Annotated in this window: 104 protein-coding genes and 5 pseudogenes (2 of these 109 cut by a window edge); 57 read left to right on the forward strand and 52 right to left on the reverse strand. The window is 70.6% G+C overall.

Annotated elements, in window-relative coordinates:
- On the reverse strand, positions 1-220 hold the 5' portion of the coding sequence (locus tag ACIBEI_RS09475) for a DUF2630 family protein (RefSeq protein WP_398886797.1). 26 nt of this gene lie to the left of the window's left edge; 220 of the gene's 246 nt are visible here — the first part of the coding sequence; its start codon is at positions 218-220; the stop codon falls past the left edge of the window.
- Positions 221-474: 254 nt separating this feature from the next.
- Here ACIBEI_RS09475 and ACIBEI_RS09480 point away from each other — a divergent pair, with 254 nt between their 5' ends.
- Entirely contained in the window at positions 475-1,191 is a 717-nt protein-coding gene (locus ACIBEI_RS09480) for a TetR/AcrR family transcriptional regulator (protein ID WP_398886799.1), read from the forward strand.
- 84 nt (positions 1,192-1,275) lie between these two features.
- Here ACIBEI_RS09480 and ACIBEI_RS09485 read toward each other — a convergent pair whose 3' ends face one another.
- Positions 1,276-2,778, reverse strand: a complete 1,503-nt coding sequence (locus ACIBEI_RS09485; RefSeq protein WP_398886801.1) for an LVIVD repeat-containing protein — start codon at positions 2,776-2,778, stop codon at positions 1,276-1,278.
- Between the two features lie 193 nt (positions 2,779-2,971).
- Here ACIBEI_RS09485 and ACIBEI_RS09490 point away from each other — a divergent pair, with 193 nt between their 5' ends.
- Entirely contained in the window at positions 2,972-3,625 is a 654-nt protein-coding gene (locus ACIBEI_RS09490; RefSeq protein WP_398886803.1) for a DUF305 domain-containing protein, read from the forward strand.
- A 27-nt stretch (positions 3,626-3,652) separates the two neighbouring features.
- Here ACIBEI_RS09490 and ACIBEI_RS09495 read toward each other — a convergent pair whose 3' ends face one another.
- Positions 3,653-4,150, reverse strand: coding sequence for a DUF6214 family protein (locus ACIBEI_RS09495; RefSeq protein WP_398886805.1), 498 nt, complete (start codon positions 4,148-4,150; stop codon positions 3,653-3,655).
- 225 nt (positions 4,151-4,375) lie between these two features.
- Between ACIBEI_RS09495 and ACIBEI_RS09500 the strand changes: the two genes are divergently transcribed.
- The gene (locus ACIBEI_RS09500) at positions 4,376-5,728 is read left to right on the forward strand and encodes an FAD-dependent oxidoreductase (protein ID WP_398886807.1); all 1,353 of its coding nucleotides are present in this window, start codon (positions 4,376-4,378) and stop codon (positions 5,726-5,728) included.
- Positions 5,729-5,888: 160 nt separating this feature from the next.
- Positions 5,889-7,292, forward strand: coding sequence for a nucleobase:cation symporter-2 family protein (locus tag ACIBEI_RS09505; RefSeq protein WP_398886809.1), 1,404 nt, complete (start codon positions 5,889-5,891; stop codon positions 7,290-7,292).
- Here the strand turns inward: ACIBEI_RS09505 and ACIBEI_RS09510 are convergent.
- Positions 7,212-7,571, reverse strand: a complete 360-nt coding sequence (locus ACIBEI_RS09510) for an ArsR/SmtB family transcription factor (RefSeq protein WP_398886811.1) — start codon at positions 7,569-7,571, stop codon at positions 7,212-7,214. The genes ACIBEI_RS09505 and ACIBEI_RS09510 overlap by 81 nt on opposite strands.
- A 150-nt stretch (positions 7,572-7,721) precedes the next feature.
- Between ACIBEI_RS09510 and ACIBEI_RS09515 the strand changes: the two genes are divergently transcribed.
- A complete protein-coding gene (locus ACIBEI_RS09515) occupies positions 7,722-8,801 on the forward strand; it encodes an NADH:flavin oxidoreductase/NADH oxidase (protein ID WP_398886813.1) in 1,080 nt (359 codons plus the stop codon).
- Positions 8,802-8,831: 30 nt separating this feature from the next.
- Here ACIBEI_RS09515 and ACIBEI_RS09520 read toward each other — a convergent pair whose 3' ends face one another.
- From ACIBEI_RS09520 to ACIBEI_RS09530, 3 genes are all read right to left on the reverse strand, one after another.
- A complete protein-coding gene (locus tag ACIBEI_RS09520; protein WP_398886815.1) occupies positions 8,832-9,587 on the reverse strand; it encodes an SDR family oxidoreductase in 756 nt (251 codons plus the stop codon).
- A 150-nt stretch (positions 9,588-9,737) separates the two neighbouring features.
- The gene (locus ACIBEI_RS09525; protein ID WP_398887369.1) at positions 9,738-10,688 is read right to left on the reverse strand and encodes an RNA polymerase sigma-70 factor; all 951 of its coding nucleotides are present in this window, start codon (positions 10,686-10,688) and stop codon (positions 9,738-9,740) included.
- Between the two features lie 134 nt (positions 10,689-10,822).
- Positions 10,823-11,395, reverse strand: coding sequence for a hypothetical protein (locus ACIBEI_RS09530; RefSeq protein WP_398886817.1), 573 nt, complete (start codon positions 11,393-11,395; stop codon positions 10,823-10,825).
- A 201-nt stretch (positions 11,396-11,596) separates the two neighbouring features.
- Between ACIBEI_RS09530 and ACIBEI_RS09535 the strand changes: the two genes are divergently transcribed.
- The 4 genes from ACIBEI_RS09535 (at position 11,597) to ACIBEI_RS09550 (ending at position 15,602) form a co-directional block, all read left to right on the forward strand.
- Positions 11,597-12,682, forward strand: a complete 1,086-nt coding sequence (locus ACIBEI_RS09535; protein WP_398886819.1) for a WD40/YVTN/BNR-like repeat-containing protein — start codon at positions 11,597-11,599, stop codon at positions 12,680-12,682.
- 132 nt (positions 12,683-12,814) lie between these two features.
- Positions 12,815-13,492: a uracil-DNA glycosylase gene (locus tag ACIBEI_RS09540; RefSeq protein WP_398886821.1), complete on the forward strand. Its 678-nt coding sequence runs from the start codon at positions 12,815-12,817 to the stop codon at positions 13,490-13,492.
- A gap of 59 nt (positions 13,493-13,551) precedes the next feature.
- Complete coding sequence (locus ACIBEI_RS09545) at positions 13,552-14,559, forward strand: N-acetylglucosamine kinase (RefSeq protein ID WP_398886823.1); 1,008 nt, start codon at positions 13,552-13,554, stop codon at positions 14,557-14,559.
- Positions 14,560-14,678: 119 nt separating this feature from the next.
- Positions 14,679-15,602, forward strand: coding sequence for a sirohydrochlorin chelatase (locus tag ACIBEI_RS09550; RefSeq protein ID WP_398886825.1), 924 nt, complete (start codon positions 14,679-14,681; stop codon positions 15,600-15,602).
- Between the two features lie 120 nt (positions 15,603-15,722).
- On the opposite strand, the gene ACIBEI_RS09555 is transcribed toward ACIBEI_RS09550, so the two are convergent.
- Positions 15,723-16,766: a lactonase family protein gene (locus ACIBEI_RS09555; protein WP_398886826.1), complete on the reverse strand. Its 1,044-nt coding sequence runs from the start codon at positions 16,764-16,766 to the stop codon at positions 15,723-15,725.
- Between the two features lie 478 nt (positions 16,767-17,244).
- Between ACIBEI_RS09555 and ACIBEI_RS09560 the strand changes: the two genes are divergently transcribed.
- On the forward strand, positions 17,245-17,649 hold the full coding sequence (locus ACIBEI_RS09560) for a nuclear transport factor 2 family protein (protein WP_398886828.1): 405 nt from the start codon (positions 17,245-17,247) through the stop codon (positions 17,647-17,649).
- 37 nt (positions 17,650-17,686) lie between these two features.
- Here the strand turns inward: ACIBEI_RS09560 and ACIBEI_RS09565 are convergent, their stop codons facing one another.
- Positions 17,687-19,186, reverse strand: coding sequence for an FUSC family protein (locus tag ACIBEI_RS09565; RefSeq protein ID WP_398886830.1), 1,500 nt, complete (start codon positions 19,184-19,186; stop codon positions 17,687-17,689).
- A gap of 339 nt (positions 19,187-19,525) precedes the next feature.
- On the opposite strand from ACIBEI_RS09565, the gene ACIBEI_RS09570 reads away from it, so the two are divergent.
- Both ACIBEI_RS09570 and ACIBEI_RS09575 read left to right on the forward strand, forming a co-directional pair.
- Positions 19,526-20,002 carry an Lrp/AsnC family transcriptional regulator gene (locus tag ACIBEI_RS09570; RefSeq protein WP_398886832.1) on the forward strand — a complete coding sequence of 159 codons (477 nt, stop codon included), beginning with the start codon at positions 19,526-19,528 and terminating at the stop codon, positions 20,000-20,002.
- Between the two features lie 80 nt (positions 20,003-20,082).
- Complete coding sequence (locus ACIBEI_RS09575) at positions 20,083-20,778, forward strand: HAD family hydrolase (protein WP_398886834.1); 696 nt, start codon at positions 20,083-20,085, stop codon at positions 20,776-20,778.
- A gap of 220 nt (positions 20,779-20,998) precedes the next feature.
- Here the strand turns inward: ACIBEI_RS09575 and ACIBEI_RS09580 are convergent, their stop codons facing one another.
- The 8 genes from ACIBEI_RS09580 to paaA form a co-directional block, all read right to left on the reverse strand.
- Positions 20,999-21,568 (reverse strand): TetR/AcrR family transcriptional regulator, encoded by a 570-nt coding sequence (locus ACIBEI_RS09580; protein WP_398886836.1) that lies wholly within the window; start codon positions 21,566-21,568, stop codon positions 20,999-21,001.
- 71 nt (positions 21,569-21,639) lie between these two features.
- A complete protein-coding gene (locus ACIBEI_RS09585) occupies positions 21,640-22,341 on the reverse strand; it encodes an SDR family oxidoreductase (RefSeq protein ID WP_398886838.1) in 702 nt (233 codons plus the stop codon).
- Positions 22,342-22,518: 177 nt separating this feature from the next.
- Positions 22,519-23,883 (reverse strand): FAD-dependent oxidoreductase, encoded by a 1,365-nt coding sequence (locus ACIBEI_RS09590; RefSeq protein ID WP_398886840.1) that lies wholly within the window; start codon positions 23,881-23,883, stop codon positions 22,519-22,521.
- 200 nt (positions 23,884-24,083) lie between these two features.
- Positions 24,084-25,259, reverse strand: a complete 1,176-nt coding sequence (paaE, locus tag ACIBEI_RS09595) for a 1,2-phenylacetyl-CoA epoxidase subunit PaaE (RefSeq protein ID WP_398886841.1) — start codon at positions 25,257-25,259, stop codon at positions 24,084-24,086.
- A complete protein-coding gene (gene paaD / locus ACIBEI_RS09600; protein WP_398886843.1) occupies positions 25,259-25,774 on the reverse strand; it encodes a 1,2-phenylacetyl-CoA epoxidase subunit PaaD in 516 nt (171 codons plus the stop codon). Before paaD ends, paaE begins: the two co-directional genes overlap by 1 nt.
- Complete coding sequence (gene paaC, locus ACIBEI_RS09605; protein WP_398886845.1) at positions 25,768-26,595, reverse strand: 1,2-phenylacetyl-CoA epoxidase subunit PaaC; 828 nt, start codon at positions 26,593-26,595, stop codon at positions 25,768-25,770. The genes paaD and paaC overlap by 7 nt, the downstream gene beginning before the upstream one ends.
- 10 nt (positions 26,596-26,605) lie before the next feature.
- A complete protein-coding gene (gene paaB, locus ACIBEI_RS09610) occupies positions 26,606-26,938 on the reverse strand; it encodes a 1,2-phenylacetyl-CoA epoxidase subunit PaaB (RefSeq protein WP_398886848.1) in 333 nt (110 codons plus the stop codon).
- Complete coding sequence (gene paaA / locus ACIBEI_RS09615) at positions 26,935-27,909, reverse strand: 1,2-phenylacetyl-CoA epoxidase subunit PaaA (protein WP_398886850.1); 975 nt, start codon at positions 27,907-27,909, stop codon at positions 26,935-26,937. The genes paaB and paaA overlap by 4 nt, the downstream gene beginning before the upstream one ends.
- Positions 27,910-28,103: 194 nt before the next feature.
- On the opposite strand from paaA, the gene ACIBEI_RS09620 reads away from it, so the two are divergent.
- From ACIBEI_RS09620 to ACIBEI_RS09630, 3 genes are all read left to right on the forward strand, one after another.
- A complete protein-coding gene (locus ACIBEI_RS09620) occupies positions 28,104-28,775 on the forward strand; it encodes a class I SAM-dependent DNA methyltransferase (protein ID WP_398886852.1) in 672 nt (223 codons plus the stop codon).
- Between the two features lie 282 nt (positions 28,776-29,057).
- A complete protein-coding gene (locus ACIBEI_RS09625; protein ID WP_398887371.1) occupies positions 29,058-30,722 on the forward strand; it encodes a SpoIIE family protein phosphatase in 1,665 nt (554 codons plus the stop codon).
- Between the two features lie 42 nt (positions 30,723-30,764).
- Positions 30,765-31,331 (forward strand): CGNR zinc finger domain-containing protein, encoded by a 567-nt coding sequence (locus ACIBEI_RS09630; protein WP_398886854.1) that lies wholly within the window; start codon positions 30,765-30,767, stop codon positions 31,329-31,331.
- 12 nt (positions 31,332-31,343) lie between these two features.
- Here the strand turns inward: ACIBEI_RS09630 and ACIBEI_RS09635 are convergent, their stop codons facing one another.
- The 3 genes from ACIBEI_RS09635 to ACIBEI_RS09645 form a co-directional block, all read right to left on the reverse strand.
- Positions 31,344-31,985 carry a TetR/AcrR family transcriptional regulator gene (locus ACIBEI_RS09635; RefSeq protein ID WP_398886856.1) on the reverse strand — a complete coding sequence of 214 codons (642 nt, stop codon included), beginning with the start codon at positions 31,983-31,985 and terminating at the stop codon, positions 31,344-31,346.
- Between the two features lie 134 nt (positions 31,986-32,119).
- Complete coding sequence (locus ACIBEI_RS09640) at positions 32,120-32,755, reverse strand: GPP34 family phosphoprotein (protein WP_398886858.1); 636 nt, start codon at positions 32,753-32,755, stop codon at positions 32,120-32,122.
- A 73-nt stretch (positions 32,756-32,828) separates the two neighbouring features.
- Positions 32,829-33,005, reverse strand: a complete 177-nt coding sequence (locus tag ACIBEI_RS09645) for a hypothetical protein (protein WP_398886860.1) — start codon at positions 33,003-33,005, stop codon at positions 32,829-32,831.
- 274 nt (positions 33,006-33,279) lie between these two features.
- On the opposite strand from ACIBEI_RS09645, the gene ACIBEI_RS09650 reads away from it, so the two are divergent.
- The 3 genes from ACIBEI_RS09650 (at position 33,280) to ACIBEI_RS09660 (ending at position 36,640) form a co-directional block, all read left to right on the forward strand.
- Positions 33,280-33,717: a Fur family transcriptional regulator gene (locus tag ACIBEI_RS09650; RefSeq protein WP_398886861.1), complete on the forward strand. Its 438-nt coding sequence runs from the start codon at positions 33,280-33,282 to the stop codon at positions 33,715-33,717.
- Positions 33,718-33,750: 33 nt separating this feature from the next.
- Positions 33,751-35,973: a catalase/peroxidase HPI gene (katG, locus tag ACIBEI_RS09655; RefSeq protein ID WP_398886863.1), complete on the forward strand. Its 2,223-nt coding sequence runs from the start codon at positions 33,751-33,753 to the stop codon at positions 35,971-35,973.
- 160 nt (positions 35,974-36,133) lie between these two features.
- Positions 36,134-36,640 (forward strand): hypothetical protein, encoded by a 507-nt coding sequence (locus ACIBEI_RS09660; protein WP_398886865.1) that lies wholly within the window; start codon positions 36,134-36,136, stop codon positions 36,638-36,640.
- A gap of 77 nt (positions 36,641-36,717) precedes the next feature.
- Here the strand turns inward: ACIBEI_RS09660 and ACIBEI_RS09665 are convergent, their stop codons facing one another.
- From ACIBEI_RS09665 to ACIBEI_RS09675, 3 genes are all read right to left on the reverse strand, one after another.
- A complete protein-coding gene (locus ACIBEI_RS09665) occupies positions 36,718-38,160 on the reverse strand; it encodes a tol-pal system YbgF family protein (protein ID WP_398886867.1) in 1,443 nt (480 codons plus the stop codon).
- Positions 38,161-38,244: 84 nt separating this feature from the next.
- Complete coding sequence (locus tag ACIBEI_RS09670; protein ID WP_398886869.1) at positions 38,245-39,210, reverse strand: hypothetical protein; 966 nt, start codon at positions 39,208-39,210, stop codon at positions 38,245-38,247.
- A gap of 102 nt (positions 39,211-39,312) precedes the next feature.
- Positions 39,313-40,023, reverse strand: a complete 711-nt coding sequence (locus tag ACIBEI_RS09675; RefSeq protein WP_143633164.1) for a GntR family transcriptional regulator — start codon at positions 40,021-40,023, stop codon at positions 39,313-39,315.
- A gap of 101 nt (positions 40,024-40,124) precedes the next feature.
- Between ACIBEI_RS09675 and manD the strand changes: the two genes are divergently transcribed.
- The 6 genes from manD (at position 40,125) to ACIBEI_RS09705 (ending at position 47,160) form a co-directional block, all read left to right on the forward strand.
- Complete coding sequence (gene manD / locus ACIBEI_RS09680; RefSeq protein ID WP_398886871.1) at positions 40,125-41,333, forward strand: D-mannonate dehydratase ManD; 1,209 nt, start codon at positions 40,125-40,127, stop codon at positions 41,331-41,333.
- Positions 41,330-42,775, forward strand: coding sequence for a mannitol dehydrogenase family protein (locus tag ACIBEI_RS09685; RefSeq protein ID WP_398886873.1), 1,446 nt, complete (start codon positions 41,330-41,332; stop codon positions 42,773-42,775). Before manD ends, ACIBEI_RS09685 begins: the two co-directional genes overlap by 4 nt.
- An 86-nt stretch (positions 42,776-42,861) precedes the next feature.
- Entirely contained in the window at positions 42,862-44,256 is a 1,395-nt protein-coding gene (locus tag ACIBEI_RS09690) for an MFS transporter (RefSeq protein WP_398886875.1), read from the forward strand.
- Positions 44,253-45,323 (forward strand): L-idonate 5-dehydrogenase, encoded by a 1,071-nt coding sequence (locus ACIBEI_RS09695; protein ID WP_398886877.1) that lies wholly within the window; start codon positions 44,253-44,255, stop codon positions 45,321-45,323. The genes ACIBEI_RS09690 and ACIBEI_RS09695 overlap by 4 nt, the downstream gene beginning before the upstream one ends.
- Before the next feature lie 98 nt (positions 45,324-45,421).
- Positions 45,422-46,435, forward strand: coding sequence for a sugar kinase (locus ACIBEI_RS09700; protein ID WP_398886879.1), 1,014 nt, complete (start codon positions 45,422-45,424; stop codon positions 46,433-46,435).
- A gap of 101 nt (positions 46,436-46,536) precedes the next feature.
- Positions 46,537-47,160 (forward strand): bifunctional 4-hydroxy-2-oxoglutarate aldolase/2-dehydro-3-deoxy-phosphogluconate aldolase, encoded by a 624-nt coding sequence (locus ACIBEI_RS09705; protein ID WP_398886881.1) that lies wholly within the window; start codon positions 46,537-46,539, stop codon positions 47,158-47,160.
- 15 nt (positions 47,161-47,175) lie between these two features.
- Here ACIBEI_RS09705 and ACIBEI_RS09710 read toward each other — a convergent pair whose 3' ends face one another.
- Positions 47,176-48,351 (reverse strand): cytochrome P450, encoded by a 1,176-nt coding sequence (locus ACIBEI_RS09710; protein WP_398887373.1) that lies wholly within the window; start codon positions 48,349-48,351, stop codon positions 47,176-47,178.
- Positions 48,352-48,529: 178 nt separating this feature from the next.
- Positions 48,530-48,679 (reverse strand): annotated as a pseudogene (locus ACIBEI_RS09715) (Tn3 family transposase); the annotation flags it as partial.
- Positions 48,680-48,908: 229 nt separating this feature from the next.
- Between ACIBEI_RS09715 and ACIBEI_RS09720 the strand changes: the two are divergent.
- On the forward strand, positions 48,909-49,346 hold the full coding sequence (locus ACIBEI_RS09720) for a Tn3 family transposase (protein WP_398886883.1): 438 nt from the start codon (positions 48,909-48,911) through the stop codon (positions 49,344-49,346).
- 55 nt (positions 49,347-49,401) lie between these two features.
- Here the strand turns inward: ACIBEI_RS09720 and ACIBEI_RS09725 are convergent, their stop codons facing one another.
- Complete coding sequence (locus ACIBEI_RS09725; RefSeq protein ID WP_398886885.1) at positions 49,402-49,992, reverse strand: TetR/AcrR family transcriptional regulator; 591 nt, start codon at positions 49,990-49,992, stop codon at positions 49,402-49,404.
- A gap of 122 nt (positions 49,993-50,114) precedes the next feature.
- Between ACIBEI_RS09725 and ACIBEI_RS09730 the strand changes: the two genes are divergently transcribed.
- The gene (locus tag ACIBEI_RS09730) at positions 50,115-51,458 is read left to right on the forward strand and encodes an erythromycin esterase family protein (RefSeq protein ID WP_398886887.1); all 1,344 of its coding nucleotides are present in this window, start codon (positions 50,115-50,117) and stop codon (positions 51,456-51,458) included.
- Positions 51,459-51,636: 178 nt separating this feature from the next.
- Here ACIBEI_RS09730 and ACIBEI_RS09735 read toward each other — a convergent pair whose 3' ends face one another.
- Entirely contained in the window at positions 51,637-51,822 is a 186-nt protein-coding gene (locus ACIBEI_RS09735; protein ID WP_398886889.1) for a hypothetical protein, read from the reverse strand.
- A gap of 60 nt (positions 51,823-51,882) precedes the next feature.
- Between ACIBEI_RS09735 and ACIBEI_RS09740 the strand changes: the two genes are divergently transcribed.
- Positions 51,883-52,362 (forward strand): hypothetical protein, encoded by a 480-nt coding sequence (locus tag ACIBEI_RS09740; protein ID WP_398886891.1) that lies wholly within the window; start codon positions 51,883-51,885, stop codon positions 52,360-52,362.
- Here the strand turns inward: ACIBEI_RS09740 and ACIBEI_RS09745 are convergent.
- Positions 52,269-52,736: a peptidoglycan-binding protein gene (locus ACIBEI_RS09745; protein ID WP_398886893.1), complete on the reverse strand. Its 468-nt coding sequence runs from the start codon at positions 52,734-52,736 to the stop codon at positions 52,269-52,271. The genes ACIBEI_RS09740 and ACIBEI_RS09745 overlap by 94 nt on opposite strands.
- A gap of 334 nt (positions 52,737-53,070) precedes the next feature.
- Between ACIBEI_RS09745 and ACIBEI_RS09750 the strand changes: the two genes are divergently transcribed.
- Positions 53,071-53,967: a peptidoglycan-binding protein gene (locus ACIBEI_RS09750; RefSeq protein ID WP_398886895.1), complete on the forward strand. Its 897-nt coding sequence runs from the start codon at positions 53,071-53,073 to the stop codon at positions 53,965-53,967.
- Positions 53,964-54,851, forward strand: coding sequence for a DUF2690 domain-containing protein (locus tag ACIBEI_RS09755; RefSeq protein ID WP_398886897.1), 888 nt, complete (start codon positions 53,964-53,966; stop codon positions 54,849-54,851). Before ACIBEI_RS09750 ends, ACIBEI_RS09755 begins: the two co-directional genes overlap by 4 nt.
- 107 nt (positions 54,852-54,958) lie before the next feature.
- On the opposite strand, the gene ACIBEI_RS09760 is transcribed toward ACIBEI_RS09755, so the two are convergent.
- Genes ACIBEI_RS09760 through pqqA form a run of 6 tightly spaced genes read right to left on the reverse strand, consistent with a single transcriptional unit; the run spans position 54,959 to position 59,397 of the window.
- Complete coding sequence (locus ACIBEI_RS09760; protein WP_398886899.1) at positions 54,959-56,107, reverse strand: PQQ-dependent sugar dehydrogenase; 1,149 nt, start codon at positions 56,105-56,107, stop codon at positions 54,959-54,961.
- Between the two features lie 40 nt (positions 56,108-56,147).
- On the reverse strand, positions 56,148-57,278 hold the full coding sequence (gene pqqE / locus ACIBEI_RS09765; RefSeq protein WP_398886901.1) for a pyrroloquinoline quinone biosynthesis protein PqqE: 1,131 nt from the start codon (positions 57,276-57,278) through the stop codon (positions 56,148-56,150).
- On the reverse strand, positions 57,275-57,637 hold the full coding sequence (gene pqqD / locus ACIBEI_RS09770; protein WP_398886903.1) for a pyrroloquinoline quinone biosynthesis peptide chaperone PqqD: 363 nt from the start codon (positions 57,635-57,637) through the stop codon (positions 57,275-57,277). The genes pqqE and pqqD overlap by 4 nt, the downstream gene beginning before the upstream one ends.
- Positions 57,634-58,368 carry a pyrroloquinoline-quinone synthase PqqC gene (gene pqqC / locus ACIBEI_RS09775; RefSeq protein ID WP_398886904.1) on the reverse strand — a complete coding sequence of 245 codons (735 nt, stop codon included), beginning with the start codon at positions 58,366-58,368 and terminating at the stop codon, positions 57,634-57,636. The genes pqqD and pqqC overlap by 4 nt, the downstream gene beginning before the upstream one ends.
- Positions 58,365-59,255, reverse strand: a complete 891-nt coding sequence (gene pqqB / locus ACIBEI_RS09780) for a pyrroloquinoline quinone biosynthesis protein PqqB (RefSeq protein ID WP_398886907.1) — start codon at positions 59,253-59,255, stop codon at positions 58,365-58,367. The genes pqqC and pqqB overlap by 4 nt, the downstream gene beginning before the upstream one ends.
- Before the next feature lie 10 nt (positions 59,256-59,265).
- Entirely contained in the window at positions 59,266-59,397 is a 132-nt protein-coding gene (gene pqqA / locus ACIBEI_RS09785; RefSeq protein ID WP_398887375.1) for a pyrroloquinoline quinone precursor peptide PqqA, read from the reverse strand.
- Positions 59,398-59,676: 279 nt separating this feature from the next.
- Here pqqA and ACIBEI_RS09790 point away from each other — a divergent pair, with 279 nt between their 5' ends.
- The 6 genes from ACIBEI_RS09790 to ACIBEI_RS09815 all read left to right on the forward strand — a co-directional run bounded on the left by ACIBEI_RS09790 (position 59,677) and on the right by ACIBEI_RS09815 (position 68,198).
- The gene (locus ACIBEI_RS09790; RefSeq protein WP_398886909.1) at positions 59,677-60,417 is read left to right on the forward strand and encodes a class I SAM-dependent DNA methyltransferase; all 741 of its coding nucleotides are present in this window, start codon (positions 59,677-59,679) and stop codon (positions 60,415-60,417) included.
- A gap of 315 nt (positions 60,418-60,732) precedes the next feature.
- A complete protein-coding gene (locus ACIBEI_RS09795; RefSeq protein WP_200400102.1) occupies positions 60,733-61,755 on the forward strand; it encodes a DNA-directed RNA polymerase subunit alpha in 1,023 nt (340 codons plus the stop codon).
- Between the two features lie 493 nt (positions 61,756-62,248).
- Complete coding sequence (pgm, locus tag ACIBEI_RS09800) at positions 62,249-63,889, forward strand: phosphoglucomutase (alpha-D-glucose-1,6-bisphosphate-dependent) (protein WP_398886911.1); 1,641 nt, start codon at positions 62,249-62,251, stop codon at positions 63,887-63,889.
- 1 nt (position 63,890) lies between these two features.
- On the forward strand, positions 63,891-64,454 hold the full coding sequence (locus ACIBEI_RS09805; RefSeq protein WP_398886913.1) for a hypothetical protein: 564 nt from the start codon (positions 63,891-63,893) through the stop codon (positions 64,452-64,454).
- A 113-nt stretch (positions 64,455-64,567) separates the two neighbouring features.
- The gene (locus ACIBEI_RS09810; protein ID WP_398886915.1) at positions 64,568-65,377 is read left to right on the forward strand and encodes an STAS domain-containing protein; all 810 of its coding nucleotides are present in this window, start codon (positions 64,568-64,570) and stop codon (positions 65,375-65,377) included.
- Positions 65,370-68,198, forward strand: coding sequence for a hypothetical protein (locus ACIBEI_RS09815; protein WP_398886917.1), 2,829 nt, complete (start codon positions 65,370-65,372; stop codon positions 68,196-68,198). The genes ACIBEI_RS09810 and ACIBEI_RS09815 overlap by 8 nt, the downstream gene beginning before the upstream one ends.
- 268 nt (positions 68,199-68,466) lie before the next feature.
- Here the strand turns inward: ACIBEI_RS09815 and ACIBEI_RS09820 are convergent.
- Positions 68,467-69,568 (reverse strand): annotated as a pseudogene (locus tag ACIBEI_RS09820) (hypothetical protein).
- Positions 69,569-69,907: 339 nt separating this feature from the next.
- On the opposite strand from ACIBEI_RS09820, the gene ACIBEI_RS09825 reads away from it, so the two are divergent.
- Positions 69,908-70,918 carry a DUF6215 domain-containing protein gene (locus ACIBEI_RS09825; RefSeq protein ID WP_398886919.1) on the forward strand — a complete coding sequence of 337 codons (1,011 nt, stop codon included), beginning with the start codon at positions 69,908-69,910 and terminating at the stop codon, positions 70,916-70,918.
- 318 nt (positions 70,919-71,236) lie between these two features.
- On the opposite strand, the gene ACIBEI_RS09830 is transcribed toward ACIBEI_RS09825, so the two are convergent.
- Positions 71,237-71,659, reverse strand: a complete 423-nt coding sequence (locus tag ACIBEI_RS09830) for a secondary thiamine-phosphate synthase enzyme YjbQ (protein ID WP_398886921.1) — start codon at positions 71,657-71,659, stop codon at positions 71,237-71,239.
- Positions 71,660-71,943: 284 nt separating this feature from the next.
- On the opposite strand from ACIBEI_RS09830, the gene ACIBEI_RS09835 reads away from it, so the two are divergent.
- From ACIBEI_RS09835 to ACIBEI_RS09860, 6 genes are all read left to right on the forward strand, one after another.
- The gene (locus ACIBEI_RS09835; RefSeq protein ID WP_369693269.1) at positions 71,944-72,012 is read left to right on the forward strand and encodes a putative leader peptide; all 69 of its coding nucleotides are present in this window, start codon (positions 71,944-71,946) and stop codon (positions 72,010-72,012) included.
- A 183-nt stretch (positions 72,013-72,195) separates the two neighbouring features.
- Positions 72,196-73,137 (forward strand): ABC transporter permease, encoded by a 942-nt coding sequence (locus ACIBEI_RS09840; protein ID WP_398886924.1) that lies wholly within the window; start codon positions 72,196-72,198, stop codon positions 73,135-73,137.
- Positions 73,110-73,886, forward strand: a complete 777-nt coding sequence (locus tag ACIBEI_RS09845; protein WP_398886925.1) for an ABC transporter ATP-binding protein — start codon at positions 73,110-73,112, stop codon at positions 73,884-73,886. Before ACIBEI_RS09840 ends, ACIBEI_RS09845 begins: the two co-directional genes overlap by 28 nt.
- A 68-nt stretch (positions 73,887-73,954) precedes the next feature.
- Positions 73,955-74,986 carry an ABC transporter substrate-binding protein gene (locus ACIBEI_RS09850; RefSeq protein ID WP_398886927.1) on the forward strand — a complete coding sequence of 344 codons (1,032 nt, stop codon included), beginning with the start codon at positions 73,955-73,957 and terminating at the stop codon, positions 74,984-74,986.
- Positions 74,987-74,990: 4 nt separating this feature from the next.
- The gene (locus ACIBEI_RS09855; RefSeq protein WP_398886929.1) at positions 74,991-76,142 is read left to right on the forward strand and encodes an LLM class flavin-dependent oxidoreductase; all 1,152 of its coding nucleotides are present in this window, start codon (positions 74,991-74,993) and stop codon (positions 76,140-76,142) included.
- Positions 76,143-76,290: 148 nt separating this feature from the next.
- Entirely contained in the window at positions 76,291-77,391 is a 1,101-nt protein-coding gene (locus tag ACIBEI_RS09860; RefSeq protein WP_398887378.1) for an NAD(P)-binding domain-containing protein, read from the forward strand.
- A gap of 2 nt (positions 77,392-77,393) precedes the next feature.
- Here ACIBEI_RS09860 and mltG read toward each other — a convergent pair whose 3' ends face one another.
- Entirely contained in the window at positions 77,394-78,239 is an 846-nt protein-coding gene (gene mltG / locus ACIBEI_RS09865) for an endolytic transglycosylase MltG (protein ID WP_398886931.1), read from the reverse strand.
- A gap of 43 nt (positions 78,240-78,282) precedes the next feature.
- On the reverse strand, positions 78,283-80,082 hold the full coding sequence (locus tag ACIBEI_RS09870; protein ID WP_398886933.1) for an ABC transporter ATP-binding protein: 1,800 nt from the start codon (positions 80,080-80,082) through the stop codon (positions 78,283-78,285).
- Between the two features lie 95 nt (positions 80,083-80,177).
- Here ACIBEI_RS09870 and ACIBEI_RS09875 point away from each other — a divergent pair, with 95 nt between their 5' ends.
- Complete coding sequence (locus ACIBEI_RS09875) at positions 80,178-80,642, forward strand: MarR family winged helix-turn-helix transcriptional regulator (RefSeq protein WP_398886935.1); 465 nt, start codon at positions 80,178-80,180, stop codon at positions 80,640-80,642.
- 309 nt (positions 80,643-80,951) lie between these two features.
- Complete coding sequence (locus ACIBEI_RS09880; protein ID WP_398886937.1) at positions 80,952-82,409, forward strand: Gfo/Idh/MocA family protein; 1,458 nt, start codon at positions 80,952-80,954, stop codon at positions 82,407-82,409.
- 143 nt (positions 82,410-82,552) lie between these two features.
- On the opposite strand, the gene ACIBEI_RS09885 is transcribed toward ACIBEI_RS09880, so the two are convergent.
- A complete protein-coding gene (locus ACIBEI_RS09885; protein WP_398886938.1) occupies positions 82,553-84,031 on the reverse strand; it encodes a cation:dicarboxylate symporter family transporter in 1,479 nt (492 codons plus the stop codon).
- Between the two features lie 164 nt (positions 84,032-84,195).
- Complete coding sequence (locus ACIBEI_RS09890; RefSeq protein WP_398886940.1) at positions 84,196-85,833, reverse strand: peptide-N4-asparagine amidase; 1,638 nt, start codon at positions 85,831-85,833, stop codon at positions 84,196-84,198.
- Positions 85,834-85,951: 118 nt separating this feature from the next.
- Between ACIBEI_RS09890 and ACIBEI_RS09895 the strand changes: the two genes are divergently transcribed.
- On the forward strand, positions 85,952-87,460 hold the full coding sequence (locus ACIBEI_RS09895) for a glycosyltransferase family 39 protein (protein WP_398886942.1): 1,509 nt from the start codon (positions 85,952-85,954) through the stop codon (positions 87,458-87,460).
- A gap of 66 nt (positions 87,461-87,526) precedes the next feature.
- On the opposite strand, the gene ACIBEI_RS09900 is transcribed toward ACIBEI_RS09895, so the two are convergent.
- On the reverse strand, positions 87,527-88,255 hold the full coding sequence (locus ACIBEI_RS09900) for a hypothetical protein (RefSeq protein WP_398886944.1): 729 nt from the start codon (positions 88,253-88,255) through the stop codon (positions 87,527-87,529).
- Positions 88,256-88,478: 223 nt separating this feature from the next.
- On the opposite strand from ACIBEI_RS09900, the gene ACIBEI_RS09905 reads away from it, so the two are divergent.
- The 4 genes from ACIBEI_RS09905 to ACIBEI_RS09920 all read left to right on the forward strand — a co-directional run bounded on the left by ACIBEI_RS09905 (position 88,479) and on the right by ACIBEI_RS09920 (position 93,241).
- The gene (locus tag ACIBEI_RS09905) at positions 88,479-90,278 is read left to right on the forward strand and encodes an ABC transporter transmembrane domain-containing protein (protein WP_398886945.1); all 1,800 of its coding nucleotides are present in this window, start codon (positions 88,479-88,481) and stop codon (positions 90,276-90,278) included.
- Positions 90,275-92,065 carry an ABC transporter ATP-binding protein gene (locus ACIBEI_RS09910; RefSeq protein WP_398886947.1) on the forward strand — a complete coding sequence of 597 codons (1,791 nt, stop codon included), beginning with the start codon at positions 90,275-90,277 and terminating at the stop codon, positions 92,063-92,065. The genes ACIBEI_RS09905 and ACIBEI_RS09910 overlap by 4 nt, the downstream gene beginning before the upstream one ends.
- Positions 92,066-92,424: 359 nt before the next feature.
- Complete coding sequence (locus tag ACIBEI_RS09915) at positions 92,425-92,895, forward strand: DUF5709 domain-containing protein (protein WP_398886948.1); 471 nt, start codon at positions 92,425-92,427, stop codon at positions 92,893-92,895.
- A 64-nt stretch (positions 92,896-92,959) separates the two neighbouring features.
- Positions 92,960-93,241: a type B 50S ribosomal protein L31 gene (locus ACIBEI_RS09920; protein WP_398886950.1), complete on the forward strand. Its 282-nt coding sequence runs from the start codon at positions 92,960-92,962 to the stop codon at positions 93,239-93,241.
- 93 nt (positions 93,242-93,334) lie between these two features.
- Here the strand turns inward: ACIBEI_RS09920 and ACIBEI_RS09925 are convergent, their stop codons facing one another.
- Complete coding sequence (locus ACIBEI_RS09925) at positions 93,335-94,129, reverse strand: metal-dependent hydrolase (protein ID WP_189843756.1); 795 nt, start codon at positions 94,127-94,129, stop codon at positions 93,335-93,337.
- 145 nt (positions 94,130-94,274) lie between these two features.
- Here ACIBEI_RS09925 and ACIBEI_RS09930 point away from each other — a divergent pair, with 145 nt between their 5' ends.
- Together ACIBEI_RS09930 and ACIBEI_RS09935 are read left to right on the forward strand one after the other, a co-directional pair.
- Positions 94,275-96,788, forward strand: coding sequence for a DEAD/DEAH box helicase (locus ACIBEI_RS09930; protein WP_398886953.1), 2,514 nt, complete (start codon positions 94,275-94,277; stop codon positions 96,786-96,788).
- A gap of 19 nt (positions 96,789-96,807) precedes the next feature.
- Positions 96,808-97,680, forward strand: coding sequence for an acyl-CoA thioesterase II (locus ACIBEI_RS09935; RefSeq protein WP_143633072.1), 873 nt, complete (start codon positions 96,808-96,810; stop codon positions 97,678-97,680).
- Between the two features lie 11 nt (positions 97,681-97,691).
- On the opposite strand, the gene ACIBEI_RS09940 is transcribed toward ACIBEI_RS09935, so the two are convergent.
- Both ACIBEI_RS09940 and ACIBEI_RS09945 read right to left on the reverse strand, forming a co-directional pair.
- A complete protein-coding gene (locus ACIBEI_RS09940; RefSeq protein ID WP_398886954.1) occupies positions 97,692-98,825 on the reverse strand; it encodes a DUF6397 family protein in 1,134 nt (377 codons plus the stop codon).
- A 124-nt stretch (positions 98,826-98,949) separates the two neighbouring features.
- The gene (locus ACIBEI_RS09945) at positions 98,950-99,363 is read right to left on the reverse strand and encodes a roadblock/LC7 domain-containing protein (protein WP_359935789.1); all 414 of its coding nucleotides are present in this window, start codon (positions 99,361-99,363) and stop codon (positions 98,950-98,952) included.
- A gap of 96 nt (positions 99,364-99,459) precedes the next feature.
- Here ACIBEI_RS09945 and ACIBEI_RS09950 point away from each other — a divergent pair, with 96 nt between their 5' ends.
- On the forward strand, positions 99,460-99,888 hold the full coding sequence (locus ACIBEI_RS09950) for a PPOX class F420-dependent oxidoreductase (RefSeq protein WP_398886957.1): 429 nt from the start codon (positions 99,460-99,462) through the stop codon (positions 99,886-99,888).
- Between the two features lie 103 nt (positions 99,889-99,991).
- Here the strand turns inward: ACIBEI_RS09950 and ACIBEI_RS09955 are convergent, their stop codons facing one another.
- The 5 genes from ACIBEI_RS09955 to ACIBEI_RS09975 all read right to left on the reverse strand — a co-directional run bounded on the left by ACIBEI_RS09955 (position 99,992) and on the right by ACIBEI_RS09975 (position 104,924).
- Positions 99,992-100,597 carry a GTP-binding protein gene (locus ACIBEI_RS09955; RefSeq protein WP_398886959.1) on the reverse strand — a complete coding sequence of 202 codons (606 nt, stop codon included), beginning with the start codon at positions 100,595-100,597 and terminating at the stop codon, positions 99,992-99,994.
- A gap of 72 nt (positions 100,598-100,669) precedes the next feature.
- Positions 100,670-101,083 carry a DUF742 domain-containing protein gene (locus ACIBEI_RS09960; RefSeq protein WP_398887380.1) on the reverse strand — a complete coding sequence of 138 codons (414 nt, stop codon included), beginning with the start codon at positions 101,081-101,083 and terminating at the stop codon, positions 100,670-100,672.
- Between the two features lie 18 nt (positions 101,084-101,101).
- Positions 101,102-101,539, reverse strand: a complete 438-nt coding sequence (locus tag ACIBEI_RS09965) for a roadblock/LC7 domain-containing protein (protein WP_398886961.1) — start codon at positions 101,537-101,539, stop codon at positions 101,102-101,104.
- On the reverse strand, positions 101,536-104,088 hold the full coding sequence (locus ACIBEI_RS09970) for a nitrate- and nitrite sensing domain-containing protein (RefSeq protein WP_398886963.1): 2,553 nt from the start codon (positions 104,086-104,088) through the stop codon (positions 101,536-101,538). The genes ACIBEI_RS09965 and ACIBEI_RS09970 overlap by 4 nt, the downstream gene beginning before the upstream one ends.
- Before the next feature lie 62 nt (positions 104,089-104,150).
- A complete protein-coding gene (locus tag ACIBEI_RS09975) occupies positions 104,151-104,924 on the reverse strand; it encodes an MHYT domain-containing protein (RefSeq protein WP_398886964.1) in 774 nt (257 codons plus the stop codon).
- Between the two features lie 179 nt (positions 104,925-105,103).
- On the opposite strand from ACIBEI_RS09975, the gene ACIBEI_RS09980 reads away from it, so the two are divergent.
- Complete coding sequence (locus ACIBEI_RS09980; protein WP_398886966.1) at positions 105,104-105,703, forward strand: class I SAM-dependent methyltransferase; 600 nt, start codon at positions 105,104-105,106, stop codon at positions 105,701-105,703.
- A 46-nt stretch (positions 105,704-105,749) separates the two neighbouring features.
- Here ACIBEI_RS09980 and ACIBEI_RS09985 read toward each other — a convergent pair.
- Positions 105,750-106,355, reverse strand: a pseudogene (locus tag ACIBEI_RS09985) (alpha/beta fold hydrolase); the annotation flags it as partial.
- Between ACIBEI_RS09985 and ACIBEI_RS09990 the strand changes: the two are divergent.
- The 3 genes and pseudogenes from ACIBEI_RS09990 to ACIBEI_RS10000 form a co-directional block, all read left to right on the forward strand.
- Positions 106,345-106,539 (forward strand): annotated as a pseudogene (locus ACIBEI_RS09990) (PadR family transcriptional regulator); the annotation flags it as partial. The pseudogenes ACIBEI_RS09985 and ACIBEI_RS09990 sit on opposite strands and share 11 nt — an antisense overlap.
- A 108-nt stretch (positions 106,540-106,647) precedes the next feature.
- Positions 106,648-106,965: a hypothetical protein gene (locus ACIBEI_RS09995; protein ID WP_398886968.1), complete on the forward strand. Its 318-nt coding sequence runs from the start codon at positions 106,648-106,650 to the stop codon at positions 106,963-106,965.
- A gap of 196 nt (positions 106,966-107,161) precedes the next feature.
- Positions 107,162-108,028, forward strand: a complete 867-nt coding sequence (locus ACIBEI_RS10000) for a hypothetical protein (RefSeq protein ID WP_398886970.1) — start codon at positions 107,162-107,164, stop codon at positions 108,026-108,028.
- Positions 108,029-108,230: 202 nt separating this feature from the next.
- On the opposite strand, the gene ACIBEI_RS10005 is transcribed toward ACIBEI_RS10000, so the two are convergent.
- Positions 108,231-108,413, reverse strand: a complete 183-nt coding sequence (locus tag ACIBEI_RS10005; protein WP_189843769.1) for a hypothetical protein — start codon at positions 108,411-108,413, stop codon at positions 108,231-108,233.
- A 105-nt stretch (positions 108,414-108,518) separates the two neighbouring features.
- Positions 108,519-109,561, reverse strand: a pseudogene (locus ACIBEI_RS10010) (acyl-CoA desaturase).
- Positions 109,562-109,855: 294 nt separating this feature from the next.
- Between ACIBEI_RS10010 and ACIBEI_RS10015 the strand changes: the two are divergent.
- Positions 109,856-112,424: the 5' portion of a DEAD/DEAH box helicase gene (locus tag ACIBEI_RS10015; protein ID WP_398886972.1), read on the forward strand. The gene runs 287 nt beyond the window's last position; 2,569 of the gene's 2,856 nt are visible here — the first part of the coding sequence; its start codon is at positions 109,856-109,858; its stop codon lies off the right edge, out of view.

Here is a 112,424-nt window from a genome sequence, read left to right on the forward strand (position 1 = left end):
TCGACGGACGGACGTGCGCCTCGTCCGGGTTCTCGCCGAACTCCGTCTTCGCGCGCCGCTGGCGCAGCAGGTCCCAGCACTGGTCGAGCTCGCGCTCCAGCTGCCCGAGCCGTTCGTGCTCGGTCGTGCTGTCGATCTGCCCGGACGCGACGGCGTCACGGAGCCTGCGTTCGTCGTCGACCATCGCCGTGATCCTGGCCAGGATCTGCTCTTGATCCATGTCCCACGCCTCCTCGGCACTCCAGCCCACTGTAAGGAGCGGACGACGGCTCGGCGACAGCTGCTGGTCAGGCCCGGGCGGCTGTACGGGACGGCACGCAGGCGGCACGGAAGCGGCAGTACTTCCCGTCCGCCCGGGACGATCCCCCGCGTCGCCCCGAGCGGACGGCAGCCCGGAGAAGATCCCTGACGGGGTCGCTCCGGACGCGCCTGAGTATAGTTGGCTGGCAGCCAGTCAACGCAGGAGTACATAGGATGTCCCCTCGCAGCCCCTCGGTCAATGAAGAGTTGCGGCGGCGTTCCCGCGAGAGGCTTCTGCAGGCGGCCCTGGAGCTGGTCAGCGAGCGTGGGTACGAGGCCACGACCTTGGGCGACATAGCGGACCGGGCGGGCTCGGCCCGCGGCCTGGTCTCGTACTACTTCCCGGGCAAACGCCAGCTCGTACAGTCGGCGGTGCACCGGCTGATGCACCGCACGCTGGAGGAGGCGCTGGAGCGCGAGCCGCGTACGGAGGACGGTCGGGAGCGCATGGCGCGGGCCATCGACGCCGTCCTGGGCCTGGCGCGGGACCACCCCATGGTGATGCGGCAGCACATGGCGGGCATCCTGCAGGCCGAGGGGTTCATGCAGTGCCCGGAGCAGCAGCGCCTGGCGGAACTGCTCAGCGACACCATGGCCCGCTACGGCTCACCGGACGCCGCCACCGACTACCCGATGCTGCGCGCGCTCCTGATGGGCTCGGTGTACGCGGCACTGGTGCCTGGGGTCCCGATGCCGCTCCGGACGCTGCGGGCCGAGCTGTTCCGGCGCTACCGGCTCGACTGGGAGCGGGGTGCCCCGCCGGGCGCCGAGACACCCGACGGGACCTGCCACGAGGACCTCTCACGGTTCTTCGCTCCCGAGAGCCGCGAGCGGGGCCGTGAGCACCACCGCGAGACGGACGAGACCGACCGGACCGGCCGACCGGAGTAGTCCGGCCGACCGGCCAGCCAGCCAGCCGACCGAAACGGTCCGGTCGGCCGAATCAGGCAGACCAGCCGAAGAAGTCCGGTCCGGTCAGTCGAAGTAGTCCGGCTGCGTCTGGACGTTCAGCTCACGCAGACGCTCCCACTTCGCCGGGTCCGTACGACGGTCGTTGATCTTCAGGACGTCGAAGCCCTTGACCATGTCGTTCGAGTAGATGTAGCCGTTGTAGTAGTACGCGGACCAGGAGCCGCCGCCGACCATGCTCGTGGTGCTCAGCGGACCGCGCTCGAAGAAGGCGATCTCCTTGGGCTTCGAGGAGTCGGTGAACTCCCAGACGGAGATGCCGCCCTGGTACCAGGCCTGGACCATGATGTCCTTGCCCTTGACCGGGATCAGCGAGCCGTTGTGGGCCACGCAGTTCTCGGTGTCCGCCTGGTGGCGCGGGATCTTGAAGTAGCTCTTGAAGACGAGCTTGCGCTTGTCGCCCTTGCCGACGATGTCGTAGATGCCGTCGGCGCCGCGGTTCGGACCCGTGGCCGCGTTGCAGGTGGCCGCGCCGCCGCCGCCCAACTCATCGGTGAAGACGACCTTGTTGGCCTTCTGGTTGAAGCTCGCCGAGTGCCAGAACGCGAAGTTCACGTTGTCCTGGACCTGGTCGATGATCTTCGGGTTCTCCGGGTCCTTGATGGAGAACAGGATGCCGTCGCCCATGCAGGCGCCCGCCGCGAGGTCCTTGGAGGGGAGCACGGTGATGTCGTGGCAGCCGGTGGTCTTCGAGACGCCCGGGTTGGTGGGCCCGCCCGGGTTGCCGCCGCCGTCAGGCCCCGAACCGGGGAACAGGACGGGGAAGTTGACGATCTTGGCCTTCTGCGGTGCCTTGCGCGGCACCTTTATGACCGAGATGCCGTCGTGCGGCGGCTGGCAGTCCGGGAAGGCGGCGCTCGGCGAGTACGAGGAGACGTAGACGTAGACGTTCTTGCGCTCCGGCACCAGCGTGTGGGTGTGCGAGCCGCAGGCGGTCTCGACGGCGGCGACGTACTTCGGGTTCCGCTTGTCGCTGATGTCGAAGACCTTCATGCCCTCCCAGGAGGACTTCTCGGTCGCAGGCTGCGTGGTGCTGTTGCAGGAGTTGTCACTGCGCGAGGAGTCGGTCGACAGGAAGAGCAGGTCGCCGGAGACGGAGATGTCGTTCTGCGAGCCCGGGCAGAGCACCTGGGAGACCGTCTTCGGGGACTTCGGGTTGCTGATGTCGAAGATACGGAAGCCGTCGTAGTTGCCGGCGAACGCGTACTTGCCCTGGAAGGCAAGGTCCGAATTGGTGCCCGCCAGCGTGTCCTTGGGGATGTTGGCGAGGTGCTCGATGTTCTCCGAGTGGACGATCTCGTCCTGCCCGGGTATCTCGCCGTTCGCTATCGCGGCCCTGGCCTCGGCCGCCTCGCTCTTGGACACCTTCTGCGACGTGGCCGGCGAGTCCCCGGGGTCTGGCGTCGCGACCGCCGGACCGGCCGTGAGCAGCGCTGCCAGGAGACCCGCCGCGGTGGCGGCAACTCCCAGACGTCTGCGCCGCGTTCGGTGGTTGTTCAACAGGGTCACTGCGTCCTCCCTTGTAGCCGTTCGCGGTCGAACGGTTCAGGTTCACCCGAAGTATCGTCTTCATCATGCACAGATCAACAGGCGGCAACGCATTCGTAATGAATGTTTTTGATCAATCGAGTTCAGAAGCGTGCTAGTACGGTCATCAACACTCACGAGGTGTCTGCTGTCCCGGGTGACTCAGGAGGTCGCTGTGCCGTTTGGCCGTACGTCCCTGTACCGCGTCGCAATCGTGGCGTCCGCCGTCCTCGCCCTCGGTGGCTGCACGGGTTCGGACGACGAGACCACGTCCAAGTCCGCGGCGGGTACGGGCCCTTCGGTCATCGCCCCCGGCAAGCCGGGCGAGGCCGCCCAGACCCTCTCCGCCGAGGACGCCGCGAAGCACCGGGCGGAGGACGACTCCCCCAATACCGCCGACCGCGACTACGCGCGCATGATGATCGAGCATCACACGCAGGCGCTGGAGATGACGGAACTCGCCGCGAAGCATGCCGAGTCGACCCGGGTGAAGGGGCTGGCCGACCGGATCACGGCCGCGCAGCGACCCGAGATCAACACCATGAAGAGCTGGCTCAAGAACCACGGCGGTGCCGGGAAGAGCGAGTCCCACGACCACGAGCCGATGCCGGGCATGGCGACCGAGGCGCAGCTCAAGAAGCTGCGGGCGGCGCAGGGCAAGGCGTTCGACAAGCTGTTCCTGAAGCTGATGATCACTCATCACGACGGTGCGATCACCATGGCCACGGATGTGAAGGCCCAGGGCAACAACCTTCAGATCGAGGAGATGGCCGACGACGTGATCGCCCAGCAGACGGCCGAGATCAGCCGGATGCGCGACATGTCCTGACCCGCACTCGACCCGGTCGCCGGCGGATCAGCGTCTGACATGACGCGGCGTCAGCAGGCCCGCGTCCCGCGCTCCGGCGATCAGTCTGAGCGCGCGTCGACGGCTGTGTCCGGTCGCGGACATCACCGCGAGCACCGGGTCCCGTCCCGCCCCCTGGGCCGCCAGATACTCCCCGGCGACGAAGCGCCGGCCCTCGACGCCACGCGGCCGGGCGGGGCGTGCGTGCCGCTTCTCCGCGGACCCGTCGGCGGACCCGTCGGCGGACACGGCGCCCACCGGTTCCGCCGCGCCCCCGCACGCCTCCAGGAGCGGGCCCTCGATCCAGTCCGGAAGAACCGCCAGGTCGTCGAGCGAGAGTGCGGGCCGGGCCCGCACGTCCTCGACGGAGACGGATCCGTCGCACACCACGGCGAGCATGTCGACCTGGGCGCCGTCGTCGAAGGACAGCCGGACGTTGCACCACGTCGTGGCGGTGTCGCGCTCCTGCCCGTGCTCCCGCACTTCCCAGGCGGGCCACACGGACACGACACCGTCCGGCCCATATCGATCAAAAAGATTAAGAAAGGATGCTTCCAGCACATACTCAACGTAACCGCATGATCACATTCACTGCGAATAGGCACGCATGCGTTCCGGGCGGGGCACCCCGTCGGCGCAGCACCGTGTTCTGCCCCTCCCCGGGCGCGCCGTGCGGTGCGATGCTGGAAGCACCAGCGATCTCCTCGTTCTCCTCGGGGAAGGGGCTCAGCCGTGCTGCAGGTCGCCGTCGTCGGCTCGGGGCCGAGTGGGGTGTACACCGCGCAGGGGCTCGTCCAGCAGGGCCAGGTGCCGGACGTCAGGGTGGATGTCCTTGACCGGCTGCCGTGCCCGTACGGGCTGGTGCGCTACGGCGTGGCACCCGACCACGAGAAGATCAAGTCACTGCAGAACAATCTGCGTACGGTCCTGGAGCACGAGCGGGTCCGGTTCCTCGGCGGCGTCCGGGTCGGCCCGGACGGGCTGCCGGCCGCCCGGCTGCGGGAGCTGTACCACGCGGTCGTGTACTGCGTGGGCGCCGCCACCGACCGGCATCTCGGAGTGCCCGGCGAGGAGCTGCCGGGCAGTTGGTCGGCGACCGAGTTCGTGTCCTGGTACAGCGCGCATCCGGACTCCCTGTCCGACGGATTCGTCGTCGGCGCGCGGGCGGCGGTCGTCATCGGCGTCGGCAACGTGGCGGTGGACGTGACCCGAATGCTGGCGCGCGCCACCGAGGAGCTGAGCCCCACCGACATGCCCCAGGCAGCGCTCGCCGCACTGGCCGACAGCCCGGTGCGGGAAATCCAGATGGTGGGACGCCGCGGGCCGTCGCAGGCCCGCTTCACCACCAAGGAGCTGCGCGAACTGGGCGGCCTGCCGGACACCGAAGTGGTCGTGGATCCTGCGGAGTTGGCGCTCGACCCGGCATACGCCGACCCCTCCGGACTGCCCGCCGCGCAGCGCCGCAACGTCGAGGTACTGCGCGGCTGGGCCGAACAGCCACGCCCCGCCGGCAGCCGGCGGATCCGGCTCCGCTTCTTCCTCCGCCCGGTCGAACTCCTCCCGGACGGGGGCCGCGTGGGTGCCGTCCGCTTCGAACGGACTCTCCCGGACGGCCGGGGCGGCGTGACGGGGACGGGCCGATTCGAGGACATCGAGGCCCAGTTGGTCCTGCGCTCGGTCGGCTACCGCGGAGTGCCCCTGGAGGGCCTCCCCTTCGACGCGAGCCTCGGCACCGTGCCCCACCTGGCGGGCCGTGTCCTGCGCGACGGCTCGGTCTCCCCCGGCGAGTACGTGGCGGGCTGGATCAAACGCGGCCCCACAGGCGTCATCGGCACCAACCGCCCCTGCGCAAAGGAAACGGTGACGTCACTCCTGGAGGACGCGCCCACGCTCGCGCAGCGCGATGTGCCGCACGACCCGCTGGCCGCACTGAGGGCGGCGGGCCTGCACCCGGTCGAGTGGGAGGGCTGGCAGGCGATCGAACGGGCGGAGGCGGCCTTGGGCGCCTCCCTGGGCCGGCACGTGGTCAAACTCCCCGACTGGCAGTCGCTGCTGGAAGCGGCCCGCGCAACAGGCGCCCCGTAAGGGGCGCGGGGAACTGCGCGACCAGCCACATCCAGCCCGCGGATAGCCACGCACCTCTCCGGGCATGACACCTGCCGGCAACAGACCGGAAATCAACAAACTGTGTAATCCACCTACGGTCTCAGGCAGTCCCCTCCTCCCCGCCGCTCCTGGAGTGCCCATGGCAACCCCGACCCCCACCCCCGCACGTCAAGTGCACCCCGTGGACGAGGTCCCACCCGTCCGCCACCTCGCCGCCTTCGGCCTGCAGCACGTACTCGCGATGTACGCGGGCGCGGTCGCGGTCCCCCTGATCGTCGGCAGCGCGATGAAGCTGTCGCCGGCCGACATGGCGTACCTGATCACGGCCGACCTGCTGCTGTGCGGCATCGCGACGCTCATCCAGTGCGTCGGCTTCTGGCGCTTCGGCGTGCGGCTGCCGATCATGCAGGGCTGCACCTTCGCCGCCGTGTCGCCGATGGTGCTGATCGGTACGGGCGGCGGCGGACTGCCCGCGATCTACGGGTCGGTGATCGTCGCCGGGCTGGCGATCATCCTGCTGGCGCCGGTCTTCGGGAAGCTGCTGCGCTTCTTCCCGCCGCTCGTCACGGGCACGGTGATCCTGATCATCGGGCTCTCGCTGCTGCCGGTGGCGGGCAACTGGGCGGCGGGCGGGGTCGGTTCACCGGACTTCGGTGAGCCGAAGAACCTGGCGCTCGCGGGCTTCGTCCTGGCGGTCGTGCTCGCCGTGCAGCGGTTCGCGCCGGTCTTCCTGAGCCGGATCGCGGTGCTGCTCGGCATCGCGGTGGGGCTCGCGGTCGCCGTGCCGTTCGGCTTCACGGACTTCGACGGGGTCGGGAACGCGGACTGGCTCGGCATCAGTACACCGTTCCACTTCGGCGCCCCCACGTTCGAGGCGTCGGCGATCGCTTCGATGCTCGTGGTCGCGCTTGTGACCATGACGGAGACGACCGGTGACTTCATCGCGGTCGGCGAGATGACCGACCGGAAGATCGAGCCCCGCTCACTCGCCGACGGCCTGCGCGCGGACGGCCTGTCCACGGTCCTCGGCGGGGTCTTCAACACGTTCCCGTACACGGCGTACGCGCAGAACGTCGGTCTCGTCGGCATGACGCGGGTCCGTAGCCGCTGGGTGGTCGCCACCGCGGGCGGCATCCTCGTCCTGCTCGGCCTGCTGCCCAAGCTGGGCGCGGTGGTCGCGGCCATACCGGCTCCGGTGCTCGGCGGCGCGGGACTGGTCATGTTCGGCACGGTCGCCGCGAGCGGGCTGCGGACGCTGGCCCAGGTCGACTTCAAGGGCAACAACAACCTGACGGTGGTGGCCGTTTCGCTCGCCATCGGGATGCTGCCGGTCGGCGTGCCGACGGTGTACGCGAAGTTCCCCGACTGGTTCCAGACGGTGATGAACAGCGGTATCAGCGCGGGCTGCCTCACCGCGATCGTGCTGAACCTGCTCTTCAACCACCTTCCCTCGAAGGGAAGTTCAGCTTCCGCCGAGACGGACGGCCTGGCGAGCGGCGGCGGCGAGGACACTGTCGAGAAGCCCAGGGAAGAGGTCGTCTAGGTCGTCCCGCCGCAGCCCGTTCATCTTGGCGGTGCCCCGGTAGATCTGCCGGATCACACCCGCCTCCCGCAGCACCCGGAAGTGGTGCGTGGTCGTGGACTTGGTGACGGGCAGGTCGAAGTGCGAACAGGAGAGCTCGTCGCCGTCGGCGGCGAGCTCTCGCACGACCTGGAGCCGCATCGGATCGGAGAGCGCGTGCAGCACGGCCTCCAGCCGGATCTCCGTGCACTCGGGGTGCGGGAGGTCGCGGCTGCTGCTGGCGGGGGCGGCGGTCGTCACGGCGGCTCCAGTCCGTCGGGGCCGGAAATCCGAGGTCCGAGATCTCCAGAGAACCTCATTGTACGAGAGGTCTCGTAGTTTGACATCCGCCGTACTACGATGCTTATCGTACGAGTCGTAACCCGGCCCCGTCACGAATTGGAGTCCGCCGTGAGCGCGCTCTTCGAGCCCTACACCCTGCGCGATCTGACCGTCCCGAACCGGGTCTGGATGCCGCCGATGTGCCAGTACTCGGCCGCGCCGGAGGGCCCCGAGACGGGCGCCCCGAACGACTGGCACTTCGCGCACTACGCGGCGCGCGCCGCCGGCGGGACGGGCCTGATCATCGTCGAGGCCACCGCGGTCAGCCCCGAGGGGCGGATCTCGCCGTACGACCTGGGCATCTGGAACGACACCCAGGTCGAGGCGTTCCGGCGGATCACGCGGTTCCTGGTGTCCCAGGGCACGGTTCCCGCGATCCAGCTCGGACACGGCGGCCGCAAGGCCTCGACCGACCGCCCCTGGAAGGGCGGCGCGCCCGTCGGCCCTGACGCGTACGGCTGGCAGCCGCTCGGACCGAGCCCGGTCGCCTTCGACGACAACCACCCCGTGCCGACCGAGCTGACGGTGGACGGGATCAAGGAGATCGTCGGTCAGTTCGCCGACGCGGCTCGGCGGGCGCTGGACGCCGGCTTCGAGATCGCCGAGATCCACGGCGCGCACGGCTACCTGATCGGTGAGTTCCTCTCCCCGCACTCCAACCGGCGCACGGACGCGTACGGCGGCACGTACGAGAACCGTGTGCGCTTCGCTCTCGAAGTCGTGGACGCCGTGCGCGAGGTGTGGCCGGACGACAAGCCGCTGTTCTTCCGCATCTCGGCCACCGACTGGCTGGAGGAGAACGGCTGGACGGCCGACGACACGGTCCGCTTCGCCGCCGAACTGACCGCCCACGGCGTGGATCTGCTCGACGTCTCCACGGGCGGCAACGCGTCCGGCGTACGCATCCCCGTCGGGCCGGGCTACCAGGTGCCCTTCGCCGCGCGCGTGAAGGGCGAGACCTCGATGGCCGTCGCCGCCGTCGGTCTCATCACCGACGTCGAGCAGGCCGAGAAGATCGTCGCCAACGGTGAGGCGGACGCCGTTCTGCTCGGCCGGGAGCTGCTGCGCAACCCCTCGTGGGCCCGGCACGCGGCCCGCGAACTCGGGGGCGATGTGCACGTGCCAGACCAGTACCACCGCTCGGTCTGAACAGGTCCAGCCCGAGGCGGGACCTGCCTCTTACGCGGCCTGCTTCTGGCGGCCGAGCCATTCCGTGAAGCTCGTCCCGGCGAGGTGGGCGTCGGGGCCGGGCAGCAGCTCGCGCCCCTGGGGGTGTGCGCCGAAGTAGCCGACGGACTCGTCGGTGACGACCTCGCGCGGGTCCTTCTCGGCCGCCAGGCCCGTGCGGACGAACTCGTCCAGGTGGAGCTCCTCGGGGCCCGCCACCTCGGTGGTGCCGTTCAGCGGAGCCGCCTCGGCGGCCAGGGCGACCGCCGCGACCACGTCGTCGGACGCGAGCGGCTGGAGGAGCGAGGAGGGCAGCCGGACCGTGTCGCCCTCGGTGGATCCTGCCGCGATGCCCTTCACGAACTCGAAGAACTGGGTGGCGCGGACGATCGTGTACGGAACTCCGGAGCCCTTGATCAGCTCCTCCTGGGCGACCTTGGCGCGCAGGTAGCCCGAGTCGGGCAACTGTTCGCTCCCCACGACCGACAGGGCGACATGGTGTCCCACGCCCGCCGCGGCCTCGGCCGCGACGAGGTTGCCCGTGGACGTACGGAAGAACTCCAGCACCGCGCTGTCCTCGAAGGAGGGCGAGTTGGACACGTCGACGACGACCGAGGCGCCCTTGAGCGCGTCGTCGAGGCCCTCGCCCGTGATGCTGTTGACGCCGGTGTTCGGGGAGGCGGGCAGGACCTCGTGGCCGTCCGCCCTGAGCCTCTCCACCAGCTTCGACCCGATGAGCCCGGTGCCGCCGATGACTACGATCTTCATGGTGCAACCCTTCCGGTTTCGTCCGACGTGATCGGACCTGCTGACCATGTAGACCGGACAGGGTTCGGGTTTGTGACAGCCTCGGTCCTCTCCTGGCTCCGCCGGGCTCTTCTCCTGGTGCCGACCGGCTCTCCTCCCGCCGCCCGCCTCCTACGGAGTGCCGCGAGGACCCGAAAGAGACCGGACGTACGGGTCGAGCTTGGCGGGGTTCATCACCCACATGATCCGGTCGATGCCCCGCACGGAGGCGTCGACGGCCAGCAGGGCGACGGCTCGGCCCTCGTGCGAGACGAGCACGGCCGGGCGGCCGTTCGCCTCGGCCCACTCGACCTCGGCGCCGGGCCAGAACCTCGGCGCGAAGGCCGCCAGGTACTTGGCGACGCGGACACTGCCGAACACCGGGATCCTCGACGCGCCCCGCACTCCCCCACCGTCCGAGTAGCTCACGACGTCCTCGGCGAGCAGCTCTTCGAGTGCCGCGAGGTCACCCGTCCGCGCCGCCGCCAGGAAGACTTCGAGCAGCCGCCGGTGCTCGCCCGCGTCCACCGGCTCCCGCCGCTCGGCGGCCAGGCGCCGACGGGCCCGGCTGACCAGCTGACGGGCGTTGGCCTGCCCCGTTTCGAGGATGGCCGCGATCTGCTCGTACGGGTAGTCGAACGCCTCGCGGAGGACGTAGGCCGCCCGTTCCGTCGGCGTCAGTTTCTCCAGGACGAGGAGCACCGCCAGCTCCACCGCTTCGCCCCGTTCGGCCCCCAGCTGCGGGTCGAGGCTGGTGTCCACCGGTTCGGGAAGCCACGGGCCGACGTACGTCTCGCGGCGCACGCGTGCGGACTGGGCGACGTTGATCGCCAGGCGGGTCGTCACGGTGGCGAGATAGGCGGGCGGGTCCAGGACGACCGTGCGGTCCGTCGACTGCCAGCGCAGCCAGGCCTCCTGGACGATGTCCTCGGCCTCCGCCGCGCTGCCGAGCATGCGGTAGGCGATACCGAAGAGCTGCCGGCGCACGCCGACGAAGACCGTCGCGGCGTCGTCCAGCGCGCTCTTCCCCGGATCCTCCGAACGCAGCGCCTCCGCAGCTCTCTCCGGCTGGTCCGAACGCATCGCCGCTGCTGCCTCCGCCTCCGTGAGCCGCTCCGTGAACGGGCGGATTCTTGCACGGGACACGGGACACGGGACGCGGGACACGGGACGCGACGCGGGCGGCCGCGGTGTTCACGACACCGCGGTCCGCCCCTTCAGCCGGTCTTCCAGCCCCACTGGGGACCGACCCGCTCCCACTCCGTGTCCCACTCGTCCATCCGCCGCCGCTCCAGACGGCCGCGGACCACCCGCCCGCCGGCGAAGGGCACGGCCGAGGCGCTCACTCCGATCAGAACGCCGATCATCGCCGCCCGCAGACCGGCCTGGGCCTCCGTCGCGGGCCTGGTGACGAGGAGGCCGTCGGGGTCGGTCCACACGGTGACCGGGGTGCCGGCCGTGCTGCCGGGGTCGACCCGGGTCTGGCCCTCGTGGGCCGAACCGTCGGGCGCGGTCCAGCGGACCTTCGCCCACACCCGCTCCACACCGGCTTCCCTGGTGCCGGGCGCTCGCTCGGTGAGCTGTGCGGGTACGGGCCGCCACTCGACGCGCTCCCTGGCGAGGGTGCGCTCGACCGACTGCGCGGCCGCCAGACCCGCGACCAGCCCGGCGAGCAGGACGAGCAGCCAGGTGGCGAGCACGGCCCAGGCCTCCACCCTGTCACTGCGGCGCCGCAGTGGATTGGGCCACCAACGCCACAGCAACGCCCTCGGACCTCGTAACGCCGCCATCGCGGGCCCTCCTCATCACCGGCACACCGACGCCCTCCCATACGAACGCCGCCGCCCTGTTGCTCAGGAGACGTACCCCACATCGCCCGCTCCACCGAAGAAACGTTCTGACCTGCGTAAATGTCGCGTCCAGGGGTGACTGTCAGTGCCGGGGTGCAAACTGGCCGATATCTGAGACAACGAGGTCCGGAGGTGGCCGGCATGGCCGAGGTACTGCTCACGGTAGGCACACGCAAGGGACTGTTCGTCGGACGGCGGCGCGGCGGCGCCTGGGAGTTCGACGACAGTCCGTACTTCAACGCTCAGGCGGTCTATTCGGTCGCGATCGACACCCGTGGTGACGTGCCGCGGCTCCTCGTCGGCGGCGACAGCGCGCACTGGGGCCCGTCCGTGTTCCACTCGGACGACCTGGGCCGCACATGGACCGAGCCGGCCAAGGCCGCCGTCAAGTTCCCCCAGGACACCGGGGCTTCGCTGGAGCGCGTGTGGCAGCTGCACCCATCGGCGGCCGAACCGGACGTGGTGTACGCGGGCACGGAACCGGCGGCGCTGTTCCGCTCGACGGACCGTGGCGAGTCCTTCGAGCTCGTCCGCCCCCTCTGGGAGCACCCCACCCGCTCGAAGTGGGTGCCCGGCGGCGGCGGAGAGGGCCTCCACACCGTCCTGACCGACGCGCGCGACCCCCGCGCGGTGACGGTCGCCGTCTCCACGGCCGGCGTCTTCCGCACGAAGGACGGCGGGGAGAGCTGGGAGCCGTCCAACTCCGGCGTCGAGGCGGTGTTCCTGCCGGATCCGAACCCGGAGTTCGGCCAGTGCGTACACAAGATCGCGCAGGACCCGACGACCCCTGACCGCCTGTACTTGCAGAACCACTGGGGCGTCTACCGCAGCGACGACGCCGGGGCGCGGTGGACGGACATCGGCGAGGGCCTGCCGTCCACGTTCGGATTCGCCGCGGCCACCCATCCGCATCGCGGTGACACCGCCTACGTCTTTCCCATCAACGCCGACTCGGACCGGGTTCCCGCGGACCACCGATGCCGTGTCTTCCGCACGACGGACGCGGGCAGGAGCTGGGAGCCGCTCTCGGCGGGACTGCCGCAGGAGGACCACTACGGCACGGTGCTGCGCGACGCCATGTGCACGGACGACGCGGACCCGGCGGGCGTGTACTTCGGCAATCGCAACGGCGAGGTGTTCGCGTCGGCGGACGACGGCGACAGCTGGCAGCAGCTGGCGTCCCATCTGCCGGACGTCCTCTGTGTACGGGCCGCGGTGATCGATTGAGCCCCGGGACCGGGCTGGGCCCCGCCACCCTCCGGGGGCCCAACACCCGCCGCTGTCACCGCACATACCACCCGGGGCCCTGCGGCGGCCACCGGTTGATCAACCATGCGTGTGCGGCAGTAGGGTGACGCCGTGGCACCACGACCGTTGCATGAAATCGTCGAACAGGGCTGGGCGAAAGCCCTCGAACCCGTGGCCGGACGGATCGCCGGGATGGGGGACTTCCTGCGCGCGGAGATCGCCGCGGGACGCACCTATCTCCCGGCGGGCCCGAACGTGCTCCGCGCCTTCCAGCAACCCTTCGACGACGTCCGGGTCCTCATCGTCGGCCAGGACCCCTATCCGACCCCGGGACACGCGGTGGGGCTGTCGTTCTCGGTCGCGCCCGAGGTGCGTCCGCTGCCGGGCAGCCTCATCAACATCTACCGGGAGCTGACCACCGACCTGGGCCTGCCCCCGCCGACGAACGGCGATCTGACCCCCTGGTCCCAGCAGGGCGTGCTGTTGCTCAACAGGGCGCTCACCACGGCCCCGCGCAAGCCGGCCGCCCACCGCGGCAAGGGCTGGGAAGAAGTCACCGAGCAGGCGATCCGGGCACTGGCCGCGCGCGGACGTCCGCTGGTGTCGATCCTGTGGGGTCGCGACGCCCGCAATCTCCGGCCGCTGCTGGGCGATCTGCCGTCGGTGGAGTCCTCGCATCCGTCACCGATGTCGGCGGACCGCGGCTTCTTCGGTTCGCGTCCGTTCAGCCGGGCCAACGACCTGCTGACCCGCCAGGGCGGCGCCCCCGTGGACTGGCGACTGCCGTGACCCGTCCCGGCGGGACGTCGGGGGTGGCGGGGGTGGCGGGGGTGGCGGGGGTGCCGGGGATGTCGGGTGTACTGGCTGTGGATTCCGGGGGTTCGGGGGTGCGGGTCGTCCTGGCCGTCGACGGCGGCCCGGTCACGGCTCCGCTGGCCTCCCGGGAGCCGGTGCGTACGGGCCCCCGGGGCATCGACGCCGGGCATCTCCTCGAACAGCTGGTGCCGATGGCCCGGCGGTTGACGGCCGAGACCGGGGTCGAAGGACTTCGGGCGATCGCGATCGGCGCCGCCGGTCTCACCACCCTGGGCGATTCGCTGCGCGCCGATCTGCCGTCGGCGCTGGAGCGCGAACTCGGCGTACGGAGGCTCGCGCTGGTCGCCGACGCCGTCACGGCGTACACGGGTGCGCTGGGCCAGCGGGTGGGCGCGGTCGTCGCGGCCGGTACGGGGATGATCGCGATCGGCACAGACCTGAAGAGCTGGCGCAGAGCGGACGGCTGGGGCCATCTCCTCGGCGACTGCGGCAGCGGCGCGTGGATCGGGCGAGCCGGCCTCGAAGCCGCGCTGCGCGCCGACGACGGACGGCCCGGCGGCTCGGCCGCGCTCCTCGACCGCGCCGAGGAGATGTTCGGCGCGGCCTCGGCGCTGCCGGGACAGCTCTACCCGCGCTCGGACCGCCCCGCGGTCCTGGCGTCCTTCGCACCCGAGGTGGCCGCCTGCTCCGGCGACGACCCGGTGGCCGCGGACATCCTTGCCGCCGCCGCCCGGCACATCGCCGACTCGGCGGCCGCGGTGTGCCCGGACGAGGGACCGGGAGAAATCCACGTCGCCCTCACGGGTGGTCTCTTCAAGATGGGCGACCCCCTCCTCGTACCGTTGCGGACCGCCCTGACGGCACGGTTGCCGCACGCCCGGCAGGTCCCGGCGGCGGGCGACCCGCTCGACGGTGCCGTACGCATCGCCGTCGACCTGGCCGACGACCGGCTGACGCTGCCGCGCGACGAGAGCATGCTGTACGTCGTGACGGACGCAGCGGAGCCCCCGGGCTCCCGACGGCCGACGCACTCCCCTTGATCCGTGGACAGCCAGTGAGATCAATCCGTCCGTAACTCATCAGACAAAACCGGACGGATACCGCTCACCTGCACCCTCCCCGAACAGGGGAGCCCAGGAAACCAGTAACATTCGGCGCCATGAGCTCCCCCACTGGGCCCGCGTCCGGCCTGCCAGTACGAATGCCGCGACCCCGCCAGCCCGGCCGGCACCGCCGACCGGAACCGTTGGCGGCTCCCGAGGGCGCGCCCGCGCTCGTCCTCGCGGTGCCGGGCCTGCCCAGCGCCGCCACCCGCAGCCTCGCCGAGGAGGTCGTGAGCATCGCGCGCTCCGAGCTTCCCGGTCTCGACGGCCGGATCGGGTACCTCGACGGGGACGACTCGGAGTTCCCCACGCTCCAGTCCGTACTCGCGCACGCCGCCGAGGAGCGCGTCGCGCGCTTCGAGCAGGCCCGCGCCGCCGGTGTGGACGTGGTGGAGCCCGACGGCCCGGTCGCCGTGGTCGTCCCGCTGCTCGCGGGTCCGGACGGCGCGCTGCTGCGCCGGGTCCGCCAGGCCGTCATGGACAGCCGCGTGGCGGCCGAGCTGACCGATGTGCTCGGCCCGCACCCGCTGCTCGCCGAGGGGCTGCACGTGCGGCTCTCAGAGGCCGGTCTGGCCCGTGCCGACCGCGCCCGGCTGTTCACCGTGGCCACGGCCGCGGACGGCATCATTCTGGCGTCCGTGGGCGGCGACGAGGCCGTGCAGGCAGCCGGAATCACCGGCATGCTGCTCGCCGCGCGGCTCGCCGTGCCCGTGATGGCGGCGGCGCTCGACGTGGACGGCGCGATCGCGGCCACCGCCGAGCAGCTGCGCTCCTCGGGCTCGCAGCAGCTGGCGCTCGCCCCGTACCTGATCGGTCCCGAGCTGGACGCGGGTCTGCTCGACGCCGCCGCGAAGGAGGCGGGCTGCTCCGCCGCCGACGCGCTGGGCCCGTACCCGGCGATCGGCAAACTGGCGCTCGCGAAGTACACCTCGGCGCTGGGCATCGCGCCCCCGCAGCCGCAGGGCGCGCCGGTCCGCTGACGCGGACGGCGGTCGTACACGCACCAATCCCGAAGGGCCCGCTCCGCTGTCCGGAGCCGGGCCCTTCGGGGTTTCTGCGATCTTCCCTCAGTTGTCCTGGCGGTCTTCCCCGCCGGTGTCCTAGTCGAGCACCACGCAGGACGCCGCGGGTGCCTTGACCGAGCCGCCCCGCTTCGGCACGCCCGTGCCCTGGTCCACCTCGAACCAGGTGACGTTTCCCGAGCGCTCGTTCGCCACGTACAGGAAGCGCCCGGTCGGGTCGAGGGAGAGCGCCCGCGGCCAGGTGCCCCCACAGGGCACTGTGGTGACCAGTCGGGGCCCTTCGCCGGGCGGGCCGGGCACGAGCACGGAGAGGACGTCCTGGCCGCGCGTGGCGGTCCACAGGAAGCGGCCGTCGGGCGACACGACGATGCCGGACGGGTAGGCGTCCCCGTCGGGGAGGTCCGGCAGCACGGACGTCTCACCGACCGGCCGGAGCGCTCCCTCGACGGCGTCCCACCGGCAGGCCGTGACGGTCGGCGCCAGCTCGTTGAGGACGTACGCGCGCTCGCCGTCCGGATGGAACGCCAGGTGGCGGGGCCCCGAGCCGGGCCGCAGCGCGAACTCGCGGTGCAGGGCGAGCGCCCCCTCCCGCAGCGCGCACACGCGTACCGAGTCGGTTCCGAGGTCGACGCTCACGGCCCACCGGCGGCTCGGGTCGGGCTGCACATGGTGGGCGTGCGGGCCCTGCTGACGCTGCCCGTGCGGACCCGACCCCTTGTGCCGCAGCACACCGGAGGCGGTGGCGAGGCTCCCGTCGTGGCGGATCGGCACGGCGCTGACGCTGCCGGAGCCGTAGTTGGCCGTCAGGACGTGGCCGTCGAAGAGGCTCAGGTGGGTGGGTCCGCTGCCGCCGACCGACACCAACGGGCCGGCCAGGGAGGGTTCGTCGCCCTTCAGCCGGTACGCGGCGATCGCACCGTCGGCCGTCTCGCTCACCGCGTACAGCATGTCCCCGGCGGGCGAGAGGGCGAGATACGAGGGGTCGGCGACGCTGTTCACGGCGCCCAGCAGCGTCAGGGCGCCGCTCTCCTCGTCCACGGCCGCGGTGAGGACACCGAGGCCCCCTGCCGCCGTGAAGGAGCCGATGTAGGCCCGTCGCCGCCGTCCGTCGCCGTCCGCCACTGCCGTCCCCTCTCGGTGCCACGCCGTTCGGGGCGACGGTAGCAGCCAATGGCCTAGACCAAACGGGGGACCTCCGCCGTCGGCCCGCCCGGCCCCTTGCCTCTGAGGCGTTGGCCGCTTCCGTGCGGGGCCTTGCGCATGGCGTGTCCTCGGGCGGCCGCGCCCGCGGACCGCTCCCGCGCGGTCCGCGGACTCCGTACGGCCGACAGCCGCGGGGTTACCCGTCCGACGGCCTGATCCACCCTCTCCGTGGCCCGCGAAACTGCCTCATTCGTGGGCAATGTGTCCAACCGCCGTACACACGGAGGGGGTTCAGGGGCTCACGGCCGACGAGCCGCGCAGGGACGTGGCCGGCGCGGCGAGCGCTCGTCCGGGCCGCGGAGGCGGGCCGACGCCTGGTCGGTGACCCGGATTCGACCGCCCGGTCCGGTCCCGGACGGCTTCGCGTCGCATATCCCGACCGGTATGGTCGGGATCCATGACAGCAGAGTCACCGGCGCAGACTGTGCAACGTTTGTTCCCGCTGCTCGCCGAGGGGAAGAGCGCGGAGGCGGCGGCGCTGTTCGCCGACTCGGTATCGTTCTCGATCCCACACCCGCCGGGCATTCCATGGGTGCCGGAGGTCGACTCGGCCGAGGGCATGCGGGCGTTCTTCGAGCTGCTGCGGTCGCATGTGCAGGCCAAGGAGTTCGACCTCCGTCAGGTCATCGCCGAGGGCGACGACGTGGTGCTCATCGGGCACATGGTCTCCGAGGTCAAGAAGACGGGCCGGGACATCGACACCGCGTTCGCCCTGCACACCACGGTCACGGACGGGCGGATCACCCGCTACCACCTCTACGAGGACACCTACGCCGTCGCCAGGGCCTACTTCGACGACTGACCGTCCGGCACGCCCGCTCAGCAGGGTGACGCCTCCGTCAGACGGGGGCGACGGGGTCTCGCAAGGGTACGGCGAGAGCTTTCAGCGCCTGCTCCAGACCATGCAGATGGGCCAGGGCCGGCTCACCGCCGGAAGGGTGCACCGCGGCCACGGGCACGGCGATCCCACTCCGCGCCGCATCAGGCATGGTCAGTGCCTCCACGGCGGCTTCCACCCGCCAACAGGCGGCAGCGAGCCTCGCATCGTGGGAGGCATCGGGATCCGCGGCTACCGATGCCAGACCGCGCACCTCCTGGGCGCACCGGTCGAGCAGCTCGATGACCTGGCGGGCTCGCGCCTTGCGGGCCCTCAGCGGGCTGAGCGGGTGGACCAACGGGGCCAGCGAGAGCCTCACCCGGCCCAACAGCAGTTCCAGCTCGGCGACATACCGGGCCGGATCCGCCGCCGAGACCCCGGCCAGACGGGCGGCGGCCTCAGACGTGCACGCGTGAACGCAGTGCAACGCGCGCTGGATCCACGCGTCGGTCGTGGCATGCGTGGTCACCGGCAGCACCAACAGCACGGCGAGCGCCGCGCCGAGCGCCCCCACCCCGGTCTCCATCACCCGCAGAACGAGCAGACCCGGATCGAGCACCCCCAGCAGCCCGTACAGCAGGCCCGCCATCACCGTCACCGCCAGCATCATCCACGTGTACGACACCGCGGCCGCGTAGAAGATGCCGAACACACAGACCGCGACGAGCCCCGCGGTCGGAGCACCGGCCCCGTCCAGCGGAACCGCGATCACCAGGCCGACGGCGATACCGATGACGGTGCCCAGGACGCGCCGGAAGCCCCGAACCAGGGTCTCGCCGCGCGAGGCGGTGTTCACGAAGATCCACCACACCGCGCCCACCGCCCAATACCAGCGCTCGTGCGACACCAGCTGTCCGGCCAACAGGGCAAAGGCGCCGCCGGCCATTCCCTGGATCGCCTGGCGCGTGGTCACCCGGGCAAAACCCGTGCCGCCCGGCGCCACCACGGAAACAGCGGCCGACGGCAGCCGCCTCTCATAGCACCACAGCCCGAAGCGCACCGTCGAGGACGCCAGCAGGGAAAGGGCCACCGCCGCACAAAGCTCCGGAAGCCGGCCCGGCACCGCGTGCAGGAACTGCGCGGTGAAGAACATCATGAACGCGAATATCCCCAGCGCGTTCCCCCGCGGCCCCCACCTGCGGGCGTAGATCCCCGCACCGAGAACGGCGACGAACGCGACGTCCCGCACCCACGTGAGGTCATGGAGTACGGCCGCGAGAGCCAGCACCGGGAAACCCGCCATCGGCAACAGCGCCGTCGTGACGGCCTGTCCCCGCACCGACCCATCGGCCACCGTGAACAGGGCCAGCAGCGCGGCAAGCCCACCAGCGATCGCCGCCGGCAGCGACCGCGTGGCCAGCTCCGACACCGTGACAGCCAGGCCGACACCCAGGACACCCCGCGCAGCACCGCGCAACCGCAGCCGGCCCGGGTCCGGCGCGACGAACACCCGCTTCAACACGACTTCTCCCACCGAAGAACCAGGCCACGGCGAGCCGGATCGCGTCGCGCACAGTTCATGCTCTTCACCATCGGCAGCCCGCCCCCACTTCGCGTCGACCCCACCGTCAGGACGTGCCCCGTTTAGGACGTGCCTTCAGGACATGGCAATGGCGCCGCGGGTCCGGATCCGGCTTCCTTGCCGTCCGGCGCTTCGCGGCGCCATGAATGGCGCGTGTCCGCGCCATGGATACCCACAAGGTAAGCAGTACGGGGGCAGTGGCTCAACAGGCTCGTGAGCGACTGGGCCATTGGTACAGTCTGGAACGATCACCCAAGACCGCAGGGAGACCAACGGACCATGGCCGTGGACGAGCTCGACACCCGCATCCTGCGACTGCTCATGGAGCGGCCGCGCACCAGCGTGCGCGAGTACGCGCGCATCCTCGGCGTGGCCCGCGGAACCTTGCAGGCGCGCCTCGACCGGCTGGAGCGGGACGGCGTGATCACCGGTACGGGTCCCTCGCTCTCCCCCGCCGCGCTCGGGCACCCGGTGCTCGCGTTCGTGCACATCGAGGTCACCCAGGGCCATCTCGACGACGTGGGCGACGCGTTGGCGGCCGTGCCGGAGATCATCGAGGCGTTCTCGATCACCGGCGGCGGGGATCTGCTGACGCGGGTCGTCGCACGGGACAACGGCCATCTGGAGGACGTGATCCAGGCGCTGATCAGCCTGCCTGGCGTCGTCCGCACCCGGACCGAGGTAGCGCTGCGCGAGCGGGTGCCCCAGCGGATGCTGCCGCTGGTCGAGTCGATCGGGCGTACGGCCCGGGGGTGACGGGGCCGCCCTGCCCGGGTTGACCGGGGGTGCGGTCCGGGGTTGATCGTCGGCATCCGGGACCCGGCATCCTGGATCCCATGAACAATCTCGGCAGCACTTCGGTCATCTTCGATCTCGACGGAACACTCGTGGACAGCGAGCCGAACTACTACGAGGCGGGACGGCAGACGCTCGCCGAGCAGGGCGTCACGGACTTCACCTGGGCGGACCACGAGCGGTACGTCGGCATCAGCACGCGGGAGACGATCGCGCTCTGGCGGGAGCGGTACGCCCTGGACGCCCCGCTCGACGTGCTCCTCGCGGACAAGAACCGGCGTTATCTGGAGCTGGCCCGCGCGTCCACGCGGGTCTACCCGGAGATGCGGAAGCTCGTGGAGCTGCTGGCCGGGGAGGGCGTGCCGATGGCCGTGGCCTCCGGGTCCTCCCGCGAGGCCATCGAGGCGATTCTGGCGGGCACGGGGTTGTCCGCGTATCTGCGGACGGTCGTCTCGGCGGAGGAGGTCGTCTCCGGCAAGCCCGCTCCCGATGTCTTCCTGGAGGCGGCTCGGCGGCTCGGGGTGGCTCCCGGGGACTGTGTGGTCCTCGAGGACGCCGCGCCGGGGGCCGCCGCGGCGCACGCGGCCGGGATGCGGTGCGTCGCGGTCCCGTATGTGGCGGGGCAGGCCGATGATCCGGCGTTCACCACGGCTGGGTTGCTTCTGCGGGGTGGGCAGGCCGAGTTCACGGCTCGGGCTGCGTATGAGTGGCTCCGCCGGTTGGGCGGGGAGGTGTAGGTGGGTTGTCGGGTGGGGGTTGGTTGGGTGCGGGTTGGTCGGCTGCGGGTTGGCTGTGGTTGAGCGCGCCGTTCCCCGCGCCCCTGTGGGGGCCTGGGGAGGTCTTATGGGTGCGGGTTGACTGTGGTTGAGCGCGCAGTTCCCCGCGCCCCTTGAGGGCGGGCCTGGCCCGGGCGGGTCTCCCGGCTCAGGCACGCAGGGCCCGTGCGCGGGCCTAGCTCTACGCGACGCCTGCCGCGTCCAGCAAGGCCGTTGCCGTTGATGTGGTCAGGCCCTGGAGGGTTTCTGCCTTTGCGCCGGCGCGGGCGCTTGCTCCGTCGAAGACGAGGGTCAGTTGGCGGGCGAGGAGTTGGGGGTCGCGGGCGCCGCCGCGCTCGGCCTCGGCGCGGAAGGCCTCGGTCAGGGAGCCCTTGACCCGCAGGGCGACGACGCTCGCCGGATGATCGGGGTTCTTGAGCTCGACCATGGCGGACAGGAACGGGCAGCCGCGGTAGTCGTCCTTCGTCGAGGCCTGCTCCAGCAACTCGAAGATGTGCAGGATCCGGGCACGGGGCGGCCTGGTGTCGTCGGCGCCGATGTCCAACTGCCGCGCGTACTCCGGCGCACGCCGCTCCAGGCTCGCCGCGAGCACCTCGTCCTTGCTGGCGTAGAGCTGGTACATCGAGCGCTTGGACACCCCGGCGGCCCGGCACAGCGCCTCGACGCCGATGGAGACGCCGTCGCGGTAGAAGAGCTCCATGGCCGCGTCGAGCAGCCGGTCCCTCGTGGATGTCTTGTCCGTACTGACCATGAGCGGAGAGTACCTCCGTCTGGGAACGCCCCCAAAACCGATCGGTCTACTGCCGAGGCGGCGACCGGAGGCTAGGCGACGAGCTGCGGATACAGGACCGAAAGGTCCGCGGACAGCCCGGACTTCACCTGGCGGGACAGGTCGTCGGCCAGCACCTCGAACGCTCCGCTCTCGATGCCGTCGAGCGCCTGGGAGGCCACGTCCTCGGGCGAGGCCTTGGGCGCGTCGATCTTCGCCGCCATGTCCGTGTCGACGTATCCGACGTGGAGCCCGGTGACGCCGATCCCGCGCGGCTTGAGGTCGAGCCGCAGGGAGTTGGTCTGGGACCAGACCGCGGCCTTGGAGGCGCTGTACGAGCCGGCGAGACCGACCCACGACAGCACGGAGTGGACGTTCAGAATGTGGCCGCCGCCGTTGCGCTCGATGACGGGGACGAACGCCCGCGCGGTGAGCAGCGGTCCATAGAAGTTCGTCTCGAAGTCCCGGCGGACGTCCTCGACCGGCGCCTCCAGGAAGGACGCGTTCACGGCGACCCCGGCGTTGTTGATCAGGATGGTGACGTCGCCGGCCTGCTCGGCCGCCGCCGCGACGGACGCGGGGTCGGTGACCTCCAGCGCCAGCGGTACCGCCCGGGGATGCGTGACCGTCCGCGGATCACGGGCGGTGGCGTACACCTTCTTCGCCCCCCGCTCGAAAAGCCCTTCCACCAGCGCCTTGCCGATCCCCCTGCTGCCGCCGGTCACCAGAACGACGGAGCCCTCGATCGCAGTCATGACACTCTCCGAACTCATCACGCGAACACTTGGAAACCGATCGGTTTCCCTTGGCGGGAAGCGTAAACCGATCGGTTTCACAAAGCAAGGCCCTCGAAGCGCGGGCGAACGCGAGTGGGGCCCCGTCGTAGCGACGGGGCCCCACATGGCCGGTGAATCGGTGGCGGACGGTCGGTGTTACGCGCCGCTCGCCCTGAGCATGTCCTCGCGCTCGACGAGCTTCACGCGCTCGCGCCCCTGGGGCTCGCCCAGCGCCTTCTCCGCGGCGTCCAGGCGGTACCAGCCGTCCCACGTGGTGAAGCGGACGTTCCGCTCGGCGAGGAACGCGTCCACGGCCTCCGGACCAGGCGAAACAGGCGTGTGCAAACGGCCGTTGGCATGGTCGTCGAGCAGGCTGGCGACCGTCTCGTTGGCGTCGCCCTTGGTGTGACCGATCAGACCGACGGGTCCGCGCCTGATCCAGCCGGTGACGTACGCCGACTGCAGGTGCTCGCCGGTCTCCTCCATCACCCGGCCGGCCTTGTCCGGGACAGTGCCCGTCTCGACGTCCCAGGGCAGCTTGGGCAGCTTGTCAGAGAGGTAGCCGACCGCGCGGTAGACCGCTCCGAGGTCCCAGTCCTTGAACTCACCGGTGCCCTTGACGTTGCCGGTGCCGTCGAGGGCGGTGCGCTCGGTGCGCAGGCCGACGACCTTGCCGTCCTCGCCGAGGATCTCGGTCGGCGACTCGAAGAAGTGCAGGAACAGCTTGTGCGGCCGGTCGCCGATGTCGCGGATGGCCCAGTTCTCCAGGGTCTTGGCGACCATGTCGGCCTGCTTGTTGCCCCGCCGGGTGGCGATCGAGCCGTCGTCGTAGTCGATGTCCTCGGGGTCGACGATGACCTCGATGTTCGGGGAGTGGTCCAGCTCCCGCAGCTCCATCGGGCTGAACTTCGCCTGCGCCGGGCCACGGCGGCCGAACACGTGGACCTCAAGGGCCTTGTTGGCCTTGATGCCGTCGTACACGTTCGCCGGGATCTCGGTCGGCAGCAGTTCGTCGGCTGTCTTGGCGAGGATGCGCGCCACGTCGAGCGCGACGTTGCCGACGCCGAGGACGGCGACCTTCTCCGCCTCCAGCGGCCAGGTCCGCGGCACGTCCGGGTGCCCGTCGTACCAGGAGACGAAGTCCGCCGCGCCGTACGAGCCGTCGAGGTCGATGCCGGGTATGTCGAGGGCCCGGTCGGCCGTCGCGCCCGTGGAGAAGATCACCGCGTCGTAGAAGGCACGCAGGTCGTCCAGGTTGATGTCGCCCGGGTAGTCGACGTTGCCGAAGAGGCGGATCTGCGGCTTGTCCAGCACCTGGTGCAGGGCGTTGATGATGCCCTTGATGCGCGGGTGGTCGGGGGCGACGCCGTAGCGGATCAGGCCGAACGGGGCCGGCATCCGCTCGAAGAGGTCGATGGACACACCGGGCTCGACGGCCACTGCGGACTTCAACAGCGCGTCGGCGGCGTAGATCCCGGCGGGGCCGGCTCCGACTATGGCTACCCGCAGGGGGCGAGACATGTTCAGGTTCCCTTCGAGCGATGATCGATCAGGAGTACTCACCCGGAGCCTAAACTAAGGCATGCCTAAGTCAGTAGTCGGGCCCGATCTATGACCCCATAAGGCCGGTTTATGGGGTCGCTGCGCATGAAGGGACGTGGATCGGCTCCCGTGCCGGTTCAGCCGCCTCCCGTACGGGATCGGCCGGCTCCCTCGCCTCTTCAGCTGTCGTAGTCGACGGTCAGCGTCTCGGAGACCGGATACGACTGGCAGGTGAGCACGTACCCCGCGTCGACCTCGGACGTCTCGAGGGCGAAGTTGCGGCGCATGTCGGCCTTGCCGTCGGTGACCAGCGCCCGGCAGGTGCCGCAGACGCCGCCCTTGCAGGCGAACGGCAGGTCGGGGCGGGTCTTCTGGGCACCGTCGAGGATGCTCCGGTCCCGTGAGAGGGCAGCGGTGGTCGAGCGCCCGTCGAGGGTGATGGTCACCTGGCTGACGGCCCCCTCGACGGCGGCCTCCTCGTGACGCACTTCCCGTACGGGCTCGTCGTCGGCGTAGAACAGCTCCTGGTGGACGCGGTCGCCGGGCACCCCGAGGCCGGCGAGAACCTCCTGGGCGTCACGGACCATGCCGTGGGGGCCGCACAGCCACCAGTGGTCGGCCGCCTTCACGTCGACCAGGGCGTCGACGAGCGCCGAGAGCCGCTCGGCGTCGAGGCGGCCGGAGAGCACCTCGGCCTCCCGGGGCTCACGCGACAGCACATGGGCGAGCTGGAAACGGGCCGGGTACAGGTCCTTCAGGTCCGCCAGCTCGTCGGCGAACATCACGGTGCCGGTGCGCCGGTTGCCGTAGAAGAGGGTGACGGTCGAGCGGCTGTCCGCGGCCAGCACTGACTCGGCGATGGACACCATGGGCGTGATGCCGGAGCCCGCCGCGATCAGCACGTGATGGCCGTGCGTGGTGAGGTCGGGCGTGAAGAAACCGGTGGGAGCCATCACCTCGACGGTGTCGCCGGGGCGTACGTCCTGCACGAGCCACGCCGAGAACAGGCCGCCGGGCACCACCCGCACCCCGATGCGCGGCACCGAACCGGCCGGAGAGCAGATCGAGTACGAGCGCCGCTCGTCCCGTCCGTCGATCTCGCGCCGCAGCGTGAGCGACTGTCCGGGCGCGACGGCGAACTCCCCGGCCAGCTCCTCCGGGATCTCGAAGCTGACCGCCGCGGCGTCCTCGCACAACGGCTGTACGGAGGCGACGCGCAGGGTGTAGAAGACCGGGCGCCGGGTGCGGACACGCGGACGCACCGCCGGGCCGGAAGCAGGACCGGAAGCGGGAGCGACGGCCCGCTCGGCCGCGCCCTTCAGGCCTCCCATCGGCTCTTCCCTCAGGCCTTCCATCAGATCTCCTTGACGTACTCGAACGGCTCGCGGCAGGCGAGACAGCGCCACAGCGCCTTGCAGGACGTGGCGGCGAAGCGGGAGGTCTCCTCGGTGTCCGCCGAACCGCAGCGCGGGCACGCCACCGTGCGCCGGACGGGCGACAGCACGAGCGGAACGGGACCGGCGGCGCGCCGGGGTGCGGCGCCGGGCGGCGCGATGCCGTGCTCGGCGAGCTTGCGCCGACCCTCCGGGGTGATCCAGTCACTCGTCCAAGGCGGGTCGAGGACCGTACGGATCTCCACGCGCGCGTACCCCGCGTCGCGCAGCCGTGCCGCCACGTCCGCGCGCATCTCGGCCATCGCCGGACAGCCGGAGTAGGTCGGCGTCAGACTCGCGACCACCGTCCCGTCCCCGGTCATCTCGACGGAGCGCAGGACGCCGAGGTCGGCCAGGGTCAGCATGGGCAGTTCGGGATCCGGCACCTGCTCGGCGATGTGCCGGGCGTGCCGCACGTCCGTCAGTACGGTCACCATGTCGCCCCCGGGTGCGCTCGGGCCACGCTCTGCAACTCGGCCAGCAGCGGGGCGAGATGCTCGGTGTGCTCCCCCACGCGGCCGGCGCCGGGCAGCGGCCGGTACACCGGCATGGGCAGCCCGGCCGCCTCGGTGACCTGCCGCAACACGTCGACCACCTCGTCCCGCACGTCGTACGCCGTGAACAACTCGCCGAGGTACGGGGCGACCTGCTCCATGGCCGTACGAGTCCGGCGACGCGACTCCTCCGTACCGTCACCCAGGCGCACCGCCCACTCGGCCGCGTACTGCCGGTGGTAGGTCAGCTCCTTGACGCCCTTGGCCGCGATGGCCGCGAGGACGGGATCGGGGTGCGCCGAGAGCTGTTCGAAGTGCGCGAGGCGCCAGCTGGACAGGACCAGCAGCCGCACGATCGAGAACGCGAAGTCCCCGCACGGGAGTTCGGCCAGCCGGACGTTCCTGAAGTCCGCCGCGTCCCGGAAGTAGGCGTACGCGTCCTCGTCGCGCCCGGTGCCGTCGACCTGCCCGGCGCGTGCGTACAGCAGGCGGGCCTGGCCGAGGAGGTCGAGGCCGATGTTGGCCAGCGCGACCTCCTCCTCCAGCTCGGGCGCGCGGGTGGTCCACTCGGCCAGCCGCTGTGCGGAGACCAGCGCGTCGTCGGCGAGTGCCACGCAGTCCGCGGCGAGCCGGCCGGCGTCGACACCCTCGGGCACGGTGGTGTCCACGCCGTGCAGTGGGTCCTCGAAGCCGGTGCCGTATGCCCAGCGGGCGTCGTCCTCGTGTCCCTCGGCGAGGGTCATGTAGACGTGGTCGTCACTCATGCCCTGCTCCTCAGATGTGCGGGACGTCGTCGGGGATGTCGTAGAAGGTCGGGTGGCGGTAGACCTTGTCGGCGCTCGGTGCGAAGAACGGGTCCTTCTCGTCGCGCGTGGACGCCGCGATGTGCTCCGAGCGCACCACCCAGATCGAGACGCCCTCGTTGCGCCGGGTGTAGAGGTCGCGGGCGTGGGTGAGCGCCATGGCGTCGTCGGCGGCGTGCAGCGAGCCCACATGGACGTGGTTCAGCCCGCGCTTGCCGCGCACGAACACCTCGTACAGCGGCCAGTCGCCCTTGCCGGTGCCCTGAGTGGAGCCCGGGGTGGTGCCCGGAGTGATGTCGCTCATGCCGTCGCTCCTTCACGCGCGCGTGCCGCCTGCTTGGCCGCGTGGGCCGTGGCCGCCTCCCGCACCCAGGCGCCCTCCTCGTGGGCGCTGCGGCGCCGCTCCACCCGATCGGCGTTGCACGGCCCGCCGCCGGAGATCACCTGCTTCAGCTCCGCCCAGTCGGGGGTGCCGAAGTCGTGGCTGCCGCGCTCCTCGTTCCAGCGCAGCCCCGGGTCCGGCAGCGTGACGCCGAGCTTCTCGGCCTGCGGGACCGTCATGTCGACGAACCGCTGACGCAGCTCGTCGTTGCTGTGCCGCTTGATCTTCCAGGCCATCGACGCCGCCGAGTTGGGCGAGTCGCCGTCGGGCGGGCCGAACATCATGAGCGAGGGCCACCACCAGCGGTCCACCGAGTCCTGGACCATGGCCCGCTGGGCCTCGGTGCCGCGCATCATCGTCATCAACAGCTCGTAGCCCTGCCGCTGGTGGAACGACTCCTCCTTGCAGATCCGCACCATCGCGCGCGCGTAGGGCCCGTACGAACTCCTGCACAGCGGGACCTGGTTGCAGATCGCGGCGCCGTCCACGAACCAGCCGATGACGCCGACGTCGGCGAAGGTCGGTGTGGGGTAGTTGAAGATCGACGAGTACTTCTGGCGTCCCTCGATGAGCCGCTCGGTCAGATCCGCGCGGTCGGCGCCCAGGGTCTCCGCCGCCGAGTACAGATACAGCCCGTGGCCGGCCTCGTCCTGGACCTTCGCGAACAGGATGGCCTTGCGGCGCAGCGAGGGCGCGCGCGTGATCCACTCGCCCTCCGGCTGCATGCCGATGATCTCCGAGTGCGCGTGCTGCGCGATCTGCCGGACGAGGGTCTTGCGGTAGCCGTCCGGCATCCAGTCGCGCGGCTCGACCCGCTGGTCCCGCGCGATCGTCGCGTCGAACTGCTGCTGCAACTCCTGGAGCGGCACCTCGGCGGAGTGTGTCGTCGTCATCGATACCAGCTTCCCAACCGACCATTCGTTCGGTACCAGTGTGACCTGTTTCTGCCGACCGGGCAAGACCCGGGCACAATCAGGGGCGGTTGCGGCTCCGGGCCCATGAACGGCCCGGTTCGGCCCCCGACCGCGGACCATGTGATTGTGGAATAATCCAATATGAGCTACGAAAGGCTACTTTCGTGACCAGGATGAGCGATGAGGCTGACTACGAGAGCATTCGGTTTGACCGCAGCGGTCAGGCCGAAGCTTTTGACGCCATCGGCGACCGCTACGACGAGGCCTTTCCGCACAAGGAGGGCCAGCTCTCCGCCGGAGAATGGCTGATCGACTCGTTGCCTGCCGGTTCTCGCGTGCTCGACCTCGGCTGCGGCACCGGAGTGCCGACCACGCGCCAGCTGACGGACGCCGGCTTCGAGGTGGTGGGCGTCGACCTGTCGCGCAGGATGGTGCAGCTGGCCCGGGAGTACGTTCCCGCGGCGACGTTCCACCAGCTGGACATCGCCGAACTGCGCCCCGGCGGCCCTCAGAACCTCGGCCGTTTCGACGCGGTCGCGGCCTTCTTCTCCTTGCTGATGCTGCCCCGCGTGGAGATACCCCTGGCGCTGCAGACGGTCCGCCACCTGCTGGTTCCCGGTGGCCTGTTCGTCCTCTCGATGGTGGAGGCCGATGTGGACAACTACGCGATCCCGTTCCTCGGAAACACGATCCGGGTTTCCGGATACGTACTGGAGGACCTGCACAAGGTCATCGAGACCGGTGGCTTCGAGATCGTCAAGGAGACCGCCTACACCTATGCCCCGGCGGTCGCCGACGTCCCGCCCGAGGAGCAGGTCTTCCTCTGCTGCCGACGGCTCGACTGAGCAGGCACGACCCTTCACCGCGGACCGCGGCCCACCGACGGGACGAAACGCGTGACGGAGCACCCCACCCCCCAGGGCCCGCGGGTCACCCGGACCCCCCAGCCGCCCCCTCCGCACGGCCGCCGTGCGGAGGGCAGGGGCTCCCAGGCTCAGGAACCGGTACCGGACAGCTCCCGGGACCCGGTGCCGGACAGCTCCCCAGAACCAGGTCCTGACAGGCGAGGAGAACAGACCGACCGACTCCAGTACCTGGACGTGGCGACCCGACGGATCGCCCGCGGGATGGATCTCGACGAGACGCTCCGCGAGCTGCGCCGGGCGGCCGTCCCCGCCTTCGCGGACGCGATCATCGTCCATCTGCACGATCCGCTCCCCGTCGGGGACGAGATGTCGGCCGCACCCGTCGTCCTGCAGCTGCACAGCGTCAGCAGGAAGCCCCAGTCTCCCCAGACCTCCCGGTCGCCGCTGCTCAAGACCCATCCGCTGCACTCGGACATCGCCGAGCGCGTACGGCCGGACATCGCAGGCCGGCTCTCGAAGCTGCTGCTGGCCGGACGGCCCGCCTTCGGTGACGCGCCGGGCGTCGCGCCCGCGGTGGCCGAACTCCTCGGGCCCCTGGCCGGCGTGCCGGACGCGATTCCGCCGGGGCGCCGGCTGATCATCGCCCCGCTGCACGGCCGTCGGCACGTCATGGGGACGGTCGTCCTGCTGCGTCGGCCCGACCGGACCCCCTTCACCCGTGACGACCTGCTCGTGGCCTCACAGCTCGCGACGCACACCGCCATCGGCGTACAGAAGGCGGTGATGTACGGGCATGAGGCCTCCGTGGCGGACACGTTGCAGCACACCATGCTGCCGTCGTCACTGCCCGAGCCCACCGGAATCCGGCTGGCCAGCCGCTATCTGCCCGCCTCGAAGACCGCCCAGGTCGGGGGCGACTGGTACGACGCGATCCCGCTGCCCGGCAACCGCGTCGCGCTGATCGTCGGGGACGTCATGGGGCATTCCATGACCTCCGCCGCGATCATGGGCCAGCTGCGCACCATCGTGCAGACCCTCGCCGGGCTCGACCTGCCTCCGGACGAGGTCCTGCACCACCTCGACGAGCAGGCCCAGCGCCTCGGCAGCGACCACATCGCGACCTGCCTCTACGCGATCTACGACCCGATCTCGCACCGGCTGCTCATCGCGAACGCCGGCCACCCGCCCGCGGTGCTCCTGCACCCGGACGGCCACGGCGAGGTGCTGCGCGTCCCGCCGGCCGCCCCCATCGGCGTCGGCGGGGTCGACTTCGAGTCCGTGGAGATGCACGCCCCGACCGGGGCCACCCTTCTGCTCTACACCGACGGCCTCGTCGAATCGCGTGAGACGGACGTGGGAACAGGCGTCGAGGCCCTGCGCACCAGCCTCCGGACCGTGGCGAGCGGACACGCCGCACCCTCGCTGGAAGTGCTGTGCGACCACATCCTGGGCGTCATGGTCCCGGGCTCCCGGGACGACGACATCGCGCTGCTCACCGCCCGGTTCGAGGGCTTCCCTCCGGACAGCGTGGGGTACTGGCACCTGGACCCCCACCCGCTGACCGCCGGACAGGCACGCCGCCTGACCCGCAGGGCACTTCGCCGCTGGGACCTGGAATCCATGCTCGACTCGACGGAACTCATGGTCAGCGAGGTCGTGACGAACGCCGTCCGTTTCGCCTCACGGCCTATCGCGCTGCGGCTGCTGCGCACCGACGTCCTCCGCTGCGAGGTGACCGACGACTCGTCCCAGGTGCCCCGGATGCGACAGGCCCAGCCGGGCGACGAGGGCGGCCGGGGCCTCTTCCTCGTCGATCAGCTCGCGCAACGCTGGGGCGCGACGAGGCTCAGCACGGGCAAGGTCGTCTGGTTCGAGCAGCCGATCCCGAAAAAGCAACCGCCCAATGATCACCAGCCTGACCGGTGACGACGCTTGCACGCTTCCCGTGTCACCCGTCAAGATGGTGACGTGAATGTGGATCATGCCTTCTTCTGCGGGAACCCCGCGCTCGACTTCGCGGCCACGCTCCGCGCGCGCCGCACACTCCGGTTCGAGACGCTCGTCTCGCCTGACCGACTGGACGCCTGGTACGTCGAGTCCGGGGTCGTCGACGCCGTGTCCCCCAGCCGGGAAGCCGACGTCGAGCAGGCGGTCGCCGTACGGGAGGCCGTCTACGACCTGATCACCGCCCGGCGGCTCGGCGAGGCCTACGACGAGGAGGCGCTCGCCGTGGTGAACGGCACGGCCCGCAAGCCCTCCGCGACGCCTCAGCTCACCACGACGGGGCGATGGACGGACGCGACGCCCGAAGAGGCACTGGCCACCGTGGCACGCCACGCCGTCGAAGTCCTCGGCGGACCCGACGTTCCGCTGCTGAAGGAATGCGGCAATCCCGAATGCACCCGCGTCTACATCGACCGGTCACGCGGCGTGCGGCGACAGTGGTGCGGCATGGAGTCGTGCGGAAACAAGGTCAAGGCCGCGGCCTACCGCGCACGCAAGAAGCAGGCACGGACAACCGCGGCAGCTCGCTGACGCACCGAGCCCTCAAGCCTCATTCCGGTTCCGGCCCACCTTCGCGGTCGCCTCTTCCGGCAGCGGGGCCCCGAGGATGGCGAGGCAGCTCCTCCACAGGGCGTCGAGGCGCCGAGGGTCGTTGTAGAGCTTGGCGAACAGCACCTGGCCTTCGAGCTGCGCGACGACGGACCGGGCGGCCTCGCGGTGGTCGCCGACGGCGATCTCGCCCCGCTCCGCGGCCTCGGCGACGACCTCCTCGACCATGCCGACCTGCGCGTCGAAGATTCCTTGCAGGCGCGAACGAACGGCCTCGGTCTGGTTGCTCAGCTCCAGGCTCAGATTCCCGAACAGGCACCCTGAGACGGTGCCGCAGCTCTGCTGTCCGGCACGCTGGCCCGCCTCGGTCTCCTCGAACAGCTGACGCAGTCGCTGGAGGGGTTCACCGCCGCCGCGCAGGATACGGCTCCAGTCGCCGCGCTGGATCTCCCAGTGCTCGTCGAGAACAGCCAGGGCGAGCGCTTCCTTGGTCTCGAAGAAGTAGTAGAAGCTGCCCTTCGGCACGCCCGCGACCTTGCAGATCTCGGCGGTGCCGAGGGCCGAGTAGCCCCGCTGCCCGATGAGTGACTGCGCGGCGGTGAGGATCTTCTCCCTGGCGTTGCTGGTCCGTCCCATACGACCAATATACGACCGATCGACTATTTACCCCGTGGGTCAACCACCCACGGGGCGGTCAGCTGTGGGCCAGCCACCCGCGGGCCGGTCAGCCGTGGGCCGGTCGGCCAAAGGTGCTCTGGCGCGGGTTCGGGTCAGAATCCGCGCCAGATGTTGTCGAAGGCCGCGTCCTCGATGGATCGGCGCTGCCGCACGGCTTCCAGTTCCATCACCGCGTCGTTGACCGCGGCCAGTACCGTCGCCACCGCGTCGTCGGCGATGTCCGGGACATCGGGAGGCTTCGGGGGTTCCGCGGCGTCCTCGTCGAGAGACTCGCCGTGCAGCGCGGCGGCCGTCGCGAGGGCGACCAGCACGGGCTCATGGGATTCCCAGCGGTCGACGGCCCCGCGGCGGGCCGGGGAATCGACGAGCGCCACGTCACCGGCCCGGAAGGACATCAGACGGCGACGCTGCCGGGTGAGCTGGCCCTCGGTCTCGAACGCGGCCAGATACGCCGAGGACAGCTCGCGGCCTCGGCGCCAAAGCCAGTCCTCGACCGACTCGTACGGCTCCTGACGGGTGAGCGCCGACTCGGCCTCGCGCAGCAGGGGGTCGTCCAGGGAGGGCCGGTCGCCGGGGACGATGCGATCGTCGTCCAGCTCGACGGCCCGGGCACCGAGGAGGTCGATGACCTCTGCCCCGGCGAGCGCCAGGGACAGGCTGCCGCGGTCCGCGGGGCGGCCGGACTCCACATCCATGGCGACGATCAACAGGTCCCGCGGTGTGGTCATGATCCGCTTCCCCTCGGAGGTATGAGCAAGCGTACGTCGCCGCCGTCGAGGCCGGCCGTGCGGTCGACAGGGCTCACAGGCACGTACGGACAAGCCACTCGTCGGAGTTGTACGTGTCCCTCGCCGGGTCGGGCACGGTCGCCGGCTTCTCCTCGACCATGTCCGCCAGGCCGACGCGCTCCGGCAACGTGCCGAATCGCGCACGGCGTGCAACTTGGGCGGCGTCCGGAGCGTTCTCCTGATGCACCATCTCGTCCTCCTGGGTTCGATCCGGTTCGATCGTGGCGAAGGCGGCGTCATGACCGGGCTCATTCGCGTCACCTGCGAAACAGGTGATGATGATCGCAGCAGTTTCCGTCACCCGTCAAGGTGGTGACGGGCCCGACGATCCCCATCAGAAGCCCCACCGCGGCCGGAAGCGGCACCCCGGACGTCCGCGGCGACGATCTGTTGGGCAGGACTTACCTAACTTGGAACCTTCGCTTTCTTGAACTGTTCGTGTTTAGGGCGCTAGGTTTGGCGCCATGACCACACCCCGTACTCCGACCACCGCAGAGGAGCTGCGCGGTGTCGGCCTGCGGGTGACGGCCGCCCGCGTCGCACTGCTCGAGACCGTCCGCAGCGGAGACCACCTCGGAGTCGAGGCGATCGCCTCCGGGGTACGCGACCGCGTGGGCCACATCTCCCTCCAGGCCGTGTACGAGGCCCTCCACGCACTCACCGCGGCAGGTCTCATACGCCGCCTCGAACCGCCCGGCAGCCCGGCCCGGTTCGAGGGACGCGTCGGAGACAACCACCACCACCTCGTGTGCCGTTCGTGCGGCGTCGTCGCCGACGTCGACTGCGCGGTCGGCCACGCCCCCTGCCTGACCGCGTCCGACGATCGCGGCTTCGCGATCGACGAGGCCGAGGTCATCTACTGGGGCCTGTGCCCCGCCTGTTCCACCAGCAGCAGTTCCTGAGCACCGTGATCCACCCAGTTCGGAAGGACTCTCATGACTGAGAACCATGATGCGATCGTCACTGACCCGAAGCCCGCGGAGGCGGGAGGTTGCCCGGTCGCACACGAGCGCGCGCCCCACCCGACTCAGGGCGGCGGAAACCGCCAGTGGTGGCCGGAGCGGCTCAACCTGAAGATCCTTGCCAAGAACCCCGCCGTGGCGAACCCCCTCGGTGAGGACTTCGACTACTCCGAGGCGTTCAAGAACCTCGACCTCGCTGCCGTTAAACAGGACATCGCCGAGGTACTGACCACCTCGCAGGACTGGTGGCCGGCCGACTTCGGCAACTACGGCCCGTTCATGATCCGTATGGCGTGGCACAGCGCGGGCACCTACCGCATCAGCGACGGCCGCGGCGGCGCCGGTGCCGGTCAGCAGCGCTTCGCCCCCCTGAACAGCTGGCCGGACAACGGCAACCTGGACAAGGCCCGCCGTCTGCTGTGGCCCGTGAAGAAGAAGTACGGCCAGAGCCTCTCCTGGGCCGACCTGATGATCCTCACCGGCAACGTCGCCCTGGAGCAGATGGGCTTCGAGACCTTCGGTTTCGCCGGCGGCCGTGCGGACGTCTGGGAGTCCGAGGAGGACGTTTACTGGGGTCCCGAGACCACCTGGCTCGACGACCAGCGCTACACGGGCGACCGCGAGCTGGAGAGCCCGCTCGGTGCCGTCCAGATGGGCCTCATCTACGTCAACCCCGAGGGCCCCAACGGCAACCCGGACCCGATCGCCGCGGCCCGCGACATCCGTGAGACCTTCCGCCGCATGGCGATGAACGACGAGGAGACCGTCGCCCTCATCGCCGGTGGCCACACCTTCGGCAAGACCCACGGCGCGGGCCCGGCGGAGAGCGTCGGCGACGACCCCGAGGCCGCCCCGATCGAGGCGCAGGGCTTCGGCTGGAAGAACTCGTTCGGTACGGGCAAGGGCGCGGACGCCATCACGTCCGGCCTCGAGGTCACCTGGACCACCACGCCCACCCAGTGGAGCAACGGCTTCTTCGACAACCTCTTCGGCTACGAGTGGGAGCTCACCCAGAGCCCCGCCGGCGCCAACCAGTGGAAGCCGAAGGACGGCGCGGGCGAGGGCACCGTCCCGGCCGCCCACGACGCCTCGAAGAAGATCGCTCCCTCGATGCTCACGACGGACCTGTCGCTGCGCTTCGACCCGATCTACGAGCCCATCTCCCGCCGCTTCCACGAGAACCCGGCGGAGTTCGCGGACGCGTTCGCCCGCGCCTGGTACAAGCTGACCCACCGTGACATGGGCCCGAAGTCGCTCTACCTCGGCCCGGAGGTCCCGGCGGAGACCCTGCTGTGGCAGGACCCGCTGCCGACCGCGGAGGGCGAGGCCATCGCCGCCGAGGACGTCACCGCCCTCAAGGCGAAGATCCTCGACTCGGACCTGACCGTCTCGCAGCTCGTCTCCGCCGCCTGGGCCTCGGCCTCGACGTTCCGCGGCAGCGACAAGCGCGGCGGTGCCAACGGCGCTCGCGTCCGTCTGGAGCCGCAGCGCGGCTGGGACGCCAACGACCCCGACCAGCTCGCCCAGGTGCTGCGTGTCCTTGAGGGCATCCAGGCGGAGTTCAACTCCGGTGCCAAGAAGGTCTCGCTGGCCGACCTGATCGTGCTCGGTGGCAGCGCGGCCGTCGAGAAGGCCGCCAAGGACGCCGGTCACGACGTCACGGTGCCCTTCACCCCGGGCCGTGTCGACGCCACGGAGGAGCACACCGACGCGGAGTCCTTCGCCGCCCTGGAGCCGACCGCCGACGGGTTCCGCAACTACCTCGGCAAGGGCAACCGCCTGCCGGCCGAGTACCTGCTGCTCGACCGTGCGAACCTGCTGACCCTCAGCGGCCCCGAGCTGACGGTCCTCGTTGGTGGCCTGCGCGTCCTGGGCGCCAACCACCAGCAGTCGTCGCTCGGTGTCCTCACCGAGACCCCCGGCAAGCTGACGAACGACTTCTACGTCAACCTGCTCGACCTGGGCACGACGTGGACGGCCACGTCCGAGGACGCGACCACCTTCGAGGCCCGCGACGACGCCACGGGCGACGTCAAGTGGACCGGCACCCGTGCCGACCTCGTCTTCGGCTCGAACTCCGAGCTGCGCGCGCTCGCCGAGGTCTACGCGGCCGACGACGCGAAGGAGAAGTTCGTGAACGACTTCGTCGCGGCGTGGACCAAGGTCATGGACCTCGACCGGTTCGACCTCGTCTGATCAGTTCATTCAGTTCATCCAGTTCATCGTGACGTCCGGGCCGGCCTACACAGGCCGGCCCGGACGTTCTCGTTCCGGCACTTCTCCTCCGACTCCGGGACCCCTCCCCAAGCGGGTCCGTATAAGTAGGACGAGTTGATACGCGGTGAAAGGTGAACGGATGAGCATGGGCAGAGGCCGGGTCGGCGTCGCGGGGGTGCTGACCCTGATGGTGGTCCTCAGTGGCTGCCGAGGAGGTGGCGGTGGCGGCCGGGACGACGGCTCCGGGGAGGGGGCGGAGTCGTCCTCCACGCGTACGCCGTCGGAGTCGGCGCGGCCGTCCTCGCCGGCGGCGTCGCCGTCCACCTCCGCATCCCCGTCCCCAAGTGGAGCGGCCACGTCGGACGCCCCCGGCGGCGGCACCGATGCCGACGCCTGCTTCGACGGGCGGTGCGAGATCACCGTGTCCAAGCCCATGACCATCAAGATCGACAGCCGGCTCGGCGTCAGCGACCTTGAGGTCACGAAGGTCACGGAGGATGCCGTGATGCTCCAGTCCTCCGGCTCCGGCGTCTTCCTGAGCACGTCGGTCGGCGAGGGCGGCACCGGTGGCCTGAACAGCCTCGGCTTCCGCGTGAAGTCCCTGAAGGACGGCAGAGCGGTGCTGGAGTTCTTCCCCAAGAACTGACTCCCGAGAAGGGGCCGTACGAACCTCGTACGGCCCCTTCTCGGGATGTTCGCTCCCTCACCCGGCCACCCCGCCGCTCAGCGGACGACCAACGACCGGAACGCGGAGCGCACGTCGGACTTGGACTCGCTGACGTACCTGGTCGTCGGCGGGCCCGAGTCGGAGTCGCTGGAGGTGAAGTACGTGATGAGCGAGGGGCAACTCGACCCGTTGATCTGGATCTTGCGCTTGGCGACGAGTTTGCCGGTGCGCACCTCGTAGACCTTCACCGGGACCGCGATCTTGTGGAAGGTCACGTAGGTGGTGGACCCCGAGGACTTGCCTTGGTACGGGCAGGTCTGGACGGACTTGCCGTAGGTGTCCTCGCCCATGCAGACCACCAGGACGGCGTCGGCCGCGTCGGCCGCCTTCCAGGAGCCGGGGAGTTTGTCGGCGTAGTCCTGGCCGTATGTGTTGCCGGTGTAGAACAGCGCGCGGTTGGTGCCCTTGCCCATGGGCTTGGCTCCGCTGTACTTCGCCGGGCGGGAGCAGTACTCGGGCTGGGAGCCGGTGCCGCCCGGTGCGAGCAGGCTGCGGACGTTGGCCAACTCGATGCTCTGGGTGGCCTTCCGGGCTCCCTTTCGGGCCTTGTCCGCGAGGTCGTCGCCGGGGTAGCGGTCCAGCAGCTGCTCGTAGTGCGCCAGGGCGTTCTGCCAACTGCTGTTCGCCATCAGGTCGTCACCGCATCCGACGAGGGCGGCGGGTGCGGTCCGCCGGGCCGCGCCGGCGGACCGGTCCAGGACGTCGTGGCTGCGCTTGCGGTCGCGGAGCCATTCGGTGACGGTGACGGTGGTGCAGGGGTCCTTGGCGGGCAGACTGCCGAGGAATCCGGTCAGGGTCGTCTCGACCGTCTTCTCGTTGCCGGGTTCGGCGAGGACCGAGGCGAGTGTGCCGAAGCCCTCGTCCAGGGCGTCGGTGTTCCCGGTCAGCGCGGTGTTCAGTTCCGTCCGGGCCGACCGCAGCCGGTCGCACGCCTCTACGGTCTCGTCGCCGCGGGCTGCCAGTGGGGCGTCGGCGACTCGATGTCCGAACCACACCCTGTCCTGGGCGCTCAACACCCCGGCGCAGTCGCCGCTTTCGCGTGCCTCGGTGACGCTCTCCTCGATCCTGGACGCGTCGAATCGCAGCAGCGCCACGGCCAGCAGCACCGACAGCGTGATGCAGAGTGCGACCACGCGCCGACCGCGCTGCGCGACCCCGCTGCCGCCCCTGCTCGCCAGGAACCACCCGTGGGCGACGACCGCGACCCACCACACGAGCACGGCGATCTCGTACGCCGGCCGGGCGGTCGAGACGAGCCGGGAGACGAGCACGACGGTGACGACCACTGCTGCGACGGCGAGTCTGCGCCGCCGCAGCATCAGGTAACCGACGCCGAGAAGCGAGGCGTTGCCGAGGGCGACGGCCAGCGGGTCGTGCGCCCGGTTCTCGATGGGCGTGGGCTCCGGCGTTTCGGGCAGGGCATGCGTCGGTTCGTTCATCCTGGTCTCCCCCGGTCGCAGAACGAGTCTCGATGTCGCATGGTGCGGCCCCGCCCCCGGGACCCCTCCCGGGGATCCGCGCTCTCAGCGCATGAGCGCGCCGCGCAGTGTGAGGCCGTAGTTGGTGCGAAGGCGGCGCAGTTCCCAGAGGCCCACCGCGGTGACGGACAGCGGCGCGCCGAGCGTGACAACGATCCGGACGGGCCCCGGCAGAGTGTCGTAGGCCCCTGTGAACATGTCCACCAAAGCCATCTCCCACACGAGCGTGATGGCCAGCAGAGGCGGCACCGTCTCATGGATGTCCGCCGTGCGGAAGACATGGACGAGGGACATACCGATGCCGTAGAAGACGAACGGGAGGACCCAGACGATCGCGAGCAGCGTGACGACCACGGTGACCACCGTCATCACGGGATTGGTGGCGAACCGCCCGCTGACGAAGCCGGTGAGCACACCCGCGGGGAACACGAACATGGCGCCCATGATGGCCAGGATCGAACCGAAGGGCTTCGCGGTGCGGCGCAGCAGCTCCTGACGGGCCGGCGGCCGGGCCGCGGCGATCAGCACACCGACGGCCACGGGGAAGGTCACCGCGAGCACAAGGACGTTGTTCCAGGCCTGGCTGCCGCGGTCGCTCGCGATGTCCCCCGCGGACGCGGCGAGTTTGTAGGAGAGCGTCACCCACACGACGGCGCACAGGCCGACGATGGTTCGGATCTTCTGGATGCGGGCGACGACCTCGTCGTCGACCCGGCCCGGCCGCGACGGCGTGAAGACCTTGCGCCCGACCGCGATAGGACCCGCGGTGCGCCACAGACGCCCCAGCGGTCCCACGCGGCGCGGGGGCAGCGGCCCCGGGTACGGCGGGCCGGGTTGCGGAGGGTAAGGGTGCGGACCGTTGGGATACGGGGCGTTGGGGTACGGCGCGTTGGGCGGGTAACCGCCGGGCGGCGGTGGGGTGTTGTACGGGTAGGGACCCTGGGGCTGCGGAGGCACATTGCCACCGTGCGGGTCGTACGGCGGTGGCCCCTGCGGGTTCCAGGCGTTCATCTCTGCGGCTCCCCCGATTCGCGGCTGAAGTGACGGACGCGTCGCCGCAGTGTATTGGTTGCAGAAGGGAAGCAATTATCGGAGGCCTGAGCTACCGGCAGGTCACTCCCAGACGACGACATTGCGTCGTACGGGCACCGTCGAGGCGTCGGTGGCGAACAGTTCCGGTGAGTGCGCGCGGATGCGTTCGATGTCGCTGAAGACGGCCCGCAGGTGCGTACGCATGGCCGTGCGGGCGAGCGGGACGTTCCCGCCGACGATCGCCTCGAAGATCTCGTGGTGCTGAGCGGCGAAGACCGCCGGGGACACGTTCTCGTGCAGACCGAGGCGGCGGGCCCGGTCCAGGTGACCCTTGGCCGCGGCGACGGTCGTCCACACGTTGCCGTGACCGCTCAGGCGCATCAGGCCCTGGTGGAACGCCTCGTCCAGATCGAAGAACTCCTCCAGGTCGAGGTCCGCGCGCCGCTGGCGGTTCAGGTTGCCACGCAGCTCCTCTACGACGGCGGGGTCGAGCCGCTCGGGAAGATCGTCGAGCGAGGCGAGCTCGACCGCCTCCCGGAGGAACTGCGCGTCGGCGACCTGTGCCGGGTCCACCCGCGAAACGAACGACCCGATCTTCGGGAAGACCTGCACCAGGCCCTCCTGAGCCAACAGGATCAGGCTCTCCCGCACGGGCGTGCGGCTGACGCCCAGCGACGCGGCGAGTTCGTTCTCCGACAGGGCCGCGCCCGGGGGAAGTTCGAGGGTCAGGACCAGCTGACGCAATTTCAGATAGATATCGCGCCGACTCGTCCGCCCGTTCGTTTGAGCCATGTGCACATCGTACGTAGGACGGCGCCACAAGTATTGCCATGCTGCGCGACAGATGCTTGTATACAAGTACTTCGCGACCAAGAAGTACCCAAGGAGTACCTGTGAGCAAGATCGAACGCGTCGAGGTGTTCGTTGCCTCCCCCGGCCGTACCTTCGTCACCCTGCGTATCACCACCACGGACGGGGTGACCGGGCTCGGTGACGCGACGCTCAACGGTCGTGAACTGTCCGTGGCGAGCTATCTGCGCGACCACGTGGTTCCCCTGCTGATCGGCAGGGACCCCGCCCGCATCGAGGACATGTGGCAGTACCTCTACAAGGGTGCCTACTGGCGGCGCGGGCCGGTCACCATGACCGCGATCGCCGCCGTCGACACCGCCCTGTGGGACATCAAGGGCAAGACGGCCGGGCTGCCCGTCCACCAGCTCCTCGGCGGCAGGTCCCGCGACGGCGTGCTGGTCTACTCGCACGCCAGCGGCACGGACACACCCTCGCTGCTGGACGACGTCGAGCGCTATCTGGAGCTGGGCTACAAGGCCGTACGGGCGCAGGCCGCCGTGCCCGAGGTCGGCGGCACGTACGGCGTGCGCAAGGGCAAGGTCTACGAGCCTGCCGCGACCGAGCTGCCCGACGAGCAGCCCTGGGACACCGAGGCCTATCTCGGCTTCGCGCCCACCTATCTGGAGGCGGTGCGGGAACGCTTCGGCTTCGGCTTTCACCTCCTGCACGACGTGCACCACCGGCTGACCCCGATCGAGGCGGCCCGGTTCGGCAAGAGCGTCGAGGGGTGCCGGCTGTTCTGGATGGAGGACCCGACCCCGGCCGAGAACCAGGAGTCGTTCCGGCTGATCCGGCAGCACACGACGACGCCGATCGCGGTCGGCGAGGTGATGAACTCGATCTGGGACGTCCAGCACCTGATCACGGAGCAGCTCATCGACTACGTACGCACCACCGTCGTCCACGCCGGCGGGATCACCCATCTGCGGCGGATCTTCGACCTCGCCGCGCTCTACCAGGTGCGGACCGGATCCCACGGGGCGACCGATCTCTCCCCCATCAGCATGGCGGCCGCCGTGCACGTCGACATCGCCGTGCCCAACTTCGGCATCCAGGAGTACATGGGGCACGCCGAAGAGACCGCCGAGGTGTTCCGTACGGGTGTGACCTTCGCCGACGGCATGCTGTACCCCTCCGAGGAGCCGGGTCTCGGCGTCGAGTACGACGAGAAGGCCGCCGAGCGCTTCCCCTACCAGCGGCGATACCTCCCGGTCGCCCGCCGTCTCGACGGGTCGGTGCACGACTGGTGAGCGCCGACGACCTGCTGAGCCGTGAGGCCCTCCTCAGGCTTCCGCCCGAGCAGCGGCCCGCCGTCGATCCGGCCCAACTGCGCACCCGTGTCGTCCACTTCGGGCTCGGCGCCTTCCACCGGGCGCACCAGGCCGTGTTCACCGAGCAGGCCGCCGCGCGCTCGGGCGAGTCCTGGGGCATCACGGCGGTCGCGCCCAGGTCGGCCACGACGGTGCGCGCCCTGCGGGACCAGGACTGTCTGTACTCGCTCACCGAACGCCGTCCGGACGGGCACCGCACGCGTGTCGTGGGCTCGGTCGTCGGTGCGCTGGCCATGGGGCCCGATGCCAGGACGGTCGACGCCCTGCTCGCCGACCCCGAGGTGACGGTGGTGACGCTGACCGTGACGGAGAAGGGCTATCACCGTTCCCCGTCGACCGGCGGGCTGGACACAGGGGCCGGGCCCGTCGCCGCCGACCTCGCGGCCGCAGCCGACGGGCCTCTCACCACGGTGGTCGGACGGCTGGCCGCCGGACTGGCCGCGCGGATGCGGGCGGGCGCGCCCCCGGTCAATGTCGTGTCCTGCGACAACATGGCGGACAACGGCGCCGCGCTCGGCCGTGTGGTCCACGACTACATCCGTGCGTCGGCCTGGCCGGACCGTGCGGAGATCCTGGACCGGATGGCCGAGGCCGTCGCCTTCCCCGCGACGGTCGTGGACCGGATCGTGCCCGCCACGAGCGAGGCCGACCGGGCGGCCGCCGTCGCCGCGCTCGGGGTGCGCGACGCCCTCCCCGTGACGGGTGAGCCGTACCGGCAGTGGGTGCTGGAGGACTCCTTCGCCGCGCCCCGGCCGCCCTGGGAGCTCGACGGCGCCCTGTTCGTGCCGGACGTCGCGCCCTACCAGCTCACCAAGCTGCGGCTGCTCAACGGCTCCCACTCCGCCCTGGCCTACCTCGGCAGCGCCGCCGGGCTCACCACGATCGCCGGGACCATGGCGGCGGACTGGGGCGAACGCCTCGTCCGGACGCTGTGTGCGGAGATCGCCCCCACGCTCCCGGCCGACGGCCCCGATCCGGTCGCGTACGCCGACGATCTCGTCGTACGTTTCCGCAATCCCGCCATGCACCACCTGCTGCGGCAGATCGGCTCCGACGGATCACTGAAGATCACGGAGCGCTGGCTGCCGGGCCTGCGCGAACTGCGGGCCCTTGGCGCGAGCACCCCTGTCCTCGAACTCGCCCTGGCCGCCTGGGCGGAGAGCACCCGCCGGACCGATGCGCCCGCCGATCCGGCCGCCGAGGTGCTCGCCGCCTGCTGGGGGCCCGCGACCCGCCCCGCCGAGACCGTACGCGCACTGCTGCGCGTGCTCGGCGCCGCGGACCTGGCGGACGACGCGGCGCTCACCGCCGCCGTCGCGGACCGGCTTCCCGCGCTGCGGGCCGGCCGCGTCGAGATCTGATCCCGCTCCCTCCCCGCAACATCCCAGGTCCTCCCCCCACAGCCTCCCCGTCCCCGAACATCGTTCGCCGAACAATGGAGTTCACGATGAAGGACAGCGTCATAGCCGCTCAGCAGACGCCATCCGCTCAGCGCAGCACACGCGATCTGACCCGGGCCGCCGTCTCGGGCTGGCTCGGCACGGCCATGGAGTTCATGGACTTCCAGCTCTACTCGCTGGCCGCCGCGATCGTCTTCAACAAGATCTTCTTCCCGGACGTCAGCCCCGCCATCGGGCTCATCGCCGCGATGGCCACCTACGGCGTCGGGTACGTGGCCCGGCTCGCCGGTGCCGTCTACTTCGGGCGGATGGGCGACCGGATCGGCCGCAAGAAGGTCCTGTTCCTCACGATCCTGCTGATGGGCGCCTCAACCACCCTGATCGGCGCCCTGCCCACCTACGCCACGATCGGCATCCTCGCGCCGATCCTGCTCGTCGTGCTCCGGTTGGTGCAGGGCTTCGGCGCGGGTGCCGAGATCGCCGGGGCGACCGTGATGCTGGCCGAGTACGCGCCCGTGAAGAAGCGCGGGCTGATCTCCTCGCTGGTGTCGCTCGGCACGAACTCCGGGACGCTCGCCGCCTCCGGTCTGTGGGCCATCCTGCTCGCCGTGCTCAGCGAGGACCAACTGCTGTCCTGGGGCTGGAGGTTGCCCTTCCTGTTGAGCTTCGGGTTGATGATCTTCGCGGTCTGGATTCGCCGCAGTCTCAAGGAGAGCCCGGTCTTCGAGGAGCGCCCCGACGTGGTCGACGGTGTGGCGCTCGCCCGTGACGAGGTCGAGTCCGTGATCGCCACCGCCGACGAGCACCAGGGCAGCGTCCTGGCCGCGGGTATCCGCCAGCGCAAGGGCAAGGCGTTCTTCCTCGCGCTGGGGCTGCGCTTCGGCCAGGCGGGCAACTCCGGGCTGATGCAGACGTTCCTGGTCGGCTACATCGCCACCAACCTGGCGGTCGGCCGGTCCGTACCGACGGACGCGATCGTGTACGGCTCGCTGCTGGGCTTCGCCACCGTGCCGGTGATCGGTCTGCTGGGCGACCGTTTCGGACGCCGTGTGATCTACCTCGCGCTCTCAGCTCTGACCGTCGTCCTCGCCTTCCCGGTGATGCTCCTCATCACCTCCGGCTCCACCCCGGGCATCATGCTCGGCATGGTCCTCGGCCTGAACGTCGGTGTCCTCGGCCTGTTCTCGCTCGAAAGCGTCACGATGGCCGAACTCTTCGGCTCCCGCACCCGGTTCACCCAGCTGGCGCTCGCCAAGGAGATCGGCGGCATCCTCGCCACGGCGATCGGACCGGTCCTCGCGGCCACGCTCACGGCCGTCACCGGCAGTTGGTGGCCCATCGCAGCGATGCTCGTCGTCTACTCACTCATCACCTTCGTCAGCGCGTTCCTCGCGCCCGAGACACGCGGACGCGACCTGGTCCGACTGGAGGACGCCGTATGAGGGCGGTTGTGGTGCACGGTCCCGGCGACGTACGCGTCGACGAACGGGCCCGGCCGGTGCCGGGCGCGGGCGAGGTGCTGCTGGCCCTGGAGTGGGGCGGGATCTGCGGATCCGACATCGCGTACTGGAAGAAGGGGGCGTCCGGCACCGCCGCGCTCACGCATCCGCTGGTGCTCGGGCACGAGTTCGCGGGCAGGGTCGCCGCGCTCGGCAACGGAGTCACCGGCCTCCGGGAAGGGCAGCCGGTCACCGTGCACCCGGCCCAACTGGTCGGCGACGGCGTCCTTCCCGAGCGGATCGCCGGGCGGACCAACCTCTACCCGAGCGTCCGCTACTTCGGCTCGGCGGCCTTCGACCCGCACACCGACGGCGGGTTCAGCGAGTACCGGGCCGTCCCCGCGACCCAGATCCGGCCGCTGCCGGAGGGCGTCGGCACCGAACAGGGCGCTCTGGCCGAGCCGTTGGCCGTCGCCCTGCACGCCGTCGGCCGGGCCCCCGCACTGCGCAGCCGTACGGTCCTGGTCAACGGCTGTGGACCGATCGGCTCCCTGGTCGTCGCCGCCGCGCGATACCGGGGAGCGGGCCGGATCGTCGCCGCCGACCTGGCGTCGTCCTCCCTCGCCGTCGCCCGCGCCATGGGCGCCGACGAGACATGCGACCTCTCCGCCGGTGACGCGCTGCCCGAGGACGTGGACGTGGTCTTCGAGGCGTCCGGCGCCCCGGCCGCGCTCGGTCCTGTGCTGCGTGCCACGGCCCGCGGAGGCACGCTCGTCCAGGTGGGCAACCTGCCCGGTACGGCCGTGGCCGCCGCGCTCGGCGACCTGGTGACCCGCGAGATCACCTGGATCGGCTCGTACCGCTTCGTCGAGGAGATCGACGAGGCGCTGCTCGCGCTCCGGGACGGCCTGGACGTGACCCCGCTGATCACCCACCGCTTCCCGCTGGAACGGGCCGAGGAGGCGCTCGCCGTCGCCGCCGACCCGGGGAGCGGGAGCAGCAAGGTGATGCTGCGGCTCGGGACCGAGATGCCCGAACCGGCCGCCACTTCGGCAGCCACCGAGTTGTGACGCAGGGCGGGTTCCCGTGCCCGGGGCCCGCCCGGGTGCCCGGGCCCGCCCGCACCGCATCAAGTCCGCAGTCCCGCCCCGTCCGCCAGGAGAATCCCGTGCCCCTGCCGTCCCCTTCCCGCACCGCCGACAGCCAGCAGCCGGTGGCCGACGTCGTGTGCGTCGGCGAGACGATGGCCGTGCTCAGCCCACCGGACGCCCGGCCGCTCGCCGAGCAGCCCGCGCTCAGCATGGCCATCGGCGGCGCCGAGTCGAACGTCGCCTGCGGACTGGCCGGACTCGGACACCGCGCCGCCTGGCTGAGCCGACTCGGCGACGATCCGTTCGCCCGCCGCATCCTGGCCGAACTCACCGCGCGGGGCGTGGACGTGAGCGCCGTGGAGACCGATCCGGAGCGGCCGACCGGGGTCTACTTCAAGGACCCGGGCCCGGACCGCACCCGTACGCACTACTACCGCGGCGGATCGGCCGCGTCCCGGATGGGGCCGGAGCTGGCCGGGCGGCCCGCACTCCGCCGGGCCCGCATCGTGCATCTGTCGGGCGTGGCCGCGGCCGTCTCCGACAGCTGCGCCCGCCTGCTGGAGGCGCTGCTCCTCGGCCGGGAGGGCCGCGCCACGCACGGTCCGGTCGTCTCCTTCGACGTGAACCACCGTCCCGCCCTCTGGCGCGGCGGCGATGCGGACGCCGCGCGGAGCCTGCTGGCGCTCGCCCGCGCCGCGGACATCGTGTTCGTGGGACGGGACGAGGCCGAGGAGTTGTGGGGCACCGCCCGTCCGGACGACATCGCGGCCCTGCTCGATCCCGCGCCCGTCGTGGTCGTCAAGGACGCCGAGCATGGTGCGACCTCGTACGCCGACGGGGTGCGGACGTTCGTGCCCTCGCTGCCCACCAAGGTGGTCGAACCGGTCGGTGCGGGCGACGCGTTCGCGGCCGGCTACCTGGCCGGCGTCCTGGAGGACCGCGACGAACGCTCCCGGCTGCGCCTCGGCCATCTGGCGGCCGCCGCCGCGCTGCGGACCCGGGACGACGTTCCCGTCATGCCGCCCCGCACGGAGACCGACCGGTGCCTCGCCCTGGACGACGACGTGTGGGCCGCCACGGCACCACGCTGAGGAATCAGCCCTGCAACAACCCGAGTCGGGCCCCACCGCATCTCGCCCCACCGCAATCGCGCACGACCGCATCGCGCACCACCGAAGGAGAACTCCCGCCCATGACCGCCGACTTCCTCTCCCAGCTGTCGAAGGACCGCGTGATCGCCGTCGTCCGCGCACCGGAGATACCCGACGCGGCGGCGTTGTGCGCGGCCCTGCGCGCCGGCGGCATCCGCTGGATCGAGTTCACCCGCACCACCCCCGGACTCGCCGCGCACCTGCGACGGGCGGTGGCCGACGACGGGGACGGAATCGGCGCGGGCACGGTGATGACCGGCGAGCAGGCCGAGGAACTGATCGACGCGGGGGCCCAGTACCTCGTCACGCCCGGCTGCCGCCCGGAGGTGGCGAAGGCGGCGTCGGCGGCCGGAGTGCCGGTCGTGCTCGGCGCACTCTCCCCCACCGAGGTCGGCCTGGCGCTCGACCTCGGCGCCGACGCGGTGAAGATCTTCCCCGCGCGCGCCTTCGGCCCCGGCTACCTCCGGGACCTGGCCGGCCCGTTCCCGGACGTACCGCTGGTGGCCTCGGGTGGCGTCAACGAGGACAACGCGGCCGCCTTCCTGGCCGCCGGGGCACGTGCGGTGTGCGCAGGTTCGAACGTCGTACCGCCCTCCCTGGTGGCCGCCGGGGACTGGCCCGAGATCACCCGACGGGCCCGTGCCTTCACGGACTCCTGTCGATGACGGCCGGGGGCGGCCTCAGGCGGGCCTGTCCCACAGCACGTGCAGCCTGAGCGGCTTGCGGAAGACCAGACCGTACGGGGCGGTGGGGTGCTCCGGGTCGAGGCGCAGGGCGGGGAGGCGTTCGAGCAGCCGCTGGAGCGCGATCCGGGTCTCCAGGCGGGCGAGGTGTGCGGCGAGGCAGTAGTGCGGGCCGTGGGCGAAGGCCAGTTGGAGGCGTGCGTTCTCGCGGCGGACGTCGAAGCGGTCGGGGTCGGGGAAGAGGGCCGGGTCCCGGTTGGCGCCCGTCAGGGAGACGGTGACCAGGTCGCCCTTTCGTATCGTGGCCGGGCCGAGGACGGTGTCGCGGGTGGCGTAGCGGTCCACGACCGCCGCCCCTGGTTCGAGGCGCAGCGATTCCTCGATCGCGCCGTCCAGGAGGCCGAAGTCGGCCCGGACCAGAGCGAGTTGCTCGGGGTGGTGCAGCAGATGCAGCAGCGCGTTGGTGATCATCCCCTCGGTGGTCTCGATGCCTCCGAACATCAGGACCGCGGCGTTGGAGGCCACTTCGGGCACCGCCAGCCGCCCGGCGGCGGAGACGAGGAGCGACGACGTGCCCCGGTCCGCGAGGGTGGCTTCCACTGCCGCCCGTAGTTGCGCGTACGCAGCGGTGCCGGCGGGCGCCGCCTCATGTCCGGCGGTGATGTCGGAGACCGACCGCACGATGGTGTCGTACCAGGAGAGCACCGTCTCCGCGTCGGTGCCCACCAGCCCGAGTGCCTCGGTCACGACGGCGACCGCGAGCGGGCCGGCGAAGGTCCGTCGTAGGTCGACGGCGCCGGTCGGTTCCAGTGCGGTGATGAGCCGCTCGGTCTCCCGCTCGATGAACGAGGCGAAGCCGTCACGGACCTCGCGCGGGCGGAAGGGCTGGTTGAAGGGCTCGCGGTGGCGGGTGTGCTCGTCGCCGTCCAGCGACAGCATGCTCGGCCCGACGACCTGCGCGGTGGAGAACCGGGGGTCGTCGACGGTGAAGGTCGCCGCGTCCCGCATCACGCTCATCGCGAGGTCGCGCCGGGTCACCAGCCAGCCGTCCAGCTCGGGAAGCCACGACACGGGCTCCTGCGCACGCAACAGCGCCAGTCGCGGATGCGGATCCCGGGCGAGTTCGGCGAGCGTGGTCGCGGCCCCGAGCGGGAAGGAGTCGACGACGCTCATCGCGGACTCCGGCATCGCGTACTCCGGCCGAGTGCAGAAAAACCGATCATAGCCAAGGCTAACCGCTGAGTGCGGGGGCCGGGATCGGCCGATGCAGTTGCTTCTGAGCCGGTTGGTGCTTCGCCGTCGGGTCGGTGCAGCCCCAGGGAGAGCAGCCGGACAGGGCGAGAATCACCAGAGTGCAGTGCCGCAGCACGCACTCGACCATCGCGGCGACCTCGGAGGCCGAGCAGGACTTGAGTTGGCTGTAGACACACGGTGACTTCTTCTCGACGTGCCAGTAGATCATCACGCCGGGCCCGCGGTACCGCTGGTGCCACTCGGTCATGCCACTCCTGGTCCTCCTCCAGCAGCGTCCAGACCTCGATCAGCTTCTCCGGCTCCCACTCCTGCCGCACCCCAGATCCGCTACCGAGAGCTGCTTGTCACTTCGGGGCAGCCTCGGGAGAACAGGCCCTTGATGGGCTTCATCGTGGTGCTGTCCATGCCCGCCCCATCTCAGTGTTCCCTGCACGAGTACTTGCCGGTGCCCTGTTGGCCGGACGTGGAGATCGTCCGTGCAGTGCACCGACACGCACGGCGCCTCCATCGTCGAGTTCGCCTTCGCCCACATGCTCGGATTCAACCTGCTCCCGAGGCTGAAGAACATCGGCTCGGCACGCCTGTACCGGCCGGCGGCCGGACAGGACGAGAAGTGGCCGAACCTGGCGCCGGCGCCCTCGGCCAAGACGATCGACTGGGACCTGATCCGCCAGCAGTACGACCAGATCGTGAAGTACACCACCGCCCTGCGCCTGGGTACGGCGTTCATCTGTGACCACCTCTCCGACGCGGACCTGCGGCGCGAGATCAACGACGGGCCCCAGGTCGTGGAGCGGCTCACCGACGCCGACCGGCGGGCCCTGTCACCGCTGTTCTGGACACACGTGAACCCCTACGGCCGGACCAGCGGCGTCCTCGGCGAGGCGCAGCAGAGAAACGGCCGCACACCGTGATGCAGCAGGCTGCCCGTCGTCGTCCGGCGATCGGGTGGCCCTGTCGATGCCTTGGCTACTCGTGTGCGTCGACGATGCCGGTGAGGGCGCGTAGACCCGCGACGATTTCAGAGGCGTCAGGAGCCTGGTCGGGGTCGGTGAGCCACTGCGTCATCAGACCGGTGAACAGGGCCATCTGCGCGGCGCCCAAGGTGCGGGCGGCGGTGTCGTCGACCTCGTCCTCGGGTGTGCCGAGCAACAGCGCGGCCAGACCCTGGCGGCCCTGGGCCTGACTTCCGGCCAGGTAGCGGCGCAGATCGTCGGAGTGTTCCGCCTGGAGCAGGGCTTCGAGCGTGGCCAGCCACAGCGTCCGGTCGCCTTGGAAGGACTTGATGATCTCCGCCCACATCGCCTCGTAGCGCACGGCCGGGCTGCTTCCGGCTTCGCCGAAGGAGACCAGTGTGCGGCCGATCCGTGTGCCCCATTCGTCGATCGCCTCGATGAGCGCGGCGTTCAAGAGCGCCTCACGGGAGCCGAAGTGGTAGCCGATGGCCGCCATGCTCACGCCGCCGGCCGCCGTCACGATGTCGCGCACCGTGGTCCGAGCCCAGCCCTTCTCCTGCAGACAGTGCCTGGCTCCCGCCAGTAGATCCTCGCGATTTCCCATGCCGAGAACGCTACCCGATGCATTGCACGTATGCATGAGGCGCTTGAATGAGACGAGCGTCTTGCGCAAGCGCCCAAATTTTGAGTACTGTCGTGCCACACCCACCAGTCGAAGGAGATGCCATGAGCCACGCGCACCCCGTCAGCCGCCGCCACCTACTCAGCCTGGCCACCGCCGCCGCCCTCGCCGCAGGGACCCTCGGCACCGGCACTGCCGCAGCGTCGGCCGCCTCGGCCGCCGAGCCGGTCAACGCCCTGAACCGCATCGCACGGCCCCTGAACGACCTGAACGGGCTCGGCCGAATGATCGGCGGCGCCCGCGTCGTGGGCCTGGGAGAGGCCAGCCACAGCGCCCACGAGTTCTTCACGCTCAAGCAGCGGGTCTTCCGCCATCTTGTCGCCACCAAGGGCTTCACCACCTTCGCCCTGGAGGCGAGTTGGAGCACCGGCCTGCGACTGGACGGCTACGTCACTCGCGGCATCGGCGATCCTGCGCAGATCATGCGGGACGAGTTCCAAGGCCAGTACGCCTTCTGGAACACCCAGGAGTACCTCGACCTGATTCAGTGGATGCGCCGGTACAACATCACCCACCCAGACCGGCCGCAGTTGCGGTTCGTGGGCAACGACCTCGGCTATGCCGGACCCGACGCCTTCGGCCCCGTCACCGACTACCTTGCCGCGCACCGCCCAGACCTGGCCAAGCGCATCGGCGGCCTCTACGCGGGACTGAAGCCGACGGCCGGAACGCAGGCGGGACCGTGGATGGTCGGCCAGCTGACCAAGGACCTTCCAGCACGCCGCTCCGAGGCCGACCGGGCCGACGCCGCCGTGGCGCTGCTCCGCGACCACGGCCGCCCCCGCACCACGGGCCGCGATACCGAGCGGGCGTACGAATGGGCCCTGCAGAACGCCACCGCCATCGCCCAGAGCTTCACTGGTTATGCCTTCCCCGATGAGCAGTTCCCCGAGCGCATGCGCTATCGCGACCGTGCCATGGCCGCCAACACCGCCTGGTGGCAGCGACACGAGGGCGGCCGCATCCTGCTCGCCTCCAACAACGGCCACGTCGCCTACACCAGCGACAACCCGGCTGAGTTCCCGGAACCCACCGGTGCCTTCCTGCGCGCACAACTCGGCCCGGACTACGTCAGCATCGGCCTGACCTTCAACCAGGGCACCGTCAACGCCCTGCCCGACTTCACCGCCCAGCAGCCCAAGGCATACACCGTCGCACCCGCCCCGAAGGGCCACAACGAGTACACCCTCGACAGGCTCCGCTACCGCGACTTCAGCATCGACCTGCGCACCGCGCCCCCAGCGGCCCGCGCCTGGCTCTCCGAAGCCCGCCCCACCCGCTCGTACGGCCTGTACTGGTCGACCGACGACCCGGCAACCGCGCTCGGCCGCTCCTACGACATCCTCATCCACCTCCACCAGGTCGAAGCCGCCCACATCCTCCGGTGACTCAACCGGTGGCGGGAGCCGGGCTCCATAAACGGTCCTTTGCGCGAGAAAGATCAATCACCGGCCGCCGGGCCCCGCCGAACCCGGATTCGTTCTCAGAACCCGTTCTCACTCAAAAGCGGGACGGAGCCCCTTCTGAGACTTGCATTGTGCGAAAACCCCAGCCCATGACGGACACTCAGCAGCCCTCGCCCACCGACAGGTCGGACGCGGCCGACCGTGGCCCGGGCCGACCGTGGGCGTCGGGCACCCCGCCGTCGGCGCCGATCGACCCGGGCCTGCCGAGCGCGGACATCCGCATCGGGTACGCGAGATGCTCGGCCCTTGGGCAGGAACTCGACTCCCAGCTCGACGTGCTGAGCAAGCGCGGCATCCCGAGCGACAAGATCTTCAGCGAGAAGAGCTGTTCGCGTTCTTCGCCGCGATGGCGGAGAGCGAGCGGGAGAACATCCGCGAGTCCACGCTCGAAGGGCTCGACACCGCGGCCCGCAAGGGCAAGCACGGCGGCCGGCCGGTCATCACCGACGACATGCTCCACACGGTGCTCCGCCGTCGGGCACTCGGTGAGTCCGTCGAGCAGATCCAGCCCGACCTCATCATCCCCACCGGCAAGCGCAAGGGACAGAGCCCCTCGGTGGCCGGCATCTACCGGGCGCTCGCCGAGCACGCCAAACGCGAGGCATACGTTGTAACAACCGCCACTGACAACGGGAAGCGGCCTGTCCCCTCCCCCGTGAGAGGACAGACCGCGGTCCTCACCTCAGCGGGCGACGACCCGACCGGGCGTCGGCTCCGGTGTCCGCTGCGACGTCAGCAGGGGAAGAAGACGCTGTTGTCGTTGGCGAGCCGCTTGAACGCGGCCTTGGTCCCCGATCCGGCGATCCCGTCGATGGCGCCCGTGTAGCCCCAGTTGAAGGCCAGCTTGCGCTGCAGCGCCTTGATCGTGTTGGGGCCGACGATGCCGTCGATGGCACCGGTGTAGTCCCAGTACTCCTTCAGCCAACGCTGGTACGCCTTCCAGCTGTTGGTGCCCAGCAGGCCGTCGATGGCGCCGGTGTAGCTCGCCGGAGAGTTCCTCAGGAAGCACTGCATGTTCTTGGCCTGCTGGGTGCTCAGGCCGAGGTTGTTCGTCGCCAGGATGGTGACGTCCTGGGCGCTCACCGCCGGCTTCACGGCCGGTGCGGAGTCCGCGAAGGCGGCGCCCGAGCCCGCCAGGCCCCCCGCGGCGATCCCGACGGCGGCGGTGACACTGACGATCGTCCTCGTCAGAGCTCGCATACTTTCCCCTCCGATGCTTCGGTTCCCTCTGTGCCCTCTGTGGGCGGGGCCGACCGTGTGGTCGGCTCGGCAATCAGACTGTGTGGTGGACGGTGTGCCGCGCCACGACCGCCGGGAAAGTGACGTCATCGCGGGACGTCCCACCCCCTGACCTGCGAGGACCTCACTCGCCCGGACGATCCCGCGGGACGGTTCCGGCCGGGCCGCGGTGGCGGACGGTGGCCGATTCGGTACGGAGGCGGAACCGGTGTATGGGGCACATCGTGAAAGCTGATGCAGAATGCGCGGGAAATTGGACCGCTGACCACGGTCCGCGAACGCGAGTGGGGGGAACATGTCGCGTTGGAAAGCGCTGCCCGGAGAACTGGATCCGCGTGTACGGCAGTTGGTGGTGCGTCTACGCAGGCTCAAGGACCACAGCGGCCTGAGCCTGCGGCAGTTGGCGGCGAAGTCGGGGTACAGCGCGTCGTCGTGGGAGCGGTACCTGGGCGGGCGGTCGCTGCCGCCCCGGGAGGCCGTCGAGGCGATGGCCCGGATCGGCGGGGACGATCCGACCCGGCTGCTCGCCCTGCACGAGGTGGCCGCCGAGGCCTGGGGAGAGGGACGCGCGGGCACATCGGCACCGGACGGATCTGGAGCCCCGGAGGCCCCGGAGGCCCCGGAGGCAACTGGCACGGCTGGTGCGGCTGGTGCCGCTCACACGGTTGAGGTTGCCGGGGCGCTTCAGGCAGCCGGAGCCGATGACACCGGGCCGTACAACCTGTCGGCCCCGAACAAGGAGGCGCGGCACGGGCGTTCGCTGCGCGTCGCGCTGGTGGCGGGGTCCGTGGCGCTGGTGCTGGCCGTCTCCTCGGCGGTCCTGCTGGCCGTACGGCTCTCGGACGGCGACAGCAGGGCGTCGGCCACCCCTCTCGGCTCGGCGACCTCGTCCGTGTCGCCGTCGGCGTCGCCTTCGGGGCCGCGTACGTACGCCTGCGAGGTGGAGCGGATCCACGGCCGCTGGTACGCGGGCAACAGCCGTACCCTGGACGCCGTCCTGGCGGAGGGCCTCGCCGGTCCCGAGGTGGCCGAGGCTCAGTGTCTGCTGCGCAGGGCGGGCCTCGCCCCGGGGGTCGTCGACGGGATCTTCGGTCCGCACACCAAGAGCGCGGTGGAGCAGTTGCAGAAGCGGGCGGGCCTCGTCGTGGACGGCATCATCGGCCGGCACACCTGGGGAGCGCTACGGCGATGACGCGCACGACGCCGTCGCCGGAACGTGCACGACTGGCGGCAGCACTGCGGGACCTGCGGGCACGCACCGGTCTGAGCATGGTGGGCCTGGCGGAACGGACCGCGTACAGCAAGTCGTCCTGGGAGCGCTATCTCAACGGCAAGAGCGTGCCGCCGCGCGACGCGGTGCGGGAACTGTGCCGGCTCGCCTCCGAACCGGAGGGGCGGTGTCTGGCGCTGTGGGAGATCGCGGAGTCGGAGTGGAGCGGGCGCGCGGCACAGGCAGGGCGTACGGAAACGCCCGCGGGTGCGCCCTCGGAGGTACCGTCGCCGGTTCCGGAACCGGTCCCGTCCGAGGCGCCCGCTCCGGCTACGCGGGACGAGACGCGCACCGGGCACAGGGGCGCGGCCGTGGCGGTGCTCGCGTCGGTGTGTGCCGTGGTCGTCGGCGGTGTGGCGATCACTCTCTTCCTCGTCCTGGGCCAGGACGCGCCACGCACGTCCTCCTCCGCCTCCCCGTCCGCGACCGGGCCGCGCTGCAAGGGATCGGCGTGCGAGGGCAGGAACCCGATGGACATGAAGTGCGGGGTCGGGCCGCAGACCCTCGCCTCGTACCGCACCTCCTCGGGAGCGATGCTGGAACTGCGCCACAGCGAGACGTGCGGGACCAGTTGGGCCCGGATGTGGGGGACGCGGATCGGCGACCGGCTGGAGGTGACCGCGGACGGCCGCCCACGTTCCGCCGAGGTCGAGGACGAGGCCGACGCGGCGGCGTACGTCTACACCCCGATGACCACCACCCGCTCCGGCCAGGTCGTACGGGCCTGCTTCCGTCCGGCGTCGGACGGCAGATCGGACGGCGGGTCGGACGGCGAGGAGGAGTGCTTCGAGAGCCGCGTTCGCTGAGCGGCCGAGGGTGCGCCGGGCAGGCCCACACGAAACGCACGCGCCAGGCTGACCGGCCGACCGGACCGGTCCGAGGAGCCGTCACCTCTTCGGACCGGTCTCGGCGGTCAGCCCAGGGTCACCCGTAGGACGCGGTCCGCGCCGTCCGGCTCGCCTCCGTTGGCGTCTGCGTTGGTGGTGGCCAGCCAAAGCTGTTCGAGGCCGGGCACCTTGACCACCGTACGGAGCCGGCCGTACGTGCCGATGTAGTACGCCGTCGCCGTGCCCACGTTCTCGGTGTCGCCGTCGATGGGGATGCGCCAGAGGCGTTCACCGCGCAGCGCGGCCATGTAGACGACGTTGTCGGCGATCGCGATGGCGCTGGGCGAGGCCTCGCCGGTGGTCCAGGTCTTCTTCGGGTTGGTCATCCCGGCGGTCGAGCAGGTGCCCTCGCAGGTGGGCCAGCCGTAGTTGGCGCCGGGCTTGATCAGGTTCAGCTCGTCGAACCGGGTGTTGCCGAACTCGGCCTCCCACAACCGCCCGTTGCGGTCGAAGGCGAGTCCCTGGGGATTGCGGTGGCCGAGGCTGTAGACGTGGTTCCCGAAGGGGTTGCCGGGGGCCGGCTGCCCGGAGGTCGTCATGCGCAGGATCTTGCCGTTGAGGGAGTTCCGGTCCTGAGCGAGAGCCGTGTTCTGGGCGTCGCCGGTCGTGGCGTACAGATAGCCGTCGGGGCCGAAGGCGAGCCGTCCGCCGTTGTGGTACCGGGCCTTGCTGATGCCCTGGAGGATCACCGTGTAGCCGGTGAGCGAGGTGCCGTTGTACGTCATGCGGGCGATGCGGTTGCCCTCGGCGGCGGTGTGCATGAAGTACACGTAGTGGTTGGTGGCCCAGCCGGGGTCGACGGCCACCCCCATGAGTCCGCCCTCTCCGCCGGTGGTCTGGCTGTTGGGGACGGTCCCGACCTGGGTCTTGGCGCCGTCGGGGGTGACCTTCCAGACCCGGAAGTCGTCGCGCTCGGTGACCAGGGAGTGGGAGCCGTCGGGCAGCCAGCCGACGCCCCAGGGCACGGTCAGCCCGGTGGTGATGGGGGTGACGCCTGTCGGTACGCCGGCAATTGCCGCCGGGGCGGTGGCGCCCGCGGAATCGGCGGCGTCGGCGGTGTCGGCCCGGGCCGTTCCGAGTCCGGGGACTGCCGTGAGCAGCAGCCCGGTCAGGGACAGGGCCGCGCCCGCGGTCAGCGCTCTACGGGGCCTGCGCTTGCTGCTGGTCGTTCGCATCGGTCCTCCAAGTGGGGGTTGGAAGGGATCTGGCGGTGGGTCACACCCTCTGAGGGCCCTGCGGGGCGCCTCGCGGGGGATGGGAACGGGGGACAGTCGGCGGGGCGGCCCGCGACACGGGCGCGTCGACGAGTGTCCGTACCAGCCCGTGGTCGGGGGACAGCCGGCACACGGGATCGGTGCGGGAGGCGTCGCCGGTGAGCGCGTACGCCTGGCAGCGGCAGCCGCCGAGATCGGTTTCCCGCTCGGGGCAGGAGCGGCAGGGTGCGGCCATCCAGTCGGTGCCCCGGTAGCGGTGGAACGCGGGCGAGTGACGCCAACTCCATTCCAGGGAACGGTCTTTGACGTTCGGGGCGTCGAGCCCCGGCAGTGTGGCGGCGGCCGGGCAGGGCAGCACCGTGCCGTCGGGGGCCACCGTCAGCGAGACGGCACCCCAGCCGCCCATACAGGGCTTGGCGATCCCGTCGATGTAGTCGGGCACGACCCACACCACGTCCATCCGACCGGCCAGTTGCTCCCGCCGGGCCTCGACGACGGCCCGTGCCCGTTCGATCTGCTCGCGGCCGGGCAGCAGCCGGTCCCGGTTGACCAGCGCCCAACCGTAGAACTGGGTGTTCGCCAGCTCGATCCGCTCGGCGCCCCAGTCCAGGGCGAGTTCGAGGAGGGCGCCGATCGCGTCCAGGTTGTCCCGGTGGAGTACGACGTTCAGGCCCAACGGCAGTCCCGCCTCCCGGACCAGGGCCGCGGCCTTCCGCTTGGCGGCGAAGGAGCGGGTCCCGGCGATCCGGTCGGAGGCGGCGGATTCGGCGTGCTGCACGGAGAGTTGGACACTGCGCAGCCCGCGGTCGGCAAGGGCGGTCAGCCGCTCCCGGGTCAGGCCGACGCCGCTGGTGACCAACTGGGTGTAGATGCCCGCCGCGTCGGCCGCCCCGACGATCTCGGGCAGTTCGCGCCGCAGCAGCGGTTCACCGCCGGAGAGGTGGGTGTGGACGACGCCCAGCTCCCCGGCCTGGCGCATGACGTCGGCCCACTCGTCGGTACGGAGTTCCGCGGATCTGCGTACCAGCTCCAAGGGGTTGGAACAGTAGGCGCAGTGCAGCGGGCAGCCGTGCGTGAGTTCCGCGAGCAGCGCCCAGGGAGGGGCGATGGGCGCGGCGGAGGTCTCGGTCATCGAATCCAGCCCTCCTCGCGCATCCGCCCCAGGAACTCCGGAACCTCCGTGGCGACGGACGCGCTGGGAAAGCGCTCGGCCAACTCTGCGACGATCGCCGCGACTTCGCGTCGGCCGTCGCAGAGCCTCAGGATCGCGCCCGCACTGCCCCGCAGCACGACCACGCGTTCCGGCATGAGCAACAGGTCGGTGCCGCGCACCCGGTCGTGCCGGAGCATGACGGACCGGCTCAGCGCCGGAGTCCAGTGCCCGGCGTCCGCAACGGTGCCTTCACCCGCCTCCGCGCCCGTGTCCGTGGTGGCGTCCTCGTTCGCGAACGAGGCGCGACCGCCGGGAGGCGCCTCCCTCAGGGGTTTCACGGCCCCTCCCCCGCCCCGTCCACGGCGTCGAGCAGCGACCACAGCACCTCGCACTTGAAGGCGAGCGCGGCGACGGCCCGTTCCTGTTCCTCGCGGGTGAGCGCCCACCGTTCGACCAGTGCGAGCGCCTCGGCGCTGTCCCGGCTGCCCTGCTCGACACGGGTCCGGAAATAGGCGAGTCCCTCGGCCTCGATCCACGGGTAGTGGTGTTCGAAGGCGGCGATGCGGGTGCGCATGATGCCGGGAGCGGACAACTCGGTGAGGGACGCGGCGACGGCCTCCAGCGGTGACCTGAGCCGGCAGAAGTTGACGTATCCGTCGACCGCCAGCCGCACCCCGGGCAGTACGTCCTCGGCCGACCACAGCCGTTCCCGGTCGAGCCCGGCCGCCTCGCCGAGCCTCAGCCAGCGCTCGATGCCGCCTTCCCCCTCCCGTACTCCGTCGTGGTCGACGATCCTGCGCAGCCACATGCGGCGCAGCGCCGGGTCCTCGAACTTGGCGAGGATCAGGGCGTCCTTGACGGGGATGTGCCGCTGGTAGTGGAAGCGGTTGGCGATCCAGCGGCGCAGCTCGGCCGGGGTCAGAGCGCCTTCGTGCATGCGTACGTTGAAGGCGTGGCGGTCGTGGTAACGGGTGGTGGCGATGTCGCGCAGCCGCTCTTCGAACTCCGGGCGGCTCCAGGGGTTCTGCCGGTCCTGGGCGGTCGTGTCCCGTACAGGTGTTGTCGTCACAGCTCGATGACCATTCCGTCGGCGGCGACCTCTAGTCCCCGGTCGGCCAGCTGTTTGTGCCGGTCGTCGTCCGGGTCGGTCAGGGGGTTGGTGTTGTTGAGATGCGTGTACAGGCATCGGGCGCGCAGTCCGGTCAGCCGGTGCGCGGTGCCGGCGGGGCCGTCGATCGGCAGATGTCCCATGCCGCTCGCGGTCCGGCTGGAGATCCCGGTGCGCACGGGCTCGTCCTCGTCCCAGAAGGTGCCGTCGACGATGACGCAGTCGGCGGCCTCGGCGGCCTCCTGCAGCGCCTGGGGCCAGGCGGCGAGGGCGGGGCCGTAGACCAGGGACTTCCCCGTCGACGGTTCGCGGAGCACGAGGGCGACCACCCAGCGCGGGTCGTCGTCGCCCGTTCCCGCCGCGTACCGGGGGCGTTTGGCGGCGACGGGCACGACGACGGCCTCCAGTTCCGGGCCGAGTGGCAGCGGAGCCGTGCCCAACTCCCGCCAGAGCAGCTCTGTGTACGGTCCGAGCACGGCTCCGAGGCGCGGGCCGGCGAGCAGTGCCTCGCGCACCGGGGCGGTGGCGACCAGTTCCACGCCGTCCGCCTCGCGCAGCCGCGCGACGCCGAGGGTGTGGTCGAGTTCGGCGTCGGTGAGGACGACGCCCGCGACCGGCGTCTGCCGGGCGCCGGGGCCGGGGTGCAGCGCGGGGGTGTCCTCGATCTGGTCCCCGATGTCGGGGGTGGCGTTGACGATGTACCAGCGACCGGCGTCCGCTCGCACGGCGAGGGACGCGTGGCGGCGGCGCCGCTGCGGATGGGCGCGTGCCCCGGCACAGCCGGGACACGCGCAGTTCCACTGGGGCAGTCCGCCGCCCGCCGCGGTGCCGAGCACCTGCAGCAGCACAGCGGCGGGGTTACCGCGTGACCAGTCGGTACGCCGTCACTTCGAGCGCGGTGTCGACGACCTCGTACTCGGGTGACTGCCAGCCCGTCCCACCGGTGACGGTGGGTCCTGACCGGTCCGGCGTCTCCTGGGTCCCGCGGATCTCCTGAGGCTCCCGGATCTCCTGCATGTCTGTTCCTGCCTTCCTGCGTGGGGTTCAGGATCGAACAGATCATTACTGGTGCATCTGGACAGACTGGACACGGCGTTCATAAGAGTGCTTCGCGTTCAGTCCTCTGCTCAAGCATCACCATCTGACGGAACACGGTCAATCACTCGAGCGGAACCGAATCAGATCCGACCCGAATCAGATCCGGCCCGACCCGCGCCGGACGGAAAATGCGTCGACACCGCCTCGCCGGGCCCGGCAGAGTGACCGGTCGTGACGAGCAGTGAGCTGTGGACCCGTGCGACCGCCGACCGCTACGACGCCGAGGAGAACGAGAGGTCCTCGGCTGCCTTCCTGGGACCGACTCTCCACTTCCTCGCCGACCTCGCCGGAGACGGCCGGGCACTGGAATTCGCGATCGGAACGGGTCGGGTGGGCGTCCCGCTCCGGGAGAGCGGCGTGCCGGTGGCGGGCATCGAGCTGTCCGAACACATGGCGGCGGTCCTGCGACGCAAGATCGACGAGGACACGCTCCCGGTCACCATCGGGGACATGGCCACGACCGTCGTGCCCGGCGATTTCACGCTGGTCTACCTCGTCTACAACACCATCTCGAACCTGCTCACCCAGGACGAGCAGGTCGAGTGCTTCCGCAACGCCGCACGTCATCTGACGCCCGGCGGCCGATTCGTCATCGAGCTGGGCGTGCCGCCGCTGCGGTTCCTGCCGCCCGGGCAGGTGGCGGTGCCGTTCGACGTGTCCGAGCGGCATCTCGGCTTCGACACCTTCGACCTGGTCGAGCAGCTCCTCGTCTCGCACCACTTCACCCGCGACGGCGACGACGGCCGCTACCGCCGCGAGAGTTCACGGCACCGGTACGCGTGGCCGGCCGAGCTCGACCTGATGGCCCGGCTCGCGGGGCTCGAACTGGAACGGCGTGTCGCGGACTGGTCCGGGGAACCGTTCACCGAGAACTCCGCGAAGCACATCTCGGTGTGGCGCAAACCGGCCTGAGACCGGGCCGCACCAGGGCCACCCGAGGAACGACGGGCCAACCCGACGACCAACGACGACTAACATTGTCCCGGTTCACCGTAGGTTCGAGTCCGCTCCCCCAGGGAGCTGCGCTTCCTCCCCCGAAACCAGCTGCCGTACGAGCTGACCGGAACCGAGTCCTGCTTGGTGGCGGAAGGAGGTCCGGAAGCCTCCTCGCCGGGTCACAGACGGCGGTTCGGCCTCCGGTGAGACCGGAACGCCCGGATCGCCCGTACCCTTCGAGGTGTCTACGGCGTCACATAGCGGGCGCCAAACTACTGGAGGCAACACCTCGTGCTCATTGCTCAGCGTCCGTCCCTGACCGAAGAGGTCGTCGACGAGTTCCGCTCCAGGTTCGTGATCGAGCCGCTGGAGCCGGGCTTCGGCTACACCCTCGGCAACTCGCTCCGCCGCACGCTCCTCTCGTCGATCCCCGGCGCTGCTGTCACCAGCCTCCGCATCGACGGTGTCCTGCACGAGTTCACCACCGTGCCGGGCGTCAAGGAGGACGTCACCGACCTGATCCTCAACATCAAGCAGCTCGTCGTGAGCAGTGAGCACGACGAGCCGGTCGTGATGTACCTGCGCAAGCAGGGTCCGGGTCTGGTCACCGCCGCCGACATCGCGCCCCCGGCCGGTGTCGAGGTCCACAACCCCGACCTGGTCCTCGCCACGCTCAACGGCAAGGGCAAGCTGGAGATGGAGCTGACCGTCGAGCGCGGTCGCGGTTACGTCTCCGCCGTACAGAACAAGCAGGTCGGCCAGGAGATCGGCCGTATTCCGGTCGACTCGATCTACTCGCCGGTCCTCAAGGTCACCTACAAGGTCGAGGCGACCCGTGTCGAGCAGCGCACCGACTTCGACAAGCTGATCGTCGACGTCGAGACCAAGCAGGCCATGCTTCCGCGTGACGCCATGGCGTCGGCCGGCAAGACGCTGGTCGAGCTGTTCGGTCTGGCCCGCGAGCTCAACATCGACGCCGAGGGCATCGACATGGGCCCGTCCCCGACGGACGCCGCGCTCGCCGCCGACCTGGTGCTGCCGATCGAGGAGCTCGACCTCACCGTCCGCTCCTACAACTGCCTCAAGCGCGAGGGCGTCCACTCCGTGGGCGAGCTCGTCGCCCGCTCCGAGGCCGACCTCCTGGACATCCGCAACTTCGGTGCGAAGTCCATCGACGAGGTCAAGGCGAAGCTCGCCGGTATGGGCCTGGGCCTCAAGGACAGCCCGCCCGGATTCGACCCGACCGCCGCCGCCGACGCCTTCGGCGCCGACGACGACGCGGACGCGGGCTTCGTGGAGACCGAGCAGTACTGAACCCCGCACCACGACCGGGTCACGGGGGACCCGGGACAACAGTGGAGCCGGTGAAGAGGAAACAGCACGCGAGAGGGCGTCCGCCGCGGCGGGCGCCCTCTGACGCTTGGCTTTCTCTCGACAAGCCGACCGGCACCTCACCCGTTCCGTCCGCTGCTCCAGCCTCCCTGAGCGCCCCATCGGTCGTTCCGAGACAGACGAGGCGCCGGACGGGTCGAAGACCCGGGCGTAACCCGTTGGGGCACTCTCGAACGTAAGACCCATGCCCTCCCGTCCCGCGGCGTCCTTGACGTGGTCCACGACGAGTACGCCCGGCGGCGCGGCGACGAGACGAGACGCCGACGGGACCGACCGTGCCCAGCTCGCCGCGGGCCTTCGCCGTCGCACTCGCCGGACGCATGCCACCACGGCCGCCCCGTGCGCGTCATGGTGGGCTTGGCAGGGGAGAATGAGGGCCGTACCCAACGGTCGACCCTTGCGGAGGAGCGGGCACATGCAGAATGCGCGAGCGGGACAGGTCGCCGGGCCCGAGGACCTCGTCGATGTGGCGCGCCTGGTCACGGCGTACTACGCGCTGCACCCGGATCCGGCCGATCCCGGGCAGCGGGTGGCGTTCGGCACCTCGGGACACCGCGGCTCGTCCCTCGCGGCGGCGTTCAACGAGGACCACATCGCGGCCACCAGCCAGGCCATCTGCGAGTACCGCGCCGCCCAGGGCACCGACGGCCCCCTCTTCCTCGGCGCCGACACCCACGCCCTGTCGGAGCCCGCCCGGATCACGGCACTTGAGGTCTTCGCGGCCAACGACGTGACCGTCCTCATCGACCAGGCCGACGGCTACACGCCCACCCCGGCGGTCTCGCACGCCATCCTCACCCACAACCGGTCGCGCACCTCCGCCCTCGCCGACGGCGTGGTGGTCACCCCCTCGCACAACCCGCCCGCCGACGGCGGCTTCAAGTACAACCCGCCGAACGGCGGCCCCGCCGGATCCGAGGCGACCTCCTGGATCCAGGACCGCGCCAACGAGATCATCACCGGCGGCCTGAAGGACGTACGGCGCATCCCCTACACCCGCGCCCTGGCCGCGCCCGGTACCGGCCGCCACGACTTCCTCGGCGCCTATGTGGCCGACCTGCCGAACGTGCTGGACCTGGAGGCGATCCGGTCCGCCGGAGTGCGCATCGGCGCCGATCCGCTGGGCGGCGCCTCGGTCGCCTACTGGGGCCGGATCGCCGAACAGCACAGGCTCGACCTGACGGTGGTCAATCCGCTCACCGACCCCACCTGGCGCTTCATGACGCTGGACTGGGACGGCAAGATCCGCATGGACTGCTCCTCGCCGTACGCCATGGCCTCGCTCATCGAGCGGCGCGACCGGTTCGACATCGCCACCGGCAACGACGCGGACGCCGACCGGCACGGCATCGTCACGCCGGACGGTGGGCTGATGAACCCCAACCACTATCTGGCCGTGGCGATCTCGTACCTGTTCTCGCACCGGGAGCGGTGGCCCGCGGGCGCCGGGATCGGCAAGACCCTGGTGTCGTCCGGCATGATCGACCGGGTCGCGGCTGACGTCGGCCGCCCGCTGGTCGAAGTCCCGGTCGGATTCAAGTGGTTCGTGGACGGCCTGTCCGACGGCACGCTCGGCTTCGGCGGCGAGGAGTCGGCGGGCGCGTCCTTCCTGCGGCGCGACGGCTCGGTGTGGACCACCGACAAGGACGGCATCATCCTGGCCCTGCTCGCCTCCGAGATCACGGCCGTCACAGGCAAGACCCCCTCGCAGCACTACGCGCAGCTCACCGACCGCTTCGGCGCCCCTGCCTACGCGCGCGTCGACGCACCCGCCTCCCGCGAGGAGAAGGCCCTGCTCGCCAAGTTGTCCCCGCGCCAGGTCACCGCCGACACCCTCGCCGGCGAGCCGGTCACCACGGTGCTCACCGAGGCCCCCGGCAACGGCGCCGCCCTCGGCGGCATCAAGGTCGCCACCGCCAACGCCTGGTTCGCGGCCCGCCCTTCGGGCACCGAGGACGTCTACAAGATCTACGGGGAGTCCTTCCTCGGCCCGGACCATCTGCGCCAGGTCCAGGAGGAGGCCAGGTCCGTGGTGCTGGCGGCGCTGAGCGCCTGACGTGGACGAGAACGTGGTGACGGCGCTGATCGCCGCCGGGGCCGCGATCGGCGGCGGAGCGATGACCGGGGTGTTCACCCTCGCCGCCGCCAAACGCCAGGCCGAGGCCGCCTGGGCGGCGGGCGAGCGCCAGGCCGCGGCCGCCTGGGAAGCCGGCCGGCAACAGGCAACCGCCGCCTGGGACTCCGGACAGCTCCAGGCAACGGCCCAACTCGACGTCGCACGCCGGACCCTCACCGAACAGACCCTGGCGAACCAGCGGGCGGTGCGGCGGGCGGCGTACGTCACGTACCTGAGCCGCACCGACAGCGCCCAACAGGCGTTGGCGGCCTGGCAGAGCGCCATCGGCACCACGGACGAGGCGCCGCGACGACGGGAGTTCGAGACCGCTGTGAGCACGGTCGCCGAGGCACTGAACGTCGTACGCCTCGAAGGTCCCGCCGCCGTGGCAACGGCGGCGGAGACCCTGCGCGACACCCTGACCGCCGGCGCTCCCGGAACCGGGCACGCCGTCGCCCAGGAGGCCTTCCTGACCGAGGCCCGTACGGCTCTGACCCCTGCGTAAGCCAGGGCCCGCCGGATAAGGTCGGTGGTGCCCGAGGTGACGGGATTTCCGCTTGGCGCCACCAGGCCGTGTGGCGTCGGAGCGCCGGGCAGTCGGCATGAAGCGGGGGCCAGGTGCACGTGAAGGTGTCGTACGAGGACGGACCTGACGGCATCACTGTCGTACGGGTCGGAGGCGATGAGGGCGGCGTGCTGGATGCCGCCTCCGCTCCGGCGCTGCGCTCCGCGCTGCTGGAGGTGATCGCGGGCGGGCGGATTGTTCTGGTGGTCGACCTGAGCGCGGTGGTCGCCATTCACAAAGCGGGAATGCGCGTGTTGCTCGGCAGCCTGAAGCGGGTTCAGATCCACGGCGGAACCCTCACCCTGGTCGTGACGAGCCAACAGATACGGGAGACTCTGGCCGACACCCGCATGAACGCCAACACCCGCTTGGACAAGGCCTTCCGAATCCACGACACGGTGGCGAGCGCGGTTGCGGAACTCGCCGCCGACTATGCGAAGACGAGCGTTGAGCAGCGGCGCGCCGCTCTCGCGGAGCGGGCAGGCGGCAACGTCATCGCGGGCGCCTATTCGTACGAACACGTCTCCGAGCACGTCACCGTCGTGACACTCGTGGGCGAGCTGGACGTCTACATCGCACCGGACCTGCGCAAACTGCTCGTCGACCTGGTGAATCACGGAAGGGTGTTCCTGGCCCTGGACATGACGGAGGTCGACTACATCGAATCGACGGGGCTCGGTCTGCTGGTCGGTTTTCTGAGACGGGTCCGCAACGACAACGGCAGCCTGGCACTGGTCGTGCCTCAGGACAGCATCCGGAAGATCTTCCGGATCAATGGGTTGGTCAAAGTGCTTCCCATCTTCGACACGGTGGACCCCGCCGTCGAGTTCCTCGGCCGGGAGGTGCCTGGGGCGCATGCCTGACGACGAGAGGCGGACCGCGTACGACGGGTCGGAGCGCGCTTGCTCCGTCGCCCCACCTCACCTGCCGCCAGGCCCCCTGCGCACCCTCCAGCAACGGTTGCACTCCCTGTACCGGGCCGCAGGCAGCCCGGAGCCTCTGTCGCTCGTCATAGCTGCTGACGATCCGTCGGGTCGGCCCGCGCAGGACACCGTGGCACGGGCCCTGGACTGTGCGCCGCCTGCCTCCCTCCGGGACACCGTGTCCGTCGCCGCGGCGCTCGCCGGGCTGGCCGGTGAGGACCCCGACCAGGTGACCACGGAGGTGCGGGCCCTGTGGGCGGCCGCGGGACAGGCGCCGGCGGTTCGGCTGCGCACCGCGGCTCAGTGGGACCCCGTACGCCTGGGTGTCCACCCCGCACCCGGCCCGGACGGGGCCGTGGACCTGCCGTTGACGGCGTACCTCACCCGTCCGCACGACACGACCCTGCGACAGCGGCTTGCCCGTGCGGCGGCGGCCAACGAGGCGGCGCTCGTGCTGCTGGTCGGCCGTTCCGCGAGCGGCAAGACCCGTGCGCTGTACGAGGCGGTGGCCGCCGTACTGCCCGACTGGCCTGTGCTGTTCCCCGCCGACGCGGAGGAACTGACGGTGTGGGCAGAGGCGGACGGCATCGACCCGCGGACCGTCCTGTGGCTCAACGAGACGCAGCGCTTTCTGGACGGCGCCACGGGCGAGCGGGCCGCCCGAGCACTGGGTCGGCTGCTCGACCGGGTGGCGCCGCTCGCGGTGGTGGGCACCATGTGGCCCGAACACATGCGGCGACTGACGAACCGTCAGAACGGTCTGGAGAGTGCCCCGCACACCCTCGCGCTGCTGACCGGACCGCACGGGATGATCACGGTTCCGGACACGCTGGCCGGTGATCCCGCGGCCGTTGCCTCGGCCGCCGCCCTCGACCCGCGTATCGCCGCCGCCGTGCGGGCTGCCGGATCTGGACAGCGCGTTCTGCAACACCTCACCGTGGGACCGGAGTTGGTGCGCCGCTGGGAGATGGGCCCTGACCAGTGGTTCACCGCGTCCGAACACGCCGTGCTGACGGCGGCCGCGGAGGCCCGCAGGCTGGGCCACGCCGACGCCGTACCCGCACAGCTGCTGATGGAGGCGGCCGCCGGGTTCATGGACTCCAACGCGCGCGCGACCGCGGGCAAGGAGTGGTTCCCGGCAGCCATCGGCGCGCTGACGACCGCGGCGGGCGGGCCCGCGCCGCTGATCGCGGAGCGGCACGGGCCGGGCGTCGGCGAGCCGGACAGCTACCGGCCCGACGACTATCTCGAACAGCACATCCGTCGGGTCCGCGCCCACCGGGCGCCGCCCGCCGAGTTCTGGTCCGGGGCACGCTGGGCCAGGACCGCCGACGACGCCTTCGCTCTCGGCCGGGCCGCCGAGCAGCGGCGTCGCTACGGCAACGCCGCCCCCTTGTACGAACAGGCCGTCGAGCTGGGCCACAGCCGGGCGCGGGCCGCCCTGACCGTGCTGCGGGCGACCACCGAAGGGCAGGCCACCGCGGAGAAGACGGCCGCAGCGGATCCCGTCGCCTGGGCGGCTCTCGCCGTTTCGAGGGAAGCGGAGGGTGACGGGCCGGGCGCCTACGACGCGTACCGGCGCGCGGCCGAGTCGGGTGACGCGTGGGCCTGGGCCGCCATGGCCCGGATCCGCGAGGCGGAGGGGGACCCGGCCGCGGCGGACGCGGTCGCGGCCCGGGCCGCGACGGCGGGCGAGCCGTTGGCCTGGCGGACGCTCGGCCGGATGCGGGCGGCCCAAGGTGCGGTGGCGGCCGAGGCGTTCGAGCGGGCGGCGACCGCCGGCGACGGCTGGGGGAGCATGGGGCTCGCGCAGGTCGCCGAACGGTCCGGCGATCTCGTCGCGGCGATCGCGCACGCCACCCGGGCGTCGGGCACGGGGGTCGGCGCGGCATGGGCGGTTCTGGTACGGCTGTACTGGGCCCTCGGTGACCATGCGTCAGCCCTGGGAGCGGCCACCAGCGGCGCGGGCGCCGGGTATCCCGAAGGGTGGGCGCTCCTGGCACGGCTGCGTGACGCTGCCGGTGACCGGTCGGGAGCCGCCGCGGCCCACCGCGAGGCGGCCGCCTTGGGCGTGGGCACCGCCTGGCGCGAACTGGCTCTGCTCGCCGAGTCGGACGGTGACGGCGCGGCCGCTGAGGAGGCCGCCGCCCAGGCGGCACGCTCCGGCGATCCGGAGGCCTGGACCGCGCTGGCGGAAGCCCGCGAGGAGATCGGTGACGACGCGGGCGCCGCCCACGCCGCGGTGGAGGCGGCACGGGCGGGGGACGTGGACGCGTGGATCATGCTGGCACGGGCCCGGGAGCTCGCCGGGGAAAGGCAGGGTGCGGAGCTCGCCGCCGACCTGGCGGCCGAGCGAGGTGCGACCGATGCCTGGTCCGCGCTGTCCCGGATGCGGGAACGCGCCGGGGACCGGGACGGATCCCGGCGCGCGGTACAGCGGGCCACCGCCCTGGGCGCCTCCGACGCCTGGACGAAGCTGGGCGGCGTGCGCGAGCAGCTCGGCGACTCCCCCGCCGCCGAGCATGCCTACGTCCGCGGTTGCGAAGCCGGTGACACCGAGGCGTACGCCGCGCTCGGCGCCCTGTACATGGTTCAGGGCCGCTCGCACGAGGCCTGCGCCGCCTACCGGTCGGCCGTGGACGCGGGACTCCCGGACGCCTGGGAAGGACTGCTGGCGGCGTTGGCGACCCAGGCGCCCCGCGCGACCTCGGCACAGACGGTCGGTCGGCTACGCACGACGGGACTGTCCGCGGAGGGGTAAGTCTCCGGCCCGGTCGGAGCTGCATCGGCGTAGGGCCGAACCGCCGGACGACGTGAGCGGACGTCGGGGTAGATGTCGGAGCGGACGGAAACCGCTCGTCCGTGACCACCACGGCTGCGCCTCGGGCAGCAGCCGTGATCGAGATGTACTCCGGTTCTGCTGTCGAGATGCACTCCCCGTTCTGCTTCAGCACGTCACACCGTGGATACCTGCCGACAGGACCGCGATACCTGCAGACAGGACCGCGTCGGCGCCTTCTGCCGGCCGGTCAGAACAGGCGGGCGCGCATGTGCTGCGTGAGGTTCTCGAGGATCTCGCGCAGCCACGGGCTGCGGACGGCCGGCAGCCGGACCAGGGCGTGCTGGAACGCTCCGGGATCGGCCCGGAACAGGTGGCGGGGGCGCGGCGCGGGCGGGTCGTCGCGGAGGACGCCGTCGGGCATGCCGCCCGACGCGGGGACGGGCAGGTACGGCTCGGGAGAGGCCAGCCACAGCCATATCCCGAACGGCAGCGGCACCGAGTATGCCGAGGCGGCCGGGCCGGGCGGGGTCCAGAGCTCCCCCGTCCGAGGATGGGTGGGCACGAGGATGTCGGCGTTCGCGTCGGGGGCGAGCCCTCCGGGTCCGGCCAGGACGGCGCGCCGCGCAGGCGGACCTGCGGGCAGCAGGGCGTCAAGGGCGCGTTGGAACACTTCCGCGACCAGGCCGTCCGGGACGGTCACTGGTCGGCCCTCCGAGGCCGCCAGCAGGTGGGCGAGCGCCCGGCCGGCTGCCGCCTCCCACCGCGGACTCCATGACCACCAGCGGCTTGGTCCCACCCGTGATCCCCACCTGGCGATCGGCTCGAACGGGGGCGTGCCCATCCCCTCCGCCGTCAGCTCCGCCCAGGAAAGCGGTGCGGCTTCGGCACCGTCGACGGGGCGGCGACGCACGGCGTTCGGCGCGACACACCGCCTGCCAGAGCGAACAGTCGTCGATCCTGCTCGCCACGGGCAGGCCACACGCCTCGCAGGCCATGTTGGGGCCGTCGGCGCCGTCGAGGCCGCAGCAGTTACCGCCGCCCTTCTCCGGGATCAGCACGGTGCCGCGGGTATCTCCCGGTGCGATGACGATCGCGCCGGGCGCGCCACCCGACAGGGCGTAAACCGGTGCATGGATGCCGCGGGCCGCAGCCTCGTCCGGATCGATCTCCTCCCACGTCCGCCACGGCGGCCCCCAGGGCTCCGGATCCACGGCGAACGTGCCCGGCTCCATGAGCACGGGAAGCTGAATCCCGTTCCCGTACGTCTGATGGGCGTGGACCGGCAGGTCGACCTGAGACAGAGGCGCGGTCAGCCTGGCGCCGCACCCCGCACACACGAAAACGAACAAATGCCCTCCGCTGGGGAATCAGAGGCATCGTCGCAGCTCGGCGGCGGCCGGCCAACGCGTTTTTCCGTTCGCGGGCAGCCTTGCCCCGTCCGTTGGCGGCGGAACCTGGAGACGCCCTGGACGAACCATCGCTGGAAGAACGCGGAACCGATCGGCGCGGGCAGGACGAGAAGGACGCCGAAAGCACGGAGCCGGCCGCAAGCGCCCGCACCCACTGATGTCCCGAACGCGCTGTCAAGATCGTCGGCTTGGCGTCTCCTTCTTCGGCAGGCCCTGCACGTGCCCGGAATTGTGGCTTCCACCACGGCGAATACGGTCTTGACCTGGTGAGATCACCGGATGCTCGGTTTCCTCCTCCGTCTCCTGCCGTTCTGGGTCCGCGAACCCCTCCTCATCGCGATCGGATCCGTTCTCGGCGTACGCATCATGTATCTCGCCGTCAGCGATCACGACCGGATCGCGGCGGGTCTCGGCGCGGTGTTCCTCGTGTTCACCGCGATACGCGTCCACGCGATGGTCCGGGCCGTGCGCGCACGCCGGAACCCGGACCCGGCAGCCTCCGCGGACGGGGCGGCCGTCGATGCCGCCGCCCAGGCCCCGGCCCCGGCCCCGGCCGGAATGGGGCCGCGTCCCGGCCCGGACACTCCGGAGAAGGACCACAACGCATGGGGCCAAGCGGTTGCGGCCGTGGCCGTGTTCGGGGCAGTCGCGGCCGTGCTGTGGGTGGGCCCACGCGTGATGCCGTCCGACGTCAGCGCCCCGCAGCCCGCCTCGTGTTCGGGCGGGGCACACGAGGAGCTGGCGAAGGTCTACAAGCAGACGCCCCGGCCTGTGACCGGTGAAGAGCTGTGCAAGGCGCTCAACCGGCCCGACCTGGCCAAGCTTCTGGGAACGCCCGGAGAGACCGCGACCAGTGCTTCCGGCACCAGCAACACCGCTCCTTTGACTGATGGGAAGGTCGCCCAACCGGAGGCCGAGGTCGCGTTCGACACGTACACCGTGAATGTCTCCGCCACATACAACAAGCTGACGACCGACCAGTACGTGAAGCTGATGAAGTTCGGGGATGAGACGGACATCAAGACACTCACGGTTCTCGGTCGGCCCGCGGTCTTCTCCTCGGCTCCCACCATGAAGATCGAGATCGATCTCAGGAGTGGCGGATCCGGCGGACCGGTCGAACAAGGCCCCCTGGCCAGGACGCTGTCCGTGGCCCTGGATCGCAACGACCGGGGCGGCTACTGCGAGATCACGGTGTGGAGCACGTCCGGAACCCTCGCGGACGACAGCGCTCTCCTCGACATCGCCGGAAAGGTCCTGCCGAGAATCCCCGAACGGCCTGTCCGATGAGACGCCGAGAACATTCGGCGAAGGTGCGGTCGCGACGACGGGTGGGCCTTCGACGGTGACGGCCGACCGCCGTTGTCGGAGTTCACCGTGCAGCCGTTCTCCCGCATCCATGGCCCGGCAGTTCAGGGCCTCTCCGGCGTTGCCCCCTGCACCCAGCTGTACGTCCCAAGCGCACTCAACGCGCCATGGGTTGAAAGATTGCCTGGGCAGAGGCCACATGCCCAGAACGGTTCTCCTGGACCAGCCCCCGAACGGGGACATGCGCGCAGTCCGGGGACCAGCCCTCGCATCACGCTCGTGGTCGCCCTGTGCCGGCCCTCAGGCGAGGAACGACAACCGAACGCGCCTGTCTGAATTATCTCGATTCGTGTCGACCAGGCACACCGACTGCCACGTCCCCAGTTCCAGGCGGCCCCCGAGTACCGGCAGCGTGGCGTGCGGGGGCACGATCGCCGGGAGGACATGGTCGCGGCCATGGCCGGGGCTGCCGTGGCGGTGCTGCCAGCGGTCGTCCGCGGGGAGGAGGGTGTGGAGGGCGGCGAGCAGGTCGTCGTCGCTGCCGGAACCTGTTTCGATCAGGGCGACGCCGGCTGTCGCGTGGGGCACGAAAACGTTGAGCAGGCCGTCGCGACCGCCCGCGACCTCGCGGAGGAAGGCCTCGCATTCACGGGTGAGGTCGACGACCCTCTCCCTGGATCCGGAGGCGATGTTCAGTACACGGCTGGTGAAGGCATCGGACATGGACCAATCCTCGCCGATCCCCCGGATTCCGCACCCTCTGTCGTATCCCACGCCCGTTACGGGTTAGATTCCGGGGCCCGGCCGCCGACCGCACCCCATCAGTCCCGACCGCCCCTCCTCCTCCCAGCAGTCGCGGCTACTCCCCCGCCCAGTCGTACCGGCCACTCCCCCGCCCCACCACGGCTGCACTCGCTCGACCCGTGATACCCGAGGTCCACTCCGCGAGACGCCATTGACCGTACGCGGCCCAGCTGGCTACTTTCAGCCGCATGTTGCGTTCAGCCATGCTCACCACGCGCGGTCACATCGACCTGCTGCGGGTGGCCTCCGCCGCGTGTCGCCGCGGACACTGACGCCCTTTCACCCGCTTAACCTCCCCTGCACTTCGGCGCACCCCGTATACGTATGTCCGCGTGTCCGTGTCCGTGTGATCTGAGCCGGATGCCGGGACGCTGACGCGCGCGCCACCTCGCACCCCCGCACTCCCGCGTCTCTCCTGCGCGTGCCCTCCGTCGCTCTCCTGCCGTGGAGCCCTCATGAGCATCAGCCATGCCCCGCCGGACTCTCATGGACCCGATATTTCGGGAATATCAGAGTTCGCTGACCCTAAGTCCAGCGACCCCAAGTCCAAGGACCTCAAGTCCACCGACACCACGTCCACCGACCACGCCCTGCCCGAGCTCGAACCCATCGTCCCCGCCTCGGCCCGTCGCACCCGCGTCCCCCGCTGGCTGCGCCGCACCTCCGGACCCGTACTGCTGCTCGCCCTGTGGCAAGTCCTCAGCGGTACGGGCGTGTTGACGGCCGACGTCCTCGCCTCGCCCGGCACCATCGCGCGGGTGGCCGGCGATCTGGTCTCCGATGGGTCGCTCACGAACGCGATGGGTGTCTCGCTCCAGCGCGTCGCGGTGGGGCTCCTGCTCGGCACCGTCGTCGGTACCGGACTCGCCCTACTCTCGGGCCTGTTCAGGATCGGCGAGGACCTCGTCGACGCGAGCGTGCAGATGCTGCGGACCGTGCCGTTCGTCGGTCTGATCCCGCTGTTCATCATCTGGTTCGGCATCGGCGAGGCCCCGAAGGTCGCGATCATCACGCTGGGCGTGTCCTTCCCGCTCTACCTCAACGTGTACGCGGGTATCCGCGGCGTCGACTCCCAGCTGATCGAGGCCGGCGAGTCCCTCGGTCTGTCCCGCTGGGGACTGGTACGGCATGTCGTCCTGCCGGGCGCCCTCCCCGGTGCCATGACCGGTCTGCGCTACTCGCTGGGCATCGCCTGGCTGGCGCTCGTCTTCGCCGAGCAGATCAACGCGGACTCCGGCATCGGCTTCCTGATGGTCCAGGCGCGCGACTTCCTGCGTACCGACGTGATCGTGGTCTGCCTGACCGTCTACGCCTTCCTCGGCCTGCTCGCCGACTTCATCGTCCGCTCCCTCGAAAGGCTGCTGCTGCAATGGCGACCGACGTTCACCGGCCGGTGACCACCGAGAAGGCCACGGCCCCTCCCGCCTCGTCCGTGCCCTCCTCGGTGGTACGTGTCGACGGCCTGACCCGCTCCTTCGACGGCCGCGCCGTCATCGACAACCTCCAACTCGACGTGAGGCCGGGCGAGTTCGTGGCCCTGCTCGGGCGCAGTGGCTGCGGCAAGTCCACCCTCCTGCGCATCCTCGCCGGGCTCGACCGCGACATCGAGGGCACCGTCCTCGTGCCGCGCCGCAAGGCCGTCGCCTTCCAGGCACCCCGGCTGATGCCGTGGAAGCGGGTGTGGCGAAACGTCCTGCTCGGACTGCCCGGAAAGCCCGAACGCGCCGTCGCCGAGCAGGCGTTGACCGAGGTGGGCCTCACCGACCGCGCCGACGCCTGGCCCAAGACCCTGTCCGGCGGAGAGGCCCAACGCGCCTCGCTGGCCCGCGCGTTGGTGCGCGAACCCGATCTGCTGCTGCTCGACGAGCCGTTCGGCGCGCTGGACGCGCTGACCCGGATCAAGGCGCAGCGGCTCGTCGGCGAGCTGTGGCAACGGCGGGGCTGCGCCGTGCTCCTGGTCACGCACGACGTGGAGGAGGCGGTGCTGCTGGCCGACCGCGTCCTCGTGATGGACGACGGCGTGATCGCGTACGAGACCGAGGTCGAGCTGGACCGTCCGCGGGACATCACCGACCCGCGGTTCGCCGAGCTGCGCGCCGGGCTGCTGGAACGGCTGGGCGTCGACACCGCCGCCGAAGCCGCCTGAACCTCCCCTACAGACAGCTCGGTTACACCACCACCCTCACCTGAACACCATCCACGAACGGAATCCTCATGCGACGACACCTCGTCCCCGCCGCCCTGCTCCTCCCCCTGGCCCTGCTGGCCGCGGCCTGCGGCGGGAACTCGTCGGCCAGCACCTCGACGGGCGACGGAACCGACGGGAAGGGATCGCTCACCCTCAACGTCGGCGACCAGAAGGGCGGTTCGGAAGCGGTGCTGCGGGCCGCCGGAGAACTCAAGAACCTCGACTACAAGATCAAGTGGTCGACGTTCACATCCGGCCCGCCCCTCCTGGAGGCGGTCAACGCCAAGGCCGTCGACATCGGCGGCGTCGGCAACACCCCGCCGGTCTTCGCGGCCGGCGCCGACTCCAGGATCACAGCCGTCGCGGCCTACCGGGGCAGGTCCAAGGGCGACGCGATCCTCGTTCCCGAGGACTCGAAGCTGAAGAAGGCCGAGGAGCTGAAGGGCAAGTCGGTCGCGGTGGCGCAGGGTTCGTCCGCGCACTACCAGCTGGTCGCCTCGCTCAAGGCGGCCGGGCTGACGCTGGGCGACGTCAAGGTGAAGTACCTCCAGCCCGCCGACGCCCTGGCCGCGTTCACCTCCGGCAAGGTCGACGCGTGGGCGGTCTGGGACCCGTACACCTCCCAGGTGCTGCAGGCCAAGCAGGGCAGGGTCCTGACGGACGGCGACGACGTGGTCAACGGGCTCACCTTCCAGGTGGCGGCACCCGAAGCGCTCAAGGACAAGAAGAAGGCCGCCGCGATCGCCGACTATCTGGACCGGCTGCGGCGGGCACAGGACTGGGTCTACGAGCACCCCGAGGAGTGGGCCAAGGTCTGGGCGAAGGACACCGGGCTGCCCTACGAGGTGGCGCTGGCCTCGGTGAAGCGGACCAACGCGACCCGGGTCCCGGTGGCCATCGACAAGCCGCTCATCGCCTCCGAGCAGGAGATCGCGGACACGTTCACCGACCTGAAGCTCATCCCCCGCAAGGTCGACTTCGGCGACTTCGTGGACACCCGCTTCAACGGCGACCTGCCGCCGTCCACCACCACTCCCCGCCCCTCGAAGGAGTCGTGACGTCGTGACCGTACATCCGCACTGGTTCCTGCCGACGGGCGGAGACGGCCGCACTCTGGTGGACCGGCACGCCTACGCGGCCAACCCCGTCGACCGCACCCGGCCGGTCAGCGGAGTGCGCCCGCCCGACATCGAGTATCTGGCCCAAATCGCCAAGGCAGCCGAGCAGTTGGGCTTCGAGGCGGTGCTCACGCCGACCGGTACGTGGTGCGAGGACGCCTGGCTGACGACCGTGGCGCTGGCCCAGCACACCGAGCGGCTGAAGTTCCTGGTCGCGTTCCGGCCCGGCGTCATCTCGCCGACGCTCGCCGCCCAGATGGCCGCCACCTACCAGCGCATCACCCGGGGCCGGCTGCTCCTGAACGTCGTCACCGGCGGCGACTCCACCGAGCAGCGCCGCTTCGGCGACCAACTCGGCCACGACCAGCGGTACGCGCGCACGGACGAGTTCCTGTCCGTCGTGCGCGGGGTGTGGAGCGGGCAGCCGTACGACTTCGACGGGGCGCACTACCAGGTCGAGGGCGGGCTGACCGCGCTGCCGCCGGATCCGCTGCCGGAGATCTTCTTCGGCGGCTCCTCGGCAGCCGCGGGACCGGTCGCGGCGCGGCACGCGGATGTGTATCTGACCTGGGGAGAGCCGCCGGAGCAGGTCAAGGAGAAGATCGACTGGATCCGCTCGCTCGCCGAGCGCGAGGGGCGTACGGTCCGCTTCGGTGTCCGGCTGCACACGATCACGCGGGACTCGTCGGCCGAGGCGTGGCGGACGGCCGGCCGTCTGCTCGACGACCTCGATCCGGAGTCCATCGCCGCCGCGCAGGCGGCGCTGGGCCGCAGCGAGTCCGTCGGCCAGCAGCGCATGCTCGCGCTGCACGGCGGTTCGTCCGACCGGCTGGAGATCTCCCCGAATCTGTGGGCGGGCGTGGGGCTCGTGCGGGGTGGCGCCGGGACCGCGCTGGTCGGCAGCCATGCCGAGGTCGCCGACCGCATCGAGGAGTACCACGCGCTGGGCGTCGAGCACTTCGTGCTGTCCGGGTATCCGCATCTGGAGGAGGCGTACTGGTTCGGGGAGGGGGTGATTCCCGAGCTGGCCGTGCGGGGGCTGTTGTCGCGTGTTCCGGCCTCTGGGGCGCCGATTCTGGTCGCCGGCGGTCGCTGAGCGCTCAGCTGGTAGCACCGTTCGCTGTCTGCGGGCCGTCCGTGGCTGGTCGCGCAGTTCCCCGCGCCCATTGAAGGGGCGCGGGAAGATCCTTGTCATCGGCGGAGTTAGTAGAAGCGTGAACAACACCGGAGCGCAGGCAGAGGCAGTGCGGGAAGTCGATGTCGTCGTGATCGGCGCCGGGCAGGCCGGACTGTCCAGCGCCCATCACCTGCGGCGCACCGGCTTCGAGCCGGAGCGGGACTTCGTGGTCCTGGACCACGCTCCGCGGGCGGGCGGGGCGTGGCAGTTCCGGTGGCCGTCCCTCACATACGGCAAGGTGCACGGGATGCACTCCCTGCCGGGCATGGAGCTGACGGACGCGGATCCGGCGCGGCCGTCCTCCGAGGTCATCGCGGAGTACTTCGACACCTACGAGCGCACCTTCGATCTGCGGGTGCGGCGGCCGGTCGACGTGAAGGCCATGCGCGAGGGTGAGGCGGGCCGGCTGCTCGTCGAGACCTCCGACGGTACGTGGTCGACGCGGGCGCTGATCAACGCGACGGGCACCTGGGACCGGCCGTTCTGGCCGCGCTATCCGGGGCAGGAGACCTTCCGGGGACGGCAGTTGCACACCGCCCAGTACCCCGGCCCCGAGGAGTTCGCCGGGCAGCGGGTCGTCGTGGTCGGCGGGGGCGCGTCCGGTACGCAGCACCTGCTGGAGATCGCGCCGTACGCGGCCCGGACCACCTGGGTGACGCGGCGGCCGCCGGTGTTCCGTGAGGGTCAGTTCACCGAGGACGTGGGCCGGGAAGCGGTCGCACTGGTGGAGGAACGGGTCCGTCAGGGGCTGCCGCCGAAGAGTGTCGTATCGGTGACCGGGCTGCCGCTCAACGACGCGATCCGGCAGGGCATCGAGGACGGCGTCCTGGACCGGCAGCCGATGTTCGACCGGATCACTCCGGACGGCGTGGAGTGGGACGACGGGCGTCGCGTGGCCGCCGACGTCATTCTGTGGGCGACCGGTTTCCGTGCCGCGATCGACCATCTGGCGCCGCTGCGGCTGCGCGAGCCCGGCGGCGGCATCCGTGTCGAGGGGACCCGCGCGGTCGCCGATCCGCGGATCCATCTGGTCGGGTACGGGCCTTCGGCCAGCACGATCGGAGCCAACCGCGCCGGGCGCGCGGCGGTGCGGGACATCAGGCGGCTACTGGCGGTCGCCCCGGACACCGCCCCGAGGGTTGCGACGAAGGTCGCGCCGGTGGGATGAGGTCAGCCGGACTTCGGTGACGCGCTCTTGTTGGTGCGGTTGAACTCCGCGACGTTCCTCCGGTGCTCCTCGTAGTCGGCGGTGAAACGTGTGTCGCCGGGCTTGACGGTGACGAAGTACAGCCAGTCGCCCTGCGGCGGAGCGACCGCGGCACGCATCGCCTCCTCGCCGGGGTTGGCGATGGGCGAGGGCGGCAGCCCCATCCGGACGTACGTGTTGTACGGGCTGTTGAGTCGCGTGTCGTTCTCGCTGGTGCGCAGGGTGTTGCGGTTCAGGGCGTAGTTGATCGTGGAGTCCATCTGCAGCGGCATGCCACGGTCGAGCCGGTTGTAGATCACGCGGGCCACCCTGCCCATGTCCTTCTTGGTGGCCGCCTCGGCCTGGACCATGCTCGCCACGGTGACGGTCTGATAGACGTTCATCGCGTTCCGCTCGGCCCCGGCCGTGACCGTCCCGCCGCCGAACCTCTTGTTCGCCGTGTCGACCATGTACGACAGCAAGGACACCGGGGTCGACTTCTTGTCGATGGGATACGTGGCCGGGAACAGATACCCCTCGGGGTTGCCGCTCGCGTCGTTCGGAAGCTTGAGGTTCGCCTTCTCCAGGGACTTCTTCGTGGTGCCCCCGGGCAGGGCGAGGACCTTGTCGACGGCCTCGTAGACCTGGCCGGAGCGCCAGCCCTCCGGGATCACCAGGGCGAGCGGCTCCTTCTTCTCGTCCGTGCTCAGCAGCGGCACCGCCACGGCGGTGGCCGCCACGACGGCGCCGGTCACGATGAGGGCGGTCCGGCCCCGGCTCGTCAGTCGAATCGTTCTCCGTGGCCGACTGGGCGGCGTGTAGATCTGCATGCGGGCACGGTAACCCGCATCTCGCCATAATCTCGACATATAGTCATCTTGTTGGCTCCAGTTGGGCGTCTCTGCGGACCAGTGCGGCGTAGCGGCCCTGGCGCTCCAACAGCTCCTCGTGCGTGCCCCGTTCCGCCGGTCGCCCACCGTCGAGGACCACGATCTGGTCGGCGCCCCGAATGGTGGACAGCCGGTGCGCGATGGTGAGGGTGGTCCGGTTGGCCGACAGGGCGTCGATGGCCTCCTGAACGGCGCGCTCGGTGCGGGTGTCCAGGGCGCTGGTCGCCTCGTCGAGGATCAGGACCGGCGGGTCCCGCAGGATGGTGCGCGCGATGGCCAGACGCTGCTTCTCGCCGCCGGAGAACCGGTGTCCGCGCTCCCCCACCACCGTGTTGTAGCCGTCGGGCAGCGACGCGATGTGGTCGTGGATCTGCGCGGCCTTCGCGGCCGCGTACAGCTGCTCGTCGGTGGCGTCCGGCTTGGCGAAGCGCAGGTTCTCGGCGACCGTGGCGTGGAAGAGGTACGTCTCCTGGGAGACGACGCCGATCCCGCGGGCGAGGGTGTCGAAGTCCAGGTCGCGCACGTCCACCCCGTCGAGCGTGACGCGGCCGCCCGTGACGTCGTACAGACGCGGCACCAGATAGCTGAGCGTGGACTTGCCCGCGCCGGTCGCGCCGACGACGGCGAGGCTGCCGCCGGCGGGCACGGTGATGTCGATGCCGTCGAGGACGGGGCCGCTCTTGTCGTCGTAGCGGAACTCCACGCCCTCGAAGCGCACCTCTCCCTTGACCTGGTCGAGGTGGATCGGGTCCTCGGGCTCGGTGATGTCGATGGGCAGGTCCAGGTACTCGAAGATGCGCTGGAACAGGGCGAGCGAGGTCTGGATCTGGACGCCAGTGGAGAGCAGGCTCACGGTCGGCCGGAAGAGGCCCTGCTGGAGCGAGACGAAGGCGACGAGTGTGCCGATGGAGATGGCGGGTCCGCCGAACTGGAGGGCTATGCCCGCCGTCCAGTAGATGACGGCCGGCATGGCGGCCATGACGATCCCGATGACGGCCATCCGCCAGCGGCCCGCCATGTTCGACCGGACCTCCAGGTCGACGAGGCCCTCGGACTCGTCGGCGAAGGAGCGGGAGAGCGAGTCCGAGCGGCCCATTGTGCGGCCGAGCAGGATGCCGCTGACGGAGAGCGACTCGGTGACGGTGGCGGCCATGGCGGCCATCTGCTTCTGGCGCTCGGTGGTGATCTTCTTGCGTTCGTTACCGACGCGGCGGCTGATCCACACGAACACCGGCAGCAGGAGCAGCGAGACAACAGTCAGCCGCCAGTCCAGGGCGACCATCGCGACGATCGTGGCGATGACGCTGGTGAGGTTCGAGACGAGTGAGGTGGCGGTCGAGGTGACCGTGGCCTGCATACCGCCGATGTCGTTCGCGATGCGCGACTGGACCTCGCCCGTGCGGGTCCTGGTGAAGAAGGCGAGCGACATGCGCTGCAGCCGGCCGTAGACGGCAGTGCGCAGATCGTGCATGACGCGCTGGCCGACCGTCGTGGAGATGAGGGTCTGCAGGACTCCGAAGACACCGCCGAGGACGGCGCTGAGGATCATGCCGAGCGCGAGCAGGCTCAGCAGGCCGGTGCGCCCCTGCGGGATCGCGGTGTCGAGGATTTCCTTGAGCAGGAAGGGCGTGGCGACCGAGACCAGGGACGCGGCGCCCACGAGGAGGCCCACGACGGCCAGTCGGCCGCGGTAGGGACGGAAGAGCTTGAGAATGCGGCGCACCTGCCGGGGCTGTCCGTCCTCGACAGGTGGCGGTGTCCATTTGATGTCGTCGCGGGGCATGGGCTCCTACGGAGGGCGAGAGAACGATGACTGACGGAGCATAGCTCATTGTTACCTATACTCACAATGAACGAGGTCCTGATATTGTTCCCGTCATGGACACCCCCGACGCCGACGGCCTGCTCGCCGAGCAGCTGCTGCGGTTGACCCGCCGTGTGCACCGCATCCAGAAGCGTCAGCTGGAGAAGCGCGGGCTCGGCATCACTCCGGCCCAGTCCCGGCTCCTGCGCACCCTCGCCCACTACGGCTCCCCGCCGCGCATGGCCGACCTCGCCGAGCGGCTGGAGGTGGTGCCCCGGGCCGTGACGACGCTGGTCGACGGCCTGGAGGCGAGCGGCAAGGTGCGTCGCGTACCGGACCCCACCAACCGCCGGGTGATCCGCATCGAGCTGACGGACGACGGCCGCGGGGCCCTGCGCGAGCTGCGCGCCGCGCGGCGGACCGCGGCGGAGGACATCCTGGCGCCGCTCTCGGACGACCAGCGCAAGGTCCTCGGGGGGCTGCTGGACACGCTGGTGGACGGAATGGGCGCGGTGGAGGCGCCCAGGCGCGACTGCTGAGCGGGCGGTGCCGCGGGGGTGGCCCGCAGGAGCGCCTCCGGGAGCGCCTCCAGGGGCACCGATAGGGATCGGGTGGCCCGCTCCCGCTGCTGACCAGATCGGGGCAGACCGGCTCGGAGCGAGATCGAGTAGGGGCCGGAACCGGAGCCAGCGAAGGCTCCGCGACACCCCCTCATCCACGCGCACGGAAGTCCAAAGACCCGGCCCCGGAAGTCCAACTCCCTGGCCACTTCGGCCCCTTGCGACCCGGTCGGCCCCCTAGGAGGGTGACAGCGCGCCGAACCCGCGCCCACCCACCGAGGAGGTCCGATGCACGACGAGCACGCGACACCGGAACCTGACGTGAACCCCGAGGGCTACTCCCGACGCTCGGTCCTGCGCACGGCCGGAGCCGCCGGAGCGGGTCTGGGGGTCGGCGCGCTCGCGGGTGGGGGCACTGCTCACGCGGCGGAGCCCGGGACGGCGGCGGAGGCCGCGCCCGGGGCCGCGGCGGAAGGCGAGTCCGCCGTGCCCACCGCGAGAGGCAGAACCATGATCGGCGTGCCCTTCGAGGGGCGCGGCACGGTACGGGTGGGGATCATCGGGCTCGGCAACCGCGGCAACGGCATGATCGACCTGTTCCTCGCCCTCGACGGAGTCCGTGTCGTCGCGCTGTGCGACCCGGTCAAGGACAAGACCGCGACCGCCGCGGCCAAGGTGGTGGCCGCGGGACAGCCCGCCCCGGCGACGTACACGAAGGGCGATCACGACTTCGTCGGTCTGTGCGAGCGCGGCGACCTCGACTTCGTGTACGTGGCGACGCCCTGGGACTGGCACTTCGAGATGGCGAAGACGGCGATGCTCAGTGGCAAGCACGTCGGTGTGGAGTGCCCGATCGCCATGCGGCTCGACCAACTCTGGGAGCTGGTCGACCTCTCCGAGCGCACTCGCAGACACTGCATGCAGCTGGAGAACTGCTGCTACGGCAGGAACGAGATGCGGGTCCTGCGCATGGCGCACGCCGGGAAGTTCGGCCGGCTGCTGCACGGCGCGGGTGCCTACAACCACGATTTGCGCGGCCTGATGTTCGACCCGGACTACTACGAGGGCCCCTGGCGGCGGCTCTGGCACACCCGGCTGCGCGGCGACCTCTACCCGAACCACGGCTTCGGGCCCGTCGCCAACTACATGGACGTCAACCGCGGTGACCGTGTCACCCACGTCTCCAGCTTCGGCACGCCCTCCCTCGGACTGGCCGAGTACCGCGCGGCGAACATGCCGCCGGGCGACCCGAGCTGGAAGGAGACGTACATCGAGAGCGACCGGACCATCAGCCTCGTACAGACCGCGAAGGGACGGGTGATCCGGCTCGAACACGATGTGTCGACGCCACATCCCTACTCGCGGATCAACAGTCTCGGCGGCACGAAGGGTGTCTTCGAGGACTACCCGGAACGGATTTACATAGAGCCGGACCACACAGACGACGCCTGGGGCGACTTCGGGGCGTACGCCGACTGGGATCACTGGCTGTGGAAGGAACACTCCGACCCGCCCGGCGGACACGGCGGGATGGACTACATCATGCTGTTCCGGCTGATGCAGTGCATGCGGCTCGGGCTCGTCCCGGACTTCGACGTGTACGACGCCGCCACCTGGACCGCACCGGTTCCGCTGAGCCATGCCTCGATCAAGGCGCACGGGGCGCCCCAGGCGATCCCGGACTTCACGCGCGGGCTGTGGAAGAAGGAGCGGTCGGGGGTGGACTCGCAGAAGCCGCAGGGGTGACCGGGCTGGAGTGACCCCCGGAGGAACCCCCCGGAGGAACCGCTCCGGGAGTGACCCCTGGGGGCGGGACCAAGGGGGCCTCCGGAGTCCTTCGAGGGGAGGAGCGGGGCCCGGCGTCGAGCGGATGCGCCGGGCCCCGGCGCTCAACTCACCTCGCCCGCGGGCTCCTTGGCCAGCGAGGCCTTGGAACCTGCGGGTTCCTCCGCCGTGTCCGCGGGCTCCTCGCCCTCGTCCGGAGTGCCCGTCGGCGCGGTCTGGTCGGTCTTGGCGCTCTGCGAGGGCACTTCCGCCTTCGGGTCGCCGCCGGCGGGCGTCACGTCCTCCTCCACGAACGCGATCTCGCCATCGAGCATCTTCTTCGCCCGGTCCATGTCCAGCGCGCCCTCCCAACGGGAGACCGCGAAGACGGCGACGCAGTTGCCGAGCAGGTTGGTGACGACGCGCATCGAGTCCATGATGCGGTCGACGCCGAGCAGCAGCGCGACGGCCCCTGCGGGGATGGCGCCGAGCGAGGAGGCCGTCGCCGACAGGGCGAGGAAGGCCGAACCGGGGATGCCTGCCATGCCCTTGCTGGTCAGCATGAGCACCAGGATCACGGTGACCTGCTGGCTCAGGCTGAGGTCCACACCCACGGCCTGCGCGATGAACAGCGTGCCGATGGAGAGATAGATCGAGGCGCCGTCGAGGTTGAAGGAGTACCCCGTCGGCAGCACCAGACCCACGGCGTCGTCACGGGCGCCCGCCTGGCGCAGCTTCTGCATCATGCGGGGCATGACCGTCTCGCTGGACGCGGTGCCGAGCGCGAGCAGCAACTCCGCGCGCGTGTAACGGACGAACTTCCACAGGCTCAGCCCGGTGACCAGCTTCAACGCGACCGCGAGCAGCACGAGGAAGACCATCGCCACGGCGTAGCAGAGGACTATGAGCTTGCCGTACGTCTTCATGACCCCGAGGCCGTACTCCCCCACCAGGTGGACCATCGCGCCGAAGACGGCGAGCGGGGCGAGCTTCATGACGAAGCCGACGATCGCGAAGATGATCTCCTGGGCCTGCTCGATGGCGGGCAGGATCGCGGGCACCTTGGTGTTGCCGAGATGGAGCAGCGCGGCGCCCGTGAGGCAGGCCAGCACCAGGACCTGCAGCAGCGAGTTCTCGGCGAAGGCGCCGACCGCGCTCTGCGGCAGCGCGTTGAGGATGAACTCGGTGGTCGTCGGCAACGCACCGCCGGCGGTCTTGTCGTCGACCGCCGAGGCGTCGAGCTTCGACGGGTCGACGTTCATGCCCGAACCGGGGGCGAAGACGTTGGCGGCGATCAGGCCGATGAGCAGCGCGGCGGTGGAGGCGATCTCGAACCAGATCAGGGCCTTGAGACCGATCCGCCCGAAGGCCTTCAGGTTGCCGGCCTTGGCGATGCCGACGACGACCACACAGAACACGAGCGGCGAGATCACCGTCTTGATGAGACGCACGAAACCGTCGCCGAGCGGCTGGAAGGTCGTGGCCGTGTCCGGCCACAACCTTCCGACGACGATTCCGAGCACGAGCGCGCAGGCTACCTGCGCGAACAGTGAGGTACGCAAGATGCGTGCGACGCGTCGCGGGGACGATACAGACGGCGGCACGGGCACTCCTCCAGGGGAACTTCTGGGATGCGGAAAGCGGATTCCGCGGTGATCACTATCGGGGGAGTTTGCTACCGCCGGGGACCTCGACGTGACAGGCGTGTAAATCATCGAGGATGTGGCACGTCCCACACCGGACCGGCACCGGTCCGACACCGGACCGGTCAGCAGTCCGTGCGGTCCTCGGTGAGCGTCCCCTGGACGGTCACCAGCGTTCGGTCGTGGCAACCGCCCGATCCGTACAGCCGGTAGCGCTCGCTGGTCGCGCCGACCGCGTGCCGCTGGTCCCGCGGCACGTTCGCCGTATACGTGGCGTCGCCCGTGTAGCTGTCGTCGAGCCGGGACCACGCCGTGCGCCGACCGCCTCGCGTGTCCTCGACCGCGGCCCGGTCCCCCAGCGACAGCACCGTCCGCAACCGGTCGCCGGCGCCGAGTGTCGTGGTGCCGTCCATGGTGTAGGTGCGGTGCGTCCGGGTCGACTTGGCGGGACCGCGTCCGTCCACGGTGACCGTCTCGTCGTCGGTCCAGGTCCCCTTCAGCGCGTCGGTGTTCTCGCCGTCGGTCCAGCGGTGCACGGAGGTGTTGGCCAGCCTGCGGTCGACGGAGGTCTTCACGCGGCCGTGCGAGGTGTCGACGTACCCGGCCACGGTCAGCCGGTGCCCGGCCACGGTGTCGAGACGGTGCTCCGAACCCGGCGTGTACGTAGAAGAGTTGTCGAGGTCTCCCGCCCTGTGCGCGGTGAGCTTCCCGGTGACGTGTTTGCTCTTGGCGTCCTGCCAGACGAGGACGTTCACCGGGGTGCTCCAGCCGGCCTGTCCCTCGGGAACGCCCACTACGGAGACGTCGATCCGGTGCGGACGGCCGTCGTTGAGCAGCCCTGCGAACGGTGTCAGGTCGTACTCGACGGGCTTGATGTCGAAGGCGCGCGGGCCCGGAATCACGTACCAGAGGAAGGGGTTGGACCAGCCCCCGGTCCACACGGTCGGGAACGGCGCCGCGATGCCCGCGAGCCGGCCGTCGACCTTGATCTGCACCTCACGGTAGGGGCCACCACCGGCCTTGCAGGAGTACGGCGCGGCGTCGGGCACCGTCAGATACCAGTACTCCTCGCAGCCGCCGCCCGACCCTGTGGCGTATACCTCGGCGACGATGCGTTCACTGTTCCGGGGCGTGGTGAGGGTGCCGTCCTGAAGGGTGAGGACGCGGTCGGGGGTCTTCTTCGCAGCGGGCTCACCCTTGTGGAGAGTGCCGGCGGGCTCGCCCTCGTAGAACTCGCCCGCGTAGAAGCTGAGCGTGACCTTGACGTCGATGATGCCCGTGTAGGTGTCGTCTACGACGTTCCCGATGAGCATCTCGACGTCCTGGTCCTCCCGGAACGTGTCGCTGTAGCGCGTGACGTCCTTCTCCACCGACCACTCGATGCCGTCGGGCGAGGGCTGCGGAGTGGACGAACGGAAGACCTCGACTCCGCCGATGTGCAGATAGCCGAGCCGGTCGAACTGCCGCCCCTTGACCTTGCCGTCGAGGCGCAGGACGACCTTGCTCCAGCGGTCGCCGCAGCCTCGTGGTGGTGCGTACGTGCCCTTGTAGGGCGTGAAGTCGCGGAACTGTGCCTCGGCGACGGTGACGTCGCACGACTTGGTGTCCGGTCGGGCGACCGGTGGGGCGGCGGTGACCGGGTCGTGCCAGTCGGTGCCGAACTCGGCAGGCACGTCGGCCGATTGCGCGGGGGCCGCTCCGAGGAGGGTGCTCGCCACGAGGGTCACCCCGGCGAGGGTGGACATGATGATCCGTCTTCTCATGGGCGGTGTTCTACGGGGAGTTGGCCCGGGCCGCAATGCGTTCCCGGGCCACGACGGGCCCCTCGACCGGATCGGTCCCCCTCAGTACGGTGGTGCGACCGGTTGGCGGGGGGACGCTATGGATCGGGAACGGGATCGGGAACGGGACGACGCGCCGCGCGAGTTACCTCGTTTCGCCCTCGGCCCCGTGGCGGGTCTGGCGGCCGTCTTCGCCGCCGTACTGATGGCACTGTCCGGCCGATACGGGTACCACCGCGACGAGTTGTACTTCCTCGCGGCGGGCGATCATCCGGCCTGGGGGTATGTCGACCAGCCGCCGCTGACGCCGTTCCTCGCGCGGACAGCCACCGCGCTGTTCGGGGACTCCACCGTCGCGCTGCGAGTCCCGGCAACGCTCGCCTTCGTGGCCGCCGTCCTCGTGGTCGCCCTCGTCGCACGGGAGTTGGGCGGCGGCCGAAGGACACAGATGGTCGCGGCGGGGCTCGCGGGCGTGTCCGGGCAACCGTTGGGCGTCGGGCACATGGTGTCGACGGCGACCTTCGATCTGCTGGCCTGGCTGTTGATCTGCTGGTTGGTGCTGCGACTGCTGCGCACCGGTGACGGGCGGTGGTGGCTCGCGATCGGTCTGTGCGTCGGGGTCGGTCTGCTGAACAAGTACCTCGTGGCGCTGCTGGTCGTCGCGCTGCTCGCGGGCGTGCTCGCCGTGGGGCCGCGGCGGGTGCTGCGCAGCCCCTGGCTGCTCGCCGGCGCTGCCGTGGCCCTCGCGGTGACCGCGCCCAATCTGTGGTGGCAGGCGGATCACGACTGGCCTCAGTTGACGGTCGCGGAGGGTATCGGCACGGACGACGGGACCGAGAACCGGATCCTGTTCGTGCCCGAGCAACTCATCTATCTGTCCCCGCTGTTCGTGCCGGTGTGGGTCGCCGGCTGGCTGCGGCTCTGGCGCGATCCGGTCCTGCGCTGGGCTCGTCCGGCAGCGGTCGCGTACCCGCTGCTGTGCGTGCTGGTCGTGGCCCTGGGCGGCAAGGGGTACTACGTCGTTCCGCTGCTGATCGTGCTGCTCGTGGCGGGCTGCGAGCCGGCTCTGGCCTGGACGCGGCGGCACGGCCGTACGTGGCCCGTGGTGGCCGTGATCGTGACCGTCGCGGTCAACTCGATGGTCACCCTGCCCATACTGCCGCCGAGTTCGCTCGTCGTGCCGATGGCGCTCAACAAGGAGCAGGGCGAGCAGGTGGGTTGGCCCGCGCTGGCCGACGCTGCCGCGGTGGGCTGGTCCGCGATTCCCGCGGGTGAGCGGGCGCGTGCCGTGGTCTTCACGCAGAACTATGGCGAGGCGGGCGCCCTGGACCGCTACGGCCCCGCGCGCGGGCTGCCTCGGCCCTACTCCGGCCATATGAGCTACGCCGACTGGGGCCCTCCGCCGGACTCGGCCGACGGACCGGTGCTCGTCGTCCGGCAGGAGGACGCGGACGGCATCGAGCGGTACTTCACCGACTGCCGTCGGGTCGCGCGCGTGGACAACGGCTACGGGGTGGAGAACGAGGAACAGGGCGCGGCCGTGATGTTGTGCTCGGGGACGACGCAGCCTTGGTCGCGGTTGTGGCCGTCTCTTCGCCACTACTACTGAGGGCTCTCGGATACTTGAGGGCTCGCAGCGAGCTACTGAGGGCGCGCGGTGGCCGGTGACGGGCGGTCAGGCGGCCTTGAGGTTGGCCTTGTCACCCATCACCACGACCGGTTTCTGGTCCGGGTCGAGGGTGCGCAACAGATACTCCATGCCGGACTTGGGCAGGCTCACACAGGCCGACGTACCGCTGCCGTGGTCCATATGCAGCCAGATGCTGCCGCCCTTGGACTGGCCCTGGGGACGGGTCGGGTCGTTCGGTGACGTCCCCTTGACGCGGTTGTAGTCGATGGCGATGACGTAGTCGAAGTCGTTCCAGTGCGACTTGGCCCAGTAGTGCGGGGCCTGGAAGCCCGCCGACTCGGTGTACCGAAGCTTGGCACCCGGGTCGGCGAGGACGCCTCCCGCGTCGCTGAGCGTGAACACCCCGACGGGGCTGCGCTTGTCGTTCTCGCGGTGGTTGGTCGTCCAGCCCTTCTTGCCGTTGTGGCCCTTCCAGCTGCGGGTCTTGTCCCAGGTGGAGCCGGACTTGGTGTAGAGGACGATCGTGGAGTCCGCCGAGTTCTCGCCCTCTCCGTAGACGGCCACGACCTGGCGGGAGCCCGAGGGGATCTGCTTCTGCAGCTTGTCGCCGACGTCGGGGATCGTCTTGAGGTCGACGGTGCGCGCCTGCTCGGACCCGGTCCGGTCGTCCGCCTGTCCGTCGCTGTTCTTCCCGCTCCCGCCGTCCGAACCGCCGCAGGCCGCCAGGGACATCAGAAGCGCACCGGACACCGCGGCCACGGCCGTCGTGCGCATCGCACCGCCTGTTCGCGTCGCACCGCCTATTCGCATCGGTCCATCGTCGCACCACGATCCGGACGATTGCGTCCGGCCCCATGGCTTCCGGTCGATATGCGGGCGGTCCGGACCGAATCTTTGCCTCGCGGCGGAAAACCGTTTGCCTGCGGACACGCTGTGACGCGAACCTTTCACGGTTTGTTGCCTCCCCCACTCCGTTCAACGAGCCCCCTGGGACGTCATGCAGATTCAAGACCTTCCGTATCCCGACCCGGGTGTGCCCGACGCACGCTCGGGGCCCCGGTTCCTGGTGTGGCTCGGCCGGAATCAGCTCGGCGGACAGGCGAAGGCCCTGGCCTGGGGTCTGCTGCACTTCCTGTCCGTGTCCGGACTGCCCTTCTGTGTGGGCTTCGCCGTCCAGGCCGTCGTGGACCGCTCCGGTGCGCGCCTCGGCATGGCGGGCGGGCTGATCGCGCTGTGCGGGCTCGGCATCGCGCTGGGCGACACCATGCTCCACCGGGCCGCGGTCACCAACTGGATCACCGCTGCCGCGCGCGTCCAGCAGCTCCTGGCGCGCAGGACCGCCCTGCTGGGCTCCGCGCTGACGCGGCGCGTGGCGGCCGGTGAGATCGTCGCGGTCTCGACCGGTGACGTGGAGAAGATCGGCTGGTTCGTGGAGGCCGTGTCGCGGTTCACCGCGGCCGCGGTCACCATCGTGCTCGTCTGTGTCGCCCTGGTCGTCTACCAGCCGGCGCTCGGCGTCGTCGTCGCCGTGGGTGTGCCCGTCCTGGCGCTCGCGGTGCTGCCGCTGCTGCCCCGGGCGACCCGGCGCGCCGACATCCAGCGCGAGAAGGCGGGACACGCCACCGAGCTGGCCTCGGACACCGTGGCGGGTCTGCGCGTGCTGCGCGGCATCGGCGGCGAGGAGCTGTTCCTCGACCGGTACCGGCGCGCCTCGCAGGAGGTCCGGCACGCGGCCGTGCGCAGCGCCCGTATGTGGGCACTGATCTCCGCGGTCCAGGTGCTGCTGCCCGGGCTGCTGTTGATCGTCGTCGTCTGGCACGGCGTGAACCTGGCCCGCGACGGCAGGATCACCGTCGGCGAACTGGTCACCGTGTACAGCGCCGTCATGCTCCTCACCTATCCGCTCCGTCACTTCGAGGAGATCGCGATGGCCTACTCCTTCTCCCGGCCGTCCGCGAAACGCGCCGCCCGGGTGCTGTCGCTGGAGCGGGCGACGGACGGCGAGGGCTCGCGCGAGGCCGTCGTACCGGCCGGCGATCTGTACGACCCGGCGACCGGGCTGCTCGCTCCCACCGGACGGCTCACCGCCGTGGTGTGCGGTGACCCGGACGCGGCGGGTGTGCTGGCGGAGCGGCTCGGCGGTCACGCGGCGGACTCCTCGGAGCTGCCGTCGGCGCTCGTCGGCGGCGTGCCGCTGGACGAGCTGCCGCTCGACTCCGCCCGTAGCGCCGTACTCGTCCAGGACAAGGACCCGGTGCTGCTCTCCGGCACCCTGCGCGAACTGCTCGACGTACCCGCCTCCGGGGACGTCAGTGCCGAGGAGGCACTGGCCGCCGCGCAGTGCGGCGACGTCCTGGACGCGCTCGCCCAGGGGTCGCTGGACGCCGACGACCCGATGGACGCCCGGATCACCGAACGCGGCCGCTCCCTTTCGGGCGGCCAGCGCCAGCGTCTCGCGCTGGCCCGGTCCCTGATCACGGACCCGGAGGTACTCGTCCTGGACGAACCGACGTCCGCGGTCGACTCGCACACCGAGGCACGCATCGCCGACGGCATCCGCTCCCTGCGCCAGGGCCGTACGACGGTGGTGTTCACCTCGTCGCCGCTGCTCCTGGACCACGCGGACCGGGTCGTACTCGTCCACGAGGACGAGGTCGCGGCGGTCGGCGTACACCGCGAGCTGCTGCACAGCGAGCCCCGGTACCGGGCCGTGGTGACGCGTGAGACCGACGACGAGGCCGCCGCCCACGAACTGGGCCACCTGCCAGAACTGGAAGAAATCGAGGAAACCGCATGATCGGCGTGGCGCCACCGGCCTACGACCCGGCGGCCCCGACGACCGCAGAGACCCTGCCCGTCGGCGCCCCCGCGACCGTACGCGCCTACGTGGCCGAACTGTTCCGACGGCATCGCCGTGCCTTCCTCCTGCTCATCACCGTCAACACGGTCGCTGTCGTCACCTCGATGGTGGGCCCCTACCTGCTGGGTTCGCTCGTCCAGCGCGTCTCCGACGGCACGGCGGCGGCACGCGAACTGCACCTGGAGCGCACCGCCGCGCTGTTCGTCCTCGCCCTCGTCGTCCAGGCCGTGTTCGTACGCCAGGTGCGGCTGCGGGGCGCGATGCTCGGCGAGCGGATGCTGGCCGACCTGCGCGAGGACTTCCTCGTACGGTCGGTGGGGCTGCCGCCGGGCGTTCTGGAGCGGGCCGGGACGGGGGATCTGCTGTCCCGGATCACCACGGACATCGACCGGCTGGCCAACGCCATGCGCGAGGCCGTGCCGCAGCTGGCCATCGGTGTGGTGTGGGTGGCACTGCTGCTCGGCGGTCTCGCCGTGACCGCGCCGCCGCTCGCGCCCGCCGTGCTGGTCGCCGTCCCGATCCTGGCGGTCGGCTGCCGCTGGTACTTCAAGCGCGCGCCGTCCGGCTACCGCTCCGAGGCCGCCGGTTACGCCGCCGTGGCCGCCGTGCTCTCGGAGACCGTGGACGCCGGCCGCACCATCGAGGCGCACCGCCTGAGCGAGCGCCGCATCGGGCTGTCGGACCGGCGGGTCCAGGAGTGGACCGCCTGGGAGCGGTACACCCTGTGGCTGCGCTCGGTGCTCTTCCCGGTCATCAACCTCACCCACGTCACGGTCCTCGGCTCGGTCCTGATGATCGGCGGGTACTTCGTCCTCCAGGGCTGGATCGGGGTGGGGCAGCTGACGACGGGCGCCCTGATCGCGCAGATGCTCGTCGACCCGGTGGGTTTGATCCTGCGCTGGTACGACGAGCTCCAGGTGGCCCAGGTCTCGCTGGCCCGGCTGGTCGGCGTCCGCGACATCGAGCCGGACGCCGGTGACGCGTCGCTGGCCCCCGACGGCCGGGACGTGCACGCCGACGACGTGCACTTCGGCTACCGCGCGGGCGTCGACGTACTGCGCAAGGTCACCCTGGAGGTCGCGCCGGGCACCCGGCTGGCCCTGGTCGGCCCGTCCGGCGCGGGCAAGTCCACGCTGGGCCGACTGCTGGCCGGGATCTACGCACCCCGGGCCGGCCGGATCACGCTGGGCGGCGCCGAACTGTCCCGGATGTCCGCCGAACGGGTCCGCTCCCATGTGGCACTGGTCAACCAGGAACACCACGTGTTCGTGGGCGCCCTGCGCGACAACCTGCTGCTCGCCCGCACGGAGGCCGACGACGCCGAGCTGTGGGCCGCGCTCGGAGCGGTCGACGCCGACGGCTGGGCGCGGGCGCTGGACGACGGTCTGGACACCGAGGTCGGCTCTGGCGGGCTCGCCCTCACTCCGGCCCAGGCGCAGCAGATCGCGCTCGCCCGGCTGGTGCTCGCCGATCCGCACACACTGGTCCTGGACGAGGCCACCTCGCTCCTCGACCCGCGCGCGGCCCGGCATCTGGAGCGCTCCCTGGCCCGCGTCCTGGACGGCCGCACCGTGGTCGCCATCGCCCACCGGCTGCACACCGCCCATGACGCGGACGTCATCGCGGTCGTCGAGAACGGCCGCATCAGCGAGCTGGGCAGCCATGATCAACTGGTCGCCGCGGACGGCGCGTACGCGGCCCTGTGGCGGTCCTGGCACGGGTGAGCGGGCGCTACCCCGGGTGTGAGCGGGCACTGCCCCGGGTCGGCCTCCGCGCGGGCCGACCCGGGGCCGCTCCGAGGTCCGCACATAAGCGGGGCGGGGTCGCGCAAGGGCGTGCTCCCCGGCCCGGCCCGTTCCCACCGCTGGTGAGAGGGCCGGAGTCTCCCGCCGGGTCCCGTGCCGTTGCGCGGTGTCGAAGAGGGGTGGAAGGGTGGATGTCGGCACCGGCTCGGGGAACGCCCGGGAACCGCCTGGTTCCGCACGTTCCGTACGCCGTACAGGCGAGGCCTGGGCCGAGCGGCCCGCGCACCCGCCGCCGAACACGGTGACAGCAGGCCGGCCCGCACCACCTGGAGGTACCCGTGGACAGCGCCGACGGTTGGGGAGACGACGTCTACCAGCCCGACGGATCCGAGGTTCAGGACGACGCGGGGCTGCTCGACGCCGAGGACACCCTTGAATCCGACGGCGTGAATGATCCTCTGGACCGGGGCTGGTCACCACCGGAGCGACCGTGGGCGGTGGAGCGCAACGATGTGACCGCATCCGAACGGCATCGCGGCGAGACCCTGGACGAGCGCCTCCTGGAAGAGGTCCCGGAGATCGCGGAGCCGGACGGCGACGGCATCGGAGACTGCCCGGACTCGGATGGCGAACCCCTGGACAACGAGGTGGGCGACCTCCGATCCGGCCGTCTCGTGGCGCCGAACGAAGGAGCGCACGAGGATGGGGAGAGCGGCCTGATCGCCACCGACGTGGGCATCGACGGCGCCGCGGCCTCGGCGGAAGAGGCCGCCATGCACATCGTCGACGAGGACTCCCCGTACGGCTGACGGGGCTGGTCCCGTCGTCTCCCCCGACCTGTCCGCGCACCCCCTCCCCAGGCAAGGAGCACTCATGCAGCAGGACAAGCAGCCCGACTACCACCCCGTGGTTTTCCGTGACCGCGCCGCCGGATACGCCTTCCTCACCCGGTCCACCGCGACCAGCGACCGGACGATCGACTGGGACGACGGCGAGACGTACCCCGTCGTGGACGTGGAGATCTCTTCCGAGAGCCACCCCTTCTACACGGGCAAGGCCCGGACCGTGGACACCGAGGGCCGGGTCGCACAGTTCGAGAAGCGGTACGGCAAGGGGAGCCAGGACCAGTCGCCGGGCGGGGGCGACGCGGCCTGATCGTGCCTGGGGGCGAGTGTCGGGCTGTGGGGGGACGGCCCTCGCTCAGCCATCGCCGTCGAGGGACGGCGCTCGCCCAGCGGTCGCGGTCGTTCAGATGAAGTTGAGAGCGGCCGCGCAGCCCACTCCGCCGAGCAGCATGAACGCCGGCATCAGGACCTTCAGCTCGACCCAGCTGCCCGCCCGGAAGCGCATCGCCTTGGGCGGTCCGATCGGGTACCAGCGCTTGCGGCCGACCGGGATCGGCCACAGTATCGGGCAGCCCGACACCGTCAACGCGTCCCCGATGTCGTGCACCAGCGCGCCGAGCAGGATCGGCAGTCCGAGCCACAGGTACTCCTGGCCCGGCGCCGTGAACAGCCAGTCGGCGCCGTTGCCGGGCTTGTCCAGCACTCCCGCGAGGATCCAGGCACTCGTCGCGGCCAGCAGCCACACCAGGATGTCGGCGCTGGAGCCGCGAGTCGCCCGCCAGAGCAGGCCCTCGATCGCGAGCACTATGTGCACGAAGAGGAGTGCCAGGACTCCCCAGCGGCCTCCCGTGATCGCGATGGCCGAGGCCCCGGCGCCGATCATCACCGCCCACAGCCAGGTGTGCGTCAGGGTGCGGTGCCCGCCGGAGCGACGCGGGTCGCCCGCCTTCTTCGTCCCCTTGTAGACGGCGTAGGAAAGCTTGTCGACGATCTCGCACAGCCCTCGCGAGACGGGTCCGAAGGCCCGCGAGATGGTCGCCGCCTTGTGGTCCAGATCCGGGGCAAGCGCCGCGCCCGCGCAGATCAGCGCGCCGACCAGGAGAACCGGCCAGGGCATCGTGTGTCCCGTGGCGGCCGCCGCGGCTCCGACGCCCAGCCAGGCCGCCGCTCCCGACAGTGAGTGTGCTGGTCCCATCATCGCCGTACCCCGCCCCATTCCACTTGTACTGACAGCCAGTTGCCCAGGCGCGCTGACGCTCCGTCGGCGCCACAGCGTAGCGTTCGTGATCTTCCGTCCCGCAGCCGATTCCCCCCTCAAGGGCGTTCACAGGCAAGATGGGTGCGTGACCCTTATCGATCAGCTGCCGAAGACCGCAGATCCCGACGCCCTCTACGAAGCCTTCGAGTCGTGGGCCGGGGAACGCGGTCTCACGCTCTACCCCCACCAGGAGGAGGCGCTGATCGAGGTGGTTTCGGGTGCGAACGTGATCGTTTCGACGCCCACCGGTTCCGGCAAGAGCATGATCGCCGCGGGTGCGCACTTCGCGGCGCTCGCGCGGGACGAGGTCACCTTCTACACGGCGCCGATCAAGGCACTCGTCTCGGAAAAATTCTTCGAGCTGTGCAAGATGTTCGGCACCGAGAACGTCGGCATGCTGACCGGCGACGCGTCCGTGAACTCCGACGCGCCGGTCATCTGCTGCACTGCCGAGGTCCTCGCGTCCATCGCGCTGCGCGACGGCAAGCGGGCCGATGTCGGCCAGGTCGTGATGGACGAGTTCCACTTCTACGCCGAGGGCGACCGCGGCTGGGCGTGGCAGATCCCGATCCTCGAACTGCCGCAGGCCCAGTTCATCCTGATGTCGGCGACGCTCGGCGACGTCTCGATGTTCGAGGAGGACCTGACCCGGCGCACCGGCCGTCCCACCTCGGTCGTCCGCTCGGCGACCCGGCCCGTGCCCCTCTCCTACGAGTACAAGCTGACGCCGCTCACGGAGACGCTCACCGAACTCCTGGAGACCAAGCAGGCGCCCGTCTACATCGTGCACTTCACGCAGGCGCAGGCCGTGGAGCGGGCACAGGCGCTGATGAGCATCAACATGTGCACGCGCGAGGAGAAGGACCAGATCGCCGAGCTGATCGGCAACTTCCGCTTCACCACCAAGTTCGGCCGCAATCTCTCCCGTTACGTACGGCACGGCATCGGTGTGCACCACGCCGGCATGCTGCCCAAGTACCGGCGCCTGGTGGAGAAGCTGGCGCAGGCCGGTCTGTTGAAGGTCATCTGCGGCACCGACACCCTCGGTGTCGGCGTCAACGTGCCCATCCGCACCGTGCTGTTCACGGCTCTGACGAAGTACGACGGCACCCGGGTGCGGACGCTGCGCGCGCGGGAGTTCCACCAGATCGCGGGGCGTGCCGGACGGGCGGGCTTCGACACGGCCGGCTTTGTCGTGGCACAGGCTCCCGAGCATGTCGTGGAGAACGAGAAGGCTCTCGCCAAGGCGGGCGACGACCCGAAGAAGCGTCGCAAGGTGGTGCGCAAGAAAGCGCCGGAAGGCTTCGTCGCCTGGACGGAGAACACGTTCGCGAAACTGATCTCGTCCGATCCGGAACCGCTGACCTCGCGCTTCCGGGTCACACACACGATGCTCCTGTCGGTGATCGCCCGGCCCGGCAACGCCTTCGCCGCGATGCGGCATCTCCTGGAGGACAACCACGAGCCGCGCAAGCAGCAACTGCGGCACATCCGGCGGGCGATCGCCATCTACCGTTCGCTCCTCGACGGCGGAGTCGTGGAGAAGCTCGACGAGCCGGACGCCGAGGGGCGCATCGTGCGCCTCACCGTCGACCTGCAGCAGGACTTCGCCCTCAACCAGCCGCTGTCGACCTTCGCGCTGGCCGCGTTCGAGCTCCTGGAGCCCGAGTCGCCTTCGTACGCCCTGGACATGGTGTCCGTCGTGGAGTCCACGCTGGACGATCCGCGGCAGATCCTCGCCGCCCAGCAGAACAAGGCCCGCGGCGAGGCCGTCGCGGCGATGAAGGCGGACGGCGTCGAGTACGAGGACCGCATGGAGCGGCTCCAGGACGTGTCGTACCCCAAGCCGCTGGAAGAGCTGCTCTTCCACGCGTACAACACCTACCGCAAGAGCCATCCCTGGGTGGGCGACCATCCTCTCTCCCCGAAGTCCGTCATCCGTGACATGTACGAACGGGCCATGTCCTTCACGGAGTTCGTGTCCTTCTACGAGCTTGCCCGCACCGAGGGCATCGTCCTCCGTTACCTGGCAAGCGCCTACAAGGCTCTCGACCACACCGTCCCGGACGACCTGAAGTCGGACGACCTGGAGGACCTGATCGCCTGGCTCGGCGAGATGGTCCGACAGGTCGACTCCAGCCTCCTCGACGAGTGGGAGCAGCTCGCCAACCCGGAGGTGATGACGGCCGAGGAGGCCCAGGAACGGGCCGACCAGGTCAAACCCGTCACCGCCAACGCCCGTGCCTTCCGGGTTCTCGTCCGCAACGCCATGTTCCGCCGCGTCGAGCTCGCCGCCCTCGACCACGTCCGGGAACTCGGCGAGATGGACAGCGAGTCCGGCTGGGACGCCGACGCCTGGGGCGAGGCGATGGACAAGTACTGGGACGAGTACGACGACCTCGGTACCGGCCCCGACGCGCGCGGACCCAAGTTGCTGCTCATCGAGGAGGAGCCGCAGAACGGACTGTGGCGCGTTCGCCAGGCCTTCGCCGACCCGAACGGCGATCATGACTGGGGCATCAGCGCGGAGATCGACCTGGCGGCCTCGGACGCCGAGGGCCGTGCCATCGTCAAGGTCACCGACGTCGGCCAGCTGTGAGCACAGGAGAACGCGACACATGACGAATCCAGCGGAGCGACTCGTCGACCTGCTCGACCTGGAGCAGATCGAGGTCAACATCTTCCGTGGCCGCAGCCCGCAGGAGTCCCTGCAACGGGTCTTCGGCGGGCAGGTGGCAGGCCAGGCCCTGGTCGCAGCCGGCCGCACCACGGACGGCGAACGCCCCGTGCACTCGCTGCACGCGTACTTCCTGCGCCCGGGCCGCCCGGGCGTGCCGATCGTGTACCAGGTCGAACGGGTCCGCGACGGCCGGTCGTTCACCACGCGTCGCGTCACCGCCGTGCAGCAGGGCCGCACGATCTTCAATCTGACCGCCTCCTTTCACAAGCCAGAGGAAGGGAGCTTCGAGCACCAGCTGCCGCCGGCCCGTGAGGTCCCCGATCCCGAGTCGCTCCCGACCGTCACTCAGGAGATCAAGGAGCATCTGGGCGCGCTCCCCGAGACGTTGGAGCGCATGGCCAGGCGCCAGCCCTTCGACATCCGCTACGCGGACCGGCTGCGCTGGACCCCCGAGGAGATCGAGCACGCCGAACCGCGCAGCGCCGTGTGGATGCGTGCCGTCGGTCCCCTGGGCGACGACCCGCTGGTCCACACCTGCGCGCTCACCTACGCGAGCGACATGACGCTCCTGGACGCCGTCCGCATCCCGGTGGAACCTCTCTGGGGCCAGCGCGGTTTCGACATGGCGTCCCTGGACCACGCGATGTGGTTCCACCGGCCGTTCCGCGCCGACGAGTGGTTCCTGTACGACCAGGAGTCACCGATCGCGACGGGTGGCCGGGGGCTGGCCCGGGGCCGGATCTACGATCTTGAGGGACGTCTGCTCGTCTCGGTCGTCCAGGAGGGACTGTTCCGCAAGCTCGAGGGCTGATCCAGCCGAGGTCAGGCGTTTCTGCGGCGCAGCCAGCCGAGGAGACGTCGAGGGCGTTCCTGTTCGTCGATCGTCTGCCGTGCTTCGGCCCGGTGCCGCACTCCTGTCAACTGCCGTACGTCGGCGTGTTCCTGCAGTCCTGCCGGGCGCCGTACACCGGCCGACCGGAAGGCCTCGGTCGGCTGCCGCACGTCACCGGACTGTCGCCGCTCCTCGATCAACCGTCGCCGCTCCTCGATCAGTTCTGATCGTTCCCGACTCGCGACCGGAGTCGGAGGCTTCGGTGTCGGTCGCGGCGCCCGACGGTGTGCGCGTGCCTCTTGCAGAGTGTTGGCCAGATCGGACCGGAGCCAGCTGATCTCGTCGGGGTCCTCCGCCGTCATGATCCGTGCGGCGATGTGTGCGGCGGGCGAGTCGGGCGCGCCGTGCGTGGTCCGTTCCGGATCGAAGCGGCTCATGTAGGCCCGTTCGTACGGATCGGCGACGATCTCCGCGACCTGCGCGGGATCGAGCAGTGAGGCGACTGCCGCGGCACGGGCCCAGGGATCCTCGGTCTGCCGCAGCAGGAAGCCCACGTGGCGCCCTCGCCAGTTCCGGGCCCTCAAGTCCAGGCCCGCGTCCAGTTGATCGCGCAACCCTTCGGGTGTACGCCCGTTCAACAGCGGAGCGTTCTCATCGGCCTCGGCGAACTGCCGCAGTTCTTCTGCCAGGTACAGCCAGACGACGGCCCTGTAGCGGTTCAAGTAGAACTTGACGGGCACGACGAATCCCAGGCGCGCGAACCTTGTGAACCGGGCCGCCGTCACATCCATGAGAGCCGCGCCCTCCGACGTACCGACCGCCTCGACGCGTTTCTTCAATCCGTCCGGGAACCCGTCCTCGGACATCACCCGATCGATCTCCGCTCGGGCCACGCGACGGCCTCCGCCGCCTTCGTCCGGGACGGTTCGGATGCAACCGAGTCGTACGGCGAGGTCGAACTCGCCTCGTTTGAGCCCCAGCTCTCGTGCCGCGCGGCTCTGTGCGAGTGTCTGCCGGGCCGCCGTGACGACGGCCTGATTCGCGCCGCCGACGGTGGCGTTCGCAGGAGCGGCAGCGGTGTTCACGCCGGGCGTGACGGGCTGTGTGATGGTGTTGCCGGACATGGTGGTTCTCCCCCGTAGCAGCGGTGTGCGCTTGCGTGCGCTTGCTTCGAGAAAAACCGTAGCCGGTTCGCCGCGACTCCCGCCGAGCCTGTGGATAACTCTGGCGGCAGAGCGTTTGTGCAGGTCAGAGATCGATCGAGGATGAGTGTTCCGGCTGGCGGGCATCGATGTGGAGGTGTTCGCCGACGCGGTTGACGAGCAGCGTCATCTCGTACGCGACCTGGCCGATGTCGGCCTCCGCCGCGCTGAGCACGCACAGGCAGCTGCCGGTACCGGCGGCCGTGACGAAGAGCACGGCGTCGTCGAACTCGATCATCGTCTGGCGCACGCGGCCCGCGCCGAAGTGCCGGCCCGACCCCTTGGCGAGGCTGTGCAGGCCCGAGGAGACGGCGGCGAGATGCTCGGCGTCCTCCCGCCTGAGCCCTGTGCTCGCCCCGGTCACCAGGCCGTCGTTCGACAGCACCAGCGCGTGTCGTACGTGCTCCACACGCTGGGTGAGGTCGTCCAGCAGCCAGCCAAGTCCCTGGTTCTCAGCCATGATCCGTCTCCCCGTGGATATGTGGCTCCCCCTGGCCGGAGGATCTGATCAACCAGCCTTCCCCACCACCGCCGTCCGGGCAAGGAGGATAGGGGCATGGCACACAAGATGACCGATGAGGAATGGCGGGCCTTCGTCTCGAACGGCACGCGCACGGGCAAGTTGTCGACCGTCCGGGCCGATGGGAGCCCGCATGTGGCACCGATCTGGTTTCTGCTCGACGGGGACGATCTGGTCTTCAACACGGCGAAGACCACGGTCAAGGGACAGAATCTGGCCCGCGACGGCCGCGTCGCCCTGTGCGTGGACGACGACCGGCCGCCGTACGCGTACGTCGTCCTGCAAGGGCGCGCCCGGATCTCGGAGGACCTCGACGAACTCCGGCTGTGGGCGGGGCGCATCGGAGCCCGCTACATGGGCGAGGAGCGGGCCGAGGAGTTCGGCGCCCGCAACGGCGTGCCCGGCGAACTCCTCGTACGCGTGAGGATCGAGAAGGTCCTCGCGGAAGGCGGCGTCGCGAACTGAGCGGGCCCGCGCGGCGGGTGAGCGAGGGACCCGCGTCGGCCGCTGAAGCTCTTCGCGTCGGCCGAGCGAGGTTCCTCGTGTTGGGCCGGTGACGTTCTTCGTGTCAGCCGACCGAGTCGAGCAGCCTGGCGGTGTGCATCCGCCCGGCGTACTCGACGAGACGTATCAGTACCTCCTTCCCCGAGTCGCGGTCACGGGCATCGCAGAGCACGACAGGCGTTCCCTTGTCGAGGTCGAGGGCGCGTGACACGTCGTGCGCGCCGTACGTCCGCGAGCCCGTGAAGCAGTTGACGGCCACCACGAAGGGGATGTGCCGGTGCTCGAAGTAGTCCACCGCGGGGAAGCAGTCCTCCAGCCGCCGGGTGTCAGCGAGGACGACGGCACCGAGGGCCCCTTGCGACAGTTCGTCCCACAGGAACCAGAATCGGTCCTGGCCCGGCGTTCCGAAGAGGTAGAGCGACAGGCCCGACCTGATGGTGATACGGCCGAAGTCCATGGCGACGGTCGTGGTGACCTTCTGGTCCACGCCGCCGGTGTCGTCCACCGACTGGCCCGCCTCGCTCAGCAGTTCCTCGGTGCGCAGCGGCCTGATCTCACTGACCGCGCCCACCAGGGTGGTCTTGCCCACGCCGAATCCGCCGGCGACGAGAATCTTCAACGCCAGGGCGGTTGTCTCATCGCTCGTGGCGTCGGAGTGTTCGGAGACCATCGATCACTTCTCTCGGGAGTGCCGACCGCGGTCGGCATCAGTACGTGTGTGGCAGGGGGTGTTATCCGTCATCTACAGGGCCCTCAGTCCTTCGATGACCTCGCGCAGGATGCGCTCGTCGGGCAGTTGCGCGGGCGGCACCGGGAGGCTGACCTTGACGCAGCCGAGTTCCAGGAGGTCACCGAGGAGCACACGCACCACGCCCACGGGCAGGTCGGCGTCCGCGGCCAGTTCGGCGACCGACTGGGTCTCGATCCGGCAGAGTTCGATGAGGGCTCTGTGCTCCGGCCCGAGTCCGGTGTCGTCGCGGACGTCCGGTGCCCCCGTGTCGAGTGAGACGAGCGCGATCAGGTCGAGGCGCACCCCGGTCGGGCCGGACTTGGTGCGCCCGCCCGTCATCGCGTAGGGGCGGACGAGCGGCCCGGCCTCGTTGTCGTACCACTGACTGCCCGGGTGTTCAGGAGGGCCTGTCCGGTCCTCGGCCATGTGCGCCGGCATCGTCGGTCACCCGGCCGCGGGCGGGTGAGCGGCGGTGCGGGGAGCCGAGTAGAGGTGCTCCCCCACCCGTTTGACCAGGAGCGCCATCTCATAGGCGACCAGGCCGATGTCGGCCGTCACGGCGCTCAGCACAGCCAGGCAGGAGCCTTCTCCGGCGGCCGCCACGAACAGGAAGCCGTCGTCCATCTCCACCATGGTCTGGCGCACGCCACCGGCGCCGAAGTGACGGCCCGCCCCCTTGGCCAGGCTGTGGAAGCCGGAGGCGATCGCGGCGAGATGCTCCGCGTCCTCGCGCCTGAGGTCGCTGGACGCGCCGACCGCGAGCCCGTCGTTGGACAGCACGACGGCATGTCGCACTTCGGCGACGCGCAGCGCCAAGTCGTCCAGCAGCCAGTCGAGTTCGCCGGACCTATGGGCGGTCCCCATGCCCGGTTCCTGGATCATGCGGGGTCTCCTTCGCTGCTGTCGCTGCCCGCTACGGGGTCGGGGGTGACGCCGGGACCGGGTGCACGGCCGCCGCCGCGGGTCCACCCCGCGCGATAGGCCGCCATGCGGTCCCGTACCGCCTCGGGGGTGCGCTCGTCGTCCTTCCGAGGCGCGGCTTCCGCAGGCTCGTCGGGTCGTCCTTCGCGCAGTTGCGGGGCGAGGCTGGCCTGTCGTACGCGCCGTGGGAGTTCGTCGGATTCCACGGTGTCGTCCTCGGGTCGGTGCAGGCGCAGGGTGGTCACGCCGGGCGGCGGATGGCCTTCGCGCTTGCCTTCGGAGGAGGCTTCCGCCTCGATGGGTATGGGAGGCACCAGCGCCGGCCGCTCGTTCAGCGCCTCTATGGACGGTCCCTCTACGGAGTCGCGTTTCCGGGCGGGGCCGGGCACGCGCGCGTATGTGCGTTCCGCGGCCTTCTCCGGGTCCGCCCGGCGGCCACCGGAACGTTCCTCCGCGGCGGGCTGCAGCAGTGGCGTGGGAAGCAGGACGACCGCGGTGGTGCCTCCGTAGGGCGAGGTCCGCAGATGGACCTTGATGCCGTGGCGGGCCGCGAGCCTGCTGACCACGAAGAGGCCGAGCCGGTCGCTGTCGAAGAGATCGAGTGCCTCGGACTGCTCGATGCGGCGGTTGGCCTCGGCGAGTGTCTCCTTGCCCATACCGAGCCCTCGGTCCTCGACCTCCACGGCGTAGCCGTTGCCGACCGGCTCTCCGGTGACGCGCACCCTGGTGTGGGGCGGTGAGAACTGGGCGGCGTTCTCGACGATTTCGGCCAGCAGGTGGGTGAGGTCCGCCACAGCGGCTCCGACGACCGAAGTCTCTGGGAGTTGTCGTACCTCCACGCGCGCGTAGTCCTCGACTTCCGAGACGGCGGCACGGACGACGTTCGTCAGGGAGACCGGCATGCGCCAGGCACGGCCGGGGGCGGCTCCGGAGAGGATGATCAGGCTCTCCGCGTGGCGTCGCATGCGGGTGGTGAGGTGGTCGAGCCGGAAGAGGTCGCTCAGCTCGTTCGGGTCGTCGGAGCGGCGTTCCATGGCGTCCAGCAGGCTCAGTTGGCGGTGGACGAGAACCTGGCTGCGGCGGGCGAGGTTGACGAAGACTCCGGAGATTCCGCTGGCGAGTTCGGCGCGCTCGACCGCGGCATGCAGGGCGGCACGGTGCACGGTGGTCAGGGCTTCCGCGACCTGTCCCGCCTCGTCCTCCGCGGGTGGTCCCGGCGGGGCCTCGGCACGGACGTCGATCTCCTCCCCCGCGCGCAGTTTCCGCATGGCGTGCGGAAGTTTGCGCCGGGCGATCTCCAGGGCGGTGTTGCGCAGGCTCACCAGCTCGATGACGAGACCGCGCCCGATGCGTACGGAGATGACGAGCGACGCGGCCACGGCGACGAGGCCCAGCAGAACAGCGGCACCGGCCGGGGCGAGCAGGCCGCGGCGGAGCGGGTCGGCCCGGTCCGCGACACCACTGCCGGCGTCCGCCTCGATCGTTCGCATGTCGTCCTGCACGCGCGCATGTGCCGCGTTCCAGGTCTCCTCGGGCGCGGCGCCGAGCGCCCTGCCGCCCGGACCGGCCGCGAGCACGTGGTTCTCGACGGCGTGTACGTCGGCGTACGCGCTGCTCTCCACGAGGCCCTGCCAGGCGACTCGCTCGGAGCCACGCAGATCGGCGACGGCCGACTCGGTGAGCAGCCTGCGGGTGTCGACCGCGCCGGTGAACATCCGGAGCCGCTGCCCTTCGAGGGTTCCGGCGAGCCGGGCACCCGCGAGTACCGCGTCCTCCTGCGCGAGGGCCTCACCCGCCCGGGAGAACTCGAGCAGCACGCGCGCGTCGGAGCCGATCTCCGCGTCCTGGATGCCGGTGAGCGCGCCGCCCAGGGAGAAGGCCGTAGCGATGGTCTTGGTGTACCGCTCGTGCGTCTCGTGCCAGCCGGTCCTCCGGTCGAGTACGGCGGTCCGCAGGGAGCGGAGCTGTTCGGCTCCGGAGACGAAGGTTTCGAGGCGTTCGGCCACCCCGGAGGGCAGTTCCTCGCTGTCGGCGACGGTGCTGTCGTTCCCGAGCCGGAGTTTCGCCACGGCCCGGTCGGTGCGTGCCGTCAGCTTCTTGAGATCGCTCGCCCGGTCGGCGGCGGGTTTGGTCGCGTAGCCGACGGCCGCCGCGCGTTCTTCCTGGAGCGCGGCGACGGCCGCGGCGACCGGGGCACGCACCTGGGAGTCCACGCGCTGCAACTGCCGCAGCCTGGAGACGTCCTGGGCGGTCGTCACGGTGGCGTACGCCCAGAGTGCGAGCAGGGAGACGACGGGCACCATCAGCAGGCAGACGATCTTCGCCCGCACGGTCCGGGGACGCAGGCTCCAACCTCCCGCGCTCGTGGGCGCGTCACTGAGCACCGTGCCAGCGGATTCCTCGGGCCCGGAGCCCTCGTCGGCCGGCGGTCCGGCGTGCGCGCGGCGTCCCCGCGCCGGGATCGGCGCTGTCTGGGAGCCGTCTGTCGGGGTCCTACGGGGTGTACGCATGGCCTCCTCGCTCGGGGTGGTTCGGGGGACGCGCCCGCCGGGTCGCCGGTCCGGGCCCTCCGCTAGCGGAGAGCGCTCTCGACGGGCCGCTGGGCCGAGGCGGAGGCCTCGCGCTCCCCCGCCGTCGGGGAGAGCGCGACGAACGCCGATGTCAGGAAGAGATAGGACCCGAGGCCGACGGCGAGGGGGAAGATGAACTGCATCGCCGTGGCCCCGGGCAGGACGTCACCGGAGGGCGAGACCCGCACGCCGACCGCGGTCATCCCGGTGTAGTGCATGCTGCTCACCGCCCCGCCCATGACGAGGGAGGCGACGGCGACCGCGATCGGCGACTTGATGTTGAGTGCCGCCCACAGGGCCGCGGTCGCCGCGACCACGGCGATCAGGACGGAGATCCCGACGAGCACCGGGTCGTAGGTGACGCCGCCGTGCAGCCGCAGTGCGGCCATGCCCAGGTAGTGCATGCTCGCCACGCCGAGACCGGTGGTGAGCCCGCCGAGCACCAGCGCACGCCCGCGGTCCCGGCCGTAGCCGACGGCGAACACGCCCGCGCCGACGACGACCATGGCGACGAGCAGGCTGAGCACGGTGAGTGGCACGTCGTAGCGGATGTCGGTGCCGCTGACGCTGAAGCCGAGCATCGCGACGAAGTGCATCGTCCAGATACCCGTGCCGATGGCGGAGGCCGCGGTGAGCAGCCAGTTGCGGCGCGACCGCCCCGAGGCATCGAGCGCACGGACCGTGCAGCGCAGTCCGAGGGCGGCGCCTATGCAGGCCATCACGTACGACAGCGCGGGGGTCAGCCAGCCGAAGGTGGCGTGGTCCAGGTGTCCCATGGCTCCGGGACGCTAGTCCCGCCAGGAGCGCACGAAGGGGGCGCGTTTCGAAAGGTGGTGGAATCTGGCGCAGCAGTACACCGGAACGATCGCGTCACGCTCGAACATGCGCGCCGCGCCGTGATCCGTGTCGGCGTTCGATCGCGTCGCTCACTCATCGGTGCGAGATCATGCGGTGCATGAGCGACGACCACACGCATGTCCAGGATTTCTTCGCGGCCCGCGCGGCCGACTGGGACACCCGGTTCCCCGACGACGGTCCGGTGTACGCGGCGGCCGTCACCGAACTCGGGCTGCGGGAGGGCGACCGGGTGCTCGACGCGGGCTGCGGTACAGGTCGTGCCCTGCCACCCCTCAGGGACGCCGTGGGGCCCTCCGGAGTAGTCCTCGGCGCGGACCTCACCCCGGCCATGCTGCAGGCCGCGGTGCGGGCGGGCCGTGACCGGGACGGACAGTTGCTGCTCGCCGACGTGGCGGGGCTGCCGCTGCGCTCGGAGTCCCTCGACGCCGTGTTCGCGGCCGGTCTCGTCGCCCACCTGCCCAACCCCTCGGAGAACCTGCGGGAGTTGGCGCGAGTCGTGAAACCCGACGGGACACTGGCCCTCTTCCACCCGATCGGCAGGGCGGCCCTCGCGGCGCGTCAGGGCCGCCGGATCACATCGGACGACCTGCGGGCGGAGCCCAATCTCCGCCCGCTCCTGTCCGGCTCCGGCTGGCGTCTGACCTCCTACGTGGACGAGGACTCCCGGTTTCTCGCGCTGGCCGTACGCCTCCCCTGAGGCCGCGTATCGGCACGTTCCCGGGACCTGGTGCGCCCGTCGGGCCTCAGGCCGTTCCGGCGACCTCGGCGGCGAATGCGGCCGGGTCGTCGAACATGATGTTGTGCCCCGCTCCGGGCACCGTCACCACCCGCACCCCGGCGTCCTCCAGGGCTTCCCTGCCCTTGAGTTCACCGCTGAGGGCACCCTGCAGATAGACCCGGTCGACCGCCAGACCTTCGAGCATGCGGCGCATCGTGGGGTTCGATCCGCGGAAGAGTCCGGTCGCGGTGCGGTGGAGGCCACGCGGGTCGGCCAGCCGCATGGTCGCCGCCCACTGCGGGCCGATCTTCTCCAGCACGCGCGCGTGGCCGTCGTTGACGTAGTCGTCCTCTTCGTAGGAGGCGATTCCGCTGCTGCCCGCCGTGACGGGAGGGCGCGGATCGAGGTTGGCCTCGGTGAGGACCAGTCGTGAGACGAGGTCGGGCCGCCGATGGGCGAGCACGATGGCGACGGAGCCACCCATGCTGTGCGCGATCAGTTCCGCGTCGGTGGCGCCCGCCTCGTCCAGCGCCGCCGCCAGCGCGTCCGCGTGGTCGTCGAGGGTGTAGCCGAAGTGTTCCGGCCTGTCGCTGATGCCATGTCCGGGCAGGTCAACGAACGCCGTTCTACGGCGCCGGCTCGCCTTCCTCGAGGAACCGGCGAGCTTCTTCTACGAAGGTGATCGACCGCTGCGGGCCGAGGAGTTGGACGATCCGTTCCGGCGCGGGATCCTCACCATCGCGCGCGCCACGAGCCGGGCCGAACTGGCATGGCTGCGGTCCATGATCGACTCACTTGACCCGGGTGGACGGTGACCGCCCCACAGCCCTGCCCCTCTTCTGAAGTCGAAGCTTCAACTCTACTTTGAGTAGCAGTACATGAGCGATCGGCTACGCCAACCGCACAGGGGGAAGGTGGCCCGCATGTCCGGCATATTGGCCAGACTCTGGAAGTTCGCTTCACGCCCGCGACCGATCACGTCCCCGGAGCATCCGCCTCCGGCGAAGCGCCGTCCGGAAAAGCGCACCCACAACCTGTTCGAGGCCGCCGCGGCGTATGTGTCGGCATGCGCCGAGGACGACCAGGACGGGATCGACGAGGCCGCGACCTGGGTGTCGCCGGAGGCGCTGTCGTTCGGGGTCAACGAGCTGGCCTGTCGGGCTGTCATCGCGATCGCGCGGGAGCGCGACGAGTCGCCCGCGGCGGTGGCCCGGACGCTCCTCGGCCTGCCTGCCGCCTGACGCCGACAGATACCAGGTCGGTACCGAGGCGGACGCCGGCGGGGGGACAGGCATGGGACGGACGAGGCGGCGACCAGTGGTCGTTTCGCCCCCGTCCAGGGGGACAACCGCAGCTCCGTACGCATTCGGGGCCCGTGACAAGCGCCGCGGGGGCGCATTAGGGTGCGCCGACGGACGTAGCAATGGGGAGGCAGGGATGGCCGGGACGGACGATGAGGCCGTCGCCGCCGGGGACGACGACGCACTGTATGTGCTGACGGCGGTGCTCTTGACGCCTGCGCAGTTCCCCAGCGTGCTGGGCGACGACTATCCGGAGGCGTGCGCGGCTCTCGCTCTCGCGCCGCTTTCCGACGGGTACGGCCTGGTGCTCGGCCAGGACGGGGACGGGTCGCGGTGGACGGTTGTCATCGATGACGTGTCACTGGTGGCTGTCGCCATCGCGTCCTGGGACTGCGGCATGGAGTACGACCTGTCGCCGGACGAGCGCTCGATGGTCGCGGCGCTGCCCGGGTGGCCGCTCGCCGTGGCCGTGGCGGCACCCGGTGTGCCCGCCCCGCACGATCCGCCGCCGGACATCGCGGAACAGGCTCCCCTGTCCCCGCCGGACACCTCCACGTGGGGCCCGGCTCAGCGGCGTCTGGGCGCCGACGAGATCGCCCTCCAGTGGGCGGCGTGGCGGGAGCAGATCGACGACAAGGAGTTCGCCGGCCAGAACGGCGAGGCACCGCCGGAGCAGGACGCGCAGGACGACGAGTCCGGCAAGGGCGGAGAGGCCGGCGACAGCGGGAGCACGCCTCTCACCGGCGTCCAGCGTGTCCTCGCGGAGGCTCGCTCCTACGTGGACTCGGCACCTCCTCTCGGCCGAGTGCGATCGTCCTTCGCCTCGGGTGACGCGCGGATGCTCCGGGCCGACGGGCCGGGCTGGTCGATGGTGGCCAGGACCGACGACATCGCCTTCGTGCTCCTCGACGAGAAGCCCGGAGAGGTTCTGCCGGTCGGCCGCGGGCCCGAACTGCCCGGGCTGCTGGAGGCGCTGGACAAGATCGCCGTACGTCCCAGCTGAGCCCGTGGAACAGCTTCCGGGACAGCTTGGGCCCCGTCCGAGGTGCTACCTGCCGACGGCAGACGCGATCACGGCACGGGCACGGCACGGGGTGGAGCAGGGGCGCGCGGCCGCCCCCGGGCCGTACCGTCGGCAGGCCCGTGAGCGGCGACATGGTCAACTCCTGCGCTCTGTGAAGGGAATCGACCGGACCGGCCCCGCCTCAGCGGCCCAGCTCCTTGCGGGACACACGGCGCAACCTGCGCCGCTGTGAGGGGTCCAGCGTCAGATACGCTGCCGTCGGAACTCCCAGGACGATCAGGAGGGCAGCCCACCAGGGCAGCCATATGAGCAGGAGAAGCCCGACCGCCACACCCCCTGCGGCGATCTTCGCGTTCTTCGACATGTGCGTAGCCTCCTTCGCGGCCACTGCCGCTCTCTGTCTTGAGAACGGGTCCGTGTTCCCAGCAGTTCCAGGCCGCGACCCTGATACAACCCTGAGTCGCGCCCCCTACTCGACCCTGAGCGGCTCCCCGACCTCGTACATGTGCCGCAGGGCCTGCCGGTAGGAGTCCACGAGTCCCGTCTCCGCGTAAGGGATACCCAACTCTCGGCAGTGTGCGCGCACCAGGGGCCGGACGAGCTTCAGATGAGGACGGGGCATGCTCGGGAACAGGTGATGCTCGATCTGGTAGTTGAGGCCGCCCAGGAACCAGTCGGTCACGGCACCCCCTCGGATGTTGCGCGATGTGAGCACCTGGCGACGCAGATGCCCCATCCCTCGCCATCGGGGTCGGGCATCTCCATGCCCTTGTGGTTCGGTGCGAAGGCCAGGCCCAGGTGCAGCCCGAAGAGCGCCTGGTGAAGGGCGGCGAAGGCGAGGGCCGTACCGAGGGGCATCGAGCCGAGCAGCAGCGTCACATACCCGGCGACGTGCGCCACCAGCAGGAAACCCTCGACCACGCGTTCCCGCGGAGGCTGTCGACGCAGGTCCTGGAAGCCGTGGACCTTCAGGGCGATGCCTTCGAGGAGGGTGAGCGGGAAGAAGAGCCAGGCCTGGTTGCGGGTGAGCCAGCGCCGGAAGCCGCTGCGGTCCGCGGCCTGTCCCCTGGTGAAGACCAGGACGTCGGCCACGACGTCGGGATCCTTGTGGATGTGGTTGGGGTTGGCGTGATGGCGGTTGTGCTTGTCGTTCCACCAGCCGTAGCTCATCCCGAGCAGCAGATTGCCGTGGACGAGCCCGATGAGACGGTTCACCGACCGGTTGCCCGCGATCTGGGAGTGCCCCGCGTCGTGGCCCATGAAGGCCGTGCGGGCGGACATCACGGCGAGCAGCGGCGCCAGGAGCAGCACCCACCAGGAGTGGCCGATCAGGACGACACCCGCGACGACGCCGGCCAGGACCAGCGCGTTGCCGGCGATGGCCAGCGCGTACCAGCCCTGCCTGCGGTCGAGGAGACCCTGGCCCTTGACGGTGCGCAGGAGCGGTGTGAACTCGCTTCCGGCGGAGACCCTGGGAGGGCGTTCCACGACGGCTGAGACGTTTTCGGGCATGGCGGGACTCCGGTTCTGGAGGCTGGAGGAGCAGGCTGGAATGAGCGGGCTGCGGCGGACCGGCTGCGGGGAAACGCCGACCTCAAAAAACGTACGGATCAGCGACCCTGGGCGACCATGGCGCCACCCCCCGTGTCCGGGCGGGGGACAACCTCGGCCGCCCGGTGGACCTGGCAACACCCTCCGGAGAGAGTGGCCCGCGTCACACCGATCGACGGCCACCGAGAGTCACTCGTGCTGTATCCTCGGCGACCCTGACCCCAGGTAGTCAAATTTGAGGAACGCGTCATAGCTGTGCAGAGGATTCCTGCCGCAACTCCCTCCGAGATCTCAGAACTGGCCCGCTGCTGTGCCGTGTTCATGCCTGCCGATCCGGCCCGTACCGGCACCGTCGCCTTCTGGATGCCCGACGGTGAAGACCCTCCCGCGATCGACTCCGGTGCTGTCCAGGAGCTGACCGTCGCTCTGCCCGGCGAGGACGGTGTCGAGCTGGTGACCGTGCCGGCCGTCGTGCTGCCGGTGCGGGCCGCTCTGCCGGTGCTCACGCGCGCGCGTGCCGCGGGGCACGCCCACAGGGCGACCGCCTTCTGGGGTGCCGCGGCCGTGCTCGCGCTCCAACTCGCCGCGCGGGGGCTGCTGCTGCCCGGTCTGAGCGCCGGCGACCACGACGCGTGGCGTGCCGGGCCCCTGGGGGCGGCTGACCTGGGGCGGATCCGCGAGCTGGCCGCCGCCATGCCGCCGCACGCGCACGCGGTGCCGGTCGACGAGGCGGAGCCGCTGCGGCTCTCGGATCCCGAGTGGCTGCTGCGTGCCTTCCTCGACGCGGTCGCCGACACGCTGCCCCGCTCCCCCGCCGCGACGCTCGCTGCGGGCGGCCCTGCCTTCGCCGCTCCCGAGCCCCAGCACGTGCCCGAGCAGCGTGCGTGGGCGGCCGACGTGGCCGCGGGGCATGACGCCGGCGTACGGATCTCGCTGCGCGTCGAGGTGCCGGGCCTCGCGTCGGCCGTGTCGGACGAGACCAGGCTGCCGTTCCGTGCGGTGCCGCAGTTGCACAGCGTGAGCGATCCGGCCCTGCTGGCGGACGCGTCCGAGGTGTGGGGCGGCACGAGCCCTGCCTTCGGTCCGCGCGCCCGGATGGACGCCCTGCTCGCGTTGCGTCGCGCCGCACGGGCCTGGGCCCCGCTCACTCCCCTGCTCTCGGCGAGCGTGCCGGACTCGATCGAACTCGCCGACGAGGAGGTCACGGAACTCCTCGGCGAGGGTGCCCGATCGCTCGCGGCCGCCGGTGTCGAGGTGCACTGGCCCAAGGAGCTGGCTCACAAACTGACGGCCCGCGCGGTCATCGGCCCGCCGGACGACGAGCGGGACCCCGACAGGCTGTCGTCGGACACGCCGTCGTTCCTGTCGGCCGACGCGCTGCTGGCCTTCGACTGGCGGTTCGCCCTGGGCGACCAGCAACTGACGCGTCAGGAGCTGGACCAACTCGCCGAGGCGAACCGCCCCATGGTGCGGCTGCGTGACCAGTGGGTGCTCGTCGACCCCCAGGAGGTTCGTCGCGCCCGCGCCCAGCAGGATCACAAGCTGACGCCCATCGACGCGCTGAGCGCCGTCCTGACGGGCTCCACGGAGGTCGACGGCCAGAGGATCGACGTACGGCCCACGGGGTGGCTGACGACGCTGCGGGACCGTCTGTCGGACCCGGAAGGGCAGGAGCCCGTCGGGCAGCCCGCCGCGCTGGACGCGACCCTGCGCGACTACCAGCTGCGCGGGCTCAGCTGGCTGGCCCGTATGACCTCGTTGGGTCTTGGCGGCTGCCTCGCGGACGACATGGGCCTGGGCAAGACGATCACGCTGATCGCACTCCATCTGCACCGGCAGACCGACGAGTCTGCCGCGGGACCCACGCTCGTCGTCTGTCCGACGTCCCTGATGGGCAACTGGCAGCGCGAGATCGAGCGGTTCGCCCCGGGCACGCCTGTCCGCCGCTTCCACGGTGCGCGGCGGAGCCTCGAAGGGGTGGCCCCGGGCGAGTTCGTACTCACCACGTACGGCACGATGCGGCTCGACGCGCCACGGCTGGCCGAGGCGTCCTGGGGCATGGTCGTGGCCGACGAGGCACAGCATGTGAAGAACCCGTACTCGGACACGGCCAAGCAACTACGGACGATCGGGGCCCACGCGCGCGTGGCGCTCACCGGAACCCCTGTGGAGAACAACCTCTCCGAGCTGTGGGCGATTCTCGACTGGACGACACCGGGCCTGCTGGGCCGGCTCGGCACCTTCCGCAACCGGTACGCCAAGGCGGTCGAGGGCGGGCAGGATCCGGGGGCGGCGGACCGGCTCGCCCAGCTCGTGCGACCGTTCCTGCTGCGCCGCCGCAAGTCCGATCCGGGCATCGCGCCCGAGCTGCCGCCGAAGACCGAGACCGACCGTGCCGTGTCGCTCACCAAGGAGCAGGCGGGGCTGTACGAGGCGGTGGTCCGCGAGACCCTCGCCGAGATCGCGGGCGCCGACAACATGGCGCGGCGCGGACTGATCGTGAAGCTGCTCACCGGGCTGAAGCAGATCTGCAACCACCCGGCGCAGTTCCTCAAGGAGGACAGGCCGAAGATCCCCGGGCGCTCCGGAAAACTGGAGTTGCTGGACGAGTTGCTCGACACGATCCTCTCCGAGGGAGCATGCGTTCTGGTCTTCACGCAGTACGTACAGATGGCGCGCCTCATCGAGCGGCACCTGAGCACACGCGGCGTCACCTCGCAGTTCCTGCACGGAGGTACGCCGGTGCCCGAGCGCGAGGCCATGGTGGAGCGCTTCCAGGACGGCGAAGTGCCTGTCTTCCTGCTGTCGTTGAAGGCCGCGGGCA

Origin of the sequence: Streptomyces sp. NPDC050988 (genome assembly GCF_044456225.1) — a bacterium.
In the GTDB taxonomy this organism is placed as follows: Bacteria; Actinomycetota; Actinomycetes; order Streptomycetales; family Streptomycetaceae; genus Streptomyces.

Bases quoted from the DNA above. Each gene is read 5' to 3' on its own strand.
- ACIBEI_RS09690 (WP_398886875.1), top strand. From the start codon at position 42,862: ATGAAGGACAGCGTCATAGCCGCTCAGCAGACGCCATCCGCTCAGCGC.
- ACIBEI_RS09845 (WP_398886925.1), top strand. From the start codon at position 73,110: ATGGCGACCGACGTTCACCGGCCGGTGACCACCGAGAAGGCCACGGCC.
- ACIBEI_RS09570 (WP_398886832.1), top strand. From the start codon at position 19,526: ATGGCCGTGGACGAGCTCGACACCCGCATCCTGCGACTGCTCATGGAG.
- paaA (WP_398886850.1), bottom strand. From the start codon at position 27,909: ATGACGACGACACACTCCGCCGAGGTGCCGCTCCAGGAGTTGCAGCAG.
- ACIBEI_RS09660 (WP_398886865.1), top strand. From the start codon at position 36,134: ATGAGCATGGGCAGAGGCCGGGTCGGCGTCGCGGGGGTGCTGACCCTG.
- ACIBEI_RS09980 (WP_398886966.1), top strand. From the start codon at position 105,104: ATGAGCGACGACCACACGCATGTCCAGGATTTCTTCGCGGCCCGCGCG.
- ACIBEI_RS09975 (WP_398886964.1), bottom strand. From the start codon at position 104,924: ATGGGACACCTGGACCACGCCACCTTCGGCTGGCTGACCCCCGCGCTG.
- ACIBEI_RS09895 (WP_398886942.1), top strand. From the start codon at position 85,952: ATGGATCGGGAACGGGATCGGGAACGGGACGACGCGCCGCGCGAGTTA.
- ACIBEI_RS09830 (WP_398886921.1), bottom strand. From the start codon at position 71,659: ATGTCCGATGCCTTCACCAGCCGTGTACTGAACATCGCCTCCGGATCC.
- ACIBEI_RS09590 (WP_398886840.1), bottom strand. From the start codon at position 23,883: ATGTCTCGCCCCCTGCGGGTAGCCATAGTCGGAGCCGGCCCCGCCGGG.
- ACIBEI_RS09905 (WP_398886945.1), top strand. From the start codon at position 88,479: ATGCAGATTCAAGACCTTCCGTATCCCGACCCGGGTGTGCCCGACGCA.
- ACIBEI_RS09900 (WP_398886944.1), bottom strand. From the start codon at position 88,255: ATGCGCACGACGGCCGTGGCCGCGGTGTCCGGTGCGCTTCTGATGTCC.
- ACIBEI_RS09960 (WP_398887380.1), bottom strand. From the start codon at position 101,083: ATGGCCGAGGACCGGACAGGCCCTCCTGAACACCCGGGCAGTCAGTGG.
- ACIBEI_RS09925 (WP_189843756.1), bottom strand. From the start codon at position 94,129: ATGATGGGACCAGCACACTCACTGTCGGGAGCGGCGGCCTGGCTGGGC.
- ACIBEI_RS09870 (WP_398886933.1), bottom strand. From the start codon at position 80,082: ATGCCCCGCGACGACATCAAATGGACACCGCCACCTGTCGAGGACGGA.
- ACIBEI_RS09945 (WP_359935789.1), bottom strand. From the start codon at position 99,363: ATGGCTGAGAACCAGGGACTTGGCTGGCTGCTGGACGACCTCACCCAG.
- ACIBEI_RS09850 (WP_398886927.1), top strand. From the start codon at position 73,955: ATGCGACGACACCTCGTCCCCGCCGCCCTGCTCCTCCCCCTGGCCCTG.
- ACIBEI_RS09825 (WP_398886919.1), top strand. From the start codon at position 69,908: ATGCTCGGTTTCCTCCTCCGTCTCCTGCCGTTCTGGGTCCGCGAACCC.
- ACIBEI_RS09955 (WP_398886959.1), bottom strand. From the start codon at position 100,597: ATGGTCTCCGAACACTCCGACGCCACGAGCGATGAGACAACCGCCCTG.
- ACIBEI_RS09560 (WP_398886828.1), top strand. From the start codon at position 17,245: ATGACAGCAGAGTCACCGGCGCAGACTGTGCAACGTTTGTTCCCGCTG.
- ACIBEI_RS09505 (WP_398886809.1), top strand. From the start codon at position 5,889: ATGGCAACCCCGACCCCCACCCCCGCACGTCAAGTGCACCCCGTGGAC.
- ACIBEI_RS09920 (WP_398886950.1), top strand. From the start codon at position 92,960: ATGCAGCAGGACAAGCAGCCCGACTACCACCCCGTGGTTTTCCGTGAC.
- ACIBEI_RS09995 (WP_398886968.1), top strand. From the start codon at position 106,648: ATGTCCGGCATATTGGCCAGACTCTGGAAGTTCGCTTCACGCCCGCGA.
- ACIBEI_RS09740 (WP_398886891.1), top strand. From the start codon at position 51,883: ATGGCGGAGAGCGAGCGGGAGAACATCCGCGAGTCCACGCTCGAAGGG.
- paaB (WP_398886848.1), bottom strand. From the start codon at position 26,938: ATGAGCGACATCACTCCGGGCACCACCCCGGGCTCCACTCAGGGCACC.
- ACIBEI_RS09880 (WP_398886937.1), top strand. From the start codon at position 80,952: ATGCACGACGAGCACGCGACACCGGAACCTGACGTGAACCCCGAGGGC.
- ACIBEI_RS09890 (WP_398886940.1), bottom strand. From the start codon at position 85,833: ATGAGAAGACGGATCATCATGTCCACCCTCGCCGGGGTGACCCTCGTG.
- pqqE (WP_398886901.1), bottom strand. From the start codon at position 57,278: ATGACCGAGACCTCCGCCGCGCCCATCGCCCCTCCCTGGGCGCTGCTC.
- ACIBEI_RS09620 (WP_398886852.1), top strand. From the start codon at position 28,104: ATGAGCGATGAGGCTGACTACGAGAGCATTCGGTTTGACCGCAGCGGT.
- ACIBEI_RS09670 (WP_398886869.1), bottom strand. From the start codon at position 39,210: ATGAACGCCTGGAACCCGCAGGGGCCACCGCCGTACGACCCGCACGGT.
- mltG (WP_398886931.1), bottom strand. From the start codon at position 78,239: ATGCAGATCTACACGCCGCCCAGTCGGCCACGGAGAACGATTCGACTG.
- ACIBEI_RS09480 (WP_398886799.1), top strand. From the start codon at position 475: ATGTCCCCTCGCAGCCCCTCGGTCAATGAAGAGTTGCGGCGGCGTTCC.
- paaE (WP_398886841.1), bottom strand. From the start codon at position 25,259: ATGGAAGGCCTGAGGGAAGAGCCGATGGGAGGCCTGAAGGGCGCGGCC.
- paaC (WP_398886845.1), bottom strand. From the start codon at position 26,595: ATGAGTGACGACCACGTCTACATGACCCTCGCCGAGGGACACGAGGAC.
- ACIBEI_RS09710 (WP_398887373.1), bottom strand. From the start codon at position 48,351: ATGAGCGTCGTCGACTCCTTCCCGCTCGGGGCCGCGACCACGCTCGCC.
- ACIBEI_RS09675 (WP_143633164.1), bottom strand. From the start codon at position 40,023: ATGGCTCAAACGAACGGGCGGACGAGTCGGCGCGATATCTATCTGAAA.
- ACIBEI_RS09730 (WP_398886887.1), top strand. From the start codon at position 50,115: ATGAGCCACGCGCACCCCGTCAGCCGCCGCCACCTACTCAGCCTGGCC.
- ACIBEI_RS09935 (WP_143633072.1), top strand. From the start codon at position 96,808: ATGACGAATCCAGCGGAGCGACTCGTCGACCTGCTCGACCTGGAGCAG.
- ACIBEI_RS09575 (WP_398886834.1), top strand. From the start codon at position 20,083: ATGAACAATCTCGGCAGCACTTCGGTCATCTTCGATCTCGACGGAACA.
- ACIBEI_RS09950 (WP_398886957.1), top strand. From the start codon at position 99,460: ATGGCACACAAGATGACCGATGAGGAATGGCGGGCCTTCGTCTCGAAC.
- ACIBEI_RS09750 (WP_398886895.1), top strand. From the start codon at position 53,071: ATGTCGCGTTGGAAAGCGCTGCCCGGAGAACTGGATCCGCGTGTACGG.
- ACIBEI_RS10000 (WP_398886970.1), top strand. From the start codon at position 107,162: ATGGCCGGGACGGACGATGAGGCCGTCGCCGCCGGGGACGACGACGCA.
- ACIBEI_RS09650 (WP_398886861.1), top strand. From the start codon at position 33,280: ATGACCACACCCCGTACTCCGACCACCGCAGAGGAGCTGCGCGGTGTC.
- ACIBEI_RS09525 (WP_398887369.1), bottom strand. From the start codon at position 10,688: ATGCGTTCGGACCAGCCGGAGAGAGCTGCGGAGGCGCTGCGTTCGGAG.
- ACIBEI_RS09520 (WP_398886815.1), bottom strand. From the start codon at position 9,587: ATGAAGATCGTAGTCATCGGCGGCACCGGGCTCATCGGGTCGAAGCTG.
- ACIBEI_RS09965 (WP_398886961.1), bottom strand. From the start codon at position 101,539: ATGATCCAGGAACCGGGCATGGGGACCGCCCATAGGTCCGGCGAACTC.
- ACIBEI_RS09530 (WP_398886817.1), bottom strand. From the start codon at position 11,395: ATGGCGGCGTTACGAGGTCCGAGGGCGTTGCTGTGGCGTTGGTGGCCC.
- ACIBEI_RS09840 (WP_398886924.1), top strand. From the start codon at position 72,196: ATGAGCATCAGCCATGCCCCGCCGGACTCTCATGGACCCGATATTTCG.
- ACIBEI_RS09940 (WP_398886954.1), bottom strand. From the start codon at position 98,825: ATGTCCGGCAACACCATCACACAGCCCGTCACGCCCGGCGTGAACACC.
- ACIBEI_RS09910 (WP_398886947.1), top strand. From the start codon at position 90,275: ATGATCGGCGTGGCGCCACCGGCCTACGACCCGGCGGCCCCGACGACC.
- paaD (WP_398886843.1), bottom strand. From the start codon at position 25,774: ATGGTGACCGTACTGACGGACGTGCGGCACGCCCGGCACATCGCCGAG.
- ACIBEI_RS09705 (WP_398886881.1), top strand. From the start codon at position 46,537: ATGACCGCCGACTTCCTCTCCCAGCTGTCGAAGGACCGCGTGATCGCC.
- ACIBEI_RS09745 (WP_398886893.1), bottom strand. From the start codon at position 52,736: ATGCGAGCTCTGACGAGGACGATCGTCAGTGTCACCGCCGCCGTCGGG.
- ACIBEI_RS09815 (WP_398886917.1), top strand. From the start codon at position 65,370: ATGCCTGACGACGAGAGGCGGACCGCGTACGACGGGTCGGAGCGCGCT.
- ACIBEI_RS09580 (WP_398886836.1), bottom strand. From the start codon at position 21,568: ATGGTCAGTACGGACAAGACATCCACGAGGGACCGGCTGCTCGACGCG.
- ACIBEI_RS09875 (WP_398886935.1), top strand. From the start codon at position 80,178: ATGGACACCCCCGACGCCGACGGCCTGCTCGCCGAGCAGCTGCTGCGG.
- katG (WP_398886863.1), top strand. From the start codon at position 33,751: ATGACTGAGAACCATGATGCGATCGTCACTGACCCGAAGCCCGCGGAG.
- ACIBEI_RS09645 (WP_398886860.1), bottom strand. From the start codon at position 33,005: ATGGTGCATCAGGAGAACGCTCCGGACGCCGCCCAAGTTGCACGCCGT.
- ACIBEI_RS09550 (WP_398886825.1), top strand. From the start codon at position 14,679: ATGAGCTCCCCCACTGGGCCCGCGTCCGGCCTGCCAGTACGAATGCCG.
- ACIBEI_RS09635 (WP_398886856.1), bottom strand. From the start codon at position 31,985: ATGGGACGGACCAGCAACGCCAGGGAGAAGATCCTCACCGCCGCGCAG.
- ACIBEI_RS09665 (WP_398886867.1), bottom strand. From the start codon at position 38,160: ATGAACGAACCGACGCATGCCCTGCCCGAAACGCCGGAGCCCACGCCC.
- ACIBEI_RS09695 (WP_398886877.1), top strand. From the start codon at position 44,253: ATGAGGGCGGTTGTGGTGCACGGTCCCGGCGACGTACGCGTCGACGAA.
- ACIBEI_RS09535 (WP_398886819.1), top strand. From the start codon at position 11,597: ATGGCCGAGGTACTGCTCACGGTAGGCACACGCAAGGGACTGTTCGTC.
- ACIBEI_RS09970 (WP_398886963.1), bottom strand. From the start codon at position 104,088: ATGCGTACACCCCGTAGGACCCCGACAGACGGCTCCCAGACAGCGCCG.
- ACIBEI_RS09545 (WP_398886823.1), top strand. From the start codon at position 13,552: ATGTCGGGTGTACTGGCTGTGGATTCCGGGGGTTCGGGGGTGCGGGTC.
- ACIBEI_RS09640 (WP_398886858.1), bottom strand. From the start codon at position 32,755: ATGACCACACCGCGGGACCTGTTGATCGTCGCCATGGATGTGGAGTCC.
- pgm (WP_398886911.1), top strand. From the start codon at position 62,249: ATGCAGAATGCGCGAGCGGGACAGGTCGCCGGGCCCGAGGACCTCGTC.
- ACIBEI_RS09625 (WP_398887371.1), top strand. From the start codon at position 29,058: ATGGATCTCGACGAGACGCTCCGCGAGCTGCGCCGGGCGGCCGTCCCC.
- ACIBEI_RS09760 (WP_398886899.1), bottom strand. From the start codon at position 56,107: ATGCGAACGACCAGCAGCAAGCGCAGGCCCCGTAGAGCGCTGACCGCG.
- ACIBEI_RS09585 (WP_398886838.1), bottom strand. From the start codon at position 22,341: ATGACTGCGATCGAGGGCTCCGTCGTTCTGGTGACCGGCGGCAGCAGG.
- ACIBEI_RS09755 (WP_398886897.1), top strand. From the start codon at position 53,964: ATGACGCGCACGACGCCGTCGCCGGAACGTGCACGACTGGCGGCAGCA.
- ACIBEI_RS09725 (WP_398886885.1), bottom strand. From the start codon at position 49,992: ATGGGAAATCGCGAGGATCTACTGGCGGGAGCCAGGCACTGTCTGCAG.
- ACIBEI_RS10005 (WP_189843769.1), bottom strand. From the start codon at position 108,413: ATGTCGAAGAACGCGAAGATCGCCGCAGGGGGTGTGGCGGTCGGGCTT.